Source organism: Rhodanobacter ginsengiterrae (assembly GCF_050026815.1).
Lineage (GTDB): Bacteria > Pseudomonadota > Gammaproteobacteria > Xanthomonadales > Rhodanobacteraceae > Rhodanobacter > Rhodanobacter ginsengiterrae.
The window spans coordinates 1-113,934 of the sequence record NZ_JALBWO010000051.1; the positions used below are offsets into that span (position 1 = coordinate 1).

Genomic DNA, 113,934 nt, shown 5'->3' on the forward strand with positions numbered 1-113,934 from the left:
GGCTGATTAGCTTGTTCAACCGCGCCACGCTTGAACTCGCTGCTGAATTTTCTTCGCTTCGACATGAACACTCCTCATCGGCCGCATCGGCCTTCTCGTAAGTGTCCGTGAAATCGGGGGTGAACCCCTCTCGGCCAAGCTGCCGTCGATCGCGCTCCGCTTCCCGCGCACCTCGCGCTGGCTTGGGTCCGTTTGAGTCCGGAATGCTACCTACGCACCGCAGCCACCCGTTGCCCCAACGAGTTCGAGCGTCTGTTCGCTCAGCGCTATTACGAAGTCCTCGGTCCTGGCCTAGTGCTTCCGAAAAACCGTACCAAGCTCAAGTTCGTCTACCAACCCGCCTCGGCGGGGCTGCGTGGTGCCAATGTCACGATGGCGTTCGGGGATGTTCCGGACGTCACTGCCTTGACCGCGCCCATCAGGAAGCTGATGGAGATCGCGAACCAGTGCACGGACGAACTTGGTTCCTACAGCCGCCTCGTCGGAAAGGATCCTGAGGCAGCCGGAGCACTGGAAGGACTTTTGCTGTTGCCTGCCACCCTCTGGCCCGATGCCACGCAGGCAAAGCTGCAGGCGCTGACCGCACAGATGTGCGAAGGCCGACTGTCGTTGCCGCTGAAGGAACTTCTTGCGCTGTTGGGCGGTGCCAATCAAGTTGTAAATCGCGATCGCGCGCGGGGCCTGGCGCGGGCACTTGAAGGCGCCGAGATTGGAATGGAACCGCATGTCCTCGGTGGTGCCAAGACGCCGGGCGAACAGGACACGATCGTCTTGTTCGCTCAACCGCTCATGGACTCGGATGTGGGTTCGCGTGCCGAGTATCAAGCGGCTGCGTTGACGCTGCAGTTGGCTTCGGCCGTGGCCCAGGCCGATGGAGACTTCCATGATCGGGAGGTCGCACATCTGCGGGCGGAAATCGAAGGATGGGCGCACCTCACTCTCGCCGAGCGCCGCAGGCTGCACGCGCATCTCCAATGGTTGACCGCCTCGCCAATGAACCTGGCGGCGCTGAAAAAGAAGTTGGAGCCGTTGCCCACCGCAGCGCGCGAGATGCTTGCCGCCTTCATGGCGACGCTGGCCCAGGCCGACGGCCTCGTCTCGCCCGATGAAGTGAAGTTCCTGGAAAAGGTCTACAAGGCTCTCGGCGTAGAACCCAAGCGCGTCTTCAGCGACATCCACGCCGCTGGCTCCGGCGGCACACCTGTATCCACTGACCAGGCTAAGAAGCCGGGCTTCCGTCTGGATGCTGAGCGTATCGCGGCGTTGCAAGAGGATACAGTGCGGGTCTCTGCGCTGCTTTCGAAGATATTCACCGAGGAAGCGGACAGTACGCGCGCGCTTGCGGCTCGCACTCCGGAACCGGAGCTCGACGGCGAAGCCGGTTCACCGCTGGGCCTGGACGAGGATCATTCCGCTCTGCTGCGCTTGCTGCTGTCGCGGCCCGAGTGGACGCGCGCCGAGCTGGAGGACGCCGCCGCGGACTTGGATCTGATGCTCGACGGTGCGATGGAACAGATCAACGAGGCGGCCTTCGAGGCATTCGACGAGCCACTGTTCGAAGGCGAGGACCCGATTTCAGTGAACACCCAACTACTTGAGAAGGTCGAAGCATGAATGCTGCCATTCGCCCCAAGGATCGCGATGCCGTTATCCAATCCCTGCGTGCCGGCGTCGTGCCCCGCGCAGGTCAACACCTGATCCAGGTCGCTCGAGGCCGGGAGATCGAAGCGTTGGTCGCGGACATCGACCGCGTTGCCGACGGCGGCTCATCGTTCCGCTTCGTCATCGGCGAATATGGTGCGGGCAAGACCTTCTTTCTCAATCTGATTCGCGCCATCGCCATGGAGCGCAAGCTTGTCGTGGCCAACGCCGACCTCAATCCCGATCGACGCCTGCACGCGTCCGGTGGGCAGGCACGGTCGCTGTATGCCGAGCTCATGCGCAACTTGGCCACGCGAACCAAACCGGAGGGTGGCGCCTTGTCCGGCGTGGTCGAAAAGTTCATCGCCACGGCCAAGTCCGAAGCCAAAGCGCAGAGCGTGTCCACCGAACAGGTCATCCGGTCGAAGCTGGAACAGCTGACCGAGCTCGTCAACGGTTATGACTTTGCCGATGTCATCGCGGCCTACTGCCGCGGCGTCGAGGAAGGAAACGAGCAGCTGAAATCAGATGCCGTCCGTTGGTTGCGCGGTGAGTTCGTGACCCGGACCGACGCGCGCGCGGCACTGGGTGTTCGTACGATCGTCGATGACGCATCGATCTACGATCAGCTGAAACTCATGGCCAGGTTCGTGCGCTTGGCTGGATACGCGGGACTGTTCGTGTGTCTGGATGAAATGGTCAACCTTTACAAGCTTGCCAACTCGCAAGCGCGCAACTCCAACTACGAGCAGATCCTACGCATGCTCAACGACTCCTTGCAGGGTACAGCCGTGGGCCTCGGGTTCGTTCTGGGCGGCACACCTGAGTTCCTGATGGATACGCGCCGCGGGATTTACAGCTACTCGGCACTCCAAAGTCGGCTTGCCCAGAACGCTTTCGCGACCAATGAGCTGGTCGACTTCTCAGGCCCCGTGTTGCGCCTTTCGAGCTTGACGATGGAAGACTTCTATCTGCTCTTGGGGAAGATCCGCCACGTATACGCTGCCGGGGACTCCGCCCGGTACCTGCTTCCCGATCCGGCGATCGCGAGTTTCATGGAGCACTGCGCCAATCGCATCGGCGACAGCTTCTTCCGCACGCCACGCACCACGATCACTTCCTTCATCAACCTCTTGGCCATCCTGGAACAGAACCCTGGCACCGACTGGAAAAGCCTGATCGACGAGGTCCGAGTGGAAGCTGATGAAGGCGGCACGAATGATGTGGCCGTGGACTCCGAAGACGAGCTGGCCTCCTTCAAACTCTGATGGCAGCTTCCCAGGCCTTCCTGCAACTGGACCCTCGGATACAACGCTACCTGTGGGCCGAAGGTTGGGGTGCGCTGCGCGAGGTACAGGAACAAGCCATCCCGCTAATCCTGCCAGGCAACCAGGATGTCATCTTGGCAGCCAGCACGGCCTCGGGGAAAACCGAGGCCGCTTTCCTGCCTGCATTGACCCATCTGCTCGGCCGGCCAGAAGAGGGCTTGATCGTCTACATCAGCCCGCTGAAAGCGCTGATCAACGACCAGTTCGGACGCCTGGATCGCCTCTGTGAGAACTTGGACGTGCCCGTCTGGCCGTGGCACGGGGATATCACCTCGACTTCCAAGCGGAAGTTCGTGCAAAAGCCGACTGGCGTGCTCTTGATCACGCCGGAGTCCTTGGAAGCCACGTTATGCAACCGTGGCACCAGCATTGCCGCCCTGTTCAAGCAGATGACCTTCTTCGTCATCGATGAACTTCACGCGTTCATAGGCACGGAACGCGGGAAGCAACTACAGGCGCTGATGCACCGCATCGAAGTCGCACTGGGACGCACGGTGCCTCGCATTGGACTCTCCGCCACGCTGGGTGACATGGGCTTGGCGGCCCAGTTCCTGCGACCCGACCGCCCCGTGGCGATGGTCGATGCGCCATCGACTGGGGGTCAGTTGCTGATCTTGGTCAAAGGGTTTGAAGAGCCCACGGCCGCGAACGGAACGGGCAGCAAGAACGATCCGGAAACGGAGCGTGCACCGCTGGCAATCGCCCAGCACATGTTCAAAACCTTGCGCGGCTCCAACAACCTCGTTTTCCCGAACAGTCGTCGGGAGGTTGAACGCTACACGCATCTTTTGAATGAGCTGTGTGAGCAGGCCCAAGTCCCCAAGGAGTTCTGGCCGCATCACGGTAACCTGTCGAAGGAAATCCGCTACGAAACCGAAGCTGCGCTTAAACAGCGTGAGCGCGCGGCAACTGCCGTTTGCACAAGCACATTGGAGCTGGGCATCGATATCGGTGCGGTCAAAAGCGTGGTGCAAATCGGCACGCCACCGTCCGTTGCAAGTCTGCGACAACGACTGGGTCGTTCCGGCCGACGCGAGGGCGAACCTGCAATCCTGCGCGGCTATGTCATCGAGGACGCCCTGGACGAGAAGACTGGCCTGGAAGCGCGGCTTCGACTGGACACGGTGCAGACCTCAGCCGTCATCTCGCTTTTGCTGGAAAACTGGTTCGAGCCGCCTGCTGTGCATGGGGCGCACTACTCCACGCTGGTGCAGCAGCTCCTGTCTTCCATCGCGCAATATGGCGGTCTCCAGGCGGCTCAGGCGTTCCGCCTTCTTTGCGCCCCACCCGGTCCATTCGAACGAGTGTCCAAAGACGTCTTTGCCGAGCTGCTGCGTACCCTGGGACAAGAGGAAATCCTGACGCAGGATCACTCAGGTCTGCTGCTCCACGGCCGCATCGGCGACAAAATCGTCAATCACTATTCCTTCTACGCGGCATTCTCCAGCGACGAGGAGTTTCGCATCGTTTCCGGCGGAAAGGCATTGGGAACGCTCCCCGTCTCGCAAATGATGACGCCCGGCCAGCGCATTCTGTTCGGGGGGCGCACTTGGATCATTGAAGTCATTGATGAAGAACACAAGACGATCCATGTTGCGCCCGCCAAAGGCGGCGCTCCTCCGCTGTTCAATGGAGGCGGCGGGCGTGTACATACCAAAGTACGGCAGCGCATGCGCGATATCTATGTTGCACACGACGCGCTGCCCTTCCTGGACCCAACGGCACAGCGCTTCCTGGGCGAAGGTCGCGAGGCGTTCGCTACGATGGCCTTGGCCGATCGTTTGCTGCTGGATCAGGGAAGCCAAGCGATCCTGCTGACCTGGCTGGGTGACGCGGCCAACGAGGCCATTGCTTGCGTACTGATGTCGCGCGGCGTGCAGGCATCTATCGGCCGGCTGGGGGTCGAGATCCAGCGCGCTGGCCGTAGCCTCGATGAGATCGAAGACTTGCTGGGGGACATCGGTTCGGAGCCCGCCGTACCTGTGGACGAGCTGCTCGCGAAAGCAAGCAATCTGGTCCGCCAAAAATGGGACGGATTGCTTTCACCGCACCTGTTGCGGCAAAGCTATGCCAGCTCCAATCTGGATATAGACGAGGCACTGGACTGGCTTCGCGCGATGCCTGAATTACGGTCATATCGAGCCAGTGGCCGCACCTAACTCGCCTGCCAGCCCGGTTCCAGCAGCCCCTAGAAATAAAGAGGTCAAGTTCATTTAAATCGTCGACCTCACGCCGCCTGAATCACAAATGCGCTGGCCGTGGCGACAGGCTGCACGTTACGCAACGTGCGGCGCATCTCGACCAGGCCGTAGCGTTCCATCGTCTTGAGCGTCCGCGAAAGATTGCTGGGCGCGCGTCCGGTGAACTCGGCGAGCTGGCTCAGTGATTCGGGCTTCTGTTCCCTGATGACACGCAGCAACGCGCGGTTGTCGTCGGACAATACTTCGGCCAACGAGCGCATGGAGGTGAACCAGATCTTCGGCTCGTTGGGGCGGGGCTGATGGTCGCCACGCGCAATGGCCAGTGCGCGGGCGCGGATGGCTTCTTGGGGGGCGATGCCGATGACCAGTTTTTTCATGACTTCGTTTCCTCAAGTACGCGGTCTACTTCGTTGAAGAAATCCTCCAGCAGTTGCTGCGGGCTGGTGAATTCGTACGGCACGCCTTTGTCGCTGACGTGACGATGGCGGTGGTCGTAGGCCATACGCCGACCTGCATAGCGCTTGCGCTTCGGTGGCTTGACGGCATGCGCGTTGTCGAAACCGAGTAATCGCGTGCCGTAGCGATCATGCAAGGTCAGCGCGTAGCGTATGCCGTGTGGCACATGCTCGTTCGCCTCGATGCGCCACGCCTCGATCTTGATCCAGTATCCGTTGCCCTGATCGTAGATCTCGCCGTTGAGCAACAGCAGCGTTTCCAGTCCTGCGTCTTCCTTTGACATGACTATATATCATCCGATGATAACTTCAATGAACCCGGCCACGGGGGTGGTGACTGGTTGCATGCCGCGCCATGGAAACGGAGTCGGGTTCAGCTGTTCCAGCAGCTGACCTGGTTCGGGAGTCGGCATGACGCCAGCTCCACCATCTGCCTCACTTCGCCAACTGCACCAACACCCGATGCCAAAACTCCAACCCGGCCTCGACTTCCGACGCCGGCGCGATATCGGGGTCAGGTTCACTTGTCACCGCTTGAAGTGAATTGGCCATCGTTCCTTGATAGTGTGTTTGCGTTCCCATGTCCTGGCTGTGTCGGCATCAGGAGCGAACATCAACCATCGAATTGATCTTTGGTGGGGATTGGAAACTCGCAGGAGCCTTGAACTTGCAGGCCACCAGCGCATGCATGACGGATGCCGCGCTGACGGAGCGTGGCAAGTCCGTACCCAAGGAAAGAGAGACGTAGACATTGGGGTACGCCGCGCTTGAGCCGTTTCGCTTCACTGCGATGTAGCCATTCTTTTTCCGCACCAGGATCACTTCGTCATGGCGCCAGTGCTCGACTTCATTGGCGGGTATCTGATGATCCGGCCCGAGAATGGTGAGTTCGAACTGCCCTACGACCTGACGTTTGTAGACAAGGCTTGCAAACTCGACATCCACGGGGCTGTCGAGTCTGATGCTGAAATCGTCCATTCCGCGGAGACAGATACCGTAGGTGCTTGAAATCGGCCTCACCTTGACGGCTTCCTGAGCCGGCGTGCCGGAAAGCAGGAAGTATCCCAGAAGCAGTGCGCCTGCTTTCTTGCCTATCGCTGCGGTCATGGTCGGTCCCTTGTGAAGCACGGGAAGCACAGGGTCAGGTCCGGTTTTGTAGCATCGATTGCCTTCTGCCGCTGCGATGGGTGCTGCAAACCTTGACCTGGCCCTGTGGCTCGGGCTCGTAGTGGCTCGAATGAAAGGACGGTGCACCGATGTTTTCAGAGTGCAGTGGCATTGCGCAACGTGATCCTGTGACGCCGCTGGTTTCTCTGTCGGGCTCGATGCATCGTCTGTTGTCGCCGGATCAGCCGGTGGGTCGGGGACGCGGTGGAGGTGGGCCAGGTTCCGCAAATTCCGCACCGGATATCCCGGCCGATGTCATCTGCTCTTCCAGCAGCTCTTTCGCTGCCTGGTTGACGTATATCCGCGTGCGTGCGGTTCGCGGATCCTTGAAGATCACCGGGTCGAAGGGAACGCTGTTCGCGAAAAATTGCTCCTTGGCGATGGTTCCACTGGCTCGCAGGGTCGAGCTTTGCAGATCGATGCAATCGATGACGTGGGTGACGTTGTAGAACCACTCCAAATGGCCATCGACTTCCAGTTCGAGCAGTTGACCAAATTTCGAGAGGAACTCGCCTATTGCAGCTTTGGCCTTGGCGTTGAGTACAAGTGCTCCTGGACTAAGCGCACTGATGTCGGCGCGAGGTTTTGCCCTTTTCCTTCGAGGTTCAACAAATACAGTTGCGTGCGGTCGAACCCTCCAGTCGAATGGATTGCCGTTGACATCGAAGATCTCGGCAATACGTTCGGACTCGTTCGCATGGACCAGCATGGCAAAGTCATTCAATGCGCCGTTCCTGAACTCCCAGACTTTCATGTGCGATCCGTCAGTAGATGAATTCATTCTTGAGAATCTCGCTCTTGATTTCACGCAGCACCGAACGCCCGCTTTCCGAGGCCTGTCCCTTCACGTCTGCAAGGCGCGCCAGAACTGCAAAATGATACGGGTTGGTATGAATCGGTTCGTGAGCGGTGGCGCCTTCTAGTCCAGGAACCTTCGAAGACCATTTCTTGGGGAGATATACACCGTTGTCGGCGTCGTTTATGCCTATGTTCCAGCCAAAAAGCAGGTCTCGTGAGCGCTGGGCACGGTGATCCAGCCACGCGACTATGTGGTGGGCGTCGGCTTCCTTGTGTCGCTCGATACCTGTGGCATTCTTGATATTCCTTGCCAGTGTCCGCGAGTGCCTCACCTTGCGCTCCGCATCCACCCGAAGCTTTTCGGCGGTAGCTGGCAAAGTCATTCCGTGTTTGTAACGGACACGAGCCTTGCGCCGCGCCTCAAGGAGCATGTTCCGCATCTCGTAGGCGTTCGCATCTCCAGATCCCGTGATCTCATTTGCATAGACCGTGAGGTCCAATATCCGATCAGCGGAGTCTGCTACGACCAGGTGCAAGTTCGTCGGTGCAACATTCTTGGTCATGAGTCCCTTCCAACCCATCGCTGAAACGAGCCGATTCGCCAGGTGCTTGCGATGGTGAGTGCCTTCCCTTGGCGAAATTGCCGGCTTGCCCGGTTGTGTTGCGAGTATGTCAAGAAGTGGCGACGATGCCTACATTCCAACAGCTCACCTTGTGCCGTACTCGGGCGATGGTCCAGTTGCGCAGCGATGTGATAACACACCAACAACATCCCTGATGCCGCTACTGAAGTGAGCCACCGGCGAGCGGTCCGCTCGCATGGCTATCAACCTCACCTCCCCAACTCCACCAACACCCGATGCCAGAACTCCAACCCAGCCTCGACCTCCGACGCCGGCAACTTCTCATTGAGCCCATGCGCAAAGGTGTCGTCGGGTTTGGTGAAGCTGGCATCGATGCCGTAGCTGGGGACGCCGGCGTTGCGGAAGTACATGCTGTCGGAGGCGCCGGCGGACATGCCGGGGACGATTTCCACGCCGGGGTAGCGGGCATGGACGGCGGCGGTGACGGCGGCGATGACGTCCTGGCGCAGCGGTGAGGCGGGGCTGTCGACCGGAGGTGGCGGCAGCACGGTGACGGTTGCGGACTTGTCGTCGATCACCTTGACCAGCGTGTTGCGCACGCTGCTGACCGGGGTGCCGGGGAAGATGCGGCAGTTGATATTGACGCTGGCGCTTTGCGGCAGGGCGTTGAGGGCGTGGCCGCCGTTGAGCATGGTCGCCACGCAGGTGGTGCGGATCTGGCCGACGTAGGCGGGATCGGCGGAGATGGTGGCGGCGGCTGCGGCATCGTCGGGGTGGGCGGCGAAGCGGGTCATTGCTGCGCCGAGCGGGCCGGGGGTGTGGGCGCCCAGCGCGCGTAGCGAGGCGCGGGTGATCTCGTTGCTTTGGGGCGGAAACGGGTAGGCGGCGACGCGGTCGAGGATGCGCGCGAGCCGGTAGATCGCGTTGTCGTTGTTGGGTTCGCTGGAGTGGCCGCCGGCCGAGGTCAGGCTGATCTGGAAATCCGCATAGGTCTTTTCGGCGGCCTGGATTTCGTACAGCACCGGCTTGCCGCTGGCGGGGTCGAGCGTGCCGCCGCCGGCATCGGCGTTGAGCAGGAATTCGGCGTCGTGGTAGCGCTTCACCAGCTCGCGGGTGGAGGCCATCGCGGTTTCTTCGTCGCCGGACAACAACAGGATCAGGTCGTGGCTGGGTTGGAAGCCTTCGCGCTTGAGCCGGATCAGGGTTTCGACCAGCACCACCACCGCGGTCTTCATGTCGGCGCTGCCGCGGCCGTAGAGGTAGCCGTTCTCGTTGATCAGGGTGAACGGGTCACGCGTCCAGTCCTTGCGCTTCGCCGCCACCACGTCCATGTGCCCGGACAGCAGGATCGGCTTGCCTGCCCCCGTGCCGCGGTAGCGCGCCACCAGCGCGGCGGTTTCGCCGACCGGGATGATCTCGACATCGCTGGCGTCGAAGCCGCCGGCTTTCAATTTTTCGGCGAGATAGGCGGCCAGTACCGGCACCTGGTGCTGGCCTTCGACGGTGGGGATGCTGATGGCGTGTTTCAGCATGGCCATGGTGGCGGGCAGGGCGTCGGCGCTGCTGCGGGGCGTCGTGTCTGCATGCGCCAGTCCGATGCCGGTGCAGAAGGCCAGGCTGGCCGCCGTGGCGGAGGCGAGCGCGCGTGCTGTTCTCATTCGAGGTCCCCTGGGCATGTGCTGAGCGATGCCCGAGTATGCGCGGCGGGTCGTTCGTCTGCATCCGGCCCGCCGTGCTAACCTTGCCGCCGTGCTGCTGGCGATGCCGGCAGCGCGATACCCCTTGGGGAGTAGCCTGCCTCGTTGCGACGAGGCGTCTTCGTCAACATGCTCGGCACGTCTGCCGTGGCGAAGACACCGATCCCGGTTGGCGAGACCAACGGCTGACGACGCCACAGCGATGGGGCGCGTCGTCGCGCCGTTGCGTCCAGCCCCGTCGTTCGAGACCACGCATGAATCCTGTTTCCATCCTGTTGCTCGGCTTTGCCATGTCCACCGACGCGTTTGCGGCGGCGATCGGCAAGGGTGCCGCCATGGACCGTCCGCGACTGGTTCAGGCCTTGCGCGCCGGCCTGATCTTCGGCGTGATCGAGGCGATCACGCCGGTGCTCGGCTGGCTGCTGGGCAAGGGCGCCTCGCGCTATATCGAAGCCTGGGACCACTGGGTCGCCTTCGGCCTGCTGCTGGTGCTGGGCCTGCACATGATCTGGAACGGCGTGAAGCCGGAGACGGACGAGCCGGTCGACGCGGCGAAGAAGCACGGCTTCCTCGGCCTCGCGATTACCGGGCTGTCCACCAGCATCGACGCGCTGGCGGTCGGCGTGGGGCTGGCCTTCGTCGACATCCCGATTGCCGTGGTGGCGGTGGTGATCGGCCTGTGCACCTTCAGCATGGTCACCCTGGGCATCATGCTCGGCCGCGTGCTCGGCGCGATGGTCGGCCGTCGCGCCGAAGTGATCGGTGGCGTCATCCTGATCGGCGTGGGCGCGGCGATCCTGTACGAGCACTTGTCGGCCTGAGCTTGCGGCGGCGCCCTGAACGTTGCCAGCATGCCGGCGGCGAGGTTGCCGAAGCGGCAGCGGTGGCGGAAGCAGGGCGGATCCCGTTCACGCGCCTTGCTCGGCCGTGGCGTGGGTCGAGGCCTGGCCGACGGCCGGTGATGGATCGCCGCGAGGTGAGCCGTTCGATGTGGTGAGGAACTCGCGTACGCGACCGACTTTCATGGCGCATGCACGACCTGTATATGAAGCTGGGGTACAGATCCGGTGTAAAAGCATCTGGTATGCGATTTTTCTGTTGTGTTGCGGGGGAGGCCCTGATGCGTCCGAGGCTGCAAGGAAAGATTGCCCCGATCCTTGTGGATTGGCAGCTCGCGATGACGCGCGCAACCCTCGGTGGCGCCGCTGCGATGCGGCCCGACCTGCCTGGCACGGCGCGCGCAGTGAACGCCGGGTCAGCTCCTTGCGCCGGGTTGCGCAACAAATGAAGTTTGTCCGGGGCCTGATCTCGCTCGTTCACGGACGCGGCAATCGCGTCAGCACGTTTCGCAACTGGCTGCCGTTTGTTGCAGCGTCAAGCGCGATCATCATCGTGCTGTTCAGCGTCGTGGCGGCCAATCGAATCCGCGTACTGGACCGTGAGTCTGTGCAATCCCAGCTCGAGGCCAGCCTCGGTGCCGCGGCCGATCTGCTGCAGGTGCTGTACCGGAACCAGATCGACACCACCGCGGCCATCGTGAAAGAGCCGCAGTTGATCAAGCTCACGCGGACGCTCTCGCTGACCCCGGGGGATGCCGCGGCGCGTTCGAAGCTTGCCGCCTGGGCTGGTTCGCAGCAGACCCGCTACGGCTTCAGGATCTACGTGCTGTACAGTCCCGCCGGCGTGATCCTCGCCGCCGATGACCCGGTGCATGTCGGGGACACGTCGCACGTGCTGAGCGCGATGCTGCCCAGGCTCGACGCCGACGGCTACGCCGTTTCGGTGCCGTTCCGCGCGACCAAGATGTCACCCCAGGCGTTGGCGCAGGGCAGCCGCGACTTCGTGCAACTGGCCTGCCGCACGGTGGCCGACGGGCCGCAGGTGCTGGGCTACTTCTGCATCGGGTCCAACCCGCGCACCTTGCTGTTTCCCTTGCTTGCTGCAAGTTGGCAAGGCAAGACCGGCGAGGCGATGCTGATTGATCGCGGTGCGCGTCTGCGCACGCCGAGCCGCTTCGAAGCCGCTTTCGAAGGAAACGCGCTGACACCGCACGGTCGCGATGTCAGCCGGTTGTACGCGCGCGTCCCGTCCGGCCATGCCGCGGCAGCGGGCAAGCTGCCGTTGCCACTGAACAGCGATCCACCGACGAAGTTGGCGTCGGCGGTACTGGCCTCGAAGGGCGACCAGAGCTGGTTCATGGACAACTACCTGGACTACCGCCGGGAACCGGTGGTGGGTGCGGGCCGATGGCTGCAAGGCATGAACCTGGGCTTGATCGTGGAAATCGACGAGTCCGAGGCTTACCGCCCGTCCCGATTCGCCGCGTTCTGGGTGTATGCCCTGGGGGCGATCGCGGTGACCCTGTTGCTGCTGCTGTCTTTCCGCGACGCACGCTTGCGTCGCGACATGCAGCGCAGCGAAGCCCGACTCGCCAGCTTCTTCAGCAATGCGCCCGCCTACATGTGCATCCAGGCGGCCGACGGAAGATACGTCCAGACCAATGCGCGCTTCGATGCGATCGCGCCGCAGGTCGGTGTCGTGGTCGATGCATCCGGCTACGAGACCACAGAGTCGGAATACCGGGTGCAACGCGACCAGCAACGTGAAGAGGTACTGCGGGAGCGCGCGCCCAGGCGATTTGATATCAGCTTCACCGGCGGCGACGGCCAGACCAGACACCACCAGCTGGTGCGGTTCCCCATCGAGGTATCGGGTGAGAAGGCGCCGATCGGCGTGGCCACCGTAGGCGTGGACAACACCACCGAGGTCCGCGCGCGCGAGGCGCTCAGGCGCTTTGCCGACGAACTCGAGGCGAAGGTGGGCGAGCAGACCGTCAAGCTTGCTGGCGAAAGCCAGCGTTTGCAGATGATCCTCGACACCAGCCCGATCAACATCGACTTTTCGGTGGACGGGAAGATCAAGTTCGCCAATCCGCAGTTCATCAAGACCTTTGGCCTGGGTCCGGGCGATGACTGGCGTCCCCAGTATGCAGACTTGCGCGAACGCGATGACCTGATGGAGATCATCCGCCGCGATGGATCGGCCAGGAACGCCGAAACCCACTTGTACGTCCGCGACGGCAGCATCCGCGACATGCAGGGCACCTACGTTCCGCTGTCGTTTGATGGCGAGGACGGCATCATCGGCTGGATGGTCGACGTTACCGAGCGCAAGCGCGTCCAGGGCGAGGTGCTGCGGGCCAGGGACATTGCCGAGGAAGCGACCCGCGCGAAGAGCGATTTCCTGGCCAACATGAGTCATGAAATACGTACGCCGATGAACGCGATCATCGGCATGTCCTACCTCGCCCTGCAGACCGCGCTGGATCGACGTCAGCGCAACTACATCGAGAAAGTCCATCGCGCCGCCGAGAACTTGCTTGGGGTCATCAACGACATCCTCGACTTCTCGAAGATCGAGGCGGGCAAGATGGCGATGGAATCGATCGACTTCCGTCTGGAAGACGTGATGGACAACCTTGCCAACCTCGTCGGCCTGAAAGCCGAGCAGCAGGAGCTGGAGTTGCTGTTCGACATCGCCCCGGACGTGCCGACCGCGCTGGTCGGCGATCCGCTGCGGCTCGGACAGGTGTTGATCAACCTGGGCAACAACGCCGTCAAGTTCACCGAGAAAGGCGCGGTCGTGGTCGGCGTCGAGAGAGTTGCCTTGACCGGTGATCAGGTCAAGCTGCATTTCCAGGTGCGCGATTCAGGGATAGGCATGACCAGCGAACAGGTGGCGGGCCTGTTCCGGTCCTTCTCCCAGGCCGACAGTTCGACCACGCGCAAATACGGCGGCAGCGGTCTGGGTCTGGCCATTTCGCGCAAGCTGGTCGGCCTGATGGGTGGAGAGATGTGGGTCGATAGCGTGCCCGGCCAGGGCTCGACCTTTCACTTTCATGCCTTGCTGGGCGTGCAGGTCACGCCTTCGGTTCGCCACGAGCTGTATGCCGACGATCTCAATGGACTGCGTTTGCTGGTCGTTGACGACAACCCGGTGGCACGCGAGATCCTGGCGACGATAGCCGCCGAGTTCGGGGTGGATGTCGATACCGCCAGCGGTGGCGGCCAGGCACTGGTGATGATTGCCGAGGCCGCGGCCGCGGCCGGTGGTCATCCCTACGACGTGGTGCTGATGGATTGGAAAATGCCGACGATGGACGGCGTGGAAGCCATTCGCCGTCTCCAGGAATATCCGGCAATGACCGCCTTTCCCGCGGTGATCATGGTGACCGCCCATGGTCGCGACGAAGCACTGGCGGTAGCGGCGGAAAGCGGCGTCCGGGTCAATGCCGTGCTGACCAAGCCGGTGACCTTCTCGTCGTTGTTCGACGCGGTGGTCGAGGCGCTGGGCAAGGGCAGGGTGGTCGACTCCCGCGTCCATCGCAAGACCGAACGCAACAACGAGGCGTTGCGTCGGCTGCACGGCGCGCGCGTGTTGCTGGTGGAGGACAACGACGTCAACCAGGAACTGGCCGAGGAAATCCTTACCCAGGCCGGCCTGCAGGTGGTGGTTGCCGGTCACGGCCAGGAAGCGCTGGACATACTGGCCCGGGACAGCCGCTTCGACGGCGTGCTGATGGACTGCCAGATGCCGGTGATGGATGGCTACGAGGCCGCCCGGGCCATTCGGGCTCAGCCTGCGCTGGCGGGATTGCCGATCATCGCGATGACCGCCAACGCGATGATCGGCGACCGCGAAAAGGTCATCGATGCGGGCATGATCGATCATATTGCCAAGCCGCTGCATGTCGCCGAGATGCTGGCGACGCTGGCAAAGTGGATCAGGCCGGCCGCATCGTCGTCCGACGCCGCCAGGGCGAGCGCGATGTCGGCGGAGGGAGGCCTGTCGTCGACCGTTACCGGTCTGGCGGCCAGCCTGCTGCCACCGTTGCCCGGCATCGATGCCAAGGCCGGTCTAGCCTCGGCGATGGGCAACCTGCCGCTGTACACGCGCCTGCTGACGATGTTTCGCGATGGCCAGGGCGACTTCGAGGCGCGCTTCCTGCAGGCGTCGGAGCAGGGCGATGCGGCAGCTCAGCAGCGTGCGGCGCATACGCTGAAAGGTCTGGCCGGCACCCTGGGCGCGCGCGCGCTGGAGACCTCCGCGGCCGCGCTGGAACTTGCCTGCATCGAAGGCGCCGGCCGCGATCGAATCGTAGATCTGTTGCGCCGCACCTGCGTCGAACTGGATACGGTCCTGGCCGGGCTGGCGGTATTGACCACGCATGAACAAGCGGCGTTCAACGTGCCGGCCAGCATGGACCCGGAACATCTGCAGACGCTGATCCAGCGCTTGCGGGTCTTGCTGGCCGACGGCGACACCGACGCCACCGAGGTGATCGGCGAAGTCCTCCGGCTCACCGGGGGCGCGTCGCGCTCGCCCGGTTTGCAGAAGGTGGCGCACGCCATAGCGGCCTTCGATTTCGATGCGGCGCTGGCAGCGCTCGATGCGCTTTCGGAATAGCACCCCGGGCAGAAGTTTTTTGCCCGGGACCATCAGGTGTATGTTTGAACTGGCTCAGGGCATGCAGCCACCACGATACGGAGACGGGCAATGAGCGAATCGGAAACTCAGGAGGTCGTGCTGGTCATCGACGACACCGCGGAAAATCTCGCCCTGATCAGCGAGGTGCTGCGCGGGGAGTTCAAGGTGAGGGTCGCGCCTGGCGGTGCACGCGGGCTGCAGCTGGCGCAGGCGCAAACGCCGCCGGATCTCATCCTGCTCGACATCATGATGCCGGAGATGGATGGCTACGAGGTGCTGCGGCAGTTGCGGGCGGACGCGCGCACCCGCGAAATCCCGGTGATTTTTCTGACAGCGATGAGCTCGGTCGAGGACGAACGTCGCGGCCTGGAGCTGGGCGCGGTCGACTACATCACCAAGCCGATCAGCCCGCCGCTGGTGCAGGCGCGCGTGCGCAACCATCTGCAGCTCAAGGCGGCGCGTGACTTCCTCAAGTACAAGAGCGAGTTTCTGGAGCGCGAGGTGCAGCGGCGTACACGGGAAGTCACCATGATCCAGGAGGTGACGATCCGCGCCCTGGCGTCGCTGGCCGAAACCCGCGACAACGATACCGGCAACCACATTCTGCGCACCCAGAATTACGTGAAGCTGCTGGCCAAGAAGCTGGTCCGCCACCCGCGTTTCGCCACCTTCCTGACGGAGGCCACGATCGACCTGCTGTACAAGTCGGCACCGCTGCACGACATCGGCAAGATCGGCATTCCCGACCGGATTCTGCTCAAGGCGGGAAAGCTGACGCCGGACGAATACGAAATCATGAAGATGCACACCACGCTGGGAGGCGACGCCATCGCCAACGCCGAACTCGCCGTGGGCGAGGAGATCGGCTTCCTGCGCTTTGCCAAGGAAATCGCCTACAGTCACCAGGAATGGTGGGATGGCAGCGGCTACCCGCAAGGCTTGAAGGGAGATGAAATTCCCATTTCGGCAAGGCTGATGGCGGTGGCGGACGTATACGACGCACTGATCAGCAAGCGCGTGTACAAGCAGGCGATATCGCATGAGCAGGCGGTGCAGGTGATCCGCGAAGGACGCGGAACGCATTTCGATCCGGATGTGGTCGATGCGTTCCTCGGCAGCGCCGATGGCATCCGTGAGATCGCGAACCGATACAAGGAATCGGCACAGGTACTGGTGCGGCAGGCCGAGCGGATGATCACCGATCTTGGCGGCGAAGAGATCGAGATGTAGCGCGGCAGCTGCCTGCCCGGAGTCACTGCGAGATCACGCCTGGCGCCGCGTTGCGGGAAGCCGCCCGGCCGATGGCCGTGACCGGGCCGGGTTACGCATGCAGCGATGGTCTCGGGCCATGGCTGGGTGGCGGGCGTCGCGTCATATCTCCACCTCTGATCCCAGCTCGATGCGGCGGTTGCCGGGTATCTGGAAGAACGCGGCGGCAGACAGCGCGTTGTGCGCCAGGAACGCGAACAGCTGGTCGCGCCAGGCCGCCATGCCGCCACCATGCCGACCGGCCACCACGTGCTCGCGCGAAAGGAAGAAGGTGGTCGACATCATGTCGAACAACAGGCCGGCGTGGCTGCACTGGGCCAGCCGCAGCGGCACGTCCGGGTCCTCGCCGAAGCCGAAGCGCAGCCGCAGTCGAAGAAACCCTTCGTCCAGTTCCGTCCATGCGAACCATTCGGCGGGTTCGGCATGGGGTGTGTCCAGCGTCTCCACGGTAAGCAGCACGTTGCGCTCGTGCAGCACCCGGTTGTGCTTGAGGTTGTGCAACAGCGAACTGGGCGCCGACTCGGTGTTGGCGGTGAGGAACACCGCCGTGCCCGGCACGCGCAGCACCGGATGATCCGCCAGGTTGCGGATGAACGGCGCCAGCGCCACGCCGCCCTGCTGGATTTCGCGCACCACCAGTTCGCGACCGCGGCGCCAGGTGGTCATGATCACGAACACGCACAGGCCCAGTGCCAGCGGGAACCAGCCGCCGTGTTCCACCTTGATCAGGTTGGCACTGAAGAAGGCAAGATCCACGGTGAGCAGGCCGCCACCGGTGGCGATCACGGCGGGCAGGCGCCAGCGCCACTGGTAGCGCGCCACCACCAGGGCCAGCAAGGTGGTGACGACCATGGTGCCGGTGACCGCGATGCCATAGGCGGCGCCCAGGTTATCGGACGACCGGAAGCCGAGCACGGCCGCCACGATCAGCAGCAGCAGGATCCGGTTGATCCACGGCACGAAGATCTGCCCGGCCATGTCCGCCGAGGTATGCACCACCCGCATGCGCGGCATGTAGCCCAGTTGCATCGCCTCGCGCGTCATCGAGAATGCGCCGGAGATCACCGCCTGCGAGGCAATCACGGTGGCCGCGGTGGCCAGCGCGATCATCGGGTACAGCATGGCGCGCGGCACCAGGTGATAGAACGGGTTGGCCACCGCGGCCGGATCGTGCAGGATCTGTGCGCCCTGGCCGAAGTAATTCAGTACCAGCGCCGGCAGCACGAAATAGAACCACGCCAGCCGGATCGGTCGCTTGCCGAAGTGGCCCATGTCCGCGTACAGCGCCTCGGTGCCGGTCACGGCAAGCACCACTGCGCCCAGGGCGAAGAATGCCTCGGCGTGGTTGCGCAGGAAGAATTCCAGGCCATAGCTCGGGTACAGCGCCCGCAGCACCAGCGGATTGCGGGCAATGCCCAGCACGCCCAGGCCGGCGATGCCGAGAAACCAGATCACGCAGACCGGGCCGAACACCGCGCCGATCCGCTGGGTGCCGTGCTTCTGCAGCCAGAACAGGCCGATGATCACGCCGATGGTGAGCGGCACCACCCAGGGCTCAAGCCCTGGCGCAGCCACCTTCAGGCCCTCGACTGCCGACAGCACCGAGATCGCCGGCGTGATCACGCCGTCGCCATAGAACAGCGCGGCACCGAACAGGCCCAGCACGATCAGGATCATGCGCAGGTGCGGCACGTGGCGAGAGCTGCGCTGGGCCAGCGCCAGCAAGGCCATGATGCCGCCTTCGCCGCGGTTGTCGGCGCGCATGATGAACAGCAGATATTTGATCGACACCACGATGATCAGCGACCAGAACACCAGGCTCAGCGCGCCCAGCACATTGGCCGGGCTGGCCGGCACACCGTGCGGGCCGAACACTTCCTTCAGCGTGTACAGCGGGCTGGTGCCGATGTCGCCGTAAACCACGCCCACGGCGCCGAGGGCCAGCGCGGCGAGGCGGCGCTTTTGCGGATCATTGCCCATGTGGCAAGACTCCTGGCGACGACTTTGCCGCTGCCGGTACGAGTGGGTGAACGGCGATGGATGACATGTGCGCTACCTGGAAAGACTCAACCGTGCAGTCTGCGCATCGAGCCGTAACAAAGGGGTAGCGCCGCGGGGCAAAGGCATAAAATTGCCGTAAAAATCCGGGAACCGGCGGTGGCCAGCCGGTCCGGCCGCGTGCCTCGCCGGCGTGGTCGATCCGGATGGCGTCCGCAGACAGACCGGGGCGCCTGCCCCGGGTCTGCATCAATGCCTGGCAATGAACGTCAGCGCGGCACCCGGGCACCGCGCTGACGTGTTTCGCCTGCGGCTACTTCGCTTCCTTCTCCATCAGCTTGTCGACCATGCTGGCGGGCACTTCCTGGTAATGATCGAAGATCATCGAGAAGTTGCCGCGGCCGCTGGTGGCCGAGCGCAGGAAGTTGATGTAGCCGAACATCTCCGACAGCGGCACGAAGCCCTGCACGAAGGCCGAGGTGCCTTTCTGGCCCTGGTCGGTGATGGTGCCGCGACGGCGGTTGATGTCGCCGATGACGTCGCCCAGGTAGGTGGCCTCGGTGACCACTTCCAGGCTCATGATCGGTTCCAGCAATTTCGGCTTGCTCAGCCGCTGCGCTTCGCGGAAGCACTGGCGGGTGGCGATCTCGAAGGCCAGCGCGGACGAGTCGACGTCGTGGTACTTGCCGTCGATCAGGCGTGCCTTGAAGTCGACCACCTCGTAGCCGGCGACCTGGCCTTCCTTCGACTCGGCCTTGACCGAGTGCTCGACCGCGGGGATGTACTCGCGCGGCACGCGGCCACCGACCACATCGTCGGCGAAGATCACGCCAGAGCCCGCCTCGCCCGGCTCGAAGATCATCGTGACTTCGGCGAACTGGCCGGAGCCGCCGGTCTGCTTCTTGTGCGTGTAGGTGTGCTCGACGGTCTGGCCGAACGCCTCGCGGAAGCTGACCCGCGGCTTGCCCATGCTGGCTTCCACGCCCAGCTCGGTGCGCATGCGGTCGATGGTGATTTCCAGGTGCAGCTCGCCCATGCCCTTGAGCACGGTCTGGCCGGTTTCCTGGTCCACTTCCATGCGCAGCGACGGGTCGGCCTTGACCATCTTGTAGAGCGCGGTGGACAGCTTGTCGACGTCGTTGCGGCTCTTCGGCTCCACCGACACGCTGATCACCGGATCGGGGAAGCGCATGCGCTCGAGCAGGGCCGGGTGCGCCGGATCGCTGAGCGAGTCACCGGTCTCGGTGTCCTTCATCGAGACGAAGGCGCAGATGTCGCCGGCGCGCACCTCGTCGATTTCCTTGGTGTCGTCGGCCTGCACCTCGACGATGCGCCCCACCCGCTCCTTCTTGCCGCGGGTGACGTTGAGCAGGGTGTCGCCCTTCTTGATCACGCCGGAGTAGATGCGGCAGAAGGTGAGCGTGCCGAACTGGTCGTTGATCACCTTGAACGCCAGCGCGCGCGCCGGCGCGTCGTCGGTCACCGCCTGCTCGCCGATGACGTTGCCGTCCTCGTCGACCATCGCGATGCCGCCGTTCTCGCCCGGGTAGGGCAGGTAATCGACCACCGCGTCCAGCAGCTGCTGCACGCCCTTGTTCTTGTACGACGAGCCGCACAGCACCGGCACCAGCTCGCCGGTGACAGTGCCGCGGCGGATGCACTGCTTGAGCAAAGCCGGGTCGAACTCGCCGGTGTCGAGCAGTCGCTCGAAGGCGTCGTCGTCCAGCGCCAGCGAGCTTTCCAGCAGGTCCTGGCGCAGCTTCGGCAGGTCGGCGATCCACTGGTTGTCCGCATCGGAGTCGAACTTCAGGCGATCCTTCAGCTGCTCCAGCGGCACGCTTTCCCACACGCTGTCCTTGTCGTCGGAGGCCCAGATGTAGCCCACGCCGGCGACCAGGTCGGCCATGCCGACGAATTCGTCGCTGCTGCCCAGCGGCACCTGGCACAGCAGGGCGTTCGCGCCCAGGCGCTCGCGGATGCCCTTCACGCAGTGCGCGAAGTTGGCGCCGATGCGGTCCATCTTGTTGACGTAGCAGATCCGCGGCACCTTGTACTGGTCGGCCAGGCGCCAGTTGGTCTCGGTCTGCGGCTCCACCCCGGCAACGCCGTCGAACACCACCACTGCGCCATCGAGCACGCGCAGCGAGCGGTTCACCTCGATGGTGAAGTCGACGTGCCCCGGCGTGTCGATCACGTTGATCTGGTGCCCCTTCCACACGGCAGATACCGCCGCGGACTGGATCGTGATGCCGCGCTTGCGCTCCTGCTCCATGTAGTCGGTGGTGGTGGAGCCCTTGCCGTCCTTGGTGTCGTGCACGTCGATGATCTGGTGCTTCTTGCCGGTGTAATACAGCACCCGCTCGGTGGTGGTGGTCTTGCCCGCATCGATGTGCGCGATGATGCCGATGTTGCGATAGAGGTTCAGGGGTTTGCTGCGGGCCACGGGTTGGACTCCTGGGAACGGCTGCACCAGCGCAGCCAAGTGACAGCTCTAATGCTGTCAGTCGCGGATCTTTTCAATGCTGCGATGGCGCGGCCGGTTTGTCACCCTGAATCAGGCGTCGGGCTGGCCGGCCTGGCCGGTGCCCGAGCCCCGGCTTTCGACCTGGCCCGCCGCCGGCGAAGATGCTCAGGCGGCGCGCATGGCGGCCAGCGCATGGGTCAGCTGGCGGGTGTCATAGGGCTTCTGCAGCACGGTTTCGTTGCGCCATATCTCCGGAATGTCCTCACCGGCGTAGCCGGAGGAGAACACGAAGGGTATGCCGCGACGGCGCAACACCACGGCCACCGGGAAACTCTGTTCGCCGGCCAGGTTGATGTCGAGGATCGCCAGGTCGATCGCTGCGAGCTCGGCCAGCTCCAGGCATCTGGCCAGTCGCGCGCCCTTGATGACGCGGTAGCCCGTGGTGCTGAGGCGATCTTCCAGCATCATCGCCAGCATTATCTCGTCTTCGGCGAGCAGGATGCAGGGCAGGTGGCTGTCGGTGGTCATCAGTGCACTACCTCAAGTGGTATATCGATGGTGCAGGTCGCGCCGCCGGGGGGGAATTCGAGCGTCACCTCACCATCCAGTTCATACGGCACCCCTTCATTGATCAGGCGGGTGCCGAAGCCGCGGCGGACAGGCGGCAGCACCGTGGGGCCGCCGGTTTCCGTCCACTGCACTCGCAGCCACGGACGTTGATCCTGCAGGCGTGTCGTCCAGGTGACGGAAACCCGACCTTCGGGTACCGACAGCGAGCCGTACTTGCCGGCATTGGTGGCCAGTTCGTGCACCGCCATGCTCAGTGCCAGCGCATGCTTCGGCGGCAGGATGAGGTCGTCGCCCTGCAGGCTTACCCGCGCGTCATTGGTGCGGGCATCGTCAGGCCGGTAGGGCGCCAGCTCGTTGTTGATGATGCCGGTCAGCGGCGCGCCGAGCCATGCATCCCGTGCCAGCAGGTTGTGCGTCTGCGACAGCGCCAGCAGCCGCGACAGGAAGCTGTCCCGGAAACCCGGCAGATCGGTGGCGTTGGCGATGGTCTGGTGGGCGATCGCCTGCACCGTGGCCAGCGTGTTCTTCACCCGGTGGTTGAGTTCGGCCATCATCATTTCGGTATGCCGTTCTGCGCGCACGCGCTCGGTGATATCGCGCGCGATAAGCTTGCCGGCGAACATCGTGCCTTCGTGATCGCACACGGGCGAATAGCTGATCGCCAGCGGCACGGATTCGCCATTGGGTCGCACCCAGATCATGTCGAATTCGGCCAGCCGCGTCGGCCGCTCGTGGCTGACGAAAAACCGCCTGGTCTCCTCGGACGGATCCGGTGGCAGCAACATGCTCAACGGATGACCGACCACCTGCGTGGCTGACAGGCCGAAGATGCGCTCGGCACTGGCATTCCAGCTGCTGATCCGTTCATCCAGGGAAAAGCCGAAGATCGCGTCGCGCGAGGCGTTCACGATGGCCGCCATCCGGGCGTGCTCGTTGTTCAATTGCTGGCTCTCGGTGATGTCGACGAAGGTCAGCACCACGCCCTCGACGACATTGTCGAAGGTAAGGTAGGGACGCATGCGCAGCAGGAAGGTCGGTGCGTCGCCGTCGCCGCGCAGCATGCGTTCGGTCACCGCCATGTCGCGCAGCACCTGGACGACGTCACTTTTCAGTTCCGGGTAGTTGATGCGCGGCGAGATCTCGGTGATCGGCCGGCCCTTGTCGCCGTCGCGCAGGTGGAACAGCTCGGTCATCATCGGCGTGTAGCTGCGGATATGCAGCCCGCGGTCGAGGAAGATCGTCGCGATCTGCGTGCTGTCGAGCAGGTTGCGAATGTCGTTGTTGAGCAGGTTGAGTGCCTCGTTCTTGCTGTTGAGCTCGGCGTTGACAGTCTGCAGTTCCTCGTTGATCGACTGCATTTCCTCGGTCGAGGTTTCCAGCTCCTCGTTGGCGGATTGCAGCTCCTCGTTGACCGACTGGTATTCCTCGTTCGCCGACTTCAGTTCCTCGCTGGCCGTTTCGTGCAGGTCGATCGCGTTGTGCAGCTGCATGCGCGTGCCGCGCAATTCGTCCTCCAGCGCGTGGATGCAGGCGAGCTCGTCGCCGGACTTGCCGTCGGTAGCCGTTCCGGTCGAACGCGGTGCCGGTTCGAGCTCATGGAAGGCGACCACGCACATCTCGACCTTGCCATCGTCGCGAACATCGTCCTGGACCAGCGGTTCCACGATCAGCCGAAACGGCCGTTCATGTCCGTTGAGCAGCAGGGTCAATCCATCGCGGATCACCTGCTTGCCGCTGGCAAATGCCTGCAGTGCGGCGGCGCGCACGGCGCCGCGCAGCGGTTTGTCCAGCAGCTGAAACAGGTTGAGGCTGGCCGCGCCGGTCGAGGGCGCCAGGTAACGCCTGGTGTCGCCGCCGAAGCGCAGCACGTCGTGACTGGCGTTGATCACCACGTAAGCCGGCGACCACGGTTCCAGCGCCTGGCGCGCCTGCAGATCGATCGGGTCTTCGACATGCCTCGGTGTGGCGTGCTCGGTGCTGCTGGGGGTGCGCGGGTGCATGCTGACAAAATCCCGTGGGCGGGTATGGGCGTCGTCGCGGCGCGCGTACAGCCGCTGCTTCTTGTCCAGTTCGGTGAACAGGCGCGCGTTTCGCGCCAGTCGCTCCGACGGTCCCAGCAGCAGGAAGCCGCCGGGTCGCAGGGCATAGTGGAACGCTCGCACCAGCCGTTCCTGCAGCTCGTTGTCGAGGTAGATCAGCAGATTGCGGCAGGAGACCAGGTCCATCCGCGAGAACGGCGGGTCCTTGATCACGCTGTGCGACGAGAAGATGCACATCTCGCGGATCTGCTTGGCCACGCACCAGTCGTCGTGATCCTGGGTGAACCAGCGCTCCAGGCGCTCGGGCGAAATGCCGTTCAACGGTGACCGGTAACGTCCGGCGCGGGCGCGGCCGATCGCCTGATCGTCGATGTCGGTGGCGAAGATCTTCACCTTCAGGCCGCGTTGCGAGCCCATCGCCTCGCGCAGCAGGATCGCGATGGAGTAGGCCTCCTCGCCGGTGGCGCAGCCAGGTACCCAGATCCGCAGCACGTCGTCGCTGGCCCGGTCGGCCAGCAGCGCAGGGATCGCGATGGTTCGCAGCGCCTCGAACGCAATCGGGTCGCGGAAGAACTCGGTCACCCCGATCAGGAACTCGCGGAACAGCAGCTCATGCTCGTTCGGATGCTCGCGCAGATATTCGATGTACTCCGTCACTGTCTCGGCCTGCACCACCAGCATGCGCCGCTGGATCCGGCGCATCAGGGTCTTTTCCTTGTACTGGCTGAAGTCGTGGCCGACTTCGGCGTGCAGCAGTTCGCAGATGGTAGTCAGGTGTGCCGCGACGTCGCCGCGCACACCATCGGAACCTTTTTTGTGCTGCGCGGCATGCATCTGCTTCTGGTAGGCGAGCAATCGCGCCGGCATCTCCGCTGCCGGCAGCACCGCGTCGACCAGTCCGGTGGCCACCGCGTTGGCCGGCATGCCGGACATCGCCTCATGATCGAAACCGGACTGCGCCAGCGCCAGTCCGCCGTGATCCTTCACCGCGCGCAATCCCTGTGCACCATCGCTGCCGGTGCCGGCCAGCACCACGCACACGGCGCAGTCACCCTGGTCTTCGGCCAGCGAGGTGAAGAAGGTATTGATCGGCCAGCGATGCTCGCGCGGCGGCGCCGGCCTGGATACCTGCAGCACGCCATCGGCAATCGTCAGCGTGGCATTCGGCGGAATCACATAGACATGTCGCGCTTCCACCCGCATGCCTTGCGTCGCCTCGAGCACCGGCATCGTGGTGCTGCGGCCAATCAGTTCCGTCAGCAGGCTGTTGTGCTCGGGCGCCAGATGCTGCACCAGCACGAAGGCCAGCTCGCCATCGGCGGGCATGTGCGCGAAGAACGTCTTGAACGCTTCCAGTCCGCCGGCCGAGGCACCGATGCCGACGATCATGGTGTTGAGCGGCGGCAGTTTGCCGGCTTTCGTCGATGAGCTGCCCTTGCCGGCGGCTGCGGCGGGAGTGGGCAGGGGTTTCAGATACGACGGCATGCGGAGCAGCCTGAAATCCAGGACAACGCCCGGATGAGGCTGCAGCATAGCGTGCATGGCGTTCAACGAGGGTGATTGCGCGGCAGGCGCCCGCGGCGTTCGCGCGGATCAGCGGGTCAGCAAGTCCTCGTGGAACGCGCCAAACGGTTCGCTCGGATGTGCAATCTGGATCTCCAGGATCCACAACCCGCTCGATGGTGATGCTTCGAGGTCGCCAAGATCGCCGCCCTTGTGGATCGAATGCGGAAAGTCGCCGACCCGATGGCCCTTGATGGCGTGGTTGAGGCGCCAGCCCATCGCTGCCGCGCGTTCCCCGGCAAACGCATACAGCGCCTGGCCGCTCCATCCTCGCGTGCGCCAGGCGCTGGCCACCTCGTCGAACAGCGTGCGCGCCGCATCGGCGCAGGCCTGACGCGACGGTGCGTGGCCCACCACGAAGGTGTCGCCGACATCGCCCTCATGCCCGTCGAACACCAGCCCGAGGTCGATGAAGTAGCTGTCGTTCTTGCCCAGTTGCACGCTCGGGTCGGAGCGTTGCCGATACGTCTTGGTCGTGTTCGCACCGATGCGGATGATCACCGGATGCCACAGGCGCTCGACACCCAGCTCCCGGAAGACTTCGGCGGCTTCGAGCTTCGCCTCGTCCTCGCTGATGCCGGGGCACATGCGCTGGCGGATGCCTTGCAACGCGGCCCAGCTCCGTTCGCGCGCGCGTTGCATCAGCAGCGGATCGAAGCGCTGGCCGACACCTTCGCGGGTGGGGAAGGTCATCGACGTCGCTTCCGTCAGGCCAGGTGGATGAGGATCAGCGCGATCGCCGCGGGCAGCGCCTGGATCAGCAGGATTTTCCGTGCGGCGGTCAGCCCGCCGAAGATGCCGGCGACCAGCACGCAGGTGAGGAAGAACAGCTTCACGCTGAAGCCGGCGCCACCTTGGCCAAGCCAGAGACCCCAGACCAGTCCGGCGGCGAGGAAGCCGTTGTACAGGCCCTGGTTGGCGGCGAGCGCCTTCGATTGCTGGGCGAACTCCGCCGTGGTGCCGAACGCGCGGCGCCCGGAAGGACGGGTCCACAGGAACATTTCCAGAATCAGAAACCACAGGTGCAGCAGCGCAATCAACGCGATCACGATGTTGGCGGCAATGGACATGGCAACTCCCCTCGGATGGCTGGCCGCGGTGCTCCCTGGTCGGAGCGCGCAGCCGGGAGTGTCGCAGCCGCGTCGGTTCATCGCAAACACGAAGCAGGACGCACGGAGGAAAGCCAGCTCGCCATCGAGGGGTGGCAGAAAATACGGACCCATGGAAGGACCATGAGCCGGTGTGTGCTGTTCACATCCTGGGTACGGTCAACCCTCGGTTTTGCGGTACTGGCCCGGACAACGGCACGGCGGCTACCGGGCGGGTTGCGGCGGGCGGCCGAGTTGTCGCAGCAGGCGATAGTGGGAGGCGATGCCGGCGCCGAACGTGCGGTGCTCGCGATAGCTCACGCCGTACTCGCGGCAAGTGGCTTCCACCACGCGGGCGACCAGTGGGTAGTGCACGTGCGAGATGCGCGGAAACAGGTGGTGCTCGATCTGGAAATTCAGGCCGCCGATCAGCCAGCCCAGCACGCGGTTGCCGCGGGCAAAATCCACCGTGGTTTCCAGCTGATGGATCGCCCACGGCGTGTCGATCTGCAGGCTGCTCTCGTCCGGCACCGGGAAGGCTGCCTCTTCCACCACGTGCGCCATCTGGAACACCAGCGCCAGCAGGATGCCGGCCACGGCCGAAACCAGCGCATAGAACAGAAGCACCGTGCCGAGCGAGTGGAAAAACAGCGGCAGGCCGAACGCGAGAGTGAAGAACACCAGCTTGCCGATCACGAAGCCGGCCAGATCCCGGCCTTTCGGCCGGTCGAACGGACGCTCGCCGATGGTGCCGGTAAGCATGTCGCGGAAATCGCCGAACAGATGCCAGCGGATCGCGGTGACGCCGTACAACGGCCACAGGTAGAGATGCTGCCAGCGATGCCACGGCCGCCGCGGCTGCAGCGGCGACAAGCGACCCAGCACGCCCAGATCGATGTCGCTGTCGTGGCCGGCCACGTTGACCCAGGTATGGTGGAAGCGCGCATGCTTCCACTGCCAGATGTACGAACTGCCGCCGACCAGGTCCAGCGCCAGCGCCATCAGCCGATTGACCCAGCGCCGCTCCGAATACGCCTGGTGACCGCCGTCATGCATGATGTTGAAGCCGATCCCGGCGGTCGCCGTGCCCAGCACGAGAGCCAGCGGCAGCGCCTGCCACCAGGTCGCGGCGAACAACACCAGCGCGACATAGGCCAGTGCAAAGGTGGCGAGGATGATCGTCGTCTTCAGATACATCTGCGCGCTGTCGCGCTGGCGCGTGCCGCTGCGCTTGAACTCGGCGTCGACGCGACGGCGCAGTTCGCGATGGAACGCGTTGTCACTGCTGAACTTCAGCCGCTCGCCCCATCGATCAGCGCGGGCATCGGTTGGCAGCGGGACGGCAGAGGAGTCCCCGCGATGTGATGAATCGAGGGACATGACATGGCCTGGCGAATGATCAGGGAAGCATGGTACGCGAGCAGACGTAATGCCGGTGTTTCCGTCAGGTGATCGCCTTGAACGTCACCACCAGTACGTCGCGATGCGCTGGCCGTGACGGATCAAGTGGCGTCACCGAGGTGACCCCATGAAACACGCGGGCGTCATCGACCAGGGCGGCATCCAGCGCATGGGTGAGCGTGAAACTGCCCAGCAGGCTGCCATCGTGGGCGTGGATGGTGGTGGTGCCGCGCTCGATGTTCTCCCGCTCGATCAGCAGCACCAGCACGTAGTCGACGCCATCGCGGTGGACGCCTTCGGGGGTGGGCTCGCCGGCCTCGTCGGCGCGCGCCTCGATGCGGAACTGGTGCACCTCGACATGCCAGCGGCACACGTCTGGCGCCAGCGCGCCGAAGCAGTCGTGGCAGAAGCCGAGGATGTGGCGCAGGCTGGCACCCTCCGCGATGGCCGGCAGCACCGGTTCGAACCAGCGCAGGATGTCACCCTGCAGCGGGTTGTACTGCAGGCTCTGGTAATGCGGCTGATGCGCGGCGGCCTGCACGCCGCCTTCGACATCGGCGCGGAACGTGGCATGCCGCCGGCGCCGATGCCGGCCGCTGGCGGCCAGATAGGTGTCTGGCGCCAGATCGTTCCAACTGGCTGCAAACGCTTGCCAGTCGGTCAGGGCTTGCACCTGCAGCAGGTCGCCCATGATGGCGGCGGTGACAAAGGCAAAGCCATCGCGTTGCAGCCGGGCAGGCAGCGTGGAGGTGTCGGTGTGGGCGGTCATCCAGCTACGTTAGCAGGGCCTGCATGAAGCGGCGATCCCCAGCCCGCCGCGGCGAACGTAGGGAAGTCCCTTGAGAGGCAAGCAGAGGAGGGGGCAGAGCGCGCAGCCACACGAATGGTTCCTCCCCCTGCGCAGCAGGGGGAGGGCAGGAGGGGGGCGCTTTTGACTTTGGCCCTGCGGCGAAGAGCGACCCCACCCCCAGCCCTCCCCTGCGAGCAGGGGAGGGAGTGGAGCATCAGCCACCACGGTGCTGCCGCGCGTTGCAAAGTCATGACAGTCCCCGGAGGTGATTCGGGTTGCCGGCAGCTTGCCATTCGCGAACTGGAAAATGTAAGGAACACATATACGTCTAGATGTTTAGACGTCTATTGACAGAAAAGTGGTCAGGCTTCATGATCCGCTTCACTCATCGAGACCGGCTGAGGGACAGGCCCTTTGAAGCCGGGGCAACCTGCGGAGCGTTTCCGCCACGGTGCCAACTCCTGCGGGGATGCTTCGGCATCCACCGGTAGATGGGCGTGATGCGGTTCGCGGCGTTCCGCCGTCGTGCCATGGATCACGACCTCTCCGGTAGCGCGCAGGGCGATGCCGACCGGAGAGCGCGAGATGACCTTCCTGCCCGAAGCCTGTTGTAACCGGACGCACTGCAGCGAAGCGGCCGACGCTGCGCTGGTGCCGCCGGCCACGCCGAGCGCGCGCCTGACGGCCCAGCGCGGCAGCCGGCAGCTGACGCTGCGGCCGAAGTACGGCAGCGGCCCCCGCGCGGTCGAGGTGAGCTACGCCTGGCAGGGTGCGGCCGGTGCACCCACCGTGATCGTGCAGGGCGGCATCTCGGCCGACCGCAACGTCAGCGCAGCGACCGGCGATGCGGCAACTGGCTGGTGGCAGGAGCTGGTCGGCGACGGCGCGGCGATCGACCTGGCGCGTTGCCGCGTGCTGGCAATCGACTGGCTGACCCCGGCCCAGCTCGGCACCGCTTCGATTTCCAGCGAGGACCAGGCCGATGCGCTGGCGGCCTTGCTGCGCGAACTCGGTGTGGCGCAGGCGCATGCCTTCGTCGGTTCGTCCTATGGCGCCATGGTCGGACTGGCCTTTGCGGCGCGTCACCCGCGCAGCGTCGACCGGCTGGTGCTGCTGGCCGGCGCGCACCGGGCGCACCCGCTCAGTACCGCGCAGCGCAGCGTGCAGCGCGGCATCGTGCGGCTGGGCCAGGCCAGCGGTCGGGTCGACGAGGCATTGGCGCTGTCGCGGCAACTGGCCATCACCACTTATCGCGGCAATGCCGAGTTCGGCCGCCGTTTTGCCGGCGCAGCGGAGTTTCGCGACGACCGCTTCCATTTCCCGGTCGAGGATTACCTGGAGCATCAGGGCCGTCGTTTCGTCGAGCGCTTCGACGCCGACCGCTTCCTCGCCCTGTCCGAGTCGATCGACCTGCATGACGTGGCGCCGGAGCAGGTTGCCGTGCCCGCCACGCTGATCGGCTTCCCCTCCGATCGGCTGGTGCCGCTGGCCGACCTGTGCGAACTGCAGCGCCGCCTGCGCGGCCCGGCCACGCTGGAAGTGGTCGAGTCGCCGTATGGCCACGACGCCTTCCTGAAAGAGCCCGAGCAACTGGCGCCGCTGTTGCGCGAAGCACTGGCCTGATTCCCTTTCCCAAGAACACCGCAAGCACCGGAGATGCCCCGATGACCGATTCCGCCCCCTGTACCCGCGCCGTCCGCGCCGGCATCGAGAGCGACACCCAGCACGGCGCCGTGGTGCCGGCGCTGCACCTGTCGACCAACTACAGTTTCGCGGGCTTCGGCCGCAAGCGCGCGTATGACTACTCGCGCAGCGGCAACCCCACCCGTGACCTGCTGGGCGAGGCGCTGGCGGACCTGGAGCAGGGCGCCGGCGCGGTGGTGACCTCCAGCGGCATGTCGGCGGTGTCGCTGGCGCTGGAACTGGTGCCGGCCGGGGCCACCGTGCTGGCGGCGCATGATTGCTACGGCGGGACCTGGCGGCTGCTCGACGCCTGGGCGAAGAAGGGTCGCTTCACAGTCGAGTTCGCCGACCTCACCGATCCGGTGGCGCTGGCCGCGGGGCTTGCCCGCAAGCCGGCACTGGTGTGGGTGGAGACGCCGTCGAACCCGCTGCTGCGGATCACCGACATCCGCCACGTAGCGCAGGCCGCGCACGCAGTGGGCGCCTTGCTGGTGGTGGACAACACCTTCCTGTCGCCGGCGCTGCAGCAACCGCTGCTGCTCGGCGCCGACGTGGTGGTGCATTCCACCACCAAGTACATCAATGGCCACAGCGACGTGGTCGGTGGCGCGGTGGTGGCGCGCGACCAGGCGGTGGCCGAGCAACTGAAGTGGTGGGCCAACTGCAACGGCCTCACCGGCGCGCCGTTCGACAGCTACCTCACCCTGCGCGGCCTGCGCACGCTGGGCGTGCGCCTGCGCCAGCACCAGGAGAGCGCGGTCCGCATTGCCGAGCAACTGGATGCCCATGCGGCCGTGCGCAAGGTGTACTACCCCGGTCTGGCCAGCCACGCTGGCCATGTGCTGGCCGCCCGCCAGCAACAGGGCTTCGGCGCCATGCTGAGTTTCGAGCTGGATGGCGACCTCGACCAGATCGAGGCCTTCGTCGACGGCCTGCAGTATTTCTCGCTGGCCGAGTCGCTGGGCGGGGTCGAAAGCCTGATCGCGCACCCGGCCACGATGACCCATGCCTCGATGGCGCCGGAGGCACGCCGCACCGCCGGCATTTCCGACAGCCTGCTGCGGCTGTCGGTGGGCATCGAGGACGGCGACGACCTGCTGCGCGATCTCGACGCGGCGCTGGTTCGCGCAGCGGCGGCAAAGACGTCCAAACGCCGGGTGCCCGCATGAGCGCGGTGCTGGCCGAGCGCACGGCACTCCCGCACGCGGCCGCCGCCCCGGCGATCGCGATCGTTCTGCTCGGTACCGGTGTGGTCGGCGGCGCCTTGCTGAAGCTGCTGAATACCGCGGCCGCCGGTTCGCTGCGGCTGGTCGGCGTGGCGAATTCGCGCCGGCAGCAGACCGAGCCGGCGCGGCTGGCCCAGCGCAATCTGCGCGAGCAGCTGAATCGCGAAGGCGCGCCCCGCGACAACGCCGGCCTGCTTGCCGCGCTGGATGCCAGCGGCGCGGCGGTCAAGGTGATCATCGATGCCAGCGCCAGCACGGCGCTGGCATCGCGCCATGCCGAATGGCTGGCGCACGGCTACCACGTGGTCACCGCGAACAAGGCGCTGGCCGGTGGCGAGCTGTCCGGCTGGCGTGCGCTGCAGGCAGCGTTGGTCGGCGGCAGCCGCTACGGCGATTCGGCCACGGTGGGGGCCGGACTGCCGGTGCTGTCGACCCTGCGTCGGCTGCGCCTTTGCGGGGACACCCTGCTCACCCTGGAAGGCGTGTTCTCCGGTTCGCTGTCATGGCTGTTCAACCAGTACGACGGCAGCCGCCCGTTCTCCGAACTGCTGCGCGAGGCGCGCCAGCTCGGCTACACCGAACCGGACCCGCGCTCGGACCTGTCCGGCGAGGACGTGGCGCGCAAGCTGCTGATCATCGCGCGCAACGCGGGCTATGCGCTGGGCAACGACGAAGTGCAGGTAGAGGATCTGGTGCCGCCGTCCTTGCGCACGCTGGATACGGAAGCCTTCATGACGCAGCTGGATGAACTGGACGCCACGCTGGCGGCGCGCCATGCCGCGGCCAGTGCCCGCGGCTGCGTGCTGCGCTTCCTGGCGCGATTGAACCAGCGCGGCCAGGCCCGCGTCGGTCTGACCGAAGTGCCGCTCACCCATCCCGCCGCGCGGCTGTACGGCACCGACAACCAGTTCGCGCTCACCACCACCCGCTACCACAGCCAGCCGCTGGTGATCCAGGGCCCGGGTGCCGGGCCGGAAGTGACCGCGCAAGCGTTGCTGGGCGACGTGCTGGCGCTGGGCTGAGGCGGGCATTTCTGTGCGGTTTGGCCTACACCCGACTGTGCCGCGTATCACAATAATGCTTTCTCGCCACTCCCTAACATCGGCGTCGGGAGGTTGCTTCAACCTCCCGCGTGTCGGCAAGGGTTACGGGATGTGACGGCTCGGCATACATCAGTGCACTAGGTTCGTGCACGCATGATTTCGTTCTGTTCCGCACCCTCCGCACGATTCCTGAAACTTCCAGCGAGGTGATGTTATGGATAATCACGGTGCAGACATGATCGCCCAGTGGCGCGACGACGCTGAGCAAGGCAACCCTGCCGGTCCGCTGTTCAGCGGCGGCGCGTTCGCCGAGGCCGAAATCACCAGTGAGGCCGCCATCAGGACGATTGGTGGATGCGGCACGGCCTGTACGGGTTCGTATACCCGTTATTGCTGCTGATCGCATGGCGTCCCCTGCGGACGCCGGCAATTTCAACGCTTCACTGGGTTGCCTGTACTCGTCCGGCATGGACGGACTGGCAACCCAGCTTGCGCAGATCGCCGGACTTCATGCGAATGAACGCGACGCCATCCTGACGGCTTTGCGCGAATCTCTTTGTGCGACCTTGCATGCCCGACTGAGTCGGGTGCTGGTGCTTGAGCTCAACGCCGCGCGAGTGAGCGGGCGATTGCAAGGCGGGGAAGGCGCGCAGCGCTGGGAAGAATTTCTCGAATTGTCGTCCGGACAGGATTTCTGGAACAGTCTGGTCGAGCACTATCCGAACCTGTTGGCACGCATCGACAGCATCGTGAGCAATCGCTGCGCCGCCGCCTGGCAATTCGCCCAACGCTGGGTAGCGGACCGGGCCAGCCTGTCGTGCCTGTGTGGCGGCGAGCCGGGGCAGTTGCTGGAAGTGAGTTTCGGCGCCGGTGACAGCCATCGCAGCGGGCAGACCGTCGCAGTGTTGCGCTGCGAAGCCGGGCGAATGGTATACAAGCCGCGCTCGCTGGCCGTGGACGCCACGCTGGCCCGATTCCTCGAAGGGCTTGCTGACGATCATTCCACCCCGCTGACGATCCGCGTGCCGCGCGTCGTCGATCGAGAGGACCATGGCTGGACCGAGTTCGTTGGTCATCGCCATGCCGCGGACGACGACGAACTGCTCGGCTTCTATCGCGGCATTGGCCATTGGCTGGCCATCATGCGGCTGCTCGGCGGCAGCGACCTGCATGCGGAAAACCTGATCGCCCACGGTGCAAGCCCGGTGGTGATCGATTGCGAAACGCTGTTCACGCCGAAGATTCCACCGTCACCCTCCGGTTTTGGTCAGGCGCCGGATCGTGCTGCCGAACTCGTCGCGGGCACCGTCCTGAGCATCGGCATGTTGCCGGGGCGGGGCGCGGGGCTCGGCTGGCGCGGAGTCGACACATCGGCCGTCGGCTCGTTGCCGGGCCAGCAGCCCCTGCTGCCCCAGCCGGACATCCTCAATGCCGGCACGGACGAGGCATATGTGGGTACCACGATGGTCGAGGCCCGCGCTGCGCAGAATCACCCGAGCCCGCAGCCAGCGCTGTCGAGATACTGGCCCGAGGTCATCGTCGCTTTCGATGCCATGACCGCCACCTTGCGTCGGCTGGATGACGCCGGCAGCCTGCTTGCACGACTGGAGCCGTTTGCCGATTGCCGTATCCGCGTGGTGACGCGCGCCACGGAGGTCTATGCCGAGTTGGCGCGGATGTTGTGGCACCCGGTGTCGCTGCACAACGAGCAGAACGCACGAGGACGCGCGCACGATCTGCTCGCACGGATGGCCGCCAATGTATCGATCGCGCCAGGTGACCCGGCCATCATCGACGCCGAGATCGCCGATCTCCTGGAAGGCGACATCCCGTTCTTCGCCACCACCCCCGGCAGCGGACGGCTGGAAGGTCCGCGCGGTACACGCTGGCGCCCGCAGACGAACCTGATACTCGCGGCGCTGGATCACTGGCGCGCCGCCGACCTGTTGCTGGAGCGCCACGTGATCCAGGCGGCCCTGATCAGCGCCTACATCAACCAGGGCTGGATGCCGGAGGAGGTCTCGTTATGGCCTGCCCATGCGAAGCACGGCAACCTGGACCTGCGGCGACGCACCGAGGCGGCGCGTATCGTGCGCGAGCTCGCCGCCACGGCCATCCACGGCGACGACGGCAGCGTGGCCTGGATCGCGCCGGTCTTCGACCCGGTCACCGGCTGGTCGGTACAGCCGCTGGCGCAGGATCTCTACGGCGGCACTTCGGGCATTGCGCTGCTGATCGCGGCCTACCTGCGCGAAACCCGTGCCGGGCGCGCCGACCGCGTCGAGGGTCTGGAGGAACTGCTGGCCGGGGCCCTGGTGACCCTTGATCTGGCCGAGGCAAAATGTGAGAGCCAGCGCAGGGACACCATCAAGGTCCGGCCGCTGCCTCCGGGCGGCTATGTTGGCTTGGGCTCGCTGATCTGGACGCGCCTGGTACTGGCTTCGTGGGGCATGGATCGCGGTGATGGATGCGCTCGTGCATGCGCGCTGGCCGACAGCATGCCGGATGCGGCCGCCGCCGCCGAAATGAACGACGTGCTTTCCGGCATCGCGGGCGCGATTCCGCCGCTGCTCGTGCTGGCACGACAGACAGGTGATGCGAACTACCTGCAGATGGCCTGCGGGCTCGGTGACCGGCTCTGTGCGCAGGCCGTGCATGATGGCGATCGCGTTTACTGGGTGCATGAGCACTGGCCGAAGGGCGTGGGCGGATTCGCGCACGGCGTTACCGGTATCGGCTGGGCACTGACCCGGCTGGCTCGGGCCACAGGCGAGAGCCGTTACGAGGAAACCGCGTGGGCGGCGTTCGCTTTCGAAGATGCCTTGTTCGATCACGAGGAACAGAACTGGCTGGATCTGCGCATGCTTCCCGGTGCGAAGACCGCCGCCGCATGGTGCCATGGTGCGGTCGGTATCGGCCTGGCGCACCTGGATCTCGACCCGCAATTGCAGCATCCGGCAACCCGCGAGCTGTTGCGTCGCGCGGCGGCCGCCACCTGGCGCCAGGGCCTGGGCTGGAACCATTCCGCCTGCCACGGCGATGCTTCTGCGTGGCAGCTGCTCGATGCGGCGATCGCAGCAGGCGAAGGTCCGCGCGACCTTACGCGCGAAGCCCTGTTGGAGCACCTGCTCACCAGCATCGAGGAACATGGGGCGGTGTGCGGCATGGTTCGCGACACCTTCTCGCCGGGGCTGCTGTCAGGCGTAGGCGGCATCGCCTATCAGCTGCTCAGGGCACATCCGCAGAGCAGGTTGCCGTCGATGCTCACGCTGGGAGGCGATGCGCTCTGAACGTGCATGCCGCTGAGGCCGAACTGCAAACGCCGTACTGGCGCCTGGATGGCGACAGCCCGCAGCGCCCGGGTTTGCCGGCGTTGATCCGGCGCCTGGCGATGGCGGCGCGGCCGGTCGCAAGCATTCTCCGGCAGGCGGCGCCCGGATTGTCCGTGATCATCGTTCTGGCCCAGATTCTCGCCGGTGCATCCACCACGTGGACTCTGCTGCTGACCACCCGGGTGCTGGATCGGCTGCTGGGGCAGGGACTGAATCTCGAACAGCTGCGCCTGGCGCTGCCAGTGCTGTTGCTGCTCTGCGGGGTCTGCCTGTTGCGCATCGGGATGGATGCCGCCACCTCGATCGCGAAAGCACGGCTGACGCCGAAGGTGCACCGCCTCGCCGAAGAGCAATTGTTTGAAGTTAGCCTGGCGGTGGATCTCGCGTCCTTCGACGATCCCGGTTTCTATGATCGCCTGCATCGGGCGCGGGATCGCGGCCTGATGCACATGGAGAGCGCCACGGCCAGCCTGGTCGAAGTCTTCAGCGCCATGTTTTCCGTGGCAGGCGCCGCGCTTGCGCTGTTCCTGTTGCACCCGCTGCTGTTGCCCTTGCTGCTGCTGGCGCTGCTGCCGGAAGGTTGGGCCGCCCTCAAGGCGGCAAGCCTGCAATACGCGGCCATGCCGACGACCATCGCGCTCACCCGTCAGACCCAGATGATGGCCGAGCTCGCCACGCAGCGCGAGGCGGCGCCGGAGATTCGCGCCAATCAGGCGCAGGACTATGTGCTGTCCGAGTACCGGCGATGTGCCGTGGAGCTTGAGCTTCATCTGGTGAAGCAGGGCATGGCTGCAGCCAGGGCGACGACGTTGGGGCAACTTCTCTCCGGCCTGGGGCAGCTGGGCACCTATGTGGCGCTCGGAATGATGCTGTACGCGCGATGGCTGGACCTGGCTGCGGCCGGTACCGCAGTCATCGCCATCCGCACCGCCAGCGCCGCCCTGTCGAGGCTGATGCTGGTCTCGCGCGAACTGTTCGAAAAAGGCCTCTACATCAGCGATTACCGGGAATTCATCGAGCAGTCGCGACCGTCGAAGCGTCCAGCGGCGGATGTCACCGCACCGCCGAAACCGGGGCGGATCGAATTGAGCCATGTCGGTTTTCATTACCCAGGTGCGGCGCGCCCCGCATTGCGGGACGTATCGCTGACCATTCAACCCGCCCAGACGATCGCACTGGTCGGCGAGAACGGCTCCGGCAAGACGACCCTGGCCAAATTGATCGCCGGGCTGTACCAGCCGAACTCCGGGCGCATCACCTGGGATGGCGTCGATCTCCGTGCCATGGCGCCGGAATCGCTCGCCGATCGCATTGCCATGGTTCTGCAGGAACCGGTCCGTTGGCCACGCAGCGCGCGCGACAATATTCGCCTGGGTCGCCATGATCGCGCGGACCCGCATGACGAGTGGCTGTTGCGGGCGGCCCGCGATTCCAGCGCGATCGACGTCGTGGAGCGATTGCCCCAACGCTGGGACACCCTGCTGTCGCGCCATTTCCACGGCGGACAGGATCTCTCCGGTGGCCAGTGGCAGCGAATGGCCGTGGCCCGTGGGCTCTATCGCGATGCGCCGCTGGTCATCTGGGACGAGCCGACGGCGTCGCTGGATGCCAAGGCCGAACAGGCCGTCTATGAGTCACTGCGCACCATCGCGCTCGATCGTACGGTGATTCTCATCACGCACCGGCTGGCCAGCATCCGCAACGCAGACCGGATCTTTTTCCTCGAACATGGCGCCGTGGTCGAACAAGGGCGTCATGAAGAGCTTTTGCAGACAGGCGGTCGCTATGCAGAACTGTATCGCCTGCAGTCCAGACTCCACGGTGCCGAGGTGCCCGGGTCCGCTGAACCCCCGGGGTCGCTTCACGCGTGGAGTTACTGATATCCATACTGCTTTCGTCTGTCGCCACTGAACCGAGCGACGCGATGCGTGCCAGCGCCGATCGGCCGTTGTGGAGTCCTTGCGTCGTCCGGCCATGGCTGGTATCGCCTATTTGACGGCGATCGCCTCGACCTGGATGCGCAAGGTCACGGTCATGTCGAAACCGTAGTCCTTGCCGGCATCCATGCCGTAAGCGTCGCGCTTGAAAGTGGCCAGCGCATCGGCACCGCAGACCTCGCGCTTGAGCATCGGATGCGGCATGCACTTGAAGCTGTTGATCTTCAGGTCCAGCGGATGGGTGACGCCGTGCAGGGTCAGCTGGCCGCTGACCCGGGTCGGCGCGCCGTTGACGAAGTCGACCAGCTTGCCGGTGTAGCGGGCCTGCGGAAACTTCGCCGTGTCGAACAGTTCCTCGCCCTGCGTGCCCGCGTTGAGCTGGTCCTGGCCGAAGTCGGCGCTCTTCATGTCGACGGTGACGTCCACCGTGCCGGCGCCGGCGGCCTTGTCCAGCATCACCACGCCAGTGCTGTGGTTGAACTTGCCGCGCCACACCGACAGCCCGCCCATGTGATCGGCCTCGAAGCTGGGATAGGTGTGGTCAGGATCGATCCGGTACTTCACCGCAGCGGCGCTGGCGCCGGTGGCCAGCGAGAGCAGGGCGAGCATGCCCAGTGCGGTGATCGAGGTGCGGACTCTGGACGACATGGGTGACTCCATGGCTGAAGGTGGCATGCAGCCGGGCGTGGATGCATGTTCGAACGACGAACGGAGCGATGCGCTTTCGACAGGGTGGCAGACACAAATGAAAACGCGCGGCCCGGGCCGCGCGTTTTCGTTTGAACGGTGGGGCGATCAGTGCCCGGTGATGCGCTCCGAATTTTCCTCGTCCGGCGGCACCAGCGGCGCATCCGGATCGGTGTGCGCCTCCAGCTGGGCGGCCTCGATCGACGGCGTGCGCCAGCCGGACTTCACGCCCCACACATAGAACACCAGGCCGATCACCGCGACCACGGCCAGGTCCCAGCCGTACGGCAGGTAGCCCAGGCCGCCGAACTTGGTGCTGCCCACGCGCGAGACGATTGCCAGCGTGATCAGATAGGCCACCAGCCACCACGCGCCTTTCATCTGCTTGCCGAACTCATGCCAGCCACTCTTGTACTGGTAGTACAGGTACACCGGCAGCGCCACCACCATCAGCAGGATGATCTCGCCGGTCAGCGGCCACTTGGCCCAGTACAGCAGTTCGGCCGACATGATGAAGGCGATGCCGGCGATGATCGGCAGGCCGACCAGGCGGAACGGGCGATGCAGTTCCGGCGCGGTGCGGCGCAGGGTCATCACGCTGACCGGGCCGGTGAGGTAGGAGATGATCGTGGCCACCGAGATCACTGCCGCCAGCGAATCCCAGCCGCGGAAGAAGAACAGGAACAGGAACGACACCACCAGGTTGAGCCACATCGCCGGGCGCGGCACGCCCCACTTCGGATGCACCATGCCGAAGATCTTCGGCAGCGTGCCGTTGCGTTCCATGCCGTAGATCATGCGGGCGGTGGATGCGGTGTAGGTCATGCCGGTGCCGCTGGGGCTGACGAACGCATCGGCGTACAGCAGGATCGCCAGCCAGTTGAGGTTGACGATGATCGCCAGCTCGGCGAACGGCGAGCTGAAGTCGATGCCGTGCCAGCCGGCCTTGACCAGCATGTCCGGCGGCACCGCGCCGAGAAAGGCGATCTGCAGCAGCACGTAGATCACCGTGGCGATCACGATCGCGCCGATGATCGCGAACGGAATGCTGCGCCCCGGGTTGCGCGCTTCGCCGGCCAGGTTCACCGGGCTCTGGAAGCCGTTGAAGCTGAACACGATACCCGCGGTGGCCACGGCGGTGAGGATCGCCGCGAAATCGTTCGCATGGTGGCCGCCGTTGGCGCCGACCGAGAAATTCTCCGAGTGGAAGCCGCTGGCGATCAACGCCACGCCGGTGGCTGCCGGGATCACCATCTTGATGACGGTGATCACGCTGTTGGAGCGCGCGAACAGCTTCACGCTCCAGAAGTTGAGCAGGAAATAGACCACCACCAGCACCGCCGCGAAAGCGAGCCCCAGGTGGCTCAGCTCACCGTGCTGGCCGGGCGCCTTGTGGTAAAGGTCTTGTGCCCACTGCCACTGCCAGCCGGACATGTATTGCACCGAAGCCTCGGCCTCGATCGGGATCACCGAGACGATCGCGATCCAGTTGGCCCAGCCGGCGATGAAACCGACCAGCGACCCGTGCGAGTAGTGACCGTAGCGCACCATGCCGCCGGATTCGGGAAACATCGCGCCCAGCTCGGCGTAGGTCAGCGCGATCGTCATGATGATCGCCGCGCCCAGCACCCACGCCCAGACTGCACCGGGGCCGGCCAGCTTGGCCGCGTTCCACGCGCCGAACAGCCAGCCGGAGCCGATGATCGAGCCGAGGCCGGTATACATGAGGGCCATCGGGCCGACGTCGCGGTGAATCGCGCGTTCCTGGGTCATGGAGGGTTCCCGTATGCGGCGCGGAGCACGCCATAAAGGGGTCGATGGTTGCAGAATTCGGCGGTGGATGTCACGTACCGGCGGTCATGGAGGTCACTGTGCTCCCTCTGGGGGAAAGGGTCCCGACCGAAGGAGGCCCGCCTGCAAGCGGGCGGGGCGCTCGTGATCTGATCTATGGGTCAGCGCAAAAGCTATTGCTTCTGCGCCATGCGTCGCGACGTTTTCAGCTCAGCACTCGATCACGTTGACGGCAAGCCCGCCCCGTGACGTTTCCTTGTACTTGTCCTTCATGTCCCGCCCCGTATCCCGCATCGTCTTGATCACCTTGTCCAGCGAGACGCGGTGCTTGCCGTCGCTCTTCAGCGCCATGCGACTGGCGTTGATCGCCTTGACCGAGCCCATCGCGTTGCGTTCGATGCAGGGGATCTGCACCAGGCCGCCGATCGGGTCGCAGGTGAGGCCGAGGTTGTGTTCCATGCCGATCTCGGCTGCGTTCTCGACCTGCATCACGTTGCCGCCGAGCGCGGCGGTGAGGCCGCCGGCGGCCATCGAGCAGGCCACGCCGACCTCGCCCTGGCAGCCGACTTCGGCACCGGAGATCGAGGCGTTTTCCTTGTACAGGATGCCGATGGCGGCCGCGGTGAGCAGGTAATTGATAATGCCTTCGTCGTCGGCCTTGGGGCAGAAGCGCAGGTAGTAGTGGCCGACGGCAGGCACGATGCCCGCGGCGCCGTTGGTCGGTGCGGTGACCACGCGGCCGCCGGCGGCGTTTTCCTCGTTGACGGCCAGCGCGTACAGGTTGACCCAGTCGAGAATGGTCAGCGGATCCCTCAGCGCGGCTTCGGGCTGGTTGCGCAGATCGGCCAGCATCGCCGGCGCGCGGCGCGTCACCTTCAATCCGCCGGGCAGGGTACCGGGCGAGCGCAGGCCGCGCTCGACGCAGTCCTTCATGGCTTGCCAGATGGTCAGCAGGCCGGCGCGGGTTTCCGCCTCCGGTCGCCACACGCTCTCGTTGGCCATCATCAACTGGGCGATGGTGAGGTGGTGCTGCTTGCACAGCGCCAGCATTTCGTCGCCGCTGCTGAACGGGTAAGGCTGCGCGGTGGTGTCGGCGACGATGCGGTCTTCGGCGGCTTCGTCGGTATTGACCACGAAGCCGCCGCCGACCGAGTAATAGTCGCGGCTGGCCAGCTCGTTGCCGTCGGCGTCGTAGGCGGAGAAGCGCATGCCGTTGGTGTGGAACGGCAGCTTCTGGCGCTTGTTGAAGACCAGGTCGGACTTTTCGTCGAAGGCGACCTCATGCTTGCCCAGCAGCCGCAGGCGAGCCGTGCCGCGGATGCGTTCCAGCGTGGCGGGAATCTGGTCCGGATCGACGGTGTCCGGGTGCTGGCCTTCGAAGCCGAGCAGCACCGCCTTGTCGGTGCCGTGGCCGCGGCCGGTCATGGCCAGCGAGCCGTACAGCTCGGCGCGCACGCGCACCACGCGGTCGAGCACGCCTTTCTCTTCCAGCCAGCGCTCGGCAAAGCGCGCAGCGGCGCGCATCGGCCCCACCGTATGCGAAGACGAAGGTCCGATGCCGATCTTGAACAGGTCGAATACGCTGACGGCCATGGTTGCGCTGCTTGGAAGAAGAGTTGACCGGCTATTCTACGCGGCGTCCCCAGCCATTCGCAGCCGCATGTCCGACCTGATCCTCTACCAGCGCGACTATTGCCACCTGTGCGACCTCGCCCTGGCGGTGATGGCGCAGGCGCGCGCGCCGGAGTTCGACAGCCAGTGGGTGGATGACTCGGCCGAGCTGGAACAGCGCTACGGCACCCGCGTGCCGGTGTTGCGCGATACGCGCGACGGGCGCGAGCTGGACTGGCCGTTCGATGCCGCCGCGGTGCGCGCGTTCCTGTCGACTTAGGCCCCTACTCGCGCCACAGGGGATTAGGGCGGCTCAGGCTCCCTCCCCTGCAAGCAGGGGAGGGTTGGGGAGGGGTTCGCTCTTGATCTTCCCGGCGACCCTGCGCAACCCCCTCCCAACCTGTACTCGGGCCCTCCATGGCCCTCGCCCTTCGGGCGGCTCACGCCGCACAAATCGGCAGTCCTGCCGATTTGTCCCCTGCGTGCAGGGGGAGGAGCAAAGCGGCTAAGCGCGGCGAGTTTTCAACCGCTTGAGAATTTCCTCGCGCGCCTCGCGCAGGATCGAGTCGCGATCGAGACCGGCCACGATATCGGCGACGGCGCGCTTGGCGCCGGCTTCGCCCCAGGATTTTCCGCCGATCAGATAGCGTTCCGCCGCGCGGCCGATCAGCACCGTGGCGTACCAACCCAGCGCACCCTGTGCTGCGGCGGTGACCACCACCGACAAGCCGGCGCTGATGCCCTTCAGTGCCGAGGCGACCAGCTGCATGCCCCAGATCGCACCCATCAGCGCGGCCAGCTGCGCCGAGATCACCGCCACCAGCCGGCCGGATTCGGCGCGGGTTAGCGGCAGGCCGTAGACGCGCGACAACTGCACCACCATCGCCGCGTCCAGTCCGGCGGCGGCGAACAGGTCGGCGACCGGGATCGGATTCAGCGCGACCGCCACGCCCTTGGCCAGGCAGTAGTGGCGAATCAGTTTCGCCGCGACGGCCTGGCGGATCTGCGCGATGCGCGCGCTGACCTGATCGGTGAGGCGGCCGGCATACAGCCCGGCATTGATTGCCGACAAGGTCTTGCCCTCGCGTGCGGCGATCGCCAGCAGGCGTTCGCGCAAGGCGGCGACATCCGGCGCGCGGGCTTGCTCACGGTGCTGCTCATGGCCGCGCGCGTCGAACTCGACCACGCGTTGGGGCGCGGGGTGCGCCGCCACGGCGAGCACGTCATCGGCGCGGACCAGCCCGGCCACGCGCAGGCGCAGGTGTTGCAGCAGGCTGTCCAGTTCGTCGCGGCCGTAGCGATCGGCCTTGTTCAGGGCGAGCAGCAGCGGACGCTGGGTGGCGGCCAGGGTTCTCAGTGCGTCGAGTTCCTCGCGGGTGAGGTCGCCGTCGCAAACGAAGATCACCAGGTCGCTGACCTCGGCTACCTCGAAGGCCAGCCGCTCGCGCGCTTCGCCATCGAGCTCGTTGATGCCGGGGGTGTCGATCAGCACCAGGCCATCGTGCTGCGCCTCGTCCAGCATGGCGTGGTCGGCGTCGGTGGTGGTGCCGTGGAGCACGCCGACGGTGAACGCTTCGCGCCCGAGCAGGGCATTGCCCAGCGCCGACTTGCCGGCGGAGACGCGGCCAAACACGGCGACATGCAGTTCGCCGCGCTGCAGCTTGTCCAGCATGGCCTCGATGCGCGCGAAGTCGGTCGCCAATTCGGCGCGCACCGAAGCGGGAATACCCGGATCATCCAGCAGCGCGCGCAGACTCTCGGCGACCTGGCCCGAGCCGCCGGCCGCGCGTGGTGGCGGCGTGGTCACGCGTTCGGGTTCCGGCCTGACCAGGCTACGCAGGCGCTGCCACAGGCTGTCGTTCGCCATCAACGCGGGCTTACTTCGCGGTCAGTTGCAGGTGGGCGGAAATTTTCACCTCGCCACCGATCACCGAGGTGTCGGCGTAGTCGCCCGTGCCCACACCGAAATCCAGCCGCTTGACCGTGCCGGACACATCCAGCGTGGCGCCGGTCGGCAGCGGTTTGAAGGTCACTTCCAGGCGCACCGGCTTGCTCACCCCGCGCAGGGTGAGCGTGCCGTCGGCGATCACCTTGTTGCCATCCTTGTGCAGGCCGGTGGTGACGAAGTGCGCCCTGGGGAATTTGGCGACGTCAAAGAAGTCGCTGCCGGGCAAGGCGGTGTCGCGGTCCTTGTCGCCGGTCTTCGCACTGGCGAGGTCGACCTCGACATCGAACTTCGAGGCATCGAGATGGGCCGGGTCGTAGCTGATCGCGGCAGTCCAGCGCTCGAAGTGGCCATCAAAGCTTTCGCCCTGGAACGAGGTGCTGAAGCCGAGACTGCTGGTCGCCGGCTGCAGCGTGTAGTCGGTGGCGGCGGCAAGGCCGGGCAGGGCCAGCGCGAGCAGCAGGGTGGCAAGACGTTTCATCGGTGGTCTCCTTCGGAAGTGGCGCGATCGCGTGGCCGGCCGAACGGCAGCATCCGGCGCAGCACGTTGTCGTGGTCGAACACATGGTGCTTCAGCGCGGCGCCGACATGCGCCAGCAGCACCAGCAGCAGGAACCAGAACAGGTATTCGTGGACGCCGTGGGCAAAATGGCGCAGCGCGTCGTCCTTCGCCACCAGCGCCGGCAGGTTGAACAGCTTGAACCACTGCAGTGGCTTGCCGGTGACCGAGTTGAACCACCAGCCGCTCAACGGCATCAGCACGATCAGCAGGTACAGCATGCCGTGCACCGCATGCGCGGCCAGTTGCTGCCAGCGCGGCGCGGGCTCTTCGGCGGGCCGCCGTTCGGATAGCCGCCACGCGATGCGCAGCAGCGCCAGGGCCAGCACGGTGAGGCCGATCGATTTGTGCAGGGCCAGCCAGTTGATCTTCTGCATCGGCGAGTGGGCCAGGTCCATCAACAGGCCGAACAGGCCGTTGCCGAGGATGCCCAGCGCGATGGTCCAGTGGAAGAACTTGCTGATCGTGCCCCACTGGCGGTCATTGCTGCGCAAGCTCATGGTGTCTCCTCGGTCGATGGAATGGCGTGGTCGTCACGGATCGCCTCCAGCTCCAGCCACACGCTGACCTGGGCACCGATCGAGTTGGGGTTGGCAGTGATGCCGAACGTGGTGCGGTCGAGGCTGGCGGTGGCCGAGAAGCCGGCTACCTGGTGGGTTTCGTAGATGGTTCTGGCGGCGCGGTTGAAGGTGAAGGACAGATCCAGCGGAAGGGTGGTTCCGTGCAGGGTCAGTTGGCCATGCAGCACGCCGTGCCGGTCGTCCTTGCGCTCCACGCTGGTGCTGCGGAAATGGGCGTAACGCTGTTTCGCGCAGTCGAGCAGGGCCGGCTTGCACACGGCAGCGTTCCAGTCGGCATCGCCCATGTCCACGCTGGCCAGGTCGATGTCCAGTTCGGTCGCCGCGGTGCTCCAGTCGTCCGGATTGAAGCGCAGCCAGCCGCGCGCGATATGCAGACGGCCGAACGGCCGCGAGTAGCCGTTGTGGCTGATGCTGAAAAGGATCTGGCTGTGCACCGTGTCGTAACGCCACAGCATGTCCGCCGCCTGCGCCGCCCCCGGCCGCAGCAGGATCGCCACGACACACCAAAGCCAGCAGATTGAGCGCAGACGACACATGAGCCGAAGTCTGGCCGATTGGCGCGAAGGCTGCCAGCGTCCGGCGCTGAACGATCGGTTTCCGCGGGCGGGCCAATGGTGAGCGCAGCGAAGAGCGACCCCACCCCAACCCTCCCCTGCAAGCAGGGGAGGGAGCAGAAGCTGCGCGTGTGGTTCCCCGTCCGAGCGGAAGCCGCACGCGTGATTCCTCCCCCTGCGCAGCAGGGGGAGGGCAGGAGGGGGCGCTTTTGATCTTTGCCTGGCCGCGAAGAGCGACCCCATCCCAGCCCTCCCCTGCCAGCAGGGGAGGGAGCAGAGCGCGGCATGCTCTGGTTCTTTTCCGAGCGGGAGCTGCACGTGTGATTCCTCCCCCTGCGCAGCAGGGGGAGGGCAGGAGGGGGTGCTTTTGATCTTTGCCTGGCCGTGAAGAGCGACCCCATCCCAGCCCTCCCCTGCCAGCAGGGGAGCGAGCAGAGCGCGGCATGTGCGGTTCTCTTCCGCGCGGGAGCTGCACGTGTGATTCCTCCCCCTGCGCAGCAGGGGGAGGGCAGGAGGGGGTGCTTTTGATCTTTGCCTGGCCGTGAAGAGCGACCCCTCCCCAACCCTCCCCTGCCAGCAGGGGAGGGAGCAAAAACGACGCGTGTGATTCCTCTCCCTGCGCAACAGGGGGCGTAATCAGAACGTGCGCTGCACCGAATAGTCGGCGAGGGTGGCCAGTGCATCGCGGTAGGTGGATGGCGGCAGCGTGGCAAGCGCGGCGCGCGCGGCGTCGGCGTGCAGCAGGGCGCGGTTGCGGGTGCGTTCAAGCGCGCCGGAGTCGTTGATCGAGGCGATGATGCGGTCCAGCGAATCCAGCCCGCCGTGTTCGATCGCGTGGCGCAGCGACTGCGCCTGCTCGGGATTTGCCTTCTCCAGCGCATAGATCAGCGGCAGGGTCGGCTTGCCTTCGGCCAGATCGTCGCCGATGTTCTTGCCCAGCGTGCCGGCGTCGCTGGTGTAGTCGAGCAGGTCGTCGGCGATCTGGAACGCGTAGCCCAGCTCCATGCCGTAGCGGCGCAACGCCGTGACCTGGTCCTCGGCCAGGCCGCCGAGGATGCCGCCCAGTTCGGTGGCGGCGGCGAACAGCACCGCGGTCTTGCGTTCGATCACGGCCAGGTAGGCCGCCTCGCTCACGTCGGCGTTGCCGATGTTGAGCAGCTGCAGCACCTCGCCTTCGGCGATCGTGTTGGTGGTGTCGGCGAGGATGCGCATGATGCGCATGTCGTCCAGTTCCACCATCAGCTGGAACGAGCGCGAGTACAGGAAGTCGCCGACCAGCACGCTGGCGGCGTTGCCCCACAGCGCGTTGGCGGTCTTGCGGCCACGGCGCAGGTCGGATTCGTCCACCACGTCGTCGTGCAGCAGGGTCGAAGTGTGAATGAACTCGATGATCGCGGCGAGCTTGGTGTGCTGCACCCCACGGTAGCCTGCAGCGCCCGCGGCCAGCACGTGCAGCATCGGCCGCAGCCGCTTGCCGCCGGAGGCGATGATGTGGTCGGCGATCTGGTTGATCAGCACCACGTCGGAGGACAGCCGCTGGCGGATCAGCGCGTCGACCCGCTGCATGTCGGCGGCGGCGAGGTCCCGCACCTGGGCGAAGTCGGCGGGTCGGGAAGCGTCGGCGGGCATCAGATTCATGGAGGCATCACAGCGGCGTAGACGGTGATTATAGAGGCTGCAGGAACTTGCGCCGCGACATGTCGCCACAAACCGCCATGCGAGGGTCACCCTATAATGCCGGCATGACTTCTTCGATGTCCGTGTTTCCGTGAGCAAACTCTCGAGTCTCGAACTGCGCAGCGCGCTGACCCTGGCCTGCGTGATCAGCCTGCGCCTGTTCGGCCTGTTCCTGATCATGCCGGTGTTCTCGCTGTACGCTAAGACGATGCCCGGTTCGACCGGCTTCATGATCGGCCTGGCGTTGGGCGTGTACGGCATCGGCCAGGTCATGCTGCAGATCCCGCTGGGCTTGCTGTCGGACCGGATCGGGCGCAAGCCGGCGATCACCCTGGGGCTGATCCTGTTCGCCATCGGCGGGTTGATCGCGGCGATGTCGCACACGCTCACCGGCATCGTGATCGGACGCGCGGTGCAGGGCATGGGCGCGGTGGCCGGCGCCGGGATCGCGCTGGCCGCCGATCTCACCGCGGAGGAAAGCCGCGGCAAGGTGATGGGCATCATCGGCGTGTCGATCGGGCTGGCCTTCCTGCTGGCGCTGATCCTCGGGCCGCCGCTGGAAGCCGTTGCCGGCCTGCCGGGCCTGTTTGGCGCCACGTCGATTCTTGCGCTGGTGTCGCTGACCCTGTTGTGGCTGATCGTGCCCACGCCGGCGCGCGCAAGCGCACCTGCCGCCGCCGGATTCGCCGCGGTACTGGCGATGCTGCGCGATGGCCGCATGCTGGTATTGAACGGCTCGGTGTTCTTCCTGCATGCGCTGCTTACGGCCAGTTTCGTCGGCCTGCCGCTGCTGCTGGCCGATACCTTGCACCTGCCGGTGAGCCGGCACTGGGAGCTTTACCTGCCGGTGATGGCGATCGCCGCCTTCGTGATGGGCGCGACTCTGCACCACATGCGCGAGGTGGCGCAGAGCCTGCGCATCGTCACCGTGTGCGTGGTGGCGATCGGGCTGGCCCTGCTCGGCTTTGCGCTGTCGGGCACGCACATGGCGGCGTTCGGGCTGGCCGCGACGGTGTTCTTCTCCGCCTTCAACCTGCTTGAGGCCGCCTTGCCCAGCCTGGTGTCGCGGCTGGCGCCGGGGCACCTGCGCGGTGCCGCGATGGGCGCGTACTCGACCAGCCAGTTCGTCGGCGCCTTCGTCGGCGGCACCTTCGGCGGCATCGCGCTGGGACGCCTCGGTCCCGATGGCGTGTTCGCCTGCGCCGCGGCGTTCACCCTGCTGTGGCTGCCGCTGGTGGTTTTCGGCGCGCGCCGGATCAGCCAGACCGCGATCGAGATGCCCTCCGCACAGCGCGCAGCCTCGTAGGGCGGACAGCCGCGGGCGCTGCGGTGGCATGCCACGCCCGCGCCATTCGGTGACCGCTGTATCAACGGCGGCGCCGGGGAGGCGTCGCGCACACGGAAGGGTTTGCAATGGCGGACCGGCGGCCCAATCATGGGTGACGACAGGTCCGCTGCATCGAGTACCGATCCGATGGCTCATGAAATCATCGCGCTGATCGCGCAGTACGGTTTGCTGGTGGTGTTCGTCAACGTGCTGGTCGAGCAGGCCGGCGTGCCGGTGCCGGCTGTGCCCACGCTGATCGTGGCCGGCGCGCTGTCGGCCGGCGGCCGGCTGCCGCTGGTGGCGGTGCTGCTGGCCGCGCTGCTGGCCTGCCTGATCAGCGACCTGGTCTGGTATTGCGCCGGCCGCCGCTTCGGCGCCGGCGTGATGCGCACGATCTGCCGCATCTCGCTGTCGCCCGATTCCTGCGTGAAGCAGTCCGAACTGCGCTTCCAGCGCTGGCGCGGGCGCGTGCTGCTGATCGCCAAGTTCGTTCCGGGCCTGTCCACCGTGGCGCCGCCGCTGGTCGGTGCGATGGGCCTGCGGCCGGGCGCCTTCGTGCTGCTCGACGGCGCCGGCTCGCTGCTGTGGGCGGGTGCGGCGGTGGGGCTCGGCTATGCGTTCGCCCCCCAGATCGACGCGGTGCTGGCGATGCTGGAGCAGGCCGGCACGCTGGCGATGGAATTGCTGCTGGGCCTGCTGGCGCTGTACATCGCGGCCAAGTGGTGGCAGCGCCGGCGCCTGCTGGTGGCGCTGCGGATGGCGCGCATCTCGGTGGACGAGCTGAACGACGCGATCGCGGCGGGGCGTAACCCGGTGGTGGTCGACGTGCGCTCGGAAGCCTCGCGGCTGCTCGACACGCGGGTGATTCCCGGCGCGCTGCTGGCCGATCTGGACGGCGTGCAGCTGGCCCTCGCCGACGTGCCGCCGGAACGCGAGCTGGTGATCTACTGCAGCTGTCCCAACGAGGTGTCCGCCGCCAAGGCGGCCAAGCTGCTGATGTCGCTGGGCTACCGCCGCGTGCGCCCGCTGCTGGGCGGGCTCGACGCATGGGACGCGGCTGGCTACGCGGTGGAGCGGTTGTCCCCGACCGATACCCCTGCGGCCGTGGCGATGCGCCAGGGCGCCTGATCGCCCAATAACCGCGAGCGCATCCGCGCCGGAAAGCTTTACGCGTTTTATACGCGGGCGGCCCGATTCGCTACCCCGTTCTTATGCGGCACTTCCTACAGTGCGCGTCGTTCTCCCACGGAGTCGACGTCGATGGATTTCGTCTATCTGCTGTTCCTGCTGGTGCTGTGCGCCGCCACGTTGGGCTTTGCGCTGATCTGCGATCGGCTGGGCCCGCGCAAGTGATCGCCGCGCGCTTTCTCCCCTCCACCATGCCTGCGTGAGTTGTCGCCCATGAATGTCCTCTACGTGTTCGCCGCGCTGATCGCGCTGGCGCTGACCGGCTACCTGTGCGTGGCCCTGCTCAAGCCGGAGTGGTTCGAATGACCAGCAACGACTATCTCCAGCTGGGGCTGTATCTGGTCGTGCTGCTGTTGCTGGTGAAGCCGCTGGGCGGCTACATCGCGGCAGTGTTCTCCGACACGCCCAACCGCGTCACGCGGATCGGCGCGGGCAGCGAGCGGCTGATCTATCGCCTGTGCGGCATCCGCGCCGACGAGGACATGGGCTGGAAGCGCTACGCGCTGGCCGTACTGCTGTTCAACGTGCTCGGCGTGCTGGTGGTGTATGCGCTGCAGCGGCTGCAGCCCTGGCTGCCGCTGAATCCGCAGCACTTCGGCGCGGTATCGCCGGACTCGTCGATGAATACCGCGATCAGCTTCGCCAGCAACACCAACTGGCAGGGCTACGGCGGCGAGTCGACGATGAGCTACCTGACCCAGATGCTGGGCCTGGCGGTGCAGAACTTCGTCTCCGCGGCCACCGGCATCGCGGTGCTGATCGCAGTGATCCGCGGCTTCGCCCGTCGCGGCGCGAAGGGCCTGGGCAACTTCTGGGTCGACCTCACGCGCAGCACGCTGTACCTGCTGCTGCCGCTGTCGCTGCTGCTGACCCTGCTGCTGGTGTCGCAGGGCGTGGTGCAGAACTTCAAGCCATACCTCACGGTGCCGGTGGTGCAGGCCACCATGGTGAGCGAGCCGGCCATGGACGCCGCGGGGAACCCGCAAAAGGATGCCGCCGGCAACGCGGTGATGGCGCCGGTGCAGGTCGCCACGCAGACCCTGCCGATGGGGCCGGCGGCCTCGCAGATCGCGATCAAGCAGTTGGGCACCAACGGTGGCGGCTTCTTCAGCGTGAACTCGGCGCATCCGTTCGAGAACCCCACGCCGCTGAGCAACTTCCTCGAGCTGCTGTCGATCCTGCTGATCCCGGCCGCGCTCTGCTACACCTTCGGCAAGATGGTCGGTGACCGCCGCCAGGGCTGGTCACTGCTGGCGGTGATGCTGGTGATCTTCATCCCGCTGCTGCTGGCCTGCACGGCGGCCGAGCAGGCCGGCAACCCGCTGCTTGCCCATCTCGGGGTCGACCAGCACGCCTCGGCGCTGCAGGCCGGTGGCAACATGGAGGGCAAGGAGACCCGCTTCGGCATCGTCAACTCCACCCTGTGGGCGACCGCCACCACCGCCGCCTCGAACGGTTCGGTGAACGCGATGCACGACTCGTTCACCCCGCTGGGCGGGCTGGTGCCGATGTGGCTGATGCAGCTGGGCGAGGTGATCTTCGGTGGCGTCGGCTCGGGTCTGTACGGCATGCTCGCGTTCGCCGTGGTGGCGGTGTTCATCGCCGGGCTGATGGTAGGCCGCACGCCGGAATACCTGGGCAAGAAGATCGAGGCCTACGAGATGAAGATGGCCAGCCTCGCGGTGCTGCTGCCGTGCGCGCTGGTGGTGATCGGCATGGCCATCGCGGTGATGGTGCCGGCGGGTGTTGCCGGTGTCGCCAACCCCGGTGCGCACGGCTTCAGCGAGATGCTGTACGCGGTCAGCTCGGCCTCCAACAACAACGGCAGCGCGTTCGGCGGACTGTCCGTCAACACGCCGTTCTGGAACGTGTTGCTGGGCGTGTGCATGTTCCTGGCGCGCTTCCCGCTGATCGTGGCGATGCTGGCGATGGCCGGCGCGCTGGCCGCCAAGCGGCACGTGCCCGAATCGGCCGGCACGCTGCCCACGCACACGCCGTTGTTCGTCACGCTGCTGGCCTGCGTGGTGATCGTGGTCGGCGCACTCACCTTCCTGCCGGCCCTGGCCCTGGGGCCGATCGCCGAGCAACTCATGTCGGCTCATTCGATTTCGCCGGGGCACTGATCCATGACTTCGCATACTCACGCGGCGAGCAGTTTCAACCGCGAGCTGATCCTCAAGGCCGTCGCCGATTCGTTCCGCAAGCTGTCGCCGCGGATGCAGTTCCGCAACCCGGTGATGTTCGTGGTGTTCGTCTGCAGCGTGCTGACCACGGCGCTGTGGCTGCAGGCGCTCGCCGGTCACGGCGAAGCGCCCACCGGCTTCATCTTCGGGGTCAGCCTGTGGCTGTGGTTCACCCTGCTGTTCGCGAACTTCGCCGAGGCGCTGGCCGAAGGCCGCGGCAAGGCGCAGGCCGATGCGCTGCGCAGCACGCGCAAGGACGTGATCGCCAAGAAGCTGGCCGGCCCCGAGCGCGACGCCGCGATCACCTTCGTGCCCTCCAGCGAGCTGCGCACCGGACACCACGTGCTGGTCGAGGCGGGCGAGCAGATTCCCGGCGACGGCGAAGTGGTGGTGGGTGCGGCGAGCGTCAACGAGAGCGCGATCACCGGCGAGTCCGCGCCGGTGATCCGCGAGTCCGGCGGTGATCGCAGCGCGGTCACCGGCGGCACCCAGCTGCTGTCCGACTGGCTGGTGGTGCGCATCACCAGCAATCCGGGCGAGAGCTTCCTCGACCGCATGATCGCGATGGTCGAGGGCTCCAAGCGGCGCAAGACGCCGAACGAGATCGCGCTGACGATCCTCTTGGCCAAGTTCACCCTGATCTTCCTGCTCGCCTGCGCCACGCTGCTTCCGTATTCGATCTACAGCGTGCAGGCAGCCGGCGCCGGCAACCCGATCACGCTGACCGTGCTGATCGCGCTGCTGGTGTGCCTGATCCCCACCACCATCGGCGCGCTGCTGTCGGCGATCGGCATCGCCGGCATGGACCGGATGATCCGCGCCAACGTGATCGCCACCTCCGGCCGCGCGGTGGAGGCGGCCGGCGACGTCGACGTGCTGCTGCTGGACAAGACCGGCACGATCACCCTGGGCAACCGCCAGGCGGTGGCGCTCCATGCGGCGCCGGGCATCGCCGAGCGCGTGCTGGCCGAGGCGGCGCAGCTCGCCTCGCTGGCCGACGAGACGCCCGAAGGCCGCAGCATCGTGCAGCTGGCCGGTGAGCGCTTCGGCCTGCGCGACACGGCGTCCGCGGCTACAGCGCAGTTCGTGCCGTTCACCGCGCAGACCCGCATGAGCGGCGTCGACCTGGGCGAGCGGCGCATCCGCAAGGGCGCACTCGACGCGGTGGAACGGTATCTGGAAGCCCAGGCGAGCCACTTGCCGCCGCTGGTCAGGCGCATCGCCGAGGAGGTCGCGCGGCGCGGCGCCACCCCGCTGATCGTCACCGACGGCGACCGCGCGCTGGGCGTGATCGAGCTGAAGGACATTGTCAAGGCGGGCATCAAGGAGCGCTTCGCCGAGATGCGCAAGATGGGCATCAAGACCATCATGATCACCGGCGACAACCCGCTCACCGCGGCGGCGATCGCCGCCGAGGCCGGCGTCGACGATTTCCTCGCCGAGGCCACGCCGGAAGCGAAGCTCAAGCTGATCCGCGACATCCAGGCCGAGAACCGGCTGGTGGCGATGTGCGGCGACGGCACCAACGACGCCCCCGCGCTGGCCCAGGCCGACGTGGCGGTGGCGATGAACACCGGCACCCAGGCCGCGAAAGAGGCCGGCAACATGGTCGACCTCGATTCCAACCCGACCAAGCTGATCGAGGTGGTGGAGATCGGCAAGCAGATGCTGATCACCCGCGGCGCGCTGACCACGTTCTCGATCGCCAACGACATCGCCAAGTACTTCGCGATCATCCCGGCCGCGTTCGCGACGACGTATCCGGCGTTGAACACGCTCAACGTGATGCACCTGGCCACGCCGCAGAGCGCGATCCTGTCGGCGGTGATCTTCAATGCGCTGATCATCATTTTCCTGATCCCGCTGGCGCTTAAGGGCGTGAAGTACCGCGCGCTCGGCGCCGGTGCGCTGCTGCGCCGCAACCTGCTGGTGTACGGGCTCGGCGGCGTGGCGGTGCCGTTCCTGGGCATCAAGCTGATCGACATGCTGCTGGTGCTGGGAGGGTGGGCCTGATGAATGTTTCCACCCGCATCGGTGCAGCCATCGCGCTTTCCCTCGCCGGCCTCGCCGACGGCGCGCAGGCCAGCCCGGCCAGCCCGGTCAGCGGCAATGTCGCGCTGACCAGCGACTACCTGTTCCGCGGCCTCACCCAGAGCTGGGGTCGGCCGGCGCTCCAGGGCGGTGCCGACTACACCCACCCGAACGGCTTCGCGGCCGGCTTCTGGGGTTCCAGCATCAGCGAGCGCAGCTACCCCGGCGGCGCGATGGAGCTGGACCTGTATGCCAGCTACGGCCAGTCCATCGACAGCGACTGGTCGTGGCGCGCGGGCCTGTACGGCTATGTCTATCCCGGCGCCAACCTCGATCAGGCCGGGCTGCCTTCGCGCTCGCTGAACACGCTGGAGGCGAACGCCGCGTTGAGCTGGAAGCAGGTCACGTTGAAGTACAACCGCGCGCTCACCGACTACTTCGGCGTCGACGCCGAGCAGGGCTATGCCGGCGATTCGAAGGGCACCGACTACCTGCAGCTCGATGTCGCCATGCCGCTGAGCGACGCATGGAGCCTGGCGCTGCATGCCGGCCACACGCACTACACCAGCACACTGGTGACGCCACTGGCCAACGGCGCGCGCAACCCGAGCTACAGCGATCTCGGTGCCACGCTGAAGTATCAGCTCAATGGGCACTGGTCGCTCAGCGGCGGTGTCAGCTGGGCCAGCAACGCGGACTTCTACCGGCGCACATCCAGCTTCCTCAACGCCAGCGACACCCGCAACGTCGGCGGCAGCCGCGGTTTCGTGATGCTGCAGGGCAACTTCTAATGCGATCGATCGATGATCGCGAAGAGCAACCAGCGGCCATCCATGGCCGCACTTTCAAAAAGAGCGGTGACCACCCATGAGCAAACTATTGCGTCAATCCTTCATGCTGCTGCTGGTGCTGAGCGTGATCACCGGCGTGCTGTATCCGCTGGCCGCCACTGGGCTGGCCCAGCTGGTGTTTCCGCACCAGGCCAACGGCAGCCTGGTCGAACGGGACGGCAAGCCGGTCGGCTCGTCGCTGATCGGCCAGTCGTTCACCGAGCCGAAGTATTTCTGGGGCCGGCCGTCGGCCACCGCGCCGAACCCGTACAACGCCAGCGCCTCGTCCGGCTCCAACCAGGGGCCGACCAACCCGGCGCTGGCCGACGCGGTGAAGCAGCGCATCGCCGCGTTGCGTGCGGCCGATCCAGGCAACGCCGCGCCGGTGCCGGTGGATCTGGTCACCGCCTCGGCCAGCGGCCTCGATCCGCAGATCAGCCCCGCCGCCGCGCAGTACCAGGTGGCCCGCGTGGCCCGGCTGCGCCATCTCGACGTGGCCCGGGTGCAGTCGCTGGTGCAGCGCTTTACGCAGGGGCGCCAGCTGGGCCTGCTTGGCGAGCCGCGGGTCGACGTGCTCACGCTCAATCTGGCGCTGGATGCGGCCGCCGCGCCATGATGGCCGGGCCGTTCCCGGATGTGGGAAGGGCCGCAGCCGGCGCTGATGTCGCACCCGAGATCCCCCGATGACCGAACCGTCCCGTGAAGCCCGCGCCGATGCGTTGCTCAGCACCGCGCAGGAGGAACGCCAAAGCCGCCTGAAGATCTTCCTGGGCGCCGCGCCCGGCGTGGGCAAGACCTACGCCATGCTTTCGGCCGCGCGCGAGCTGAAGCGCCAGGGCGTGGACGTGGTGGTCGGCCTGGTGGAAACCCACGGCCGCGCCGAGACCGCCGCGCTGATGGAGGGCGTGGAAGTGCTGCCGCGCCGCGCGCTGAAATACAACGGCCGCGATTTTACGGAGTTCGACCTCGATGCCGCGTTGGCGCGCAAGCCGGCGGTGCTGCTGGTCGACGAGCTGGCACATCGCAACCTGCCTGGCGTGCGCCACGAGCGGCGCTGGCAGGACATCGCCGAGCTGCTCGACGCTGGCATCGAGGTGTACACCGCGCTGAACGTGCAGCACCTGGAAAGCCTCAACGACCAGGTGCGCCGGATCACCGGCATCACCGTGCGCGAGACGGTGCCCGATGCGTTCCTCGACCGCGCGCGCGACATCGTGCTGGTCGACCTGCCGCCGCGCGAGCTGATCGGCCGCCTGAAGCAGGGCAAGGTGTACGTGCCCGAGACCGCCGCCGCGGCGCTGAACGCGTTCTTCTCGCCGACCAACCTGGCCGCGCTGCGCGAGCTGGCGCTGGAGACCATCGCCGGTCACGTCGACAGCGACCTGCGCGAACACATGCTGGCGCGCGGCAGCGCCATGACCGTGCGCCGCCGCGTGCTGGCGGCGATCGACGGTCACGGCCAGAGCGACTACCTGGTGCGCGTGGCGCGGCGCATCGCCGAGCGGCGCGGCGCGCCGTGGAGCGTGGCCTGGGTCGACACCGGCGCGCGGCTGGACCCGGCCAGGCGCGAACGGCTGGAGGCGGCGATGCGGCTGGCGCGGCGGCTCGGCGGCGAGGCGATCGTGCTGCGCGGCCACGCGATCGCCGACGAGCTGCTGGCGCACGCCGACCGCGAAGGCGTGGGCCAGATCATCCTGGGCCGCACCCGCGAGCGGCCGCTGGCACGCATGCTGGGCATCTCGCTGACCCAGCGGCTGCTGCGCCGCGGCGCCCACATGGAACTGACCATCATCGCCACCCCGGTCGAACGCGCGAAGGCACGCCGGCGACTGCGGCTGCCGCGTCAGCGCGGTTCGCGCGGCGAATACCTGTATGCCACGCTCGCCACGCTGGTCGCGTTCGGTCTGGCGTTCGTCGCCGACCGCTACCTGTCGGTGGCCAACCTGTCGCTGATCTTCCTCACCGCGGTGCTGGTGGTGGCGGTGCGAACGCGCATGGCGGTGGCCGTCTATACGGCCATACTGTGTTTTGTCGGCTACAACTTCTTCTTCGCCCATCCGCGCTACACGCTGGTGATCGCCAATGTCGACGACGTGCTGGCGGTGACCCTGTTCCTGGTCGCCGCGCTGGTGTGCAGCCGCCTGGCGACGCGGCTGGCCAGCCAGGTCGAATCCTTGCGCGCGGCGCACGCACAGACCCGCGCGCTGCTGAGCCTGGGCCAGCAGCTGACCAGCAGCACCGACGCGCACGGCATCCGCGAGGCCGGCAGCAAGGCGCTGGCGCACGCACTGCAGGGCGAAGCGGTGATCCTGGCGCGCGATGCCGGGCAGGTGCTGCGGGTGGTCGCCAGCGCGCCGCCGCAGGGCGAGCTCAGCCCGCAGGATCTGGCCGCGGCCGACTGGAGCGACCGCCACGGCGAGCAGGCTGGCCGCTACACCGACACGCTCAACGCGGCGCCATGCTGGATGCTGCCGCTGGGCAGCGAGGCACGGCCGCTGGGCGTGGCCGGCCTGCGCTTCGACCCCGCGCGTGGCGAGCCCGATCCTGACCGCCGCAGTCTGGCGCTGGCGATGGCGCAGGACATCGGCCAGGCGCTGGAGCGCGCGCAACTGTCCGACGAGCTCGAGGGCGCCCGCGTGCAGGGCGAGACCGAGCGCCTGCGCAACGCGCTGCTGTCGTCGGTGTCGCACGACCTGCGCTCGCCGCTGGCCTCGATGATCGGCGCTGCCGACACCCTGCTCAGCTACGAGGACAAGCTGCCCGCCGCCGAGCGGCACGAGCTGCTGCAGGCGATCCTGGGCGAGGGCCGGCGGCTGGATCGCTACATCCAGAACCTGCTCGACATGACCCGGCTCGGCCACGGCACGCTGAAGCTCAACCGCGATTGGACCGACAGCGGCGAGATCGTGGCCGCCGCGGTGGGCCGGCTGCGCAAGCTGTTTCCCGACCTGCGGGTGGAGACGCTGGCGCCGGCCGAGCCGGTGCTGCTGTACGTGCACCCCGCGCTGATCGAGCAGGCGCTGTTCAACATCCTGGAGAACGCCGCGCGCTTCTCGCCGCCCGACGAGCCCGTGCGGGTCAGTGTGCGGCGCGTCGATCAGCAATTGCTGATCGAAGTGAGCGACCGCGGCCCCGGCATTCCCGAAGACGAGCGCGCACGCATCTTCGACATGTTCTACTCGGTGTCACGCGGCGACCGCGCGCCACAGAGCACCGGCCTCGGGCTGGCGATCTGCCGCGGCATGATCGGCGCGCACGGCGGCAGCGTGGAGGCATTGCCCGGTGACGGCATCGGCACCATCATCCGCATCAGCCTGCCGTTGCCGCCACCACCCGACCTTCCTGCCTGACTGGCGCCCCATGACTTCCTCTGCCCCCCGCATCCTGGTGATCGACGACGAGGCGCAGATCCGCCGCTTCCTCGACATCGGCCTGCGCGCCGAAGGCTACGAGGTGCTGCTGGCCGCCAACGCAGCCGACGGCCTGGCGCTGGCCGCCACGCGGTCGCCGGATCTGCTGATCCTCGACATCGGCCTGCCCGACCGTGATGGCCACGAGGTGCTGGCCGAGCTGCGCCAGTGGAGCCAGCTGCCGGTGCTGATGCTGTCCGCGCGCGAGTCCGAAAGCGAAAAGGTGCGCGCGCTCGACCACGGCGCCAACGACTACGTGACCAAGCCGTTCGGCATCCAGGAATTGATGGCGCGCCTGCGCGCACTGCTGCGCAACCGCCAGGGCGAACCGGAGCCGCCGCCGCGCTACGACGACGGCCGCCTCGCCGTCGACATGGCGCGCCGCGAGGTGCATCTGGACGGCGCGCTGCTGTCGCTCACCCGCAAGGAATACGCCGTGCTGGTCATGCTGATCCGCCATGCCGGCCGCGTGGTGACCCAGCAGCAAGTGCTGCGCGAAGTGTGGGGCGCCACCCACGTGCAGGACACCCACTACCTGCGCATCGTGCTCGGCAAGCTGCGGCAGAAGCTTGGCGACGATCCAGTGTCGCCACGCTGGTTGAAGACGGAGCCGGGGGTGGGGTATCGGTTTCTTGGGGGCGGGTGAGGTCGGCGGTTCCAAAGCCCGCATTGTTGCGGGTATTTTTGTGCCGAGCATTCCGGCCGGCGGCCGCGGGGCGCAGGCTGCGTGGAATGGAGCCAGCAAGGGGCCGCAAATATTTCCGCTGAGAGGCAAATTCACCTCTGACGTGTGGGTCTCGCGACTCGGCTCGGCTCATTCACCGGTTTACATCGGTCAGTGTGATCCTTTTACCATGAGGGTTCAGTCACCGCCCCCGGATGAAACCCGCGATGTTCAAGGAATACCTGCAGCACGACGCCACTGGACTGGCTGAGCTGATTGCGCGCGGCGAGATTTCTGCGGCCGAGGTGCTGGAGGCGGCAGTGGTGCGGGCGGCGGAGGTGGATCCGGCGCTGGGGGCGATTTGTATTCCGATGCTGTCGCAGGCTCGCGAACGGGTGCAGGCGCCGTTGGCCGGGCCTTTCGCTGGGGTGCCGCTGCTGATCAAGGACATGGGGCAGGATTATGCCGGCGTGCCGAGTCCGTCGGGCAGTCGCGCGTTGCGCGACTGGGTGCCGCAGCAGCATGCGGAAATCGTTCGTCGCTTTCTCGACGCGGGCTTTGTGATTTTCGGCAAGACCGCGTCGCCGGAGTTTGCGCTGAAGGCCGAGACTTCGCCGCGGATCTGGCCGCAGCCCACGCGCAATCCTTGGGATGGCGCGCGTACGCCGGGCGGTTCTTCCGGGGGCTCGGCGGCCGCAGTGGCGGCCTGCATCGTGCCTGCGGCGGGCGCCTCTGATGGCGGCGGCTCGATCCGCATTCCGGCGGCGTATTGCGGCCTGTTCGGACTGCGCCCCTCACGTGGCCGCACGCCATCGGGTCCGCGCCAGGGCGAGATCTGGGAGGGTGCGTCCAGTTCGCACGCGCTGACCCGCAGCGTGCGCGATTCGGCGCGCATCCTGGACGCCATCATGGGCGCCGAGGTGGGTGCACCATTCGCGATCGGCACGCCCGAGCGGCCTTATGCGGAGGAGATCCAGCGTCCACCCGGCGTACTGCGTATCGGTTACAGCACGCAGTCGCCGCTGGGTACGCCGGTGCACGTGCAGTGCGTCGAGGCGGTGCAAGCCACCGCCCGGCTGCTGGAAAGCCTCGGCCATCGGGTGGAGCCGGCGCAGCCGGCCGTCGACGGTCATGCGCTGGCACGCAGCTTCATCACCATGTACTTCGGCCAGACGGCTGCGGCGATGGCCGAGGCGCGTCGTCTGACCGGCGCGGGAGTGCGCGAGTTCGAGCTGGAGACGCGCATCCTGGCACTGCTGGGGCGCACCCTCAGCGCAGGCGAGTATGTGAATGAACATGCGCGCTGGAACGATTACTCCCGTGCGCTGGGGCACTTCCATCAGACGTTTGATCTGTACCTCACCCCGACCACGGCGCAGCCGCCCAACCGCATCGGCGAACTGGAAACGCCGTCGCTGCAGCGTGCCGCGGCGCAGCTGGTGCTGGCGCTGCGTGCCGGGCGGTTGCTGCGGATGAGTGGCATCGTCGACACGCTGGTGGAAAGCAGCCTGCAGCGCGTGCCGTTCACCCAGCTGTCGAACCTCACCGGCACGCCCAGCATGTCGGTACCACTGCACTGGGCACCGGCGGAGGCGGGCGGTACCGAGCTGCCGTTCGGGGTGCAGTTCGTGGCTCGCTTCGGCGAAGAGGCCACCCTGCTGCGGCTCGCCGCCCAGCTGGAACACGCGCAGCCGTGGGCCGCGCGGCGACCGTCGTGACGAGTGCGTAAGGCGGCGCACGCCCAGCAATCAGACAGCCTGTTCGACCATCGGGGTCAGGTTCACTTGCTGCCGAGAGAAAGTGAGCCTGCGGCGGCTACTTGGCGGGGGCAGAAGGCGCCAGAAGCGGGGCGGTGGCCTGGTCCTTCCGCGGCGGCATTGGCCACACCCCTTGCGACGCCTGCTTTCCGCCGCAGATCGCGGCGGAGTCGGCCCACGCCGGAGCGGGGTGTGTGCAGATGGCAGCGGCGGCTGGCACAGGTATGATATCGAGCCAGTTTCACCACTCCGGCCGCAACCCATCCCGAATTTGCCGCCGGCTCAACCGAGGACACTCCCATGGCACGTGGCATCAACAAAGTCATTCTGGTCGGCAACCTGGGCTCGGACCCGGAACTGCGCAGCACCGGCAGCGGCGTCAGCATCTGCAGCTTCAGCCTGGCCACCTCCGAATCCTGGACCGACAAGCAGTCCGGCGAGAAGCAGGAACGCACCGAGTGGCACCGGATCAAGATCTTCGGCCGGCTGGGCGAGATCGCCGCGGAGTACCTGAAGAAAGGTCGCCAGGTATACATCGAAGGCTCGATTCGCACCGACAAGTTCACCGGCAAGGACGGCGTGGAAAAATACTTCACCGACATCATCGCCAGCGAGATGCAGATGCTGGGCAGCAACGAGGGCGGCGGTGGCGGTGGCGGCATGCAGCGTGAGCGCTCGCAGGGCAGCAGTGGCGGCGGCCAGCGCCAGGGCGGCGGCAACTACGGCAACCCGTCGCGCGGCAACGACGATCACGGTGGCCAGTCGCGGCAATCGCCGGCACCGGCCGACAGCGGTTTCGCGGATGACGAGATTCCGTTCTGAAGTGTACCGCGAGGTAAAACGTTGTGATTGCATCGGAGGGAGCCAGCTATTCAGCTGGCTCCCTCTTTTTTGGACTCGCTGCATCGGGTCGACCGATCTTGCTTCGCCTGTCGACGCCGACGAAGTCGTCGCCATGGGCATGCATCGTTGCAAGACCCAGGGTCACCTGGTGTGCTGTCGTTGATGGATCAGTCTTGTGATCAGGCAGTCCTGGACAGATTCTTGAATGCCATCGCCAGCGTATGCAGCGCGTTGCGCGATCGGCGGTCATGCAGCGCCGAATACAGCACCGCCTCGTGCGTGGGTAGCGCAGGCAATGAAAGCGCGCGGCCAATATCGATGGTGCCGGATGGCGCAGCACGCTTCGGCAGCACGGCGACGGCCAAGCCAATCGCCGCTGCGGCCCCCACCACGGCGGCGCCCTTGCCGATGAACACCTCCGTCCAGGCGATGCCGGCACGATCCAGCGCACGCACCGCTGCCGCACGGATGCTGCATGCCTCGCCCTGGGTCGACAGCGGCAACGGTTGACCGGCACGCGGCTGCCAGTGCGCGGCAGCGATCCAGGCGAACGATTCGGCGAACAGCACTTCGCCGTTGCGACGACGATCTTCCGGCTGCAATACCAGGGCGGCATCCAGCACGCCATCGTCGTAGGCCTTGAGCACGTCGTTCGAGCCGGCCACGCGCAGCTCGATCAGCAGCTTCGGATCGTGCTCATTCATCCGACGCAACAAGCCGGGCAACTCGCTGCCCACCAGCTGATGGCTGATGCCGATGACCAGCCGGCGCTGCTTCACTTCAAATGAGGCGAGGGCGCGCTCATGCGCCCCCACCAACTCGCGCGCGGCCTCCATGAAAGCGGCCCCCTCGGCGGACAGCCGCACCTGGCGCGGCGTTCGCTCCAGCAGCCGTCGGCCCAACTGGTTTTCCAGCCGGCGCAATTTCAGGCTGATCGCCGATTGTGTGCTGTCCAGCGCGTCTGCGGCGCGGGTGAAGCTCTGCAGCTCAGCGGTCAGGACAAAGGCTTTGACGGCATCCAGGTCGAGCGATTTCATGGCTGGTCCATGTCATTTTCAAATGACTGAAATACGCAGTCATACGTTTTCAAAATGGATGATAGCGCACACACTGCGCCGCACATCGTCGATCGAAGCGGCAGATCTTTCGTGGTTTGTCTTCCAGCCATCATCCGAACAGGTACTTGCGCATGCGCACGCTCTGGCGCGGCCTGCTGACGCTGCACGGCCATCTCGTCGATTCGCGCCGCGCGCTGCGTTGGGCCGATCAGGCCGCAGAGCAAGCACGGCAGAACACCGAAAGAACGAATGCACCAGTCAACGACACCGCCGCTTCGGCACAACCTGCAGGCAGCCAGTCATGAAATCAGCAAAGACGTTTCTATTCGCGCTTCTGACCCTTCTTCCCATCCACGCAGTCACCGCCACGGAGCCGGCCAACATGAAAACAGTAGCTGCCATCGAAGGCACCTGGACGCTTGCCTTTGCCGACGTCATCCATCCCGATGGCACGCGCACGCATGACTACGGCGATGCCCCCAAGGGCGTGCTGCAAATTGATCATGCCGGACGCTATTCGCTGTTTGTGCTGGACAGCTCTCGCCCCAGGTTCGCTGCCAACGACAAGCACGCAGGGACGCCGGACGAATTCCGGGCTGCCGCACTGGGCGCGAGCGCTCATTTCGGCACCGTCGATATCGACCCCGCGAAGGGCACGCTCACCTTCCATATCGAGGGAGCGACGTATCCGAATTGGGAGGGTGCCAGCCAGGTGCGCCGTTATGCACTGAGCGGTGACATGCTCAGCTACAAGGTGCCGCCGCGACCGAATGGCGATATCCCATTGACGGGGTGGAAGAGGGTTGCGCATTGATCGAGGCGTGCAGATACCCGTTTTCGCGATCCCATGGTGGACATCACTGATGCGGCTCTGTGCGCTTCAGCAGCGTTCGATGTCGAGGAGAGGTTCGGCGCCTGCTTCAACCAGGCCTTGGGCGCCCTTGGCGAGCTGCATCAGCGGGTGACTTTCTCTTCGCTGCGCAGACGCGCCACGGCCGCCGCGGCATTCACCTGGAGCGTGTTGTCGGAAACCCGGCTGCTGCGCAGCAGCAAGTCGCGCATCGAACGCGCGTCCAGTCCGGGTGCGATCGACAGCAGCAAGGCGGCGATGCCGCTCACGTGCGCCGCCGCCATGGACGAACCGGAAGTGAAGTCATAGCCGCCGCCAGGCTGGGTGGTCAGGATGTCGTTGCCGGGGGCGCTCAGTACGCCGCGCGGGGCTTCTGATGCGTTGCTGGCGCGCACCACGATGACGCCCGGCGCACTGTCGGGAAATCCGCTGACGTTTCCGTCCGGCGGCATGGCCGTGATCACGATGCGGCCCTGCTCCAGCAGCCGTGCCAGCAACTGGTCGAGCAGCGGATCGGCGGGGCCGCCCAGGCTCAGGTTGATGATGCGCGTATCGGTGTCGATCAGGGCCGCCAGGGCCTTGGCGAGGGTGAAGGTGTTGCAGCGCGCGCCGGCACCGGGTACCGCCGGATACCAGCACGCCTTGTAGATACTCAGCACCGACTTCGGCGCCATTCCGACGATGCCCCGATGATTGTCGGCCGTGGCGGCGATCACGCCAGCGACTTCGGTGCCGTGATTGTCGCGGTCGAACGCCGCGCGGTCCGCATCGACCAGGTTTTGCGTGTCATGAATGCGCCCCTGCAGGTCGGGGTGAGCCAGGTCGGCACCGGTATCGATGATCGCGACATGCACTCCATTGCCTTGCGTGAGGTTGTGCGCCACGGCGGCATCGGTTTCGACAAAGCCGCGCTGCAGGTCGGCGTAGGGATCGTTGTATCGGTGGGCGTCCTGTTGCGGCTGATCCGCGTAAGTCGAATAGCTCTGCAGCGGCTGGGCAAGCCGCACCCGGGCATCCGCGGCGAGCGCCCTGAGCAGCGTGTCGCGCGACATCCCCGGGGACGGTGTCAGCACGATGCAGTACAGGTCGAGCGCCTTGATCGGCCAGCCGGTCACCTCATGCCATCCGTAGGTTTTCTTCAGCGCCGCGAGAGTCGATGCCGCCCGCTGGCCGACCCTGTAGTTCGCTGGCGGGACATAGCCCAGCAAACTGGAGCCTGCATGCGTGGCAGGAGGAGCCAGCGGATTGGCGACCGCCAGCACGATGTCGCGCTGGCTGTCCATGGAAGACCCGCTGGCGACGGATGAACGGCCCGGATTGGCGTGATCGTCGACGGATGCCACCGGTTGCAAACGCGCACAGGCACTCAGAGCCATCGCGGCGGCGAGAACAAGTACGCCGTACTTCATGGCGTGGTGGTGACGGGCTCAGCCAGGCGGATGCCGCGAGCGGCACGCAACTGCTGCAGCACATCTGGCTTCGTCGCGGTGGAGTGCCGTGGGACGACCGTGTAGGCACCCACATCATTGGGACCACCGACCACCTGCAAGCCGAGCGTGTGCAGCAGCGCATTCCAGTTGGCCAGGGTCATGCTCGCGTCAGGCACCACGTGGATCGAGCCGGCTGCAATCGTGCCTGAGCCAGCCGGTGAGGGCGACTCGCTGAGCGTGTGGTACGGAGCGGGGCCGCCCTCCGACCACAGCTTCATGCCCAGTGCACCGATGCCGATCGCCTGGACAAGCACGGCGGCGACCAGCGCACGGGTCACCCAGCCTGCTGCTCGTGGACGAACGGGCGTCTCCTGCGGAACGGGCGCATCGAGGCGGCTCAGCAAGTGCTTCAGCCCGACGTTGGCGTCGAGGGGAATGTCGGAGGGCAACGACATGGCAAGCTGCAAGCGACTTTGCCGCGCAAATTCGGCGCGACACGATTCACAGTGCACCAGGTGCGCCATCAGCCATTCGCCCTGCTCTGGCGGGGCGCTGCCCTGCAGCACCCAGGGCATGGCTTCCCAGGCGCGGGCGCAGTCCCGGCCGGAATTTGTCTGGAACATCATGGAACGCTCTCCTCGCGTATCGGCGAGTCGCCGGCCAGGGAGGGAAGTACGTTGCGCAGCTTCACGCGTGCGTGGAACAGCCGTGCCTTCACCGTGCCGACCGGGCATTGCATGATGGCGGCAACTTCATCCAGGGAATGCCCCACGCCGTAGACCATTTCGATCACGACCCGTTGATCCACCGACAGGTGGACGAGCCCCTTGCTCAGCCAGTCGCGCAATTCGCGGTCCTCATCCGGATTGTGGGCGGGGACGCGATCCTCCGGCAGCGCATCGTCCGCGACGGGTTCATCGCCATGCTGACGCAGTGACTTCAGTCCGCAGCGATAGGCGATGCCCATGATCCAGGTGGATACCCGCGAGTCGCCGTGGAAGCTGCCCGCTTTCTGCCAGGCGATCCAGAAGCAGTCGTTGATGACCTCCTCGATGACGTCGCTGCGCCGCGTCAGGCGGGACAGGAAGCGGCACAACCTGCCGTGGTAGCTGCGGTACAGCACCGCCAGCGCGGCGCGATCGCCCGCCGCCATGCGCTGGAGCAGCATGCGGTCGGTGGCGTCGGCGTCGGTATCAGCGTCGTTCATGGCTACACAGCAGTGTGGTCGGACCATGGTCGGTCAATGCGTAAGTACCGTTTCAGCCCCAAAAGGTTGCCGGTGCGTCAAAAAGAGCGCGAGATCGTTGCCATCCAGGGTTGCGCGCTCATGTTCCGCGTCGACTGTCGGGATGCCAGATCCGTCATGACGCGATCGAATTCCACCCGCCAGGGCCCGTTGACCCACATCAATCCGACATGGCCGTAGCGGTAGATACCTTCGCGACCGTGGTAGCGGTAACGCCGATAGTGGCTGTAGCGAACCGGTGGAACATGGGCGACACCAGCGCCTGTGGAAAGGAAGACATGTTCCGTCAATGGCCAGTGGAAATCGAGGTCGGCGGCCGCACGCGTCCGGTGATCCGTGGAGCCGATGATGCGCACGGCCGACAGGCCAAACGTCAAGGTATCCCGGTACAGCCAGTTGACCGTTGCTTCCCCGCGATCGTAGGCGGTCGAACGGGTGTCGCTCGAATAGCGGTAGTACAGCACGCCGGCCTGCATCTGCCAGTCGCTGGAAAGTGCCCAGTTGCGTGACCCTTGAAGCAGGCTCTGGCTGATACGCCCCGGCGCGCGTACTTCGGTACCTCCGGACAGGCCCAGCGACCAGCCTGTCGGCGAGACCCAGGAGACGGCCGCCTGAACGGCAAGCGTGGCCGGGGTGACTGCCAGGCCGCGGTCGACCAGTTGCGAACTGAGCGCGACCGTACTGCTCAGCTTTGCCGACTGGGCATGCAGCAGCACGGGATGACATGCGGCCATGACCATTGCAAGCAAACCCAGCCCGGTGCGGACGGGACCGCTGCTGCCCATGCCGGAGCCAGGCCCGCGGAACCGGCCGATCTTCGCGCACCATGGACAAGCTGCCGCCATCGGATCTACCTGGTATTCAAACGCGCGAGAGCCGTGCCATGGCTGCGCGCAGCCACGGCGAAGGGCGCCGGAAAATCTGCCTGGGAGGCGGTTGAGCCACATCGCTTCATCATTCGGTTGACCCGTGCGGCTGCCGCCCGGGGCATTGCCGCAGCATGAAAGGCATGCATGCCTTATAACCGATTTGCGCGGCGGAATCGCCCGCCCGAAACGGGGCCGGCAGCCGGATGAAGAGGCGAAGGCTCCGCGGCGAAAGCACACGACGGGATGGCGCCGGCCACATGCCGGTGTTCCTTCGTGCTTTCAGAACGCGGCGCTCACGGAGACGGTGAAGGCGTCCAGATCCCGCGCATTGGTCGTGGGAGCCCCGGGCGGGGCACCGAAAATATTCGTGCTGGCGCCGTTGAAGCGGCTGAAGCGGAACCAGGTGGCATAGATCCTGATATTGGCCAGGGAGGTGAAGGACTCCTTGCCGAAAGGTACCCAGAACACGCTGACCAGATTGCTGGTGGTATCGGGACTTCCATACGGGATGTAGCGGGCGGGGTCGCGTGATCCCGTGCTCACCATATGCGACAGTGCGATGCCGTAGCTTTGCTTGAACGTATAGATGGCGGTCGATATCTGATCGCGGGCGTCGCCATGCGCCAGCGCAAGCAGGCCCGGAACGACGGGGCTGACGGGGGTGCTGCCGTAATCGCGCTTCTCGAAGATATTCACGTAGCTGAGCTGCAGGATGTTCTGCCGGTTGCCCAGGTATTGATACGTCAGGTCGTAACCCAGGTCGGTCACGTCGTCGGCAGGTCCCAGGCGGGGACGCTGGCGTTTGGTCGACAATCCCACCACGCCCGCCGAGAAAAACTGATTCTTGAGCTCTTTCATATAGGCGAAGCGGAAGTATCCCGTGTTGCCGAGTTTGCCCGGATCGCTGCCTGCGGAATAACCCAGACGATCCTGCACGGACGTCTGCAGCGAGTTGTAGGTGCCGACTTCGCCATACCAGTCCGAGTCATACAGGCCGTAGACGGTGGCGCCGATGACGTGGTTGGCCGGTGCGGCGGGGCTGGAGAGGTTCAGCAAGGTGCCGGTGACTCCCGGCGGGCCGAGTGTCGATGCACCCGGCAGGACGGCGAGCGGATCATCGAACCCCGGGTTGTTGTTGACGCTCACGCCGATCGTCAGATCCTTGCCGCCGAGCTTGAGCGCCTTGGCGACAAGGCGCAGGTCGAGGTTGCTCAGCCTGGTGTTGTATTTGCCGTTGCCGGCGTTGTCGGTTTCGATCTTGACGAAGCCGCCGACATGATCGGTCAGTCGTCCGGCCAGGTAGATGTCGGCTTCGGTCAGCCGGCTCTTGCTGTCGCCACGGGCCGGGTTGGTGCGCGCCAGCGTGACCTGCGCGGCCACCGGCAGCGTGCCAGGGATGTTCGCATCGGTGTATCCGTTGAGCTTGAAGCGCATGCCGGCCGGCGTCAGCGCCGGCCCGTTGTCACCGCCGCCGTAGGCGCTGGCATGGCAAACCGCACAGACGTAGCCGGTCTGTCGGGCAAATGCGGGAATCGCCTGGGCGCTGTTGCTGGCGAGCAGCAGCAGGATCGCAAGGCCGTGCCACAGACGCACGTTCCCAAGTCGGCGGGTCGCAGGTCGGTTCAGGAAAGGCAGCATGAGATTTCCTTGTCGTGATCGGACGGCGGTAGACGAAGCGTCATGTGCCCGTCAGCGCCGGCGCCCCCGGCGTTGCCAGCCCGCGCTGCAGGATGCGGGTAAGTGCCGGCCCGGCCGCGAAAGGTTGCGCGTCACGCCTGAAGGCTCCGGCGATCGCGTCTGCTTCGGCGAGGTGAACTCCGATCGCGGAGCGGACGGTACCGGCATTCCGCCATTGCGGATGTCCCACGCAACCTTTGTCCGGCCAGACGGCACTCAGCCATGTAAGTCGTCATCCAATGATTTGCAGCCTGGCCTGAAACATGGAAATCCAACGCGTCCAGTTGCACAAACATGGCGACAGTCGCGGCATGCTCGTCGCGCTGGAGCAGGACGGCGACGTGCCCTTCGCGATCCGCCGCGTCTACTACATTTTCGCCACCAGGAGCGATGTGCATCGTGGCCGGCACGCGCACCGGCACCTCAGCCAGCTGGCGGTGGCGGTACGTGGTTCGGTGACCTTTCTGCTGGATGACGGCAGCGGGGCGGTGGAGGTCGTGCTCGACGATCCCGCGCAGGGCCTGCTGCTCGGCAGCATGGTGTGGCGCGAGCTTTACGATTTCAGCGACGACTGCGTGCTGATGGTGCTGGCCGATCACCTGTACGACCCGGATGACTACATCACCGACTACGCCGATTTCCTGCGTGAGGTCGGCGGCGTCGTGCGTTTGGAGGCATGACGGCATGCCAAGGCCGCTAGTCCTGGTCGGCGCCGGCGAGTTCGCGCAGATCGCCTGTGAATACTTCGAGCACGACAGCGACTACGACGTGGTGGCCTTCAGCGTCGAACGCGATTACCTGGTACAGCCGATGCTGGCGGGGCGCCCCGTGGTGGCCTGCGAAACGCTGGAGGCCAGTTACCCGCCAGCCGATGTCGACGTGTTTGTCGCGATCCCGTCCAGCCAGCTCAATCGCCTGCGCACGCGCCTCTACCAGGATGTGAAGCGTCGCGGCTACCGGCTGGCCTCGTATGTCAGCACGCGCGCCTTCGTATGGCGCAATGCCGAGGTGGGCGAGAACAGCTTCATCTTCGAAGGCAACGTGATCCAGCCCTTCGTGCGCATCGGCAACAACTGCATCCTGTGGAGCGGCAACCACGTGGGGCATCGCACGGTCGTGCACGACAACGTGTTCGTGGCCTCGCACGCGGTCATTTCGGGCTATTGCGAGATCGGCGCGAACAGCTTCATCGGCGTGAATTCCACCTTCAACGACCACGTGAAAGTGGCGCCGGACAATGTGATCGGCGCCGGCGCACTGGTCACGCGCGATACCGAGCCGGGCCGGATCTACGTCGGCTCGCCTGCGCGCGCGGTACCCGACAAGTCCAGCTTCGACGTGAAGCTCTGAATGCGCATGTTCGAATGGACCAAAAAGGGACTGGTGTTCGAAACCGCGCGGCATGGCGTGGGCGGCTGGATGCGCCACTCGGCGCTCACGCCGACGCCGTATCGGATCGACGACGAGCTCATCCGCGTCTACGCGGGCTTTCGCGATGACGATGGTGTCAGCCGCATCGGTCACGTCGACGTGCGCGCGGACGATCCGGCGACGATCGTGCGGATTGGCGCCGAGCCGGTGCTCGACATCGGCCGGGCCGGCTGCTTCGACGACAACGGCATGATCCTGGGCGACGTGGTCGACGCGCCAGGCGGCCTGCACATGTTCTATGTCGGCTTCCAGCGCGTGGCCAGGGCCAAGTTCCTGGCCTTTACCGGCCTGGCGATGTCGACCGACGGCGGCGAGCACTTCCGGCGCGTGCAGGAAACGCCGCTCCTGGATCGTGCGCCCGGCCGCAGCACCATCGGCGCGGTGCATTCGGCCATCCACGAGGACGGTCGCTGGCGTCTCTGGTATGCCGTCGGCGACGACTGGGAAATCATCGGTGGCCAGCCGTTCCCGCGCTACCACATCCGTTATGCGGAGACGGACGATCTGCGCTGCATGCCGCACGCAGACCAGGTCTGCCTGTTGCCCCGCGGCAACGAATACCGGATCGGCCGGCCGCGCGTCTATCGGCTCGGCGGCAAGTACGTCATGTACTTCACGCGCGGCAATCTCGCCGGCGAATATTTTCCCGGCGTCGCGTACAGCGACGACGGCATCCACTGGGAACGCGATGACGAATCGCTGGGCCTGACCCTGTCCGCCAGCGGCTGGGATTCGCGGGTCATCTGCTACCCCGCGCTGATCCGCCACCGCGACAAGCTGCTGATGTTCTACAACGGCAACGACATGGGCGTGGATGGATTCGGCGTGGCCGAAGCCAGCGTGTCCCACCTCGACGGTGACGCCGATGATCGCGGTTAGGCCCTACGCGCCGGCCGATGCGGGCGCCTGGGATGCGCTGGTCGGGCGTTCCAGGAACGGCAACCTGCTGCATCGGCGCGGCTACATGGATTACCACGCCGACCGCTTCGTCGATTGCTCGCAAGTCGTCGAGCGCGATGGCGAGTTCGTGGCGGTGTTTCCGGCGAACATCCGCGACAAGCTGGTGACCAGCCATGGCGGACTCACCTATGCCGGTCTGATCAGCAGCCATGCCCTGCGCGCCGAATCGACGCTCGCCGTGTTCGAGCAGATGGCTGATGCGTATCGCGCGCTGGGTGTGCAGCGCATCGTCTACAAGGCGGTGCCGCATGTATTTCATGCCTATCCGGCGGAGGAGGATCTTTACGCCCTGCAGCGCATGGGTGCACAGCTGGTGCGCCGCGACCTGTCCTCGGTGATTGCGTTGCAGCAGCCGTTTCGATTCACCGAGGCGCGCCGGCGTTCCGTCAAGAAAGCGGCGCGGGCGGGCATCAGCTTGCAGATTGGCGCCGATCCGGCGTCCTTCCACGAGCTGCTTGTGGACGTGTTGCGCACGCACCATGTCACGCCGACGCACAGCCTGCAGGAACTGCGCCTGCTGCAGGCGCGCTTTCCGCAGCAGATCGTGCTGCACGAGGCACGCAAGAATGGTGTCCTGTTGGCGGGTGTCCTTGCCTACGATCTCGGTCGGGTGGTGCACACCCAGTATCTGGCCGCATCGGAAGAGGGTCGCCACCTCGACGCGCTCAGTTATCTGCTGGCCGAGCTCATCGGCAGTACCTACGCGGACAGGCACTATTTCTCCTTCGGCATTTCCACCGAACAGGCCGGGGCGGTGCTCAACGCCGGGCTGGTGACGCAGAAGGAATATTTCGGTGCGCGTGCCATCGTGCATGATTTCTACGAGTGGCGGCTCTGATGAAGAACGCACTGGTGGAGGCCGCCCCGATCGACGTCCCGTTCCTCAGCCTGAGGGAGGTCAATGCGCGCTACGCCGACGAGCTGAAGGCCGCGGCGGCGCGGGTCATCGACTCGGGCTGGTATGTGCTGGGCGACGAGCTGGCGGCGTTCGAGCGCGAGTTCGCCAACTACAGCGGTGTACGCCGCGCCGTCGGCGTGGGCAACGGGCTGGACGCACTGTCGCTGATCCTGCGTGGCTACAAGGAGCTCGGTGTCATCGAAGAGGGCGACGAGGTCATCGTGCCCGGCAATACCTTCATCGCCAGCTTCCTGGCGATTACCGCAAACCGGCTGGTGCCGGTGCCGGTGGAACCCGATGCAGCGACGTTCAACATGGATCCGGCCTGTGTGGAAGCGGCCATCGGGCCGCGCACGCGCGCCATCATGGCGGTGCACCTGTATGGCCAGTTGGCGGACATGCCGGCGCTGCTGACCCTGGCCAGGCGACACGGGCTGCTGTTGATCGAGGACGCGGCGCAGGCGCATGGCGCGATGCGTGACGGGCGCCAGGCCGGTGCGTTCGGTGACGCGGCGGCCTTCAGCTTCTTCCCGGCAAAGAATCTCGGCGCGCTGGGCGATGCTGGCGCGGTGGTGACCGACGATGACGCGCTGGCGCAGCGGATTGTGGCGCTGCGCAACTACGGTTCCGAGGTGAAGTACCGCCACCTCTTCCAGGGGCAGAACTCGCGGCTCGACGAAATGCAGGCGGCGATGCTGCGGGTGAAGCTGAGGTATCTCGACGCGGACGTAGCCTGGCGCCGGCGAGTGGCGCGTCGCTATCGCGATGGCATCCACCATCCGGACATCCGGCTGCCGGACGTGGCCCGCGAAGAGCAGCATGCCTGGCATCTGTTCGTGGTTCGCTGCGCACGGCGCGATGCGCTGCAGCGGCATCTGCATGCGCTTGGCATCCAGACCCAGGTGCATTACCCGGTGCCGGCGCATCGGCAACCCGCGTATCCCTCGCTGCAGGATGTCCACCTGCCGCTGACCGAGCGACTGCACCATGAAGTGCTGAGCCTGCCGATGGGGCCGACCTTGTGCGACGACGACGTGGACCGGGTGATCGACGCCTGCAACGCATTCGGGCGTGGTGCATGAACATCGTCCGCACCGGCTTCTATACCGCCATCGCGACCGCCGCGCGGCTGCTCGCGGGACTGGTGGCGATCAAGCTGGTGGCCTGGTTCGCCGGCCCCGAGGGCGTGGGCAAGCTCGGTCAGTTCATGAGTCTGATGTCGCTGCTGGCGGTGCTGGCCGGCGGTGGCATCAGCGCGGCCATCGTGAAGTATGTCGCCGAATACCGCGACGATCCGCCGCGACTCGCGCGGCTGCTCTCCGCTGCGCTGTGCTACGCGTTCTGCGCATCGTGCCTGATGGGCGGCGTGGCGCTGCTGTTCAGCGGGCAGATCGCGGCGTGGCTGCTGGGCGATCCGCAGTACGCCGGCCTGATCCGTGTGCTCGCCGTGGCGCAGCTGGGCATCGCCCTGCTCAACTATATCCTCGCGGTGGTCAACGGATTCATGGACGTGCGCCGGCTGGCCTTCATCCAGGTGAGCGGGTCGGTCATCGGCATCGCGATGATGGTCTGGCTGGCGCGCTGGCTGCATCTGTACGGCGCCCTGCTGGCACTGGTGCTGGGTCAGCTGCTGTGGCTGGTCGTCGGCCTGCCGTCATGGTGGCGCAGCTCGTACTTCCGGCGCCGCATGCTGCGGCTGCATTACGACCGCGACATGACCTGGCGGCTGGCGCGGTTCTCGGTGATGACCCTGAGCTCCGCGTTGCTGCCGCCGCTGGTCAACCTCGCCGTGCGCGATCACCTCGCGCTGCAGTTCGGCTGGGAGCAGGTCGGCTACTGGCAGGCGGTCAGCAAGGTATCGGACGCCTATCTGCTGTTCCTCACCACGGCGATCAACGTCTACTACCTGCCCAAGCTGGCGTCGACACACGGCCGCGAGGCGCTGATGGCCGAGCTGCGCACTGCCTGCCGCTACGTCCTGCCTGCCGTGGTGGTGCTGGCGGCCACGGTGTACGTACTGCGGGACTGGGTGACGCGGCTGCTGTTCACACCGGACTTCGCCACCGCCAACGCGCTGTACGGTCCGCAACTGGTCGGCGATGTCATCAAGATCGCCTCCTTCATTCTTTCCTACCTGATGCTGGCCAAGGCGATGACGAAACTGTTCGTCATCGCCGAATGCGTGTTCGCGGCCAGCTACCTCGTGCTGGTCTGGGTGTGTGCCGCGCGCTTCGGCCTGGTCGGCGCGATGTACGCCTTCGCGGTCAACTACCTGCTGTATCTCGTCTTCAACCTGCTGGTTGCCCGGCGTTACCTGGGAGGGCTGCGATGAAGTGCGACGACGTGCCGATGGACACGGCGGCGATGCCGCTGGTGTCCGTGCTGATACCTGCGTTCAACCACGAGCGCTTCGTGCAGCGTTGCCTGGACAGCGTGCTGGAGGATCCGTACCCGGCCAAGGAGCTGATCATCATCGATGACGGCTCGACCGACCGCACTGCCGAGCGGATTGCCGACTGGGTGGCGACGCATTGCATGGATCTTCCGATCGAGTACGTGCGCCGCGAAAACCGGGGCATCGCGGCGACGCTGAACGAACTGGCGGCGCGTGCGAACGGCGAGTTCCTTCGCCCGGGCGCCAGCGACGACTACCTGCTGCCCGGTGGTCTCGATGCGCAGATGCGCTACCTGCTGGCGCATCCGGGCAAGGGTGCGGTGATCGGTGACTCGATCGTGGTCGACCAGCACGGCAACCGGATGCATGACAGCGGCATGCGCGTGCTCCACGGTGCGGACAAGCGCCTGTATCGATCCGATGACGGCATCCGCCGCGCCATCATCAGCCACTGGGCCATTGGCGGTCCGGTGGCCTTGATGAGAAGAAGCGCACTCGACACCGTCGACCGCTGGAGCGAAGGCCTGCGCATCGAAGACTGGGATCTGTTCCTGCGTCTGGCGGCGGCTGATGCGCTCGGCTTCATCGATGTCGGCGTCTGCGCCTACCGCATCCACGGCGCGAACCTGAGCAAGACGCGACACACCGCGACGCGGATCGGCAACCTGGCCGAGTCGCGGCAGGTGGCGCTGCGCCGCACCTGCCTGTTCGACGAGCCGTACCGGACCCTGCTCAAGGCACAGTCGCATTACATCGGTGCCAAGATCGCGTTCCTGCAGCGACAGCCGTGGCCGCTGGCCACGCACCTGCTGGCGTATCTGTGGCTGATGGCGCTGTCCAGACTCAGGCCGCCATCCGCACACCACGCCGCGGAGGCGACATGAAACGGTGGCTGTGTCTCCCGTCGACATATTTCGCGCTGCCGCTGTTGCTGGCCTGCGGGTTGACCCTGTGCACCTACGATCTTCCGGTCGATTACCTGCCGGGCCTGCTTCTGCTGGTGGTGATGGCCGCGGCGATCCTGCTGTTCGACGTGCAGGCGGGGATCAGGATTCCATCGGCGATGCGGTTTCGTGCGCGCAATTATGCCGGCAGCCGCGATGCCTTTGTCGCGTTGACTTTCGCGCTGCTGATCGCCGTTTTCTGCGCGCTCGATCTGGCGCTGTTTCCGATCCCGCTGTTCAACAATCCCTCGGCCTATGCGGTGATGGAAGGCGGGCATGAGCATATCCGTCATGTGTCGGACATGTGCTGGACGCTGCCGCCGATCGGGCTGCTGTGCGCCAGGAACCGGTGGCTGCGCAACCTGCTCATCGCCATCGGCTTCCTGTTTCCGATCCTGGTGATCGATCGCAACCGGGTGTTCGCCACCGTGTTCGCGTTTGCGCTGCTCATCGTGTTGCGGCGGGACGAGGCCAGGCGCTTGCCGTGGAAGACCGTCGGCTCGCTGGGCTTTGTCGGCGTGGGCGTCTTCTCGATCCTGGGCATGCTGCGCTCCGGGCCGCTGGATCACGTCACGCTGCCTTTCGGGGCCATCTACCGCGCGGCCCCGGAGGGGATCAAATGGCTGCTGCTGTACGCCAGCGCCGGGCCTTACAACTTCAGTGCGATCCTGGCCAGGGGCTACCTCAACAGCAGCTTCCTCATCAATCAGGTGGTCCCGCTGAGCGGCTCCGTCGCGACGGCCGGCACGACCATTCCGCTGGATGCGTCGAACATCAACGTGGGCACGGAGTTCTTTCCGTTCCTGATGGCGCTCGGTCCGTTCGGCGCAGTGGCTTCCATCGTCGCGCTGTACGCGATGCTGCTGTGGAGCGTGCAGCGCCTGCGTCCCACGGTGCCGCTGTTTTCCCTGCTGATTTTCCTGCGCGTTTCCTACGTCTGCGTGATGTCGCCATTCGCGCCGCAGGCCTACACGTGGACGAATGTGGGCTTCATCGGCCTGTGCCTGCTCATGCAGGTTGTCGCCGCATGGTTGCCGAACCGACGGTTGCCGGCAGCTGCGCCCGCAACGCCTGCGCAAACCGTGTCTCCATCCTCTTCCCGATGAGTACAGAACCATGGAACAAGACGAAATCTATCTGATCGATCTCTGGCGGATCTTCATCCGCGGCTGGATGTGGTTCGTCGGGGTACTGCTGCTTACCCTGGTCTGCACTTATGTCTTCGCGCACACGGTGAAGCGCCAGTGGCAGGCCACCGCGTGGATCCAGATCGGGCAGGTCGGGCAGGTGCCGGGGGGGCAGGACCCGAAGGTCGAGCCGCTGCTGCGCGTGATCGAGCGGCTGGAACTGGTGCCGTTCGAAAACGAGATACTGAAAGGCGCCGGCTATGCGGGCAATTCGTCCGTGGCCAAGCTCTATCGCAACAGCCTGAAGCTGGAGCCGATGCCGTATGCCGGTCCGCTGATCCGCCTGACCGTACGGGCCTATTCGCGCGCGCAGGCGATCGAGCTGGCCACGGCAACAGTCGTCCGGTTGGCTGCGGTCCATCAGCGCCTCGAAGAGGCACCGCTGAAAGCGGCGCGCGCGCGCCTCGCCCAGCTCGAGGTCGACTTGCAGACAGCCCTGGCCGACCAGGCGCGCTACCGGCAGGCGGCGATGCCTGGAAACCAGTCTGATGCACGCGGCAAGGACGTGCAGAACCCGATGCTCGCCAGCCTGCTGCTGGCCAACAAGAACGAAGAGATCCGCGGCTTGCGGGCAGGCCGGATCGAGCTGCTCGAGCGCCTCGGCCCGACCTACACCTATCCCACGTCGATGATGTGGCCGGTCTACGTTCCCGACAAGCAGGCGTTTCCGAATCCCGAGCTGACCTGGGGCATCGGCCTGCTGCTGGGTCTTTTCCTGGGCGCCTTCGCAACCGTCGTGGTGGCCGGTCGGCGCCGATCCGCCTGAACCAGGAGATGCGTCCATCGCCAGCGCCATTCAACCAAAACGGCGCCGGTCGGCACTCACCGGGCAGATCCATGAAATTGCCGGGACCGGCCCGTGGTGGGCCGGAACGTATCGTGGCGAATGGAAGGCTGCATCACGGTGGAACGGAGTTCGTTCGATATGCGTGGACTGCACAAGCTGGAAAGCGGGCAACGCGTAGTTCCCGCCGGGAGTGTCCGCCAGCATCCGCGGCAGGCGCCGCTGGACGAGGCGCAGCTGCTTGAAACGCAGCGTGCGTTCGACAGTGTCGCCGCCGATTACGACGGGCCCCGCGGCAACAACGAGCTGATCCAGCGCATGCGGCTGACCCTGTGGGACACCGTGCACAGCGAGGTGCCACCGGGTGCGCGGCTGCTTGACCTGGGCTGTGGCACCGGCATTGACGCGCTGGAATTCGCCCGGCGCGGTTTTCATGTCGTCGCCACCGACTGGTCGCCACTGATGGTCGAGCGTGCGCGGGCGCGCGCAGCGGCCGCGGCCCTGCAGTCGCGCGTCACCGCCACGCACCTGGGCATTCAACAGCTCGATCAGCTCGACGGCGAGTTCGACGGCATCTATTCGAACTTCGGCCCGCTGAACTGCGCGCCGGATCTTGGCGTCGTCGCCGCCGAATGCATGCGCCTGCTGCGCCCCGGCGGCAGCCTGGTCTTTTCGGTGATGGGCCGGATCTGTCCATGGGAGCTGGGGCACTACGCGCTGCGCGGCCGCTTCAGGCGCGCCGGCGTGCGTGCGGCGCGCGGTGCGACCGCGGTGGGCATGAACCGCCACACGATCTGGACCTATTACTACCTGCCGCGCGAGTTCTACCGCGCGTTCGCCGAACACTTCTCGCTGCACGGCTATCGCGCGCTGAGCCTGTTTATGCCGCCGCCCTACCTGGTGGACTACTACCGTCGCCGGCGCCACTGGTACGAGCGGCTGGGCCGACTCGACGACCGCCTGGGCGCGCTGCCACTGCTGCGCGACATGGGCGACCACTTCCTGATCGTGATGCGGCGGCGCTGAGCCATGGACATTCTGCAGGCCGCGATGGATGTCAGCTTGTGCCGGGCCATCTCGGTCACGCCCGAAGGCAGCGCGCGGATGCCGCTGCCGATCCGCGCCGGGCGGATCGGCTCGTCGCTGGCGGCGCGGGCGTATCGGCTCGACCTGCGCGACCACCTGATCTTTCCCGGCCTGATCAACGCGCACGAGCACCTGCATGTCAACGCCGTGCCGCCGCTGAGAACCGGCGCGCCGTTTCCCAACAGCTACGCCTGGATCGAAGCCTTCCGGGCGCATTTCGAGGCGCCGGCGGTGATCGCCGCGCTGCAGGTGCCCAAGGCATTGCGGCTGCGCCACGGAGCACTGAAGAACCTGCTCGCCGGCACCACCTGCGTGGTGCATCACGACCCCTGGCACGCGGCGCTCGACGAGACGAATTTCCCGGTGTCCCTGCTGCGCGATTACGGCTGGAGCTACGCGCTGGGCTGGCCGGATTACGGCCCGCCGGTCCGGCAGAGTTTTGCCGCCACGCCGGCCGAACGACCCTGGCTGATCCATCTGGCCGAAGGCACCGATACGACCGCGCAGGCAGAACTGGCCGAGCTCGACCGGCTCGGCTGCCTGGCGGCGAACAGCGTGCTGGTCCATGGCGTGGGCATGCGCGAACAGGACATCGATCGGGTGATTGCATGTGGCGCGGCGGTGGTCTGGTGTCCGACCAGCAACCGCAACCTGCTCGGGCAGTCGCTGGATCCGCGGCGCCTGTGCGCAGCGGGTCGGCTTGCGCTGGGCAGCGACTCGCGGCTCAGCGGCGCCCGCGACCTGCTCGATGAAATGAGCGGCATCGCTGCGCGCGGCGAACTGCGTGCCGAGCAGCTGCTGGGACTGGTCACCAGCCAGTCCGCGCGCATCCTGCGGCTGCCGTCGAGCGGCAGCCTCGCAGCCGGAGCGTCGGCGGATCTGCTGATCGTCGAGGATCGCGGTGGCAACGAACGCTGTGGTCTGGTCGGCATCGAGCGCAGCCAGATCCGTGCGGTGGTGCGCCATGGTGTTCCGCGTATCGCCGATCCGGATTTTGCCGAATGGTTTGCCGTCGCCGGCATGGAGACCGTGCCGGTGACGCTGGACGGCAAACCGAAACTGCTGGCCAGGCCGCTGGCCGAAGCCGCGCTGGTGGCACTCGAACCCGGACTCGAACTGGCCGCTGCGTACAGCGCGCGCGACCTCGTCATGGAGGTCGGATAGCCGTGATGTCGCGCCCCTCGATGCTGCTGCCGGCACAGGCGTATGCCTTGTGGGCATCCAGTTACCCGGCACATGCCCACAACCCGGTGATGCAGGCGGAGGAACGCGCCATGCTCGGGTTGATGCCGGCCAGCTTGCATGGAGAGGCCGTGCTCGACGTCGGTTGTGGCAGCGGGCGTTACATGTTGCATGCGCTGCGGCGCGATGCGGCTCGCGTGATCGGCGTGGATCTTTCGGCGCGGATGCTCGCGCGCGCCGGCACCGAGCTGGCTGCGTGGCCGTCCGTTGCGGAAATCGACCTGGTGCAGGGCAGCCTGGCGGCGCTGCCGGTGCCGGACGCGTGGGCGAACCTGACGATCTGCGGGCTGGTCGTCGGCCATCTCGACATCCTGCAACAGTCGCTGGCCGAGCTGTGCCGGGTGACCCGACCCGGCGGCACGCTGTTGTGCAGTGACGTGCATCCGATCGGGCATGCGCTGGGCTGGCTACGTGATTTCAAATCCGGCGACCGGCACTACGCCGTGCAGCACACGCAGCACCTGTACAGCCACTGGCACGCGGCCTGCGCCACGCTCGGGGTGCGCATCGAACAGGTGCTGGAACCGCTGCTCGATCCGGCCGACATCCCCGCCGATGCGCACTTCGACCGCGCGGCGCTGGACGTGCCGGTGGCGCTGGTGTTCCAGCTGCGGCGCGTGGCCTGATCCATGCGCACGGAAGACATCGCATGACTCATCGTCCCATGCCGCATCGTCCCAGCACGCTGCTGGTCAACCCGACGGTCACCACGCGGCCGCGTTTTCCGCTGTCGCTGCTGAACCTGGCCGCGGCGCTGGATCGTTTTGGCGACAGCCATATCGTGGACGGCAACATCGATCGGGACCTGGTGGCCGCGACCCTGGCCGCCGCCGGGAAACAGCATTATGACGCCCTCGGCATCGGCATCATGGGCGGCCCGCAGCTGGCGCCGGCGATTGCGGTTTCGAAGGCGATCCGCGAGCGTTATCCGGCGATGCCGATCATCTGGGGCGGTTACTTCCCCACGCTGTATACCGACACCACGCTGGCCGCGCCCTACGTGGATTACGCGGTGCGCGGGCAGGGCGAGGAAAGCCTGGTCGAGCTGGTCTCGGCGCTGAACCGCGGTGGCGGTGATGAGGCGCTGGCCAGGATCGGCGGTTTGTCCTGGCGCCGCGATGGCGAAATCGTGCACAACCCCAATCGCGGCTTCCGGCACGGCGATGCCGCGCTGGTCCTGCCCTATGAAAAGCTGGGCGATCCGGACAAGTATCTGGCCAGCACCTTTCTCGGGCAGCGCACGGCGGTGCACCAGGCATCGATCGGCTGCCGTTTCCGCTGCACGTTCTGCGGCGTGGCGGCGATGTTCGGCGGTGCCACATCGCTGCCGCCGAGCGAGCGGCTGGAGCGCGAGCTGAATTATCTCAAGTACGAACTGGGTGCCGATTCCATCCTGTTCTACGACCACAACTTCTTCGATCGCGAACAGGACATGATCCCGCTGCTCAGGATCATGGCCAGGCTCGAAATGCCGTGGTGGTGTTTCGCCCGCGCCGACGCCCTGCTCAAGCTTTCCGAAAGCACCTGGGAACTGGTGCGCCAGAGCAAGTTGCGCATGGCCTATATCGGTGCCGAGTCACCCAGCGGTGCGATGCTCAAGGAAATCCGCAAGGGCACGCGGCCCGACCAGACGCTGGCGGTGGCCGCGCTGTGTGCACGCCATGGCGTGATCCCCGAGTTCTCATTCATGCTCGCGCCGCCGGTGAATACCGAAGAGGAAACCGAGCTGACGTTCGAGTTCATCCGCGAATTGAAGCGGATCAATCCCGCCTCGGAAATCATCACCTACATCTACACGCCGTTGCCGGAGAGCAGCAAGCACGAAAAGGAGCGCGGCAAGCATCCTGCAGCGCCCCTGCTCGACGTGCATGGCGAGCCGGTGATGTTTCCCGCCACGCCGGACGAGTGGACGCAGCGTCGCTGGGTGGACTATGCCTGTCACGCCGACGCGCCCTGGCTCACCGACAAGCTGCGCCAGCGCATCTACGACTTCGTCACCGTGCTGCGCTGCCGCTACCCCACCGTGCAGGACGTGCGCTCACCCCGCTGGGCCAAGCGCAGCCTGAGCGCGATGGCCTCGTGGCGCTATCGCCATCGGCGCTACGACCATCCGTGGGAACTCAACATCGCCAATCGTTTCGTGCAACTGCGCACGCCGCAAATCACCGGCGCCTAGCGATGACGGTCCTGCACGTCGCGCAGATCAATTTCCTGCAGGCACCGGAGGAGCTCACGCCGATCCAGGTCCTTGAGCAATGGCACTCGCTGGTGGATATCGCCGAAGTGGCGGCCAGTTCCGGCATCCGTGTTTCGGTAATCCAGGCGGCGGCCCGCGAGGACCTGATCACCCGCAACGGCATCGACTACCACTTCGTCGATATCCGCGGACTGGAAGTGGCGCGAAACCGCGGCCGTCGTTTCGCCAGCCTGCTCGACGACCTCAAGGTCGACCTGCTGCATGGGCACGGCCTGGATTTCGTCGAGGAAGCATTCGCGGTGTCGCAATGCCTGCCGCAACTGCCGATCCTCATGCAGGACCACGCCAGCCGGCCGCCGCGCTGGTGGCGGCGGCCGCAGTGGCGGCGCTGGCATGCGGCCATCTCCGGCGTCGCCTTCACCGCACCCGGGCAGGCGCAGCCGTTCATCCGCGCGCGTCTGTTCGATCCGCTGGCGCAAGTGTTCGCGATACCGGAGTCCAGTTGTCGCTTCACGCCGGGCAGTCGCGATCGCGCCCGCGTCGAAACCGGGCTGCGCGGTGATCCCTGTGTGCTGTGGGTGGGACACCTGAGCTCCGGCAAGGACCCGCTGACCGTGCTCGATGGCGTGTCCCTGGCCGCACGGCAGTTGCCCGACCTGCAGCTGTGGTGCGCGTTCGGCAGTGCGCCGTTGCTCGGCGAGGTGCAGCAGCGCATCGAACACGATCCGCAGCTCCGCGGGCGCGTCCACCTGCTGGGCAAGGTGGAGCACGCGCGCGTCGAGACCTTGATGCGCGCCGCGGACCTGTTCGTCTCCGGCAGCCATGCCGAGAGTTGCGGCTATGTCGTACTCGAAGCGCTGGCCTGCGGCGTGGCGCCGGTGGTCACCGACATTCCCTCGTTTCGTGCGCTGCTCGGTGATGGCGGTGTCGGCAAGCTCTGGCCCTGCGGTGACGCCGCGCAGTTTGCCGACGCCCTGGTCGATATCGCGGCCAGCCGGCCATCACCGCAACAGGTGCGCGCGCACTTCGACGCCGCGCTGTCGTTTGCGGCGGTGGGTCGGCAATGGGCCGACGCCTATGCGCAGGTTCACCACGGCCGACGCCGGAGCGCGTCGTGAAGATCGCACTGGTGGTGCCGGGCGGGGTCGATCGCAGCGGCGAGTTTCGGGTGATCCCGGCCTTGCTGGCGCTGATCGAACGATTGGCGCGGACGCACCAAGTGCATGTCTTCGCGCTGCACCAGGAAACGGTGGCCGGCCACTGGGAACTCGCCGGCGCGAGCGTCCACAACATCGGTGGCGGCTGGACCCGGCTGCGCGCAATCGCGACGATTCGCGCCGAACATCGCCGCGCGCCGTTCGATCGGATCCACGCGATCTTCTCCGGTTCGTGCAGCCTGGTCGCCGTGGTCGCGGCCAAGCTGTTGCGGCTGCCGAGCCTGGTGCATATCGCCGGCGGCGAGCTGGTTGCGCTGCACGCGATCGACTACGGCGGGCGACGGAAATGGCAAGGGCGGCTGCGCGAGGCCTGCGTGCTGCGCGGCGCCGATGTCGTCACGGCGGCCAGCGCGCCGATCATCGACGCGCTGCAGATGCTCGGCGTCAAGGCCCGGCGCGTGCCACTCGGTGTCGACCTGCAGGTGTGGCCGCCGCTGGCGCCACGCGCGCGGCGCGGCGGGCCGGCGCGGCTGATCCACGTCGCCAGCCTCAATCGCGTGAAGGATCAGCCGACGCTGTTGCGGGCACTGGCCGTTCTTCACGACGCCGGGTTGGCGTTCCGGATGGATATCGTCGGCGTGGACACCTTGCACGGCGAGATGCAGCGGCTGGCCCGTCGGCTCGGACTGGAACACTGCGTCGACTTTGCTGGATTCAAGACGCAGCGCGAGTTGCGTCCGCTGATGGAGGCGGCCGACCTGCTGGTGATGTCGTCGCTGCACGAGGCCGGCCCGCTGGTGTTGCTGGAGGCCGCGGTGGCCGGAGTGCCGACGGTCGGCACGGCCGTCGGGCATCTGCTGGAATGGGCGCCTGGCGCGGCATGCGCCGTGCCTGTCGGCGACTGGGCCGCGCTGGCGGACGCCATTCGGCGGGTGCTTGCCGATGAATCACTGCGCTTGCAACTGGCCGAGGCGGCGCAGCACCGGGCGTTGCCGGAGGACGCCGATGCCACGGCGCGACTGTTCGAGGCACTGTACCGACACGCGTCGACGGATGCGCAGGGGTCAGACGGGTTTGCGCGCGACGTAAAGTCGAAATTTTGAAGGCTCCCGGCGGCCACGAAGTTTCGCCACCAGCGGGCGCATCGCCCAGCTCGGGCCATACCACGGACGATGCACGTCCCAGCGGATCGACAACGCGTCGCCCAGGCGGCGCAGGCGCTCGTCGGTGAGGTAGCCAAGGCTGGCGATGGCGTCGGCAGCCGTGCCATGACGGCGCAGGAAAGCCTCGCGACGCTCGGCGAGCATCTGCCGGCCGCTCTCGTCGCGGGCATACCACGGCGTATCGCTGATGATCACCGTGCCGCCCTTTCTCACGCAGCGCAACGCTTCGCGCAGGCTGGCTTCGCCATCTTCGGCGTAGTGGAAGGAGGCATTGAACACGGCGACGTCGAACTGCTCGTCGGCGAACGGAAGACGGCAGATCTCGGCCTGGAAGCGCGGAAAGAGTGTCGCCAGGTGTGCCCGATAATGCCGGGCCGCGCCCAGTCCGTCGCGGTCATTGGTGAGCAGGTCGACGGCGCAGGGGCGATGGCCGGCGAGTGCCAGGCGAAAACTCATCCAGCCGTTGCCGGCACCCAGGTCGAGGATCCGGCTGCCTTTCAGCAGATGCCGCACGATGTAGTCATGACTGCGCGCCCGCATCTGCCATTGGCGGCGATTTTTTCCCGTCGTGTCGCGATAGGGAAGGGCGAGGTAGAAGTCTTCACTTTCGCTGCCGCGGCCCTCCGCTGTCCTGATCCGCTGGTAGTCAGCGATGAAGCGGGCATGGTGTGCGGCCGATTCCGGCGGCAGGGCATGCGCGATGCCGTCGTCGATCACGATGGCAAACCTGCATGCCGGGCAAGCCAGCGTGTCGATGGCGGTTGCGCAGCGGGGGCAACGCAAGCGGATGCCCGACAGCGGTGCGTCGCCGGCGGCGAGGCCAATTGGCTGCGCGTTCATCGCTGCTCTCTCCCGTCATCGGGCCGCTTCTACGGCGCGGGCGCCGGGGCTTCCAGCGCCGCGCGCACCACGTACAGGGTGTCCATCCGCGGCACCGGCCGGGTCAGCCAGGTCAGGATGCGATGCACATGGTTCGCGGTGACCCAGCTCTGACCTTGCAGCCACAGCTGGGTCCGCACCATGTCGGCGCGTTCCCGGATGGCTTCTTCCGACGGCCGGACACGGTTCCTGACGTAACGCCCGACTTCACCCACGGAGCGCGACCATTCGATGCCGGGGAGGGCGTGCAGCCACAGTTCCGAGCACGAAACGCGGGTCAGCGTCTGGCGGCGCGAGATCGTTCGCAGCAGTAGAGGACAATCGTGTTCGAGCCGGGCGAACACGGCTTCGGGAACCGCATTGCGGTAGTAGCGCGCCACCAGCCGCAGCGGCGGCAGCGCCCACCAGGGTGGCTCGGCTGCATGCCCGTCCCACAGGATGTCCCAGTCGTCGGCGACCATGCGCGTAGCCAGCAGCGAGATGTCGTGCAGGTGCAGCAGGCGCAGGCTGCGGCCGCAGATGTTGCCCGCCGCGTGCAGCAGCAGGTGGCTCATCAGGGCACCGGTCGACGGGTAGTCATTCAATCCGGACTGCGGTTCGCGCGGATAGATCCGGTCGGTGATGTCGACGGCGGAGATCGGCAGCCGTTCCTGGATGCGCGTGTGCAGTTCGATATTGATCGGTGTATCGCGGTGTTCGCCCAGCCCGCGAACGGGCGTGCCATCGGTCGGTTTGAAGACCCTGTGCTTCCACTGCACGAACGACTCCACGTAGCCGAGTTCCCGCAGCAGGCTGATCGCCGCCGCGGCATCGCCCTCGCGCACCAGCAGGTCGATATCGGCCATCGGTCGCTCGCCCGGCGCGTAGAGCCCCAGCCGGTGCAGGGCGGAACCCTTCAGCGGAGTGATGCCCAGCCCGATGCCGCGGGCAGCGCTGTCGATGTGTTGCAGCAGGGCTTCGATGCGCTGGTGGCGAAGTTCGACATGCTCGCGCTGATGGTCGAGGAACTGTCGCCACGGCGGATGCTGCCAGGTGGAGCACCGGCTGAGCAGTGGCGACACGCCGTGGGCGACGGCGGCCGCCGCGGCCAGCTGCCATTCGAGATCGGTCCAGTCCGGCGTGGCCGCGCCCGGCCGCGACAGCGCCAGCTCCACGGCGAGCGCTTCGGTGGTGCGGCGCAAGCCGGCCTTAACGATGGTGAGCGGCGGCAGCATGGCGGTTCGGTTCGGCATGGCCAGATTCGGCATGGCCAGGTGTCGTCGCGGGCGCTGGCGCGATGGCGTCTTCGCTGCGGTGCGCGTGCTCGTCGGCGACCAGCGCCTCCCATCGCGCATCGAGCGCGGCGTGGACTTCGCGGTAGTGCTCCGGTGATGTGGCGGGCTTCGATTGCTGCAGTAAGACCTGCTCGTGCAGCAGGTCGCGCACGTGCCGGTAGAAGTCCGAGTCGTAGGCGCCGCGGAACATCATGGCCAGGTCGCCACTGTCCTGCCAATGGGTCTTGGCGCCGAGCTGGGCCTTGACCTGCTCGTAGAATTTCGTGCCTGGCAACGGGTACGAAACGCTGACGCCGATGTCATCCGGAACGGCCTGCGCGATCAGCTCGCGGGTCGCCAGCAGATCGGCCAGCTGCTCGCCGAGGTAGCCGAGCTGGATGAAGAAGCCCACGCGGATGCCATGCTCGCCCAGTCGTGCGCGGGCGGCGATCAGGTCGGCGACCCTGGTGCCCTTGTTCATCGCATCCAGCACGCGCTGGCTGCCGCTTTCCGCGCCGATCCAGGCCTCGCTGCAGCCGGCATGTTCCAGCGCGGCGGCCATCCGCTCGCTGATCAGGTCGGCACGGGTCTGGATGGTGAACGGAACCGAGCCGTCGGCGGCGCTCAGGTGCTCGCCGAACTCCGTGACCCAATCGGTGCGGAAGCCGAAGATGTCGTCCGCCAGCCAGATGTGATCGGGCTTGAACGTCTGTTTCAGGTAGGTCATTTCCGCCGCCACGTCCCGCGCGCTGCGCTGGTTGTAGTGGTTGCCCCAGATCGGCTTGGCGCACCAGGTGCAGCGGAACGGGCAGCCGCGCGACGCCGCCATGTTGAGGCTGAAGTAACCGTGCCGTTCGAGCCACATCGTGCGATAGCGTTCGACCTCGACCAGATCCCAGGCGGGGTGGCCGAGCAGGCGCGGGTCCGGCGGCATCACGCCGACGCGCGTCAGCAGCGTTTGTCCATTCGTCAGCGTGGCCACGCCGGCAATGCCGGCGACCCAGTGCTGCGTGCCGATGCCCGGATCCGCCTGCAGTCGCCCGATCAGTTCGATCAGGGCCGCAATGCCTTCGCCGATCAGTACCGCATCCGCGCCCGCCGCCAGAAACGCGTCCGGATGGTCGGATGCGTCGGAGCCGGCGACGATCACGCGCGCGCCGCTCGCGCAGGCTTCGGCGATCATCTGGCAGGCCGCCTCGCGCATGCGGCCCAGGCACATCTTGGTCAGGTAGTTGAAGTTGTCTTCGTAGACGACCACCACGTCCGGCCGCGCGGTCTGCAGCGATGCCTGATAGTCCTCCACGCCTGCGGCCAGCATCGCGTCGAACAGCGCGATCTCGTGCCCCATCTGGCGCAGGAGTGCCGCGATCTGGATCGTGGCGAGCGGCGGATAAGGCTTGCCGCGCGCCCATTGTTTCGGGTCGTAACTCAGGAAGTAGGAGTGGCCGACCTGAATCTTGAGCATCTCGGAGAAGCCTCGATCGTCAACGTGGGAGTCAACGCTGGCCGTGGCCGCATCGGCTCACGTCTTGGCGCTGGCTGGACGTGAGTGCCGCAACACGCCGCTTCGGTTGCCCCGCACGGAAAAATGGTCGGCGCGGGCGGGGCAGCTACAACCTTTGCCCCTCGTGGCGGCACTCAGGAGGTAGCTGATCGGGTGCGTGCTGCACCGGGTCACGTGATGGCGAGCCACCGGGATGTTCGATCGACGACGATGACACTGACTCCCTGCGCCGACGCTCGCGACGTCCATGCCGACCCGTTCGACGAGCGGTGCGGCGCGGTGGCGGGCATGGACCGGCAGATCATGGGCGGCCACTTTCGCTTCGAGAGTGGCAGCGAGGCGCTGCTGGCCCTGGTCGATGCCGCTTACGCGGGTTTGCCGCCGCATCGGTTGCCGCTGGCTGCGGCGGAGTTCCGCATCGAACTGCGTCTGGTATCGCGGCAGGTCCCGCCGTGCGGCGCCGAGCCATCGCCGATGCGGATGCAGTCCGGCGCGGGTTTGATCTGCGGCGTCATGGACGCCTCGAACTACGTGGTGCTGGATCCCGCGCAGCGGCGGGCACTGGTGGTGGCCTCGGAAGACATGCTGGACTGTCCTTACCATCTGCGCTACGAACTCATCGAGTTCGCCGTGTTCACCCTGGCCGCGCGTGGATTGGGTCTGGTGCCGCTGCACGGCGCCTGCGTCGGCCGTGGCGGGCGGGGCATCCTGCTGCTGGGTGCCAGCGGCGCGGGCAAATCGACCTTGGCTTTGCACAGCTTGTTGCAGGGGCTGGATTTCCTCGCCGAGGATGCCGTCTTCGTGCAGCCGGAGCAGATGCTGGCCACTGGCGTCGCCAACTTCCTGCATGTGCAGGCCGATGCGCTGCGATTCGTTGATGACGACAGTATCCGGCGCTGGATCGCGCAGGCGCCGGTGATCCGCCGCCGCAGCGGGGTCGAGAAATTCGAGGTCGACCTGAGGCTGGGTCATGGCCGGTTGGCGCCGGAGTCGCTGGCGCTGGTCGGCGCGGTGTGGGTGTCCAGCCAGCTGGCCAACGATCCCGCGGTCTTGCTTGCGCCGATTCCCGCCCACCAGATCGCCGCACGACTGCGCGCCGATCAGCCGTACGCGTCCGGGCAGCCGGGCTGGCATCTTTTCGAGCAGCAGTTGATGGCGCAGGGGGTGTATGAACTGCGTCGAGGGCGGCATCCGCAGGCTTCGGTCGATGCCTTGCGGCAGCTGCTGCACGTCGTCGGCGCGCACGCATGAGGGGATCCGGCGAAGCGCGGCCGGCACGCGATCGGGCCTTCGACATGCTGCGTTCGCTGCTGCATACGTTCACGCGCACCGACGTGGTGGAAACCACGGCGTACGTGCTGCTGTCGTTGGCCAGTGCGCTGGCCGGCAGCCTCGCCGCCGTGCTGCTGGTGCCGCTGGTGCAGCCGGGCCATGCCCTGCCGTTCGCCGTGCGCGGTAGCGTGGAACTGCAGGCGGTGATCTTCGCGATGGCCACGTTCACCTTTGCCGTGCTGCGCTGGCTGACCGCGCGACTGGGTGCGCGGCTGACCGCGCGCTACGGCATGACCCGGCGGCGGCAGGTGCATGCACGTCTGCTCGATGCGCGGCTGGATGCACTGGCGGACTCGACCTCGGCCGAGATCGCCAATGTGCTTACCTACAACGTCGAAATCATCACCCAGGGCTTCAGCGCCTTGCTGCAACTGCTGGTCGCCGGCGTCACTTCCCTGGTCAGCCTGGCGGCGGCGTTCTGGGTCTGCCCGCCGCTGATGCTGGCGACACCGCTGTTTGCCGCGTTCGGCGTGATCGCGTCGCGCGCATTCGGCCGCGGGCAAGCGCAGGTCGGTCGCCAGTATGTTGCCGACATGACGCGCTTGTTCTGGCACAGCGAGGACTTTCCGCGGCGCCTGCGCCACGTTCGTTCGTTCGAGCGCGAGGACGCCGAGAAGCACAGTTATGGCGCGATCTCCGCGCAGCTTGGCCAGGGTTACCAACGTCAGCTGGAACTCGTCGCCAACGGACGCCTGCTGCTCGAACTGCTGGCGGCGATCGGCATCGCAGCGGTCTTTGTGCTGGCCTATCGCTGGCGCGGGGTCGACCAGGCATCGCTGATCGCGGCCTGCCTGCTGCTCGGGCGCCTGCTGCCGTACCTGGTGTCGACCCGGCAGAGCTTCCAGCAGTTGCGTGCGGCTGCACCGGCCTTCGAACTCTGGTGGCGCTACATGAGCCTGGACGTGGACCGTTCGCCGACGGCACCGTCGCCGGCGGAAGCGGATCGCGCGACGCTGCACATTGAGCGGATGCAGCTGGCGCCGCCGCTGGCCGCGCTCGATGTCCGCCAGTTGAGTCTGGTGCCCGGCGAGCTGACCCTGATTTCCGGCGACTCCGGCATCGGCAAGAGCAGCTTGGTCGACGTGCTGGCCGGCATGAGCATGCCCGGGATTTTCGCGGCGCGGGTCGACGGACAGCCGATCGACTTCGGCGAATACCGCGAGCTGGTGCGGCGTGGCGCCTATGTCAGCCAGAGCGTGCGGCCCTGGCAGCATTCGGTGCGCGAATGCCTGCACTGGGCGGCACCCGCAGCCAGCGACGAGATGATGCAGGCCGTGCTGCTGGATGTCGGCCTTGACAAGCGCCTGGCCGGTTCACCCGATGGACTGGACACCACGCTGCACAGCGCGTCGAGCCGACTTTCCGGCGGTGAGCTGCAGCGGCTGCTGCTGGCCCAGGTGATCCTGCGCCAACCGTTCCTGGCCGTGCTGGACGAAGCGACCAGCGCGCTCGACGCCGCGGCCGAGATCCACGTGCTGGCTGCCATGAAACGTCGGCTGCCACGGACGATACTTGTCGTGGTGTCGCACCGGACCAGCGTGGCGGCGATCGCGGATCGGTGCCTGACCATCGGCAGCGACCTCGTGGCGATGGTTGCAGGGAACGTCGATCCGCACTGCGCCGCGGCGCAACAGCGAGGCGGGCGTGAGCACCACTGACGGGGTGGAACAGGGTTGCGCATTGATCGAGGCGTGCCGATAACCGTTTTCGCGATCCCATGGTGGACATCACTGATGCGGATCTGGGCGCTTCAGCGACATTCGATGTACGGGGGACGTTCGGTACATGCGCCAACCAGGCATCGGCCGACCGGTGCCACTCCCTTTTGACCTTCATGGGATGCATCAGCATGGAGCGCGCTTTCGAGCGGTTTCCGTCATGTCCGGCGGGAGGTTGGTGGCGCCATCACAGCGCGGTGGTGAACCGGGTCAGCCAGTCGGGGCTGATCGCCAGCAGGAAGGCTTCCAGTTTGTGATCGAGGCCGGTCAGGATCAGCACCCCGAACAACACGAACAAGCCGCCCATCGCTGCCTTGGTCGCGTGCCCGAATGACGCCAGCGAACCGCGCACGCGCATCATTGTGGCATGCGACAGCCCGCCCAGGGCGAGCAGCGGAAAGCCGGCACCCAGTCCGAACACCAGCATCAGCAGCGCGATTTGCGCCAGGTGCTGGCCTTGCGCGGCGAGCGAACTTGCCGCGCCCAGGGTGGGGCCGACGCACGGACTCCAAACCACGCCGAGCAGCAGGCCGATCAGGAACTGGCTGAGCGGACCTTCGCCCTTGATCGAGCCCAGTGCGCGCTGACCACCCGAACCGAGCCGGGCACTGATGCGCGCGAAGCCTTCCTGCAGCCGCGAGGACAGCATCACCACGCCGAACACCACCATCAGCACGGCCGCCACCTCGCGCATCGTCTGCGGGCCGAGACCGATCGAGGCGCCCAGCGTGGCGAGGAAGATGCCGACCACGGTGAACGACAGCGCCAGTCCGAGCGCCAGCGCCGCCGTGCCGAGCCGGTGCCGCGACAGCGCCGAGGCGATCAGGATCGGCAGGATCGGCAGCACGCAGGGCGACAGGATCGAGGCCATGCCGGCCAGGAAACTCACCACATAGGTGCCGATGCCGAAGGCCATTACAGCGCCTGCTGCAATACCGCGCGGATCGCCGCCTCCTGCGTCTGGCCGGTGGAGCGGGTGGCCTCGTGGCCCTGCCTGAACACCACGAAGGTCGACTGCTGGATCACCTTCAAACTTTTCCCGAGCGCGGTTTCGTTGTCGAAATCCGCTTCGAACAAGGTCACCGACTTGAACTGCGGTTCGCCGAGCAGCTTGTCGACAATGGGTTGCTGTGCGCGACAGGTCGGGCACCAGTCGGCGTGGAAATACACCACCACCGGTTTGCCGGCCGCCACTGCCTGCTCATATTGCGCCTGGTTGAACGGCAGCTTGGCCGCGGCGGCGGTGCCGGCCAGCAGCAGGGCGAGCGCACCGCAAAGATGCGAAATCGCGCGAATCTTCATGCGGTCACCTTGTGCTGTGGGGCGATGCGATGGTTTGCTGCTCCGTCGTGCGTGCGGATGCCCAGCCAGCGCGCCAGCAGCGTGTCCAGACTGACCTTGCCCGGGCCGGCGACAAGCAGCCAGAAGAAGATCAGGCTGTAGACGATTTCATCGGCCTCGACGTAGTCGTCCAGGCCCATCAGGTTGCTCGACACCACCAGGGTGACTGCCACCGCCATGTTGATCAGCATGGGGATGCAGACCAGCCGCGTGCACAGACCGAGCATCAGCAACAGACCGCCAAGCAGTTCGGTCCACGCCGACAGTGCCGCGCTGAACGCGGGAAACGGGATGCCCCAGCCGACGAAGCGCTGGGTGAAGCCGTCCAGGTTGTGCACCTTGGCAATGCCTGTTTCCAGCCAGAAGTAACCGAATACCAGGCGCAGGACGAGCGGGCCGAGCCAGCGCGCGGAGTGGAGCAGGTCGAGCAGGCGCGAAGCGCGGGCAGTGAGGAAGGAGCGCATGGCGGGAATCCGGTGGGAATGAGTGGGCAGCATGATGCGGATGCCCCACGGCCTGCGCCATGGTCGTGCGTCCATGCTTTCTTGCCGTGCGTCCGGTCCTGCCGGCGCCGGTGCGATGCCGGACGATCGGGCACAAAAACGGGATGCACGGGAACAGCCAGCGCCGCTGGCGATGCCGAGAATGCTTCGCGTCGGAACACCGCCACGACGTGTGGCGACCACCGACCCTTCCACCTTCGCCGCAAGATCGCGGCGCCCACTTTCCGAGGAGTTCCTACATGAAGACCAACACGTTCAACAGCGGTGCGATGGCTATCCTGGTTGCCGGCCTGTTCGCCGCCACGTCGATGTCCGCGGTCGCCGCCGACAAGACCGCCACCGGCGACACCGCCGCCGTCAAGTGCATGCATTCCTCGTCCTGCAAGGGACACGGTGCGTGCAAGCAGGCCAGCAATTCGTGCAAGGGCCAGAACTCGTGCAAGGGCCAGGGCTTCACCATGCAGAAGAGCCAGCAGGACTGCAGCGCGGCCCAGGCTGCGGCGAAGTCGGCACCCTGATCAACAGGCGGGCTTGCAGCGCGCTGCAAGCCCGCCATTGCCCGGACCTGCCATGAATGCCTGCACTTCCGATCACCCGCTGCCGTGCCTGGGCTACGGGCTGGGTCTGCGCGTGGACCACTACGAGGCCTTGCTCGAACAACCGGGCAACGTCGAGTGGCTGGAAATCGTTTCCGAAAACTACATGGTGCCCGGCGGCCGGCCGCTGGCGTGGCTGGAGCGGTTTCGCCAGCGCTTTCCGCTGGTTATGCACGGCGTGTCGCTGTCGATCGGCAGCACCGATCCGCTGGATGACGGTTACCTGGCGCGGCTGTCGGCACTGGCGCACCGGGTCGAGCCGGCCTGGATTTCCGACCACTTGTGCTGGACCGGCGTGCAGGGCGTGAACCTGCACGACCTGATGCCGCTGCCGTATACCGAGGAGGCGCTTGCCCATGTGGTGGAGCGCGTCAGCCGCGTGCAGGACGTGCTGGGGCGACGCATCCTGCTGGAAAACGTCTCCAGCTACATCAGCTTTGCCGATGCGCAGCTGACCGAGTGGCAGTTTCTCGCCGCGGTGGCCGAGCGGGCGGATTGCCTGATCCTGCTGGACATCAACAACATCCACGTCAACGCGCACAACCATGGGTTCTCGCCGCTGGCCTACCTCGACGGCATCCCCGCCACGCGGGTGCAGCAGTTTCACCTGGCCGGCCACGAGCAGGGCGGGCAGCTGCTGATCGACACGCACGATGCGCCCATCGTCGATGACGTGTGGCAGCTCTACCTGGAGGCGGTCCGGCGCTTCGGGCGGGTCTCCACCATGATCGAGCGCGACGACCACATCCCGCCGCTGGCCGAACTCATGGCCGAGCTGGACTACGCGCGCCAGCTGGCGCTGCCGCTGCTGCAGGACGCGGCATGAGCGGTCTGCAAGCGCTGCAGCAGCGCATGCTGCAAGCCGTACTGGCCGACAAGGCGCCGCGACTGCGCGGGATCCGTGGCGACGAGCGTGCCGATGCATCCAGCCGTATGGACGTCTATCGTCAGGGCTACAGGGTCCGCCTGCGCGACGCGCTGGCACTGGAGTTTCCCGGACTGTGCCTGCTCGCCGGACGGGATTTCGAGCGCCTGCTGAAAAGCTACGTCGCCGCGCATCCATCCGGCCACTACAACATCCGCTGGCACGGCGCTGGCCTGCCGGCGTTCCTCGAATACGGCCTGCCCTGGCGCGAACGCCCGGCGCTGGCCGAGATGGCACGGCTGGACTGGGCCATCTCCACCGCGTTCGACGCGGTGGACGAGGTGGCGGTGGACCCCGCGGAGCTGGCCGGCGTGCCCGCCGAAGCCTGGGTCGATCTGCACCTGCGCCCGCAAGCGCACCTGCAGATCCTTGGCGGCGTCTGCAACGTCGAGGCGTTCCGCCGCGCCGCCGATCGGGAGCTCGCCCGCCCGCGGCTGCGGCGATACCGGCGTTCGCGCCACCTGCTGGTGTGGCGCCAGGCGCTGGCCGTGCGCTATCGGCTGATCGAGGACGACGAGCGGATGGTGCTGGCCGCCGCGATGCGCGACGAATCGTTTGCACTGTTGTGCGACCGGCTGGCGGAGCATCATGAACCGTCCGCCGCCATGCCGCGCATGGCCGGCATCCTGCGTGGCTGGCTGGACGATGGTGTGCTGGCCGGCTGGAGGCTGCAGCAGGACTCGATGTAACCCTGGCCATGGCCGCGGCGAAAGGCTGGCACAGAACCCGCGATGGAGGGATCGCCCGTGCATATCGAACCGCATCCTGACCGGCCCGACGGGCCGCCGCCCCGACTCATCGAGCCGGCGCTGGAATCGTTGCTCAACCAGTCGATGCTGCAGGTCGAAGTGGTGGCCGAGCTGCACCGTTGCGGCTCGTGGTTCCTGAGCCAGCCGCGCTACCACTCCGGCCTGTTCCACCTGGTCGGGGCCGGTCGCTGCACGTTCGAATGCCCCGCGCTGGGCGAGCCGATGCAACTGGAGGCGGGCGACCTGGTGGTGCTGCCGCAGGGCGAGGCGCATCGCCTCAGCGTGGACGAGCCAGCGCACCCCGAGCAGCCGGACCGCACCAGCTTCATCTGCGGCGAACTGAAGTTTTCCGGCAATGCCCATCACCCGCTCAGCCACGCCTTGCCGGCGTGTTTCGTGACCCGCGCCAGGGACGCCGGTGCCACGTTTCGCCAGCTGTCCTCGATGATGGTGGCCTTGGTCGATGCCGGTGTGATGGGACGACAGGTGCTGCTGAACAAGCTGGCCGATGCGCTGTTCACGCTGGCGATCTGCGACTACGCCAATCGTGCGGGCGAGCACCGCGGGTTGTTTGCGGCGCTCGGCGATCCGCGCATTTCCCGGGTGCTGCATGCGGTACACGAAACGCCCGGGCAGTGCTGGACCATGCAGTCGCTGGCCTGCCTGGCGTGCATGTCGCGCTCGGCGTTCGCCGAACGCTTCACCCACCTGATGAAGATGCCACCGATGCAGTACGTCACCCAATGGCGGGTGACGGTGGCCGAGCAGTTGCTGCGCGATCGCCGCCAGTCGGTGGCCGACATCGCCCAGCAGCTGGGCTACAGCAGCGAAGCGGCGTTCCGGCGCCTGTTCAAGCGCGTGAGCGGCGTGAGCCCCGGCCGCCTGCGCGTGGAAGGGACCTGCCCGGCCCTCAACTGATCAGGCAGGTCGGCGCTGACTACGGCGTGGCGGTGTTGTTGGCGCGATTTGCATCGGGCAAGGCGTGGGCCGGGTCGATCGTGGCCGACTTCACCGGCTGGCTGCCAGCCACCCGGACGACGTAGCTGCGGTGCTGCTGCCAGGTTTCCACCGGCACGCGAACCTGCTGCTTGCTGCCGTCGGCGTAGGTCACTTCCAGCGTCGCCGGCAGCACCAGCCGGTCGAGGTTGGCGACGGTGATGTCGGCGCCATGGCTCCAGTTGCCGTCGATCGGGGCGACCTTCTGCACGGCCAGGTCGAGCTGCCAGTTGTGCTCGAACCAGCCGCGCCAGAACCAGCCCAGGTCCTCGCCGGTTTCGCTTTCCATGAAGCGGAAGAAGTCCGATGGGCTGGGGTGCTTGTACGCCCAGGTGGCGATGTACTTGCGGAACGCGGGGTCGAAGCGCTCCGGCCCGATGATCTGCTCGCGCAGCAGCACCATGCCGAACGCGCCCTTGAAGTAGGTGATCGGGTGGCGGTACTTCTCCGGCACCATGTCGGCGCCGATCAGCAGCGGCGGGGCGCTCTGGTCCTGCATCACCTTGGCCATTTCGTCGGCGGGGTTGCCGTGGCCGGGGGCGTATTCGCTGTCGCGCTTGGGCGCGTATTCGCCGTGGTTGAACGCGTCGGATTCATAGACGTCGACGAACGTGTTGAAGCCCTCGTCCATCCACGCGTCGCGGCGTTCGTTGCTGCCCACGATCATCGGGAACCAGCTGTGGCCGATCTCGTGCGCGATCAGCCCCTGCAGGCCGCCGCCCTTGGCGCGCTTGGAGTCGAAGGTGATGCCGGGATATTCCATGCCGCCGGCGGTGCCGGCCTCGTTGATCGCCACCGGCCAGGGATAGGCGAACCACTGCTTCGAGAAGTATTCGGTGGAAGCCTTCAGGTATTCGGTGGCGCGGCCCCAGGCGGCATCACCGGCGCTCTCGACCGGGTACAGCGACATCGCCAGCGCGGTCCTGCCACCGGGCAGGTTCATCCGCGCGGCGTCCCACACATAAGCTTTCGAGGCGCCGAAGGCGACGTCGCGGCTGTTCTTCATGCGGAAGTGCCAGGTCAGCGTGCCGCCCTGTTGCGGACGGCTGGACGGCTGGGTGACTTCATCCGCGCTGCGGATCATCACGGTGGTGTCGCTGTGCCGTGCCTGCTCCAGTCGCTGCTGCTCGGTCTTCGTCAAGACGTCCTGCGGGTTCATCAACTCGCCGGAGCCGGCCACGATCATGTCGGCCGGTACGGTGACCGCATAATCGAAATCACCATATTCCAGGTAGAACTCGCTGTTGAGATACGGCGCGGTGTCCCACCCGCGCAGGTCGTCGTACACCGCCATGCGCGGGTACCACTGGGCGATCTCGAAGATCTCGCCGTTCTTGCTGGGGTTGACGTCCATGCGCCCGCCGAACTCGCCCGGCACGGTGAAGCTCCAGCGGATGTGCAGGCGCAGGCTGGCGCCGTTGCCTTGCAGTGCTGCCGGCAGCTGTACCTGCATCCGCGTGTCGGAGACGATCCACTTCACCGGTTGCTGGTGGCCGCTCGCGTCCGCCACCTCGACCGACGCGATCCGGTAGCCATCGGTGAACTCGGTGGGGAACTTGTCGCCGGTGAAGGCGCCGCGGGCATCGCGCAGGTAGCGGTTCTGGTCCAGTTGCAGCCACAGCACGTCGAGCGCGTCGGGACTGTGGTTGGTATAGCTGATCACCTCGCTGCCGCTGAGCAGGCGGGTGGCCGGATCCAGCGAGGCGGTGATCTTGTAGTCGGCGCGGTTCTGCCAGAACAGCGGGCCGGGTTTGCCGTCGGCCGAGCGATAGGCTGTTGCCGGTTGCGGGTAGCGGTAGGGGGCGAAGGTCTGCTGCGGGTCGTAGTTCGATGGCGTGCCGTCGGCGGCGAAGGCTGGCGCGATCAGCACCATGGCGAGCGCGGCGGCGAATGAGCGGGTGACAGGGTTCATGCAATGCCCCGGTGAGGGAGAAGAATCAGCTGGTTGCTGAAAGGAGAGGCCGTTTTCAGGGCGTGCCGCCGCGGCGAATCAGGGCCAGCACTTCATGACAGGCACCCATGGTGTGGTAGTCGGTCTTGCCGGCCGGGCTCTTGTCATCATCGTATTTGCGGTTGTCGCGGGTGAGGATGCGGTACCAGGCGCCGTGGCGGTGATCGACGAAATGCTGCCATGCGTACGCCCACAGTTGCCCGTACCAGTCGTCATAGGCTGGCTCGCCGGTGCGCTCGTGCAGCAGGGCGGCGGCGGCCAGCGATTCGGCCTGCACCCAGAAATACTTGTCGTCGTCGCAGACGCTGCCGTCGGGCGCGAAGCCGTAGCAGATGCCGCCGTGCTCGCGGTCCCAGGCGCGTGCCAGCGCGGTGTCGAACAGGTGCCGGGCGGTGGGCAGCAGCCAGTCCTGCGGGGTGCCGCGCACGCGCAGCAACGGTTCCATGATCAGCAGCAGCTTGGCCCATTCGGTCTGGTGGCCGGGCTGGAAGCCCCACGGCCGGAACAGGTGCCTCGGGTCGTCGCGGTGGTAGTCCCAGTCGATGTTCCAGTCGCGATCGTAGTGCTCCCACACCAGGCCGTCGGCCTTGGCGGCCTGCCGGCGGGTCATGTGATCGGCGAGTGCGAGTGCGCGCTCCAGATAGCGTGGTTCGTCGCTGGCCTGATACGCCGCCAGCATCGCCTCGCACATGTGCATGTTGGCGTTCTGCCCGCGGTAGTTGCTGAACTGCCAGTTCGCATCGGCCTCGTCGCGGTACAGGCCGGCCTCGGCATCCCAGAAGTGGTGCTCCAGCAACTGCCAGGTTTCGTCCATCCAGACGGCGGCCTCGTCGATGCCGGCCTTGCGCGCACTGGCATAGGCGAGCAGCACGAAGGCGACGCCGTAGGCATGGTTGGTGCGGTCCTCCGGTTGGCCGTCGCGGATGGTCCAGGCGTAGCCGCCACCGATGGGGTCGCGATGCACCTCGCGCAGGTAGCGCAGGCCGTGCCGCGCGGCGTCGAGGTATTCCGGGTTGGCGAACTCGATCGCCGCCATCGCGTAATTGAAGACGAAGCGGGTGCTGCTGACCAGGTGCCGATGGCGCGGGTCGTAGATCGTGCCGTCGTCCTTGAAGTAGTGGAAGAAGCCGCCGGCGGAGTCGATCGCGCGCGGGTGGTAGAACGCCATGGTCTGCGCGATGTGCGCGCGCAGGAAATCGGCGGAACGGAAATCGGGCGTGGCGGGTACCGCACTCATGCCTGTTGTTCCATGAAGGCCAGCACTTCGTCGCCGCGTGGCATGGCGGCGAAGGAGCCCTGGCGGGTGACGGTGAGCGCGCCGCAGGCGGCGGCGAAGCGCAGCATCGCGTGCAGGCGCGGCAGTTCGCCGACGAGATGGTCGAGTCGTTCGGTGCCCGCGTCGAGTTCGGCCAGGCAACACAGCAGGCCACCCATGAAGGCGTCGCCGGCGGCGGTGCTGTCGACTACCTCGACCGTGTAAGCGGGCAGCTCGCCTTCGGCGTCGGGATGGAACCAGCGCAGCGGTTTCGCGCCGTCGGTCACCACCACCAGCCGGCTGCGGCCCAGCCACAACCGGTCCAGCGCGGCCTGTTCGCCGTCCACCGCCAGCCAGCTGAATTCCTCCGCGCTGAACTTGACCACGTCGGCCAGGTGCAGCGCCGGCCACAGCAGCGGATGCGGATCGGTTCCGGACGGCCACAGCGCGGGGCGCAGGTTGAGGTCGAAGCTGACCAGGGCGCCGGCGCCGTGCGCACGCTGCATGCCCTCGCGGGTGGTGTCGGCCAGCACCGGGTCGGTCATGCTGTTCGAGCAGACGTGGAACACGGCCACATCGCGAAACGTGTCCGCGCGGAAGTGGGCCGGGCGGAACAGCAGGTCGGCCGAACGCTCGCGGTAGAAGCTGAAGCTGCGTTCGCCGTGGGCGTCGAGCGTGACGAAGGCCAGCGCGCTGTTCGCCTGGTCGCTGCGCACGATGTCGTCGGTGCCGACGCCGGCGCGCTGCAGGCTGTCGAGCAGGAAGTCGCCGAAGCGGTCGTGCGAGAGCATGCCGGCGAAGCGCGCCGCACCGCCCAGTCGCGCGGCGGCGACCGCCACGTTGGCCGGGGCGCCCCCGGCAAACGGCACGAAGCCGGCGGCAAAGCCGTGCTCGTCGCGGCCGCTGGCATGCAGGTCGATCAGGGCCTCGCCAAAGCACAGGACGGATCGCGTGCTCATCTCAGGGATTCCCGCCGGCGGCCGCCGGGATGCTGCGGATGCGCGAGCCGCTCAGCCCGTAGAACACGATGTACAGGTAGCACAGCAGCGGCACGAAGAACGCATGCTGCAGACCGATGCGGTCGGCGAGCACGCCCTGCACGAACGGCAGGATCGCGCCGCCGACGATGGCCATGATCAGCAGGCTGGAGGCCTTGCTGGTCATCGGCCCGAGCCGCTCGATGCCGAGCGCGAAGATGGTCGGGAACATGATCGAGTTGAACAGGCCGATCGCGATGATGCTGTACATCGCCAGGCCGCCGCTGCTCAGCATGGTGGTCAGCACCAGCAGCGCGTTGATCGTGGCGAACAGCGCGAGCAGCCGGCGCGGCGAGAACTTCGCCATCAGCACCGAGCCGACGAAGCGGCCGATCATCGCGCCGCCCCAGTACCACGACACATAGTTGGCGGCCTGCTGTTCGCTCATGTGGCCGATCTCGGGCATCGACAGGTAGTTGACCATGAAGCTGCCGATCGACACCTCGGCGCCGACGTAAAAGAAGATGCCGAGCACGCCGAACAGCACGTGCGGGTGGCGCAGCACCTCGGCGAAGCTGTGCCTGGCGTGATCATCCTTGTCGGTGGCTTCGGTCAGCGCCGGCAGGCGGAACAGCCACACGAACACCGCCAGCAGGAACAGCACCACGGCCAGCGCGATATACGGCCCTTGCACTGCGTGCGCCTGTTGGGTCTGGTAGGCCAGTTGCTCGGCTGGTGCCAGCTTGGCCAGTTCGACCGAAGACAGCACCACGCTGGACAGGATCAGCAGGCCGCCGAGCCGTGGCGCCAGGTAGGTGCCGAACGAGTTCAGCGCCTGCGCCAGGGTCAGCCGGCTGGAACTGGTGCGCTCCGGGCCGAGCAGGGCCACGTAGGGATTGGCCGCCACCTGCAGCACGGTGATGCCGGTGGCCAGCACGAACAGCGCGGCGAGGAAGGCCGCGTACAAGTGCAACCCTGCGGCAGGCCAGAAGCCCAGCGCCCCAAGGCCGGCAATCGCCAACCCGGCCACGATGCCCCTCTTGTAGCCCAGTCTGGCGACCAGCCAGCCGGCGGGCAGCGCCATCAGGAAGTAAGCGCCGAAGAAGGTGAACTGCACCAGCATCACCTGCGCGTAGCTGAGCTCGAAGGTGGACTTCAGGTGCGGGATCAGGATGTCGTTGAGACAGGTGAGGAAGCCCCACATGAAGAAGATCGTGGTGAGTACCCCCATCGCCATCGGGTAATCGGTGTAACGCTCGGCGTGTGGCGAGGGGTCGGTGCTGCCGGAGGTCGGTGAAGGATGAGCGGCGAAGGCCATGCGAATTCCCCAGGGGTGGATCAGGCGGTGAGTGGTGGGCAGCTGCTTTCGCGCACCACCAGCTGCACCGGTGCGATGGTCTGCTGGCTGGCGGCCTGTGGCTGTTGCAGCCGGTGCATGATCAGTTGCGCGGCTTGCCAGCCGCGCTCATGCGGCGCGGTCGACAAGGTGGTCAGCGGTGGCATGCCCAGCGCCGCTTCGGCGATGTCGTCGAAGCCGGTCAGCGCGAAATCCCGGCCTGGACGCAGCCCGCGCTGGTTGAGGCCCAGCATCAGGCCCAGCGCCACCGCGTCGTTGTAGCAGACTGCCGCGGTCGGGGCGATGGCGCCGTCGAACAGGGCGGCGGTGCGATGGGCGGCGTCCAGTCGGGTCGGCGCGCAGTCCACGCGCCAGTACGGTTCGACGGGCAGGCCGGCGGCATGCATCGCCTCGACGTAACCGGCGTGCCGCTGCCGGCATGAGCTCGAATCGTGGTGGCCGCCGAAAAACGCGATGTGGCGGTGGCCTCGGTCAATCAGGTGTTCGGTGGCCAGCCGCGCGCCGCGCTGGTTGTCCAGCATCAGCTGGTCCCAGTGCGCGTATTCGGGCAAGGTGCCACCGAGTTCGCGGTTGAACAGCAGCAGTGGCGCGCGCCGGCCTACCGTGGCCAGTACCTCGCGTGCCTCGCTGTGCTCGGCCGGCGACAGGATGATCCCGGCCGGACCGTGCTCCAGCAGCGAGCCCAGCACCGCCTGCTCGCGGGTGGCCGATTCGCCGGTGCAGCCGAGCAGGGTGACGAAGCCGGCTGCTGCCAGCGCCTCGTCCACGCCGGCGGCGAATTCGGCGAAGAACGGGTTGGCCAGGTCATTGAGCACCAGCGCGACGCTGGATGAGGTGCGCTGGCGCAGGTTGGCCGCGGCGCGGTTGTAGACGTAACCCTGCCGGCGCAGTTCCTCCTCGACCCGGGCGCGGGTGCGCTGGTGCACCAGCGAACTGCCGCGCAGTACCAGCGACACGGTGGCGCGCGAGACGCCGCAGCCGGCGGCGATATCGTTCAAGGTCGCCTTGCGTCCGATGGAAGAGTGGATCGGCATGCACTTTCACTGGATTGGAACGATCCAAATGTAACTTATCGCCGGGGTTGCACACGTCGCGGCGCAGCATGCCTTGTCCGGCAACGAGTGTTAGCGTGCCGAACTGGATCGTTCCAAAAGCGAGATTTCCGATGATCGTGCGCTGTCGCAATGTGCTACCCGGACTGCTCGGTGCCGTGCTCGGCATGCTTCTTCTCGCGCCTGCGGGGGCACGGGCTGCCGATCGTCTCGGCGGCCATGCGGCTGCCGTCGATCCACGCATCGGCACGGGTGGGGACGGGCACACCTTTCCCGGCGCCACGGTGCCGTTCGGCATGATTCAGCTGTCGCCGGACACCGCGATGCCGGACTTCAAGCATGCCTACAAGTGGGCCGCCGGCTATCAATACGCCGACGGCAGCATCATGGGCTTCTCGCACACGCACTTCTCCGGCTCCGGACATTCGGACCTGGGCGATGTGCTGGTGATGCCGATCGCCGGCGCCGTGCGGCTGGAACCGGGTGACCCGGCCAAGCCTGGCAGCGGCTATCGCTCGCGCTTCTCGCATGACAGCGAGGTGGTGCAGGCGGGTTATTACGCGGTCACCCTGGACGATTACGGTGTGCGCGCCGAACTCACCGCCGGCCGGCGCATCGGCTGGCACCGCTACACGTTTCCCGTCGGCAGGCCGGCGCATGTGCTGCTGGACCTGCGCCCGAGCATCTACGACTACGCCGGCAAGGTGTTGTGGGCGAGCCTGCGCGTGCATGACGACGGCACCATCACCGGCTGTCGCACCACCCGCGGCTGGGCGCCGGGGCGCGAGCTGTGTTTCGCGCTGCGCTTCTCGCAGCCGATGACCTCGCGCGAGTTGCTCGACCGGGAAACCGATGTCACCTACAAGGGCTTCGCCGGCCCGGGCAACCATGGCGAGGATCGCGATGCGCAGAACGGTCGCGCGCTGGTCGGCGTGTTCGACTTCGGCAAACTGCACCAGCCGCTGGAAGTGAAGGTGGCGATCTCCCCGGTGAGCGAGGCGAACGCGATGGCCAACCTCGACCAGGACGGCGCCGGCTGGGATTTCGACGCCCGCCGCGCCGAGGCGACCGCAGCCTGGAACAAGGCGCTGGCGGTGGTCGACGTGGAGGCACCGAAAACGGCCCGCACGATGTTCTACACCGCGCTGTACCACGCGATGCTGTCGCCCACGCTGAGCATGGACGTCAACGGCGACTACCGCGGACCGGATCACGCGGTGCATCGCGCGAAGGGTTTCGAGTTCTATTCGACCTGGTCGCTTTGGGATGTCTACCGCGCGCAGCAACCGCTGATGGTGTTGCTGAATCCCGGACGCAGCACTGACTTCATCCGCTCGCTGATCGCCGCGCGCGAGGCCAGCCCGTTCGGCATCCTGCCGGTGTGGGCGTACCAGGGGCTGGAGACCTGGTGCATGATCGGCTACCACGCGGTGCCGGTGATCGCCGATGCGTACATCAAGGGCGTGCGCGGTTTCGACGCGGACAAGGCGTTGCAGGCGATGGTGGCCAGCGCGACTTACGCGCCCTACGGCGACCTGACCGACTACATGAAGCTCGGCTACGTGCCGATCGACAAGGAACCCGAGGGCGCCTCGAAGACGCTGGAATACGCCTATGACGACTGGTCGCTGGCGCAGATGGCGAAAGCCATGGGCAGGCACGACATCGCGGCCACGTTTGAAAAGCGTGCCGGCAACTGGCGCCATGCCTGGGATCCGAAAACCGGCTTCATGCGCGCGCGATTGAGCGACGGCACGTTCCGCGAGCCGTTCGATCCGGAAGCCGCCGGCTACGGCAGTGACTACACCGAAGGCAATGCGTGGCAATACTCGTGGTACGTGCCGCAGGACGTGGCCGGGCTGATCGGGGCGATGGGCGGCGACGCGAAATTCATCGCCAAGCTGGACGCCTTGTTCGACGCGAAGATCGACCCCGCGCATTTCAAGAATGTCGAGGACATCACCGGCCTGATCGGCTGGTATGCGCACGGCAACGAGCCCAGTCACCACATCGCCTACCTGTACGATTATGCCGGTGCGCCATGGAAGACCCAGGCGCGCTTGAAGCAGATCATGGACAGCCAGTACGCGGCGCGTCCGGATGGCCTGAGCGGCAATGACGATCTTGGCCAGATGTCGGCGTGGTACGTGTTCACCGCGCTGGGGTTCTATCCGGTCACGCCGGGCAGCGACGCGTACGCGATCGGCCGGCCGTTCGTGTCGCGTGCGGCGATTCATCTCGCAAGCGGGCGCAGCTTCACGATCACCGCGGCGCCGCTGGACGATGCGCATCCGTACGTCGGCAAGGTGACGCTGAACGGCAAGCCGCTGCAGGGTCCATGGCTGCGCCATGGTCAGATCATGGCCGGTGGCGAACTGCACTTCGACATGCAGGCGACGCCGCAGCAGGCCTCGCGGTAGCACAATGCAGGTCGTCAGAATGTGACAGCTGAGTGCCGTAAAGACAGGCTCCGGGCGCTGGCCGAGGCATGCGCGAAACATGCAAGAATGGCTGGAATGCCCTTGCGCGAACGATCCATCGAGGTAGTTGGCTGGTGAAAACGAGCGGAATCCTGAGCTGGCGCACCGCCGGCCTGCTGCTGGCCGTGCTGGTGATCGTCGCTTTGCCTTACGTGGTGACCCGGACCAGCGCACAGGATACGGAACGGGCCGCTGCATGGGTGGCCCATTCCAGCGAGATCAAGGCGATGACCTACCAGCTCGCCTACCTGGCGCGGGACAGCGAAAGCGCCAGCTACCGCCTGCTGGCCGGCGACGCGAACGAGAAAGTCGAGCAGCGCGTCGCGCTGTTCGGCCGACAGGCGCCGGCGCTGATCGGGCAGCTGCGTGCGATGACCCGCGACAACCCTGATCAACAAATGCGCATTGGCGCGGTCGACAACGCGATGACCGGCCGCATCGCCCTGCTCAGCCAGGCGCACAGTCGCCTGCAGCAGGGCGATGCCGCAGGCGCCCGGCAGTCACTGCGTGATGCCGGCGACCTGTTCCCGATCAACGCGGAGATTGCCCAGATCGTCCACAACGAGGACGTGCTGCTGGAGGCCCGCCAGGCGGCCGCGCGGCAGAAGGCGATCAACGGCCGCATCGTGCTCGCGGTTACTGCGCTGGCCCAGTTGTTCCTGCTGGCGGTGCTGGTGCTGATGTCGGAGCGGCAGATCGGCAAACGGCTGCTGGCGGAGAGTCGCGAGGGTCGCGCCGTGCAGCGCTCGCAGATGATCTTCCATGCCGTGCGCGAGCCGATTGCACTGTTCGACCGGAATCTGCACAGCCTGCTGGTCAACAGTGCCTTCGGCGAGTTGTATGGCGTGGACGCGACACGCGCTTCCGTGCCGCTGGCGGAAATCGGCAATGGGGCGTGGACGGACAGCGTGCTGCTGCAGCGATTGAAGGACGTGCTGTCGCGCGACCGCGAGCTGTGGGATCACGAGACCATCCAGCGCACTGCCGATGGCATGGAGCGCAGCGTGGTGATCAATGCGCGCCGCCTGCGGCAGGAGGGCGACGACGCGCCAACGCTTCTGCTGACGGTCAGTGATGTCACCGTGCGTGCACTGGCCGAGCACGAGGTGAACGAGCTCAATCGGCAGCTCGAAGGCAAGGTGAGCCAGATTTCCGACGTCAACCGCGAGCTCGAGGCTTTCAGTTATTCGGTGTCGCACGACCTGCGCGCGCCGCTGCGGCACATTGCCGGCTTTGCCCGCAAACTCGAGCAGCATCTTGGCGATCAGGTCGACGAGAAATCGGCGCACTATCTCGAGGTGATCGGCAGCTCGGCGCAACGGATGGCGCTGCTGATCGACGACCTGCTGGTGTTCTCGCGGCTGGGGCGTGGCGCCCTGCGCTTGCAGGGCGTGGACATGCAGTCGCTGGTGGACGAAGCCCGCGCGCTGGTCGAGAGCGGAGTCGAGGACCGGCGCATCGTGTGGACGATCGCCCCGCTGCCCATGGTGATCGGCGATGAAAACATGCTGCGCACGGTGTGGCAGAACCTGCTCGGCAATGCAGTGAAGTACACCGGACAGTGCGAGGTGGCGCGCATCGAGGTCAGCGTGCAGCAGGGACGCCATGGCAATTACGAGTTCACCGTGAGCGACAACGGCGCCGGCTTCGACATGCAGTATGCGGACAAGCTGTTTGGCGTGTTCCAGCGCCTGCACCGCGCGTCGGAATTTCCCGGCAACGGCATCGGGCTGGCCAACGTGCGACGGATCGTGGCACGCCACGGCGGTCGCGTCTGGGCCGAGGCCGAACCCGGGCAAGGAGCCCGTTTCCATTTTTCGCTGCCGGCCACCGATGCGGCCGGGGCAGGCATCGAGAGCGAAGCATGAACAGGAAAGATTTACGCACATTGTTGCTGGTGGAAGACAGCATGGCCGATGCCGAAATGGCGATGGACGCGCTCGGCGAGGCGCATCTGGCCAATCCGGTGGTGCATGTGGAAGACGGCGTCGAATGCATGGACTACCTGTACTCGCGTGGCCGCTGGGCGACGCGCGAGCCGGGCAATCCGGCGGTGGTCCTGCTTGACATCAAGATGCCGCGCATGAACGGGCTGGACGTGCTGACCGCCATGCGTGCCGATGAGCGGATGCGGCGCATTCCGGTGGTGATCCTGTCCTCGTCGCGCGAGGAGAGCGACCTGGCCCGCAGCTGGGACCTTGGCGCGAACGCCTATGTGATCAAGCCGGTCGACGTGGACCAGTTCTTCGACGCGGTGCGTACGCTGGGACAGTTCTGGGCGGTGCTCAACCAGGCGCCGGAAACCGAATGAAGCGGGCACGGGACGCGCATCCGCCAGGTTTCCACCTTGGCTGGCCGGGGTCGGCGAACAGGCGAGAGACAAAGTAGTGGGGAAGACCATGTCAAACCGGCAAATGCGCAGCATGCCGACCGTTCGGATATTGCAGGTCGAAGACAGTCAGCTCGATGCCGAGCTGGTGCTGGCCGAACTGGATGCCGACCAGATTCCGTACGAGGTACGTCTGGTCGACGACGAGGCGCGCTATCTGGCGGCGCTGGACGACTTCGCCCCGGAAATCGTGCTGTCAGACCTCAGCATGCCCGGCTTTTCCGGGCAGCATGCGCTGGAGTTGCTGCGCCAGCGCGACGAGCATCTGCCTTTCATTTTCGTCTCCGCCACCCTGGGTGAGGAGGCCGCGATCGAGGCGCTGCGCAACGGCGCCACCGATTACATCCTCAAGCAGAATCCGGCCCGGCTGGCCAGTGCGGTACGGCGTGCGCTGGACGAGGCCGAGGCCTATCGGGCCAACCGTCGCGCCGAGGCCGAATTGATCCGTGCGCAGCGCTTCGAGAGTCTGGCGATGCTGGCTGGCGGCCTCAGCCACGACTTGCGCAACCTGCTGCAGCCCTTGTTGCTGGCCGGCGACAGTTTGCAGGATTACCAGGACGACCCGCGGCTGGCACGGCTGGGCAAGCTGGTGCGCGATTGCGGCAGGCGCGGGCTGGACATGGTGCACTCGATGCTTTCATTTGCGCGCGGTGCACGTCGCGCCGAGCAAGTGAAACTGGGTGCGCTGTTCAGCGCCTTCGACCTGCTGATGCAGGGCAGCGTGCCGCGCAGCGTGGCGATGGAGCTGGCCATCGATGATCCCGAGCTGTCGTTCGAAGGCAATCACACCGAGCTGCAGCAATGCCTGCTCAATCTGTGCCTGAACGCGATCCAGGCGATGCCGGATGGCGGCAAGCTGCATATCGCGACCTCGCAGACCTCGCTGGACGAGGATTTCTTCCTGCCCGAAGAACAGCCGCGATCGGGGCGCTATCTGTGCATCAGCGTGATCGACGACGGCCCCGGCATGGAGCCGGAGGTGCTGGAGCACATGTTCGAGCCGTTCTTCACCACCAAGGAAACCGGCACCGGCCTCGGCCTGCTCTCGTGCAAGCGCATCGTCAGCAGCCACGGCGGGGTGATGCGGGTGGACAGCGCACCTGGTCGCGGCACCCGTTTCGATCTGTACATTCCGCTGGACGAGATGCTCTCCGATGCCGGCGGGGCCGACGGCGAGGACGATCTGGAAGGCGCCGCCGAACGCGTGCTGGTGGTGGTCGAAGAGGCAGGCCAGTTGACCTTGTTGGTCGACACGCTCGACGCCTACGGCTACCAGGCGCATGCCAGCCAGAGCGGTACCGCGGCGCTGCAGTGGATCGAGGCTGGCGGCCTGCCCGAACTGGTGGTGCTGGATGCGGACATGAACCTGTTCACCGGCGTGCGCACCCTGGCTGCGCTGGTTGAGCAGGGTTACGCCGGTGCGGTGATCCTGCTGGCCCGCCCGGGTGCGGTGCCGGACATGCATGAGTTGCCCCCGCTGGAACACCTGCACGTGGTGGAAAAGCCGGTTACCACGCAGGTGCTGTTGCGCAGCTTGCGCAAGGCGATGATCGGCGTCGCTTCCGACGGTCGCTGAGACAACGGCCAGCGACCGAGCCACCTTCCCGCGGCCACGCGCCGATGGCGGCCTCCGCTTGCAGTGGCAAGTTCAGTCGATGCCGAGCTTTTTCAGCTTGTAGCGCAGCGCGCGGAAGGTGATGCCCAGTTTGCGTGCGGCCGCGGTCTTGTTGTAGCGGGATTCCTCCAGCGCCTTGACGATCGCGGTGCGCTCCAGGTTGCTGATGTAATCGTCCAGGCCGCCATCAGCGCCAGCGGCGGCAGTCGCAGCGGTTGCCGGCGCCGCGGCGGCGATGCCGGCGATCTGCGGTTCGGCGCCGATGCGGGCACTGCGCTGCGGCAGCATCAGGTCGACCGCTTCGATGGTATTGCCATCGCACATCGCCATCGCGCGCTCAAGCACGTTTTCCAGCTCGCGCACGTTGCCGGGGAAGTCGTAGGCGTCCAGTGCATCGCGCGCCGCCGGAGCCAATTGGCCGACCGGCTCGCCGCTCTTTCCGGCCAGTGCCTTGAGGATGAAGGCGGACAGTTGCGGCACGTCGCCACGGCGTTCGCGCAGCGGCGGCACGCGCAACTCGATCACGTTGATGCGATAGAACAGGTCCTGGCGGAACTGGCCCTGCTCGACCAGCTGTCCGAGGTTCTTGTGGGTGGCAGAGAGGATGCGCACGTCGACCGGAATCTCGTCGCGACCACCGATCGGGCGCACCGCCTTCTCCTGGATCGCGCGCAGCAGTTTCACCTGCATGTGCAGTGGCAGTTCGGCCACTTCATCGAGAAACAGCGTGCCGCCCTGGGCGGCCTGGAACAGGCCTTCCTTGTCCACGCTGGCGCCGGTGAAGCTGCCCTTGCGGTGGCCGAAGAATTCGCTTTCCATCAGTTCTGACGGGATCGCGCCGCAGTTGACCGGCACGAACGGCCCGCTGGCGCGCGGCCCCTGCTCATGGATCAGTCGCGCCACCAGCTCCTTGCCCACGCCGGACTCGCCGGCGATATAGACCGGTGCCTGGTTGCGCGCCAGCTTGCCGATGGTGGCACGTACCTGCTGCATCGCCGCCGAGTCGCCGATCAGGCGATTGCTGGAATCGCCGGGCGTGGCCGCGGCGCCGCCGTTGCGCTTTTCCTCGGCCAGGCGCAAGGCCGTGCGGACCAGCCCGCGCAACATCTGGATGTCGACCGGCTTGGAGACGAAGTCGAACGCGCCGGCCTTCAAGGCATTCACCGCGGCATCGACATTGCCGTAGGCGGTGATCATCGCCACCGGCATGTCCGGATGATTGGCGGCGATCAGTTCGATCACTTCCTGCCCGTTGCCGTCGGGCAGGCGCATGTCGGTGAAGCAGAGGTCGTAGCTGCGTTCGGCCAATGCACGGCGTGCATCGCCCACCGTACCGACGGCATCGACCTGCAAATCCATGCGACCCAGCGTGATGGTAAGCAGCTCGCGGATGTCGCGTTCGTCGTCAATGACCAGTACGGTCTGTGCGGTCATAGGGGGTCCGTGTTTTCCCGAAGCAGGCGGTTGAAGGTTACTAGGGCGGCGCAAAAGGTCAACGCGTGGCGCTTTGCGTGACTTCGGTGGTTTCCGCCGGGCTGCGCGCCGGGGGGGTCAGCACCAGTCGGAAACAACTGCCGCCGCCGGCCACGCGCACGTATTCAAGCGCGGCCTGGTTGGCGTCACTCATCTGCCGTGCAAGGTACAGGCCCAGCCCGGTGCCGTATTCGTGGGTGGTATAGAACGGTTCGAAGATCTGCGCGGCCACCTTGGGTGCAATGCCGGGGCCGCGGTCGATCACCTCCAGAATCGGCACGCCGTGTTCGCCCTGGCGGGTGACCACCATCACCCGTGCCGGCTCGCCGGGCAGACGGCCATAGCGCAGCGCGTTCTGCACCAGGTTCCACACCACCTGCTGCAACTGCTGCGGGTCGGCCACGGCGGCCACCGGCGTGCCGCTGCTGGCGATCGCGCGCAGCGAGTCGGCGCCCAGATCGTTGCCCTGCACGTATTCCTCGACGAAGGCCTGCGCCCAGTGGCCGAGGTCCAGGGTCTCCGGTCGCGAGCGCTCGCGCCGCGACAGCTGCAGGATGTTCTCGATGATCTCGTTGAGCCGGATGCAGTGGTTGTTGATGATCTCGACCATCCGCTGGTCGGTGGCATCCATGCTGTCCGATTCGGCCAGCAGCTGCGCCGAATAGCGGATCGCGGCGAGCGGGTTGCGGATCTCGTGGGCGATCGAGGCCGACAGCCGGCCCAGCGAGGTCAGCGTGAGTTCCTCCGCGCGACGCGACAGCAGCGAGGTGTCGTCGAGGAAGATCAGCACGTGCGAATCGTCGTTCGGTGCCAGCCGGGTGAAGCGCGGCACCACTTCGGGCACGCCGTCGGCAAGCTGGGTGGCGGTTTCGTCCAGCTTGCCCGACGTCATCCAGTGGTACAGCCGACGCGACAGCTCCGGCGCCAGTTGGCCGAGGTCGCGCTGGTCGGCGCCGGGGTTGCCCATCAGCATCCACGCCGATTCGTTGATCTGGTGGATGCGGTTGGCGTCGTCGACCAGCAGTACGCCGGTTTTCATGCGGCGGATGATCAGCTCGTTGACCTGGGCCAGGTTGGCCAGGTCGGTGCTGCGTTGCTCGGCCAGCGCCTCGGTGGCGCGCAATTGCCGGCCGAGCACGTTGCACAAGGTGGTGGTGGCGAAATAGGCCAGACCGAACAAACCCGCTTCGAGCAGGTCGCGATCGCCGGGGTTGCTCGACGAGCGGCCGAACAAGGTGTGCCCCAGAATGCCCAGCGTGGCCAGCGCGGCGAAAAACGCGGACAGGCGCAGCGGCAGGATCAGCGCGCCGGCGCTGAGGTTCACCGCCAGCATCATCGCGATGCCGATGCGGGCGTCATGCATTGCGGCGATCGCCGTCACCGCCACGGCAATGTCCACCACCAGGGTGGCCCCCACCACCACCAGTGCGTGCGCCATGCTGCGGCGGCTCAGCAGCAGCATGACCAGGGCGAACACCAGGTACAGGGTGACTATGCTGTGGGCGAGGTCCGGTACGCTCAGCTGCGGCCAGCCGAGTCCGGGCGGGCTGAACGCCAGACCGGCATAGACCAGCGCCTGCACCAGCCGGAACGCGTTGAGGAACGACAGTTCGTGGCGGATCGTCGCAGTGGCGGCTGGTGCGGCGACGAACGGGGGGGTGCTGGACACGAGTGGGCTACTCCCTGGCGGTTCCGGGCGAGTATAGACGGGCTGATCGGTGCTGTGAGCCGCCACAAAAGCCCATCGGAGCGCGCCGCGCGGCCTTTCCGGGCAGGCAGCCCTTTCCATCGGGGCCGGCTTCCGCGAAAATGGGCGGCCGCATGGCGCGGTATGCCCGGTTTCATCCGGCAGGTGCACTGCTTCCGGCAGCGTTCCCCTCCGCCGTCCGACCTCCCTGACCCACGCTGCTGTTCATGCGTGCGGCCGCCATCGTTTTTCCGTTCGCTCGAGGTATCGAATGAATTTCCACGAATACCAGGCCAAAGAACTGTTCGCGCAGTACGGCATTGCCGTGCCGCCGGGCAAGATCGCCAACTCCGCCGACGCTGCCGTCGATGCCGCCAAGGCGCTGGGTGGCACCCAGTGGATGGTCAAGGCGCAGATCCATGCCGGCGGTCGCGGCAAGTCCGGCGGCGTCAAGTTCTGCCGCAGCTTCGACGACGTGCGTGCTGCCGCCAAGGGCATGCTGGGCACCCACATGGAAACCTACCAGTCGGCCGGCCGCGCGCTGCCGGTGAACCTGGTGCTGGTGACCGACGCGACCGATATCGCCAAGGAGCTGTACCTGTCGATCCTGGTCGACCGCGACTCCAAGTCGGTCTCGTTCATCGCCTCCAAGCACGGCGGCGTGGACATCGAGCAGGTGGCCAAGGAGACCCCGGAAGACATCCACACCATCGTGGTCGACTTCGTCGAAGGCCTGCAGCCGTACCAGTGCCGCCAGCTCGGTTTTGCGATGGACCTCAACGGCAAGCAGGTCAACCAGCTGACGAAGATCATGCTGGGCCTGTACAAGCTGTTCAACGAGCAGGACCTGGCCCTGGTCGAGCTGAACCCGCTGGCCATCCTCGAGGACGGCAACCTCGCCGCGCTCGACGGCAAGGTCAACTCCGACGACAACGCCGAGTTCCGTCATCCCAACCTGGCCGCGATGCGCGACCTGACCCAGGAAGACGCCGCCGAAGCGGCGGCGATGCAGAACAACCTCAACTACGTGACGATGGACGGCACCATCGGCTGCATGGTCAACGGTGCCGGCCTGGCGATGGCCACCATGGACGTGATCAAGCTGGCAGGCGGCGAGCCGGCCAACTTCCTCGACGTCGGCGGCGGCGCCACCAAGGAGCGCGTCACCGAGGCGTTCAAGCTGATCCTGTCTTCGGACAAGGTGCGCTGCATCCTGGTCAACATCTTCGGCGGCATCGTGCGCTGCGACCTGATCGCCGAGGGCATCATCGCCGCGGTCAAGGAAGTTGGCCTGAAGATCCCCGTGGTGGTGCGCCTGCAGGGCACCAATGTCGATCAGGGCCGCGAACTGCTGGCCAACTCCGGCCTGGCGATCACGTCGGCCGATGATCTCAACGACGCGGCGCAGAAAGCCGTGGCTGCGGCCAAGGTTTAAGGAGCAATCGAATGAGCGTTCTCGTCAACAAAAACACCAAGGTGCTGGTGCAGGGCTTCACCGGCCAGCAGGGCACTTTCCATGCACAGCAGTGCCTCGACTACGGCACCAAGGTGGTCGGCGGCGTGACCCCGGGCAAGGGCGGCTCCGAGCATATCGGCCTGCCCGTGTTCAACTCGGTCGATGAAGCGGTGCTCGAAACCGGTGCCGATGCATCGGTGATCTTCGTGCCGCCGCCGTTCGCGGCCGACTCGATCCTCGAAGCGATCGACGCCGGCATCAAGGTGATCGTGGCGATCACCGAGGGCATTCCGGTGCTCGACATGCTGCGCGTCAAGAACGTGCTGCAGCAGCATCCGGAGATCGTGCTGATCGGGCCGAACTGCCCCGGCATCATCACCCCGGGCGAATGCAAGATCGGCATCATGCCGGGCCACATCCACATGCCGGGCAAGGTCGGCATCGTGTCGCGTTCGGGCACGCTGACCTATGAA

At 66.3% G+C, this 113,934-nt stretch carries 94 protein-coding genes and 2 riboswitches (1 of these 96 only partly in view); of the genes, 53 read left to right on the top strand and 41 right to left on the bottom strand.

The features are described from left to right. Positions 1-294 precede the first annotated feature (294 nt). From ACQGNJ_RS07000 to ACQGNJ_RS07010, 3 genes are read left to right on the top strand one after another with little or no spacing between them, the layout of a single operon-like run. Complete coding sequence (locus tag ACQGNJ_RS07000; protein ID WP_426688516.1) at positions 295-1,614, top strand: tellurite resistance TerB family protein; 1,320 nt, start codon at positions 295-297, stop codon at positions 1,612-1,614. Next, positions 1,611-2,909 (top strand): ATP-binding protein, encoded by a 1,299-nt coding sequence (locus ACQGNJ_RS07005; RefSeq protein ID WP_426688517.1) that lies wholly within the window; start codon positions 1,611-1,613, stop codon positions 2,907-2,909. The genes ACQGNJ_RS07000 and ACQGNJ_RS07005 overlap by 4 nt, the downstream gene beginning before the upstream one ends. Then, positions 2,909-5,128, top strand: coding sequence for a DEAD/DEAH box helicase (locus ACQGNJ_RS07010; RefSeq protein WP_426688518.1), 2,220 nt, complete (start codon positions 2,909-2,911; stop codon positions 5,126-5,128). Before ACQGNJ_RS07005 ends, ACQGNJ_RS07010 begins: the two co-directional genes overlap by 1 nt. A gap of 68 nt (positions 5,129-5,196) precedes the next feature. Here ACQGNJ_RS07010 and ACQGNJ_RS07015 read toward each other — a convergent pair whose 3' ends face one another. The 6 genes from ACQGNJ_RS07015 to ACQGNJ_RS07040 all read right to left on the bottom strand — a co-directional run bounded on the left by ACQGNJ_RS07015 (position 5,197) and on the right by ACQGNJ_RS07040 (position 9,832). Further along, positions 5,197-5,547: an HVO_A0114 family putative DNA-binding protein gene (locus ACQGNJ_RS07015; RefSeq protein WP_426688519.1), complete on the bottom strand. Its 351-nt coding sequence runs from the start codon at positions 5,545-5,547 to the stop codon at positions 5,197-5,199. Further along, positions 5,544-5,909, bottom strand: coding sequence for a toxin-antitoxin system TumE family protein (locus ACQGNJ_RS07020; RefSeq protein WP_426688520.1), 366 nt, complete (start codon positions 5,907-5,909; stop codon positions 5,544-5,546). The genes ACQGNJ_RS07015 and ACQGNJ_RS07020 overlap by 4 nt, the downstream gene beginning before the upstream one ends. A 316-nt stretch (positions 5,910-6,225) precedes the next feature. Beyond that, positions 6,226-6,732, bottom strand: a complete 507-nt coding sequence (locus tag ACQGNJ_RS07025; protein WP_426688521.1) for a hypothetical protein — start codon at positions 6,730-6,732, stop codon at positions 6,226-6,228. Positions 6,733-6,973: 241 nt separating this feature from the next. Continuing rightward, positions 6,974-7,546, bottom strand: coding sequence for a hypothetical protein (locus ACQGNJ_RS07030; RefSeq protein ID WP_426688522.1), 573 nt, complete (start codon positions 7,544-7,546; stop codon positions 6,974-6,976). Positions 7,547-7,556: 10 nt separating this feature from the next. Continuing rightward, positions 7,557-8,153 (bottom strand): AHH domain-containing protein, encoded by a 597-nt coding sequence (locus tag ACQGNJ_RS07035; RefSeq protein WP_426688523.1) that lies wholly within the window; start codon positions 8,151-8,153, stop codon positions 7,557-7,559. A gap of 269 nt (positions 8,154-8,422) precedes the next feature. Then, positions 8,423-9,832 carry a M20/M25/M40 family metallo-hydrolase gene (locus ACQGNJ_RS07040; RefSeq protein ID WP_426688524.1) on the bottom strand — a complete coding sequence of 470 codons (1,410 nt, stop codon included), beginning with the start codon at positions 9,830-9,832 and terminating at the stop codon, positions 8,423-8,425. Positions 9,833-9,951: 119 nt separating this feature from the next. Then, positions 9,952-10,114: riboswitch (yybP-ykoY riboswitch) on the top strand. Positions 10,115-10,125: 11 nt separating this feature from the next. On the opposite strand from ACQGNJ_RS07040, the gene ACQGNJ_RS07045 reads away from it, so the two are divergent. The 3 genes from ACQGNJ_RS07045 to ACQGNJ_RS07055 all read left to right on the top strand — a co-directional run bounded on the left by ACQGNJ_RS07045 (position 10,126) and on the right by ACQGNJ_RS07055 (position 16,588). Further along, a complete protein-coding gene (locus ACQGNJ_RS07045; RefSeq protein WP_426688525.1) occupies positions 10,126-10,692 on the top strand; it encodes a manganese efflux pump MntP in 567 nt (188 codons plus the stop codon). Positions 10,693-11,155: 463 nt separating this feature from the next. Continuing rightward, complete coding sequence (locus ACQGNJ_RS07050) at positions 11,156-15,337, top strand: hybrid sensor histidine kinase/response regulator (protein WP_426688526.1); 4,182 nt, start codon at positions 11,156-11,158, stop codon at positions 15,335-15,337. Positions 15,338-15,427: 90 nt separating this feature from the next. Then, positions 15,428-16,588 (top strand): HD domain-containing phosphohydrolase, encoded by a 1,161-nt coding sequence (locus ACQGNJ_RS07055; RefSeq protein WP_426688527.1) that lies wholly within the window; start codon positions 15,428-15,430, stop codon positions 16,586-16,588. Positions 16,589-16,729: 141 nt separating this feature from the next. Here ACQGNJ_RS07055 and ACQGNJ_RS07060 read toward each other — a convergent pair whose 3' ends face one another. The 8 genes from ACQGNJ_RS07060 to ACQGNJ_RS07095 form a co-directional block, all read right to left on the bottom strand. Next, a complete protein-coding gene (locus tag ACQGNJ_RS07060; protein WP_426688528.1) occupies positions 16,730-18,607 on the bottom strand; it encodes a potassium transporter Kup in 1,878 nt (625 codons plus the stop codon). 331 nt (positions 18,608-18,938) lie between these two features. Continuing rightward, positions 18,939-21,068: an elongation factor G gene (gene fusA, locus ACQGNJ_RS07065; protein ID WP_426688529.1), complete on the bottom strand. Its 2,130-nt coding sequence runs from the start codon at positions 21,066-21,068 to the stop codon at positions 18,939-18,941. Between the two features lie 186 nt (positions 21,069-21,254). Next, positions 21,255-21,617 carry a response regulator gene (locus tag ACQGNJ_RS07070; protein ID WP_426688530.1) on the bottom strand — a complete coding sequence of 121 codons (363 nt, stop codon included), beginning with the start codon at positions 21,615-21,617 and terminating at the stop codon, positions 21,255-21,257. After that, positions 21,617-25,183: a chemotaxis protein CheB gene (locus tag ACQGNJ_RS07075; RefSeq protein WP_426688531.1), complete on the bottom strand. Its 3,567-nt coding sequence runs from the start codon at positions 25,181-25,183 to the stop codon at positions 21,617-21,619. Before ACQGNJ_RS07075 ends, ACQGNJ_RS07070 begins: the two co-directional genes overlap by 1 nt. Before the next feature lie 108 nt (positions 25,184-25,291). Next, entirely contained in the window at positions 25,292-25,954 is a 663-nt protein-coding gene (locus tag ACQGNJ_RS07080) for a M24 family metallopeptidase (protein WP_426688532.1), read from the bottom strand. A 14-nt stretch (positions 25,955-25,968) separates the two neighbouring features. After that, positions 25,969-26,331 (bottom strand): DUF1304 domain-containing protein, encoded by a 363-nt coding sequence (locus ACQGNJ_RS07085; protein WP_426688533.1) that lies wholly within the window; start codon positions 26,329-26,331, stop codon positions 25,969-25,971. Positions 26,332-26,574: 243 nt separating this feature from the next. After that, a complete protein-coding gene (locus ACQGNJ_RS07090) occupies positions 26,575-27,729 on the bottom strand; it encodes a fatty acid desaturase family protein (protein ID WP_426688534.1) in 1,155 nt (384 codons plus the stop codon). 64 nt (positions 27,730-27,793) lie between these two features. Further along, positions 27,794-28,519 carry a 2OG-Fe dioxygenase family protein gene (locus ACQGNJ_RS07095; protein ID WP_426688535.1) on the bottom strand — a complete coding sequence of 242 codons (726 nt, stop codon included), beginning with the start codon at positions 28,517-28,519 and terminating at the stop codon, positions 27,794-27,796. Positions 28,520-28,922: 403 nt separating this feature from the next. Next, positions 28,923-29,038, top strand: a riboswitch (SAM riboswitch). A gap of 87 nt (positions 29,039-29,125) precedes the next feature. Here ACQGNJ_RS07095 and metX point away from each other — a divergent pair. The 6 genes from metX (at position 29,126) to ACQGNJ_RS07125 (ending at position 37,704) form a co-directional block, all read left to right on the top strand. After that, positions 29,126-30,163 carry a homoserine O-succinyltransferase MetX gene (gene metX, locus ACQGNJ_RS07100; protein ID WP_426688536.1) on the top strand — a complete coding sequence of 346 codons (1,038 nt, stop codon included), beginning with the start codon at positions 29,126-29,128 and terminating at the stop codon, positions 30,161-30,163. A gap of 41 nt (positions 30,164-30,204) precedes the next feature. Then, the gene (gene metB, locus ACQGNJ_RS07105) at positions 30,205-31,392 is read left to right on the top strand and encodes a cystathionine gamma-synthase (RefSeq protein WP_426688537.1); all 1,188 of its coding nucleotides are present in this window, start codon (positions 30,205-30,207) and stop codon (positions 31,390-31,392) included. Continuing rightward, positions 31,389-32,471 (top strand): homoserine dehydrogenase family protein, encoded by a 1,083-nt coding sequence (locus tag ACQGNJ_RS07110; RefSeq protein WP_426688538.1) that lies wholly within the window; start codon positions 31,389-31,391, stop codon positions 32,469-32,471. Before metB ends, ACQGNJ_RS07110 begins: the two co-directional genes overlap by 4 nt. 256 nt (positions 32,472-32,727) lie before the next feature. Beyond that, positions 32,728-32,892: a DUF6229 family protein gene (locus ACQGNJ_RS07115; RefSeq protein WP_426688539.1), complete on the top strand. Its 165-nt coding sequence runs from the start codon at positions 32,728-32,730 to the stop codon at positions 32,890-32,892. Between the two features lie 4 nt (positions 32,893-32,896). Further along, a complete protein-coding gene (locus ACQGNJ_RS07120) occupies positions 32,897-35,782 on the top strand; it encodes a type 2 lanthipeptide synthetase LanM family protein (RefSeq protein WP_426688540.1) in 2,886 nt (961 codons plus the stop codon). Positions 35,783-35,937: 155 nt separating this feature from the next. Continuing rightward, positions 35,938-37,704: an ABC transporter ATP-binding protein gene (locus tag ACQGNJ_RS07125; protein WP_426688541.1), complete on the top strand. Its 1,767-nt coding sequence runs from the start codon at positions 35,938-35,940 to the stop codon at positions 37,702-37,704. A 108-nt stretch (positions 37,705-37,812) separates the two neighbouring features. On the opposite strand, the gene ACQGNJ_RS07130 is transcribed toward ACQGNJ_RS07125, so the two are convergent. The 3 genes from ACQGNJ_RS07130 to ACQGNJ_RS07140 all read right to left on the bottom strand — a co-directional run bounded on the left by ACQGNJ_RS07130 (position 37,813) and on the right by ACQGNJ_RS07140 (position 41,832). Next, complete coding sequence (locus tag ACQGNJ_RS07130; RefSeq protein WP_426688542.1) at positions 37,813-38,409, bottom strand: YceI family protein; 597 nt, start codon at positions 38,407-38,409, stop codon at positions 37,813-37,815. Positions 38,410-38,556: 147 nt separating this feature from the next. Beyond that, complete coding sequence (locus ACQGNJ_RS07135; RefSeq protein WP_426688543.1) at positions 38,557-40,221, bottom strand: APC family permease; 1,665 nt, start codon at positions 40,219-40,221, stop codon at positions 38,557-38,559. Between the two features lie 228 nt (positions 40,222-40,449). Then, positions 40,450-41,832: an L-serine ammonia-lyase gene (locus ACQGNJ_RS07140; protein ID WP_426688544.1), complete on the bottom strand. Its 1,383-nt coding sequence runs from the start codon at positions 41,830-41,832 to the stop codon at positions 40,450-40,452. Between the two features lie 67 nt (positions 41,833-41,899). Here ACQGNJ_RS07140 and ACQGNJ_RS07145 point away from each other — a divergent pair, with 67 nt between their 5' ends. After that, entirely contained in the window at positions 41,900-42,130 is a 231-nt protein-coding gene (locus tag ACQGNJ_RS07145; protein WP_426688545.1) for a glutaredoxin family protein, read from the top strand. 225 nt (positions 42,131-42,355) lie between these two features. On the opposite strand, the gene ACQGNJ_RS07150 is transcribed toward ACQGNJ_RS07145, so the two are convergent. From ACQGNJ_RS07150 to ACQGNJ_RS07170, 5 genes are all read right to left on the bottom strand, one after another. Continuing rightward, positions 42,356-43,717, bottom strand: a complete 1,362-nt coding sequence (locus ACQGNJ_RS07150) for a DUF697 domain-containing protein (RefSeq protein ID WP_426688546.1) — start codon at positions 43,715-43,717, stop codon at positions 42,356-42,358. A 10-nt stretch (positions 43,718-43,727) separates the two neighbouring features. Continuing rightward, complete coding sequence (locus tag ACQGNJ_RS07155) at positions 43,728-44,276, bottom strand: YceI family protein (RefSeq protein ID WP_426688547.1); 549 nt, start codon at positions 44,274-44,276, stop codon at positions 43,728-43,730. Further along, a complete protein-coding gene (locus tag ACQGNJ_RS07160; protein ID WP_426688548.1) occupies positions 44,273-44,854 on the bottom strand; it encodes a cytochrome b in 582 nt (193 codons plus the stop codon). Before ACQGNJ_RS07160 ends, ACQGNJ_RS07155 begins: the two co-directional genes overlap by 4 nt. Further along, positions 44,851-45,471 (bottom strand): YceI family protein, encoded by a 621-nt coding sequence (locus ACQGNJ_RS07165; RefSeq protein WP_426688549.1) that lies wholly within the window; start codon positions 45,469-45,471, stop codon positions 44,851-44,853. The genes ACQGNJ_RS07160 and ACQGNJ_RS07165 overlap by 4 nt, the downstream gene beginning before the upstream one ends. Positions 45,472-46,125: 654 nt before the next feature. Beyond that, positions 46,126-47,127 (bottom strand): polyprenyl synthetase family protein, encoded by a 1,002-nt coding sequence (locus tag ACQGNJ_RS07170; protein WP_426688550.1) that lies wholly within the window; start codon positions 47,125-47,127, stop codon positions 46,126-46,128. Positions 47,128-47,257: 130 nt separating this feature from the next. Between ACQGNJ_RS07170 and ACQGNJ_RS07175 the strand changes: the two genes are divergently transcribed. The 11 genes from ACQGNJ_RS07175 to ssb all read left to right on the top strand — a co-directional run bounded on the left by ACQGNJ_RS07175 (position 47,258) and on the right by ssb (position 61,378). Next, on the top strand, positions 47,258-48,472 hold the full coding sequence (locus tag ACQGNJ_RS07175; RefSeq protein ID WP_426688551.1) for an MFS transporter: 1,215 nt from the start codon (positions 47,258-47,260) through the stop codon (positions 48,470-48,472). A 168-nt stretch (positions 48,473-48,640) separates the two neighbouring features. Then, the gene (locus ACQGNJ_RS07180) at positions 48,641-49,621 is read left to right on the top strand and encodes a DedA family protein/thiosulfate sulfurtransferase GlpE (protein WP_426688552.1); all 981 of its coding nucleotides are present in this window, start codon (positions 48,641-48,643) and stop codon (positions 49,619-49,621) included. A 273-nt stretch (positions 49,622-49,894) separates the two neighbouring features. Continuing rightward, positions 49,895-49,987: a K(+)-transporting ATPase subunit F gene (gene kdpF / locus ACQGNJ_RS07185; protein ID WP_072758432.1), complete on the top strand. Its 93-nt coding sequence runs from the start codon at positions 49,895-49,897 to the stop codon at positions 49,985-49,987. Beyond that, complete coding sequence (kdpA, locus tag ACQGNJ_RS07190) at positions 49,984-51,804, top strand: potassium-transporting ATPase subunit KdpA (RefSeq protein ID WP_426688553.1); 1,821 nt, start codon at positions 49,984-49,986, stop codon at positions 51,802-51,804. The genes kdpF and kdpA overlap by 4 nt, the downstream gene beginning before the upstream one ends. Before the next feature lie 3 nt (positions 51,805-51,807). Next, on the top strand, positions 51,808-53,877 hold the full coding sequence (gene kdpB, locus ACQGNJ_RS07195) for a potassium-transporting ATPase subunit KdpB (protein WP_426688554.1): 2,070 nt from the start codon (positions 51,808-51,810) through the stop codon (positions 53,875-53,877). Beyond that, entirely contained in the window at positions 53,877-54,686 is an 810-nt protein-coding gene (locus ACQGNJ_RS07200; protein WP_426688555.1) for a TorF family putative porin, read from the top strand. Before kdpB ends, ACQGNJ_RS07200 begins: the two co-directional genes overlap by 1 nt. 76 nt (positions 54,687-54,762) lie before the next feature. Continuing rightward, the gene (kdpC, locus tag ACQGNJ_RS07205) at positions 54,763-55,341 is read left to right on the top strand and encodes a potassium-transporting ATPase subunit KdpC (protein WP_426688556.1); all 579 of its coding nucleotides are present in this window, start codon (positions 54,763-54,765) and stop codon (positions 55,339-55,341) included. 67 nt (positions 55,342-55,408) lie between these two features. After that, positions 55,409-58,075 carry an ATP-binding protein gene (locus tag ACQGNJ_RS07210; RefSeq protein ID WP_426688557.1) on the top strand — a complete coding sequence of 889 codons (2,667 nt, stop codon included), beginning with the start codon at positions 55,409-55,411 and terminating at the stop codon, positions 58,073-58,075. A gap of 10 nt (positions 58,076-58,085) precedes the next feature. After that, positions 58,086-58,781: a response regulator gene (locus ACQGNJ_RS07215; protein WP_426688558.1), complete on the top strand. Its 696-nt coding sequence runs from the start codon at positions 58,086-58,088 to the stop codon at positions 58,779-58,781. A gap of 245 nt (positions 58,782-59,026) precedes the next feature. Continuing rightward, positions 59,027-60,517 carry an amidase gene (locus ACQGNJ_RS07220; RefSeq protein WP_426688559.1) on the top strand — a complete coding sequence of 497 codons (1,491 nt, stop codon included), beginning with the start codon at positions 59,027-59,029 and terminating at the stop codon, positions 60,515-60,517. Positions 60,518-60,856: 339 nt separating this feature from the next. Further along, positions 60,857-61,378 carry a single-stranded DNA-binding protein gene (ssb, locus tag ACQGNJ_RS07225; RefSeq protein ID WP_426688560.1) on the top strand — a complete coding sequence of 174 codons (522 nt, stop codon included), beginning with the start codon at positions 60,857-60,859 and terminating at the stop codon, positions 61,376-61,378. Between the two features lie 200 nt (positions 61,379-61,578). Here ssb and ACQGNJ_RS07230 read toward each other — a convergent pair whose 3' ends face one another. Then, positions 61,579-62,436: a LysR family transcriptional regulator gene (locus ACQGNJ_RS07230; protein WP_426688561.1), complete on the bottom strand. Its 858-nt coding sequence runs from the start codon at positions 62,434-62,436 to the stop codon at positions 61,579-61,581. Between the two features lie 152 nt (positions 62,437-62,588). Here ACQGNJ_RS07230 and ACQGNJ_RS07235 point away from each other — a divergent pair, with 152 nt between their 5' ends. Then, complete coding sequence (locus ACQGNJ_RS07235; protein WP_426688562.1) at positions 62,589-62,762, top strand: hypothetical protein; 174 nt, start codon at positions 62,589-62,591, stop codon at positions 62,760-62,762. Further along, positions 62,759-63,271, top strand: coding sequence for a lipocalin-like domain-containing protein (locus ACQGNJ_RS07240; RefSeq protein ID WP_426688563.1), 513 nt, complete (start codon positions 62,759-62,761; stop codon positions 63,269-63,271). Before ACQGNJ_RS07235 ends, ACQGNJ_RS07240 begins: the two co-directional genes overlap by 4 nt. A 140-nt stretch (positions 63,272-63,411) precedes the next feature. Here ACQGNJ_RS07240 and ACQGNJ_RS07245 read toward each other — a convergent pair whose 3' ends face one another. The 5 genes from ACQGNJ_RS07245 to ACQGNJ_RS07265 form a co-directional block, all read right to left on the bottom strand. After that, positions 63,412-64,716 carry a S8 family serine peptidase gene (locus tag ACQGNJ_RS07245; protein WP_426688564.1) on the bottom strand — a complete coding sequence of 435 codons (1,305 nt, stop codon included), beginning with the start codon at positions 64,714-64,716 and terminating at the stop codon, positions 63,412-63,414. Beyond that, a complete protein-coding gene (locus ACQGNJ_RS07250; protein WP_426688565.1) occupies positions 64,713-65,363 on the bottom strand; it encodes an anti-sigma factor family protein in 651 nt (216 codons plus the stop codon). Before ACQGNJ_RS07250 ends, ACQGNJ_RS07245 begins: the two co-directional genes overlap by 4 nt. Then, entirely contained in the window at positions 65,360-65,944 is a 585-nt protein-coding gene (locus ACQGNJ_RS07255) for an RNA polymerase sigma factor (protein WP_426688566.1), read from the bottom strand. The genes ACQGNJ_RS07250 and ACQGNJ_RS07255 overlap by 4 nt, the downstream gene beginning before the upstream one ends. Positions 65,945-66,021: 77 nt before the next feature. Then, the gene (locus tag ACQGNJ_RS07260) at positions 66,022-66,768 is read right to left on the bottom strand and encodes a TorF family putative porin (RefSeq protein ID WP_426688567.1); all 747 of its coding nucleotides are present in this window, start codon (positions 66,766-66,768) and stop codon (positions 66,022-66,024) included. A gap of 363 nt (positions 66,769-67,131) precedes the next feature. Then, on the bottom strand, positions 67,132-68,490 hold the full coding sequence (locus ACQGNJ_RS07265; RefSeq protein ID WP_426688568.1) for a cytochrome C: 1,359 nt from the start codon (positions 68,488-68,490) through the stop codon (positions 67,132-67,134). 302 nt (positions 68,491-68,792) lie between these two features. Here ACQGNJ_RS07265 and ACQGNJ_RS07270 point away from each other — a divergent pair, with 302 nt between their 5' ends. The 15 genes from ACQGNJ_RS07270 to ACQGNJ_RS07340 all read left to right on the top strand — a co-directional run bounded on the left by ACQGNJ_RS07270 (position 68,793) and on the right by ACQGNJ_RS07340 (position 83,913). Beyond that, positions 68,793-69,209 carry a sugar 3,4-ketoisomerase gene (locus ACQGNJ_RS07270; protein ID WP_426688569.1) on the top strand — a complete coding sequence of 139 codons (417 nt, stop codon included), beginning with the start codon at positions 68,793-68,795 and terminating at the stop codon, positions 69,207-69,209. Positions 69,210-69,213: 4 nt separating this feature from the next. After that, a complete protein-coding gene (locus ACQGNJ_RS07275) occupies positions 69,214-69,879 on the top strand; it encodes an acetyltransferase (RefSeq protein WP_426688570.1) in 666 nt (221 codons plus the stop codon). A gap of 6 nt (positions 69,880-69,885) precedes the next feature. Next, positions 69,886-70,839: a glycoside hydrolase family protein gene (locus ACQGNJ_RS07280; RefSeq protein WP_426688571.1), complete on the top strand. Its 954-nt coding sequence runs from the start codon at positions 69,886-69,888 to the stop codon at positions 70,837-70,839. Continuing rightward, positions 70,826-71,758, top strand: a complete 933-nt coding sequence (locus ACQGNJ_RS07285; protein ID WP_426688572.1) for a GNAT family N-acetyltransferase — start codon at positions 70,826-70,828, stop codon at positions 71,756-71,758. The genes ACQGNJ_RS07280 and ACQGNJ_RS07285 overlap by 14 nt, the downstream gene beginning before the upstream one ends. Then, a complete protein-coding gene (locus ACQGNJ_RS07290) occupies positions 71,758-72,900 on the top strand; it encodes a DegT/DnrJ/EryC1/StrS family aminotransferase (protein ID WP_426688573.1) in 1,143 nt (380 codons plus the stop codon). Before ACQGNJ_RS07285 ends, ACQGNJ_RS07290 begins: the two co-directional genes overlap by 1 nt. Then, positions 72,897-74,150, top strand: a complete 1,254-nt coding sequence (locus ACQGNJ_RS07295; RefSeq protein WP_426688574.1) for an O-antigen translocase — start codon at positions 72,897-72,899, stop codon at positions 74,148-74,150. The genes ACQGNJ_RS07290 and ACQGNJ_RS07295 overlap by 4 nt, the downstream gene beginning before the upstream one ends. Next, on the top strand, positions 74,147-75,097 hold the full coding sequence (locus ACQGNJ_RS07300; protein WP_426688575.1) for a glycosyltransferase: 951 nt from the start codon (positions 74,147-74,149) through the stop codon (positions 75,095-75,097). The genes ACQGNJ_RS07295 and ACQGNJ_RS07300 overlap by 4 nt, the downstream gene beginning before the upstream one ends. After that, positions 75,094-76,263, top strand: coding sequence for a hypothetical protein (locus tag ACQGNJ_RS07305; RefSeq protein ID WP_426688576.1), 1,170 nt, complete (start codon positions 75,094-75,096; stop codon positions 76,261-76,263). Before ACQGNJ_RS07300 ends, ACQGNJ_RS07305 begins: the two co-directional genes overlap by 4 nt. 10 nt (positions 76,264-76,273) lie before the next feature. Beyond that, positions 76,274-77,110, top strand: coding sequence for a Wzz/FepE/Etk N-terminal domain-containing protein (locus ACQGNJ_RS07310; RefSeq protein ID WP_426688577.1), 837 nt, complete (start codon positions 76,274-76,276; stop codon positions 77,108-77,110). Positions 77,111-77,269: 159 nt separating this feature from the next. Beyond that, positions 77,270-78,154, top strand: coding sequence for a class I SAM-dependent methyltransferase (locus tag ACQGNJ_RS07315; RefSeq protein ID WP_426688578.1), 885 nt, complete (start codon positions 77,270-77,272; stop codon positions 78,152-78,154). 3 nt (positions 78,155-78,157) lie between these two features. Beyond that, entirely contained in the window at positions 78,158-79,378 is a 1,221-nt protein-coding gene (locus ACQGNJ_RS07320) for an amidohydrolase family protein (protein ID WP_426688579.1), read from the top strand. A 5-nt stretch (positions 79,379-79,383) separates the two neighbouring features. After that, positions 79,384-80,082 carry a class I SAM-dependent methyltransferase gene (locus tag ACQGNJ_RS07325; protein WP_426688580.1) on the top strand — a complete coding sequence of 233 codons (699 nt, stop codon included), beginning with the start codon at positions 79,384-79,386 and terminating at the stop codon, positions 80,080-80,082. Positions 80,083-80,105: 23 nt separating this feature from the next. After that, positions 80,106-81,632 (top strand): B12-binding domain-containing radical SAM protein, encoded by a 1,527-nt coding sequence (locus ACQGNJ_RS07330; RefSeq protein WP_426688581.1) that lies wholly within the window; start codon positions 80,106-80,108, stop codon positions 81,630-81,632. A 2-nt stretch (positions 81,633-81,634) separates the two neighbouring features. Next, entirely contained in the window at positions 81,635-82,771 is a 1,137-nt protein-coding gene (locus ACQGNJ_RS07335) for a glycosyltransferase family 4 protein (RefSeq protein ID WP_426688582.1), read from the top strand. Further along, positions 82,768-83,913, top strand: coding sequence for a glycosyltransferase family 4 protein (locus ACQGNJ_RS07340; RefSeq protein WP_426688583.1), 1,146 nt, complete (start codon positions 82,768-82,770; stop codon positions 83,911-83,913). Before ACQGNJ_RS07335 ends, ACQGNJ_RS07340 begins: the two co-directional genes overlap by 4 nt. Here ACQGNJ_RS07340 and ACQGNJ_RS07345 read toward each other — a convergent pair. From ACQGNJ_RS07345 to ACQGNJ_RS07355, 3 genes are read right to left on the bottom strand one after another with little or no spacing between them, the layout of a single operon-like run. Then, positions 83,875-84,813: a class I SAM-dependent methyltransferase gene (locus ACQGNJ_RS07345; RefSeq protein ID WP_426688584.1), complete on the bottom strand. Its 939-nt coding sequence runs from the start codon at positions 84,811-84,813 to the stop codon at positions 83,875-83,877. The genes ACQGNJ_RS07340 and ACQGNJ_RS07345 overlap by 39 nt on opposite strands. A 29-nt stretch (positions 84,814-84,842) precedes the next feature. Continuing rightward, on the bottom strand, positions 84,843-86,066 hold the full coding sequence (locus tag ACQGNJ_RS07350) for a nucleotidyltransferase family protein (protein ID WP_426688648.1): 1,224 nt from the start codon (positions 86,064-86,066) through the stop codon (positions 84,843-84,845). Continuing rightward, positions 86,041-87,570 (bottom strand): B12-binding domain-containing radical SAM protein, encoded by a 1,530-nt coding sequence (locus tag ACQGNJ_RS07355; protein ID WP_426688585.1) that lies wholly within the window; start codon positions 87,568-87,570, stop codon positions 86,041-86,043. Before ACQGNJ_RS07355 ends, ACQGNJ_RS07350 begins: the two co-directional genes overlap by 26 nt. 249 nt (positions 87,571-87,819) lie before the next feature. On the opposite strand from ACQGNJ_RS07355, the gene ACQGNJ_RS07360 reads away from it, so the two are divergent. Both ACQGNJ_RS07360 and ACQGNJ_RS07365 read left to right on the top strand, forming a co-directional pair. After that, positions 87,820-88,860 carry a serine kinase gene (locus tag ACQGNJ_RS07360; protein WP_426688586.1) on the top strand — a complete coding sequence of 347 codons (1,041 nt, stop codon included), beginning with the start codon at positions 87,820-87,822 and terminating at the stop codon, positions 88,858-88,860. Then, positions 88,857-90,599, top strand: coding sequence for an ATP-binding cassette domain-containing protein (locus ACQGNJ_RS07365; RefSeq protein WP_426688587.1), 1,743 nt, complete (start codon positions 88,857-88,859; stop codon positions 90,597-90,599). Before ACQGNJ_RS07360 ends, ACQGNJ_RS07365 begins: the two co-directional genes overlap by 4 nt. 247 nt (positions 90,600-90,846) lie before the next feature. Here ACQGNJ_RS07365 and ACQGNJ_RS07370 read toward each other — a convergent pair whose 3' ends face one another. The 3 genes from ACQGNJ_RS07370 to ACQGNJ_RS07380 are packed head-to-tail and all read right to left on the bottom strand — an operon-like array spanning position 90,847 to position 92,464. After that, on the bottom strand, positions 90,847-91,575 hold the full coding sequence (locus tag ACQGNJ_RS07370) for a cytochrome c biogenesis CcdA family protein (protein ID WP_426688588.1): 729 nt from the start codon (positions 91,573-91,575) through the stop codon (positions 90,847-90,849). Then, positions 91,575-91,961 (bottom strand): thioredoxin family protein, encoded by a 387-nt coding sequence (locus ACQGNJ_RS07375; RefSeq protein ID WP_426688589.1) that lies wholly within the window; start codon positions 91,959-91,961, stop codon positions 91,575-91,577. The genes ACQGNJ_RS07370 and ACQGNJ_RS07375 overlap by 1 nt, the downstream gene beginning before the upstream one ends. Continuing rightward, positions 91,958-92,464, bottom strand: coding sequence for a DoxX family protein (locus ACQGNJ_RS07380; protein WP_426688590.1), 507 nt, complete (start codon positions 92,462-92,464; stop codon positions 91,958-91,960). The genes ACQGNJ_RS07375 and ACQGNJ_RS07380 overlap by 4 nt, the downstream gene beginning before the upstream one ends. A gap of 278 nt (positions 92,465-92,742) precedes the next feature. Between ACQGNJ_RS07380 and bufA2 the strand changes: the two genes are divergently transcribed. Genes bufA2 through ACQGNJ_RS07400 form a run of 4 tightly spaced genes read left to right on the top strand, consistent with a single transcriptional unit; the run spans position 92,743 to position 95,691 of the window. Then, positions 92,743-93,021 (top strand): BufA2 family periplasmic bufferin-type metallophore, encoded by a 279-nt coding sequence (gene bufA2 / locus ACQGNJ_RS07385; protein WP_140648494.1) that lies wholly within the window; start codon positions 92,743-92,745, stop codon positions 93,019-93,021. Positions 93,022-93,073: 52 nt separating this feature from the next. Next, on the top strand, positions 93,074-93,925 hold the full coding sequence (gene bufB, locus ACQGNJ_RS07390; protein ID WP_426688591.1) for an MNIO family bufferin maturase: 852 nt from the start codon (positions 93,074-93,076) through the stop codon (positions 93,923-93,925). Then, on the top strand, positions 93,922-94,713 hold the full coding sequence (locus ACQGNJ_RS07395; protein WP_426688592.1) for an HvfC/BufC family peptide modification chaperone: 792 nt from the start codon (positions 93,922-93,924) through the stop codon (positions 94,711-94,713). The genes bufB and ACQGNJ_RS07395 overlap by 4 nt, the downstream gene beginning before the upstream one ends. Positions 94,714-94,770: 57 nt before the next feature. Next, positions 94,771-95,691: an AraC family transcriptional regulator gene (locus ACQGNJ_RS07400; RefSeq protein ID WP_426688593.1), complete on the top strand. Its 921-nt coding sequence runs from the start codon at positions 94,771-94,773 to the stop codon at positions 95,689-95,691. A 19-nt stretch (positions 95,692-95,710) separates the two neighbouring features. Here the strand turns inward: ACQGNJ_RS07400 and ACQGNJ_RS07405 are convergent, their stop codons facing one another. The 5 genes from ACQGNJ_RS07405 to ACQGNJ_RS07425 form a co-directional block, all read right to left on the bottom strand. Further along, positions 95,711-97,681, bottom strand: coding sequence for a M1 family metallopeptidase (locus tag ACQGNJ_RS07405; protein ID WP_426688594.1), 1,971 nt, complete (start codon positions 97,679-97,681; stop codon positions 95,711-95,713). Positions 97,682-97,736: 55 nt separating this feature from the next. Beyond that, positions 97,737-98,957 carry an AGE family epimerase/isomerase gene (locus ACQGNJ_RS07410; RefSeq protein ID WP_426688595.1) on the bottom strand — a complete coding sequence of 407 codons (1,221 nt, stop codon included), beginning with the start codon at positions 98,955-98,957 and terminating at the stop codon, positions 97,737-97,739. After that, on the bottom strand, positions 98,954-99,934 hold the full coding sequence (locus ACQGNJ_RS07415) for a carbohydrate kinase family protein (RefSeq protein WP_426688596.1): 981 nt from the start codon (positions 99,932-99,934) through the stop codon (positions 98,954-98,956). The genes ACQGNJ_RS07410 and ACQGNJ_RS07415 overlap by 4 nt, the downstream gene beginning before the upstream one ends. 1 nt (position 99,935) lies before the next feature. Continuing rightward, positions 99,936-101,189, bottom strand: coding sequence for an L-fucose:H+ symporter permease (gene fucP / locus ACQGNJ_RS07420; protein WP_426688649.1), 1,254 nt, complete (start codon positions 101,187-101,189; stop codon positions 99,936-99,938). A gap of 101 nt (positions 101,190-101,290) precedes the next feature. Then, positions 101,291-102,343: a LacI family DNA-binding transcriptional regulator gene (locus tag ACQGNJ_RS07425; RefSeq protein WP_426688597.1), complete on the bottom strand. Its 1,053-nt coding sequence runs from the start codon at positions 102,341-102,343 to the stop codon at positions 101,291-101,293. 131 nt (positions 102,344-102,474) lie between these two features. On the opposite strand from ACQGNJ_RS07425, the gene ACQGNJ_RS07430 reads away from it, so the two are divergent. From ACQGNJ_RS07430 to ACQGNJ_RS07445, 4 genes are all read left to right on the top strand, one after another. Next, a complete protein-coding gene (locus tag ACQGNJ_RS07430; RefSeq protein WP_426688598.1) occupies positions 102,475-104,781 on the top strand; it encodes a GH92 family glycosyl hydrolase in 2,307 nt (768 codons plus the stop codon). 134 nt (positions 104,782-104,915) lie between these two features. Next, positions 104,916-106,709: a sensor histidine kinase gene (locus tag ACQGNJ_RS07435; protein WP_426688599.1), complete on the top strand. Its 1,794-nt coding sequence runs from the start codon at positions 104,916-104,918 to the stop codon at positions 106,707-106,709. Beyond that, on the top strand, positions 106,706-107,152 hold the full coding sequence (locus ACQGNJ_RS07440) for a response regulator (protein ID WP_426688600.1): 447 nt from the start codon (positions 106,706-106,708) through the stop codon (positions 107,150-107,152). Before ACQGNJ_RS07435 ends, ACQGNJ_RS07440 begins: the two co-directional genes overlap by 4 nt. 88 nt (positions 107,153-107,240) lie before the next feature. Next, on the top strand, positions 107,241-108,806 hold the full coding sequence (locus tag ACQGNJ_RS07445) for a sensor histidine kinase (protein WP_426688601.1): 1,566 nt from the start codon (positions 107,241-107,243) through the stop codon (positions 108,804-108,806). Between the two features lie 72 nt (positions 108,807-108,878). Here ACQGNJ_RS07445 and ACQGNJ_RS07450 read toward each other — a convergent pair whose 3' ends face one another. Then, positions 108,879-110,279 (bottom strand): sigma-54-dependent transcriptional regulator, encoded by a 1,401-nt coding sequence (locus ACQGNJ_RS07450; protein WP_426688602.1) that lies wholly within the window; start codon positions 110,277-110,279, stop codon positions 108,879-108,881. 58 nt (positions 110,280-110,337) lie between these two features. Beyond that, positions 110,338-111,987, bottom strand: a complete 1,650-nt coding sequence (locus ACQGNJ_RS07455; RefSeq protein WP_426688603.1) for a sensor histidine kinase — start codon at positions 111,985-111,987, stop codon at positions 110,338-110,340. Between the two features lie 226 nt (positions 111,988-112,213). Here ACQGNJ_RS07455 and sucC point away from each other — a divergent pair, with 226 nt between their 5' ends. Further along, complete coding sequence (gene sucC / locus ACQGNJ_RS07460; protein ID WP_426688650.1) at positions 112,214-113,440, top strand: ADP-forming succinate--CoA ligase subunit beta; 1,227 nt, start codon at positions 112,214-112,216, stop codon at positions 113,438-113,440. Between the two features lie 11 nt (positions 113,441-113,451). Further along, positions 113,452-113,934: the 5' portion of a succinate--CoA ligase subunit alpha gene (sucD, locus tag ACQGNJ_RS07465; protein ID WP_426688604.1), read on the top strand. It continues 390 nt past the right edge of the window; 483 of the gene's 873 nt are visible here — the first part of the coding sequence; the start codon lies at positions 113,452-113,454; the stop codon falls past the right edge of the window.

What these genes read in the sequence shown, in the direction of transcription:
- ACQGNJ_RS07090 (WP_426688534.1), bottom strand. Translation starts at nt 27,729, where the DNA reads ATGTCCCTCGATTCATCACATCGCGGGGACTCCTCTGCCGTCCCGCTG.
- ACQGNJ_RS07295 (WP_426688574.1), top strand. Translation starts at nt 72,897, where the DNA reads ATGAACATCGTCCGCACCGGCTTCTATACCGCCATCGCGACCGCCGCG.
- ACQGNJ_RS07445 (WP_426688601.1), top strand. Translation starts at nt 107,241, where the DNA reads ATGTCAAACCGGCAAATGCGCAGCATGCCGACCGTTCGGATATTGCAG.
- ACQGNJ_RS07375 (WP_426688589.1), bottom strand. Translation starts at nt 91,961, where the DNA reads ATGAAGATTCGCGCGATTTCGCATCTTTGCGGTGCGCTCGCCCTGCTG.
- ACQGNJ_RS07030 (WP_426688522.1), bottom strand. Translation starts at nt 7,546, where the DNA reads ATGAAAGTCTGGGAGTTCAGGAACGGCGCATTGAATGACTTTGCCATG.
- ssb (WP_426688560.1), top strand. Translation starts at nt 60,857, where the DNA reads ATGGCACGTGGCATCAACAAAGTCATTCTGGTCGGCAACCTGGGCTCG.
- ACQGNJ_RS07440 (WP_426688600.1), top strand. Translation starts at nt 106,706, where the DNA reads ATGAACAGGAAAGATTTACGCACATTGTTGCTGGTGGAAGACAGCATG.
- ACQGNJ_RS07260 (WP_426688567.1), bottom strand. Translation starts at nt 66,768, where the DNA reads ATGGGCAGCAGCGGTCCCGTCCGCACCGGGCTGGGTTTGCTTGCAATG.
- ACQGNJ_RS07255 (WP_426688566.1), bottom strand. Translation starts at nt 65,944, where the DNA reads ATGAACGACGCTGATACCGACGCCGACGCCACCGACCGCATGCTGCTC.
- ACQGNJ_RS07355 (WP_426688585.1), bottom strand. Translation starts at nt 87,570, where the DNA reads ATGCTCAAGATTCAGGTCGGCCACTCCTACTTCCTGAGTTACGACCCG.
- ACQGNJ_RS07070 (WP_426688530.1), bottom strand. Translation starts at nt 21,617, where the DNA reads ATGACCACCGACAGCCACCTGCCCTGCATCCTGCTCGCCGAAGACGAG.
- ACQGNJ_RS07410 (WP_426688595.1), bottom strand. Translation starts at nt 98,957, where the DNA reads ATGAGTGCGGTACCCGCCACGCCCGATTTCCGTTCCGCCGATTTCCTG.
- ACQGNJ_RS07320 (WP_426688579.1), top strand. Translation starts at nt 78,158, where the DNA reads ATGGACATTCTGCAGGCCGCGATGGATGTCAGCTTGTGCCGGGCCATC.
- bufA2 (WP_140648494.1), top strand. Translation starts at nt 92,743, where the DNA reads ATGAAGACCAACACGTTCAACAGCGGTGCGATGGCTATCCTGGTTGCC.
- ACQGNJ_RS07155 (WP_426688547.1), bottom strand. Translation starts at nt 44,276, where the DNA reads ATGAAACGTCTTGCCACCCTGCTGCTCGCGCTGGCCCTGCCCGGCCTT.
- ACQGNJ_RS07350 (WP_426688648.1), bottom strand. Translation starts at nt 86,066, where the DNA reads ATGCTGCCGCCGCTCACCATCGTTAAGGCCGGCTTGCGCCGCACCACC.
- ACQGNJ_RS07165 (WP_426688549.1), bottom strand. Translation starts at nt 45,471, where the DNA reads ATGTGTCGTCTGCGCTCAATCTGCTGGCTTTGGTGTGTCGTGGCGATC.
- ACQGNJ_RS07115 (WP_426688539.1), top strand. Translation starts at nt 32,728, where the DNA reads ATGATCGCCCAGTGGCGCGACGACGCTGAGCAAGGCAACCCTGCCGGT.
- ACQGNJ_RS07450 (WP_426688602.1), bottom strand. Translation starts at nt 110,279, where the DNA reads ATGACCGCACAGACCGTACTGGTCATTGACGACGAACGCGACATCCGC.
- ACQGNJ_RS07180 (WP_426688552.1), top strand. Translation starts at nt 48,641, where the DNA reads ATGGCTCATGAAATCATCGCGCTGATCGCGCAGTACGGTTTGCTGGTG.
- ACQGNJ_RS07015 (WP_426688519.1), bottom strand. Translation starts at nt 5,547, where the DNA reads ATGAAAAAACTGGTCATCGGCATCGCCCCCCAAGAAGCCATCCGCGCC.
- ACQGNJ_RS07020 (WP_426688520.1), bottom strand. Translation starts at nt 5,909, where the DNA reads ATGTCAAAGGAAGACGCAGGACTGGAAACGCTGCTGTTGCTCAACGGC.
- ACQGNJ_RS07025 (WP_426688521.1), bottom strand. Translation starts at nt 6,732, where the DNA reads ATGACCGCAGCGATAGGCAAGAAAGCAGGCGCACTGCTTCTGGGATAC.
- ACQGNJ_RS07290 (WP_426688573.1), top strand. Translation starts at nt 71,758, where the DNA reads ATGAAGAACGCACTGGTGGAGGCCGCCCCGATCGACGTCCCGTTCCTC.
- ACQGNJ_RS07325 (WP_426688580.1), top strand. Translation starts at nt 79,384, where the DNA reads ATGTCGCGCCCCTCGATGCTGCTGCCGGCACAGGCGTATGCCTTGTGG.
- ACQGNJ_RS07430 (WP_426688598.1), top strand. Translation starts at nt 102,475, where the DNA reads ATGATCGTGCGCTGTCGCAATGTGCTACCCGGACTGCTCGGTGCCGTG.
- ACQGNJ_RS07060 (WP_426688528.1), bottom strand. Translation starts at nt 18,607, where the DNA reads ATGGGCAATGATCCGCAAAAGCGCCGCCTCGCCGCGCTGGCCCTCGGC.
- ACQGNJ_RS07335 (WP_426688582.1), top strand. Translation starts at nt 81,635, where the DNA reads ATGACGGTCCTGCACGTCGCGCAGATCAATTTCCTGCAGGCACCGGAG.
- ACQGNJ_RS07395 (WP_426688592.1), top strand. Translation starts at nt 93,922, where the DNA reads ATGAGCGGTCTGCAAGCGCTGCAGCAGCGCATGCTGCAAGCCGTACTG.
- ACQGNJ_RS07405 (WP_426688594.1), bottom strand. Translation starts at nt 97,681, where the DNA reads ATGAACCCTGTCACCCGCTCATTCGCCGCCGCGCTCGCCATGGTGCTG.
- ACQGNJ_RS07080 (WP_426688532.1), bottom strand. Translation starts at nt 25,954, where the DNA reads ATGACCTTCCCCACCCGCGAAGGTGTCGGCCAGCGCTTCGATCCGCTG.
- ACQGNJ_RS07150 (WP_426688546.1), bottom strand. Translation starts at nt 43,717, where the DNA reads ATGGCGAACGACAGCCTGTGGCAGCGCCTGCGTAGCCTGGTCAGGCCG.
- ACQGNJ_RS07415 (WP_426688596.1), bottom strand. Translation starts at nt 99,934, where the DNA reads ATGAGCACGCGATCCGTCCTGTGCTTTGGCGAGGCCCTGATCGACCTG.
- ACQGNJ_RS07360 (WP_426688586.1), top strand. Translation starts at nt 87,820, where the DNA reads ATGACACTGACTCCCTGCGCCGACGCTCGCGACGTCCATGCCGACCCG.
- kdpA (WP_426688553.1), top strand. Translation starts at nt 49,984, where the DNA reads ATGACCAGCAACGACTATCTCCAGCTGGGGCTGTATCTGGTCGTGCTG.
- ACQGNJ_RS07265 (WP_426688568.1), bottom strand. Translation starts at nt 68,490, where the DNA reads ATGCTGCCTTTCCTGAACCGACCTGCGACCCGCCGACTTGGGAACGTG.
- ACQGNJ_RS07210 (WP_426688557.1), top strand. Translation starts at nt 55,409, where the DNA reads ATGACCGAACCGTCCCGTGAAGCCCGCGCCGATGCGTTGCTCAGCACC.
- ACQGNJ_RS07230 (WP_426688561.1), bottom strand. Translation starts at nt 62,436, where the DNA reads ATGAAATCGCTCGACCTGGATGCCGTCAAAGCCTTTGTCCTGACCGCT.
- ACQGNJ_RS07160 (WP_426688548.1), bottom strand. Translation starts at nt 44,854, where the DNA reads ATGAGCTTGCGCAGCAATGACCGCCAGTGGGGCACGATCAGCAAGTTC.
- fucP (WP_426688649.1), bottom strand. Translation starts at nt 101,189, where the DNA reads ATGGCGATGGGGGTACTCACCACGATCTTCTTCATGTGGGGCTTCCTC.
- ACQGNJ_RS07110 (WP_426688538.1), top strand. Translation starts at nt 31,389, where the DNA reads ATGAGCGCGGTGCTGGCCGAGCGCACGGCACTCCCGCACGCGGCCGCC.
- ACQGNJ_RS07120 (WP_426688540.1), top strand. Translation starts at nt 32,897, where the DNA reads ATGGCGTCCCCTGCGGACGCCGGCAATTTCAACGCTTCACTGGGTTGC.
- ACQGNJ_RS07215 (WP_426688558.1), top strand. Translation starts at nt 58,086, where the DNA reads ATGACTTCCTCTGCCCCCCGCATCCTGGTGATCGACGACGAGGCGCAG.
- ACQGNJ_RS07040 (WP_426688524.1), bottom strand. Translation starts at nt 9,832, where the DNA reads ATGAGAACAGCACGCGCGCTCGCCTCCGCCACGGCGGCCAGCCTGGCC.
- kdpC (WP_426688556.1), top strand. Translation starts at nt 54,763, where the DNA reads ATGAGCAAACTATTGCGTCAATCCTTCATGCTGCTGCTGGTGCTGAGC.
- ACQGNJ_RS07200 (WP_426688555.1), top strand. Translation starts at nt 53,877, where the DNA reads ATGAATGTTTCCACCCGCATCGGTGCAGCCATCGCGCTTTCCCTCGCC.
- ACQGNJ_RS07045 (WP_426688525.1), top strand. Translation starts at nt 10,126, where the DNA reads ATGAATCCTGTTTCCATCCTGTTGCTCGGCTTTGCCATGTCCACCGAC.
- ACQGNJ_RS07075 (WP_426688531.1), bottom strand. Translation starts at nt 25,183, where the DNA reads ATGCCGTCGTATCTGAAACCCCTGCCCACTCCCGCCGCAGCCGCCGGC.
- ACQGNJ_RS07010 (WP_426688518.1), top strand. Translation starts at nt 2,909, where the DNA reads ATGGCAGCTTCCCAGGCCTTCCTGCAACTGGACCCTCGGATACAACGC.
- ACQGNJ_RS07055 (WP_426688527.1), top strand. Translation starts at nt 15,428, where the DNA reads ATGAGCGAATCGGAAACTCAGGAGGTCGTGCTGGTCATCGACGACACC.
- ACQGNJ_RS07365 (WP_426688587.1), top strand. Translation starts at nt 88,857, where the DNA reads ATGAGGGGATCCGGCGAAGCGCGGCCGGCACGCGATCGGGCCTTCGAC.
- ACQGNJ_RS07220 (WP_426688559.1), top strand. Translation starts at nt 59,027, where the DNA reads ATGTTCAAGGAATACCTGCAGCACGACGCCACTGGACTGGCTGAGCTG.
- bufB (WP_426688591.1), top strand. Translation starts at nt 93,074, where the DNA reads ATGAATGCCTGCACTTCCGATCACCCGCTGCCGTGCCTGGGCTACGGG.
- ACQGNJ_RS07140 (WP_426688544.1), bottom strand. Translation starts at nt 41,832, where the DNA reads ATGGCCGTCAGCGTATTCGACCTGTTCAAGATCGGCATCGGACCTTCG.
- metB (WP_426688537.1), top strand. Translation starts at nt 30,205, where the DNA reads ATGACCGATTCCGCCCCCTGTACCCGCGCCGTCCGCGCCGGCATCGAG.
- ACQGNJ_RS07095 (WP_426688535.1), bottom strand. Translation starts at nt 28,519, where the DNA reads ATGACCGCCCACACCGACACCTCCACGCTGCCTGCCCGGCTGCAACGC.
- kdpB (WP_426688554.1), top strand. Translation starts at nt 51,808, where the DNA reads ATGACTTCGCATACTCACGCGGCGAGCAGTTTCAACCGCGAGCTGATC.
- ACQGNJ_RS07310 (WP_426688577.1), top strand. Translation starts at nt 76,274, where the DNA reads ATGGAACAAGACGAAATCTATCTGATCGATCTCTGGCGGATCTTCATC.
- kdpF (WP_072758432.1), top strand. Translation starts at nt 49,895, where the DNA reads ATGAATGTCCTCTACGTGTTCGCCGCGCTGATCGCGCTGGCGCTGACC.
- ACQGNJ_RS07245 (WP_426688564.1), bottom strand. Translation starts at nt 64,716, where the DNA reads ATGAAGTACGGCGTACTTGTTCTCGCCGCCGCGATGGCTCTGAGTGCC.
- ACQGNJ_RS07170 (WP_426688550.1), bottom strand. Translation starts at nt 47,127, where the DNA reads ATGAATCTGATGCCCGCCGACGCTTCCCGACCCGCCGACTTCGCCCAG.
- metX (WP_426688536.1), top strand. Translation starts at nt 29,126, where the DNA reads ATGACCTTCCTGCCCGAAGCCTGTTGTAACCGGACGCACTGCAGCGAA.
- ACQGNJ_RS07050 (WP_426688526.1), top strand. Translation starts at nt 11,156, where the DNA reads ATGAAGTTTGTCCGGGGCCTGATCTCGCTCGTTCACGGACGCGGCAAT.
- ACQGNJ_RS07250 (WP_426688565.1), bottom strand. Translation starts at nt 65,363, where the DNA reads ATGATGTTCCAGACAAATTCCGGCCGGGACTGCGCCCGCGCCTGGGAA.
- ACQGNJ_RS07240 (WP_426688563.1), top strand. Translation starts at nt 62,759, where the DNA reads ATGAAATCAGCAAAGACGTTTCTATTCGCGCTTCTGACCCTTCTTCCC.
- ACQGNJ_RS07425 (WP_426688597.1), bottom strand. Translation starts at nt 102,343, where the DNA reads ATGCCGATCCACTCTTCCATCGGACGCAAGGCGACCTTGAACGATATC.
- ACQGNJ_RS07005 (WP_426688517.1), top strand. Translation starts at nt 1,611, where the DNA reads ATGAATGCTGCCATTCGCCCCAAGGATCGCGATGCCGTTATCCAATCC.
- ACQGNJ_RS07035 (WP_426688523.1), bottom strand. Translation starts at nt 8,153, where the DNA reads ATGACCAAGAATGTTGCACCGACGAACTTGCACCTGGTCGTAGCAGAC.
- ACQGNJ_RS07145 (WP_426688545.1), top strand. Translation starts at nt 41,900, where the DNA reads ATGTCCGACCTGATCCTCTACCAGCGCGACTATTGCCACCTGTGCGAC.
- ACQGNJ_RS07380 (WP_426688590.1), bottom strand. Translation starts at nt 92,464, where the DNA reads ATGCGCTCCTTCCTCACTGCCCGCGCTTCGCGCCTGCTCGACCTGCTC.
- ACQGNJ_RS07285 (WP_426688572.1), top strand. Translation starts at nt 70,826, where the DNA reads ATGATCGCGGTTAGGCCCTACGCGCCGGCCGATGCGGGCGCCTGGGAT.
- ACQGNJ_RS07300 (WP_426688575.1), top strand. Translation starts at nt 74,147, where the DNA reads ATGAAGTGCGACGACGTGCCGATGGACACGGCGGCGATGCCGCTGGTG.
- ACQGNJ_RS07330 (WP_426688581.1), top strand. Translation starts at nt 80,106, where the DNA reads ATGACTCATCGTCCCATGCCGCATCGTCCCAGCACGCTGCTGGTCAAC.
- ACQGNJ_RS07345 (WP_426688584.1), bottom strand. Translation starts at nt 84,813, where the DNA reads ATGAACGCGCAGCCAATTGGCCTCGCCGCCGGCGACGCACCGCTGTCG.
- ACQGNJ_RS07135 (WP_426688543.1), bottom strand. Translation starts at nt 40,221, where the DNA reads ATGACCCAGGAACGCGCGATTCACCGCGACGTCGGCCCGATGGCCCTC.
- ACQGNJ_RS07235 (WP_426688562.1), top strand. Translation starts at nt 62,589, where the DNA reads ATGCGCACGCTCTGGCGCGGCCTGCTGACGCTGCACGGCCATCTCGTC.
- ACQGNJ_RS07315 (WP_426688578.1), top strand. Translation starts at nt 77,270, where the DNA reads ATGCGTGGACTGCACAAGCTGGAAAGCGGGCAACGCGTAGTTCCCGCC.
- ACQGNJ_RS07270 (WP_426688569.1), top strand. Translation starts at nt 68,793, where the DNA reads ATGGAAATCCAACGCGTCCAGTTGCACAAACATGGCGACAGTCGCGGC.
- ACQGNJ_RS07370 (WP_426688588.1), bottom strand. Translation starts at nt 91,575, where the DNA reads ATGGCCTTCGGCATCGGCACCTATGTGGTGAGTTTCCTGGCCGGCATG.
- ACQGNJ_RS07275 (WP_426688570.1), top strand. Translation starts at nt 69,214, where the DNA reads ATGCCAAGGCCGCTAGTCCTGGTCGGCGCCGGCGAGTTCGCGCAGATC.
- ACQGNJ_RS07305 (WP_426688576.1), top strand. Translation starts at nt 75,094, where the DNA reads ATGAAACGGTGGCTGTGTCTCCCGTCGACATATTTCGCGCTGCCGCTG.
- ACQGNJ_RS07085 (WP_426688533.1), bottom strand. Translation starts at nt 26,331, where the DNA reads ATGTCCATTGCCGCCAACATCGTGATCGCGTTGATTGCGCTGCTGCAC.
- ACQGNJ_RS07130 (WP_426688542.1), bottom strand. Translation starts at nt 38,409, where the DNA reads ATGTCGTCCAGAGTCCGCACCTCGATCACCGCACTGGGCATGCTCGCC.
- ACQGNJ_RS07280 (WP_426688571.1), top strand. Translation starts at nt 69,886, where the DNA reads ATGTTCGAATGGACCAAAAAGGGACTGGTGTTCGAAACCGCGCGGCAT.